The organism is Candidatus Neomarinimicrobiota bacterium, from assembly GCA_041154365.1.
In the GTDB taxonomy this organism is placed as follows: Bacteria; Fidelibacterota; Fidelibacteria; order Fidelibacterales; family Fidelibacteraceae; genus Fidelibacter; species Fidelibacter multiformis.
In genome coordinates, this window is the sequence record AP035449.1 from 865,072 (window position 1) to 980,414 (window position 115,343).

104 protein-coding genes, 1 tRNA gene and 1 pseudogene (2 of these 106 only partly in view) are annotated in these 115,343 nt (G+C 44.8%); 76 read left to right on the forward strand and 30 right to left on the reverse strand.

Annotated features, from left to right (window positions below; translation table 11 throughout):
• From dnaB to strainIA91_RS03880, 25 genes are all read left to right on the forward strand, one after another.
• Positions 1–1,032: the 3' portion of a replicative DNA helicase gene (gene dnaB, locus strainIA91_RS03760; RefSeq protein WP_400167785.1), read on the forward strand. 330 nt of this gene lie to the left of the window's left edge; 1,032 of the gene's 1,362 nt are visible here — the last part of the coding sequence; its start codon lies beyond the left edge, outside the window; its stop codon occupies positions 1,030–1,032.
• Positions 1,032–3,203: a RelA/SpoT family protein gene (locus tag strainIA91_RS03765; RefSeq protein ID WP_400167786.1), complete on the forward strand. Its 2,172-nt coding sequence runs from the start codon at positions 1,032–1,034 to the stop codon at positions 3,201–3,203. The genes dnaB and strainIA91_RS03765 overlap by 1 nt, the downstream gene beginning before the upstream one ends.
• Positions 3,204–3,212: 9 nt before the next feature.
• A complete protein-coding gene (locus strainIA91_RS03770; RefSeq protein ID WP_400167787.1) occupies positions 3,213–3,536 on the forward strand; it encodes an HU family DNA-binding protein in 324 nt (107 codons plus the stop codon).
• Positions 3,529–3,948, forward strand: a complete 420-nt coding sequence (gene ruvX, locus strainIA91_RS03775) for a Holliday junction resolvase RuvX (RefSeq protein ID WP_400167789.1) — start codon at positions 3,529–3,531, stop codon at positions 3,946–3,948. The genes strainIA91_RS03770 and ruvX overlap by 8 nt, the downstream gene beginning before the upstream one ends.
• The gene (lnt, locus tag strainIA91_RS03780) at positions 3,945–5,471 is read left to right on the forward strand and encodes an apolipoprotein N-acyltransferase (protein WP_400167790.1); all 1,527 of its coding nucleotides are present in this window, start codon (positions 3,945–3,947) and stop codon (positions 5,469–5,471) included. Before ruvX ends, lnt begins: the two co-directional genes overlap by 4 nt.
• Positions 5,461–5,838, forward strand: a complete 378-nt coding sequence (locus strainIA91_RS03785; RefSeq protein ID WP_400167791.1) for a hypothetical protein — start codon at positions 5,461–5,463, stop codon at positions 5,836–5,838. The genes lnt and strainIA91_RS03785 overlap by 11 nt, the downstream gene beginning before the upstream one ends.
• A gap of 18 nt (positions 5,839–5,856) precedes the next feature.
• Positions 5,857–6,450, forward strand: a complete 594-nt coding sequence (locus tag strainIA91_RS03790) for a hypothetical protein (RefSeq protein ID WP_400167792.1) — start codon at positions 5,857–5,859, stop codon at positions 6,448–6,450.
• A complete protein-coding gene (locus tag strainIA91_RS03795) occupies positions 6,447–7,097 on the forward strand; it encodes an energy-coupling factor transporter transmembrane component T (RefSeq protein WP_400167793.1) in 651 nt (216 codons plus the stop codon). Before strainIA91_RS03790 ends, strainIA91_RS03795 begins: the two co-directional genes overlap by 4 nt.
• Positions 7,087–7,863 (forward strand): tRNA pseudouridine(38-40) synthase TruA, encoded by a 777-nt coding sequence (gene truA, locus strainIA91_RS03800; protein WP_400167794.1) that lies wholly within the window; start codon positions 7,087–7,089, stop codon positions 7,861–7,863. The genes strainIA91_RS03795 and truA overlap by 11 nt, the downstream gene beginning before the upstream one ends.
• Complete coding sequence (locus tag strainIA91_RS03805) at positions 7,857–9,002, forward strand: S1C family serine protease (protein WP_400167796.1); 1,146 nt, start codon at positions 7,857–7,859, stop codon at positions 9,000–9,002. The genes truA and strainIA91_RS03805 overlap by 7 nt, the downstream gene beginning before the upstream one ends.
• 24 nt (positions 9,003–9,026) lie before the next feature.
• On the forward strand, positions 9,027–9,626 hold the full coding sequence (locus strainIA91_RS03810) for a hypothetical protein (protein ID WP_400167797.1): 600 nt from the start codon (positions 9,027–9,029) through the stop codon (positions 9,624–9,626).
• Positions 9,623–9,892, forward strand: a complete 270-nt coding sequence (locus strainIA91_RS03815) for a DUF4321 domain-containing protein (protein WP_400167798.1) — start codon at positions 9,623–9,625, stop codon at positions 9,890–9,892. Before strainIA91_RS03810 ends, strainIA91_RS03815 begins: the two co-directional genes overlap by 4 nt.
• Positions 9,893–9,905: 13 nt before the next feature.
• Positions 9,906–10,136 carry a twin-arginine translocase TatA/TatE family subunit gene (locus strainIA91_RS03820; RefSeq protein WP_400167799.1) on the forward strand — a complete coding sequence of 77 codons (231 nt, stop codon included), beginning with the start codon at positions 9,906–9,908 and terminating at the stop codon, positions 10,134–10,136.
• Between the two features lie 15 nt (positions 10,137–10,151).
• On the forward strand, positions 10,152–11,525 hold the full coding sequence (gatA, locus tag strainIA91_RS03825; RefSeq protein ID WP_400167800.1) for an Asp-tRNA(Asn)/Glu-tRNA(Gln) amidotransferase subunit GatA: 1,374 nt from the start codon (positions 10,152–10,154) through the stop codon (positions 11,523–11,525).
• Between the two features lie 56 nt (positions 11,526–11,581).
• Positions 11,582–12,571, forward strand: coding sequence for a vWA domain-containing protein (locus tag strainIA91_RS03830; RefSeq protein ID WP_400167801.1), 990 nt, complete (start codon positions 11,582–11,584; stop codon positions 12,569–12,571).
• Entirely contained in the window at positions 12,568–13,587 is a 1,020-nt protein-coding gene (locus strainIA91_RS03835; RefSeq protein ID WP_400167802.1) for a VWA domain-containing protein, read from the forward strand. Before strainIA91_RS03830 ends, strainIA91_RS03835 begins: the two co-directional genes overlap by 4 nt.
• Positions 13,565–14,338: a tetratricopeptide repeat protein gene (locus tag strainIA91_RS03840; protein ID WP_400167803.1), complete on the forward strand. Its 774-nt coding sequence runs from the start codon at positions 13,565–13,567 to the stop codon at positions 14,336–14,338. The genes strainIA91_RS03835 and strainIA91_RS03840 overlap by 23 nt, the downstream gene beginning before the upstream one ends.
• The gene (locus tag strainIA91_RS03845) at positions 14,335–16,131 is read left to right on the forward strand and encodes a BatD family protein (protein WP_400167804.1); all 1,797 of its coding nucleotides are present in this window, start codon (positions 14,335–14,337) and stop codon (positions 16,129–16,131) included. Before strainIA91_RS03840 ends, strainIA91_RS03845 begins: the two co-directional genes overlap by 4 nt.
• Positions 16,128–16,898 carry a tetratricopeptide repeat protein gene (locus strainIA91_RS03850; protein ID WP_400167805.1) on the forward strand — a complete coding sequence of 257 codons (771 nt, stop codon included), beginning with the start codon at positions 16,128–16,130 and terminating at the stop codon, positions 16,896–16,898. Before strainIA91_RS03845 ends, strainIA91_RS03850 begins: the two co-directional genes overlap by 4 nt.
• Positions 16,898–17,356, forward strand: coding sequence for an SPOR domain-containing protein (locus strainIA91_RS03855; RefSeq protein ID WP_400167806.1), 459 nt, complete (start codon positions 16,898–16,900; stop codon positions 17,354–17,356). The genes strainIA91_RS03850 and strainIA91_RS03855 overlap by 1 nt, the downstream gene beginning before the upstream one ends.
• A complete protein-coding gene (locus strainIA91_RS03860; RefSeq protein WP_400167807.1) occupies positions 17,353–18,465 on the forward strand; it encodes a tol-pal system YbgF family protein in 1,113 nt (370 codons plus the stop codon). Before strainIA91_RS03855 ends, strainIA91_RS03860 begins: the two co-directional genes overlap by 4 nt.
• The gene (locus strainIA91_RS03865; RefSeq protein WP_400167808.1) at positions 18,462–19,508 is read left to right on the forward strand and encodes a hypothetical protein; all 1,047 of its coding nucleotides are present in this window, start codon (positions 18,462–18,464) and stop codon (positions 19,506–19,508) included. Before strainIA91_RS03860 ends, strainIA91_RS03865 begins: the two co-directional genes overlap by 4 nt.
• A gap of 86 nt (positions 19,509–19,594) precedes the next feature.
• Positions 19,595–21,184, forward strand: coding sequence for a sensor histidine kinase (locus tag strainIA91_RS03870; protein ID WP_400167809.1), 1,590 nt, complete (start codon positions 19,595–19,597; stop codon positions 21,182–21,184).
• A 13-nt stretch (positions 21,185–21,197) separates the two neighbouring features.
• The gene (locus strainIA91_RS03875) at positions 21,198–21,398 is read left to right on the forward strand and encodes a hypothetical protein (protein WP_400167810.1); all 201 of its coding nucleotides are present in this window, start codon (positions 21,198–21,200) and stop codon (positions 21,396–21,398) included.
• Between the two features lie 24 nt (positions 21,399–21,422).
• Positions 21,423–22,196 carry a polysaccharide deacetylase family protein gene (locus tag strainIA91_RS03880; protein ID WP_400167811.1) on the forward strand — a complete coding sequence of 258 codons (774 nt, stop codon included), beginning with the start codon at positions 21,423–21,425 and terminating at the stop codon, positions 22,194–22,196.
• A 25-nt stretch (positions 22,197–22,221) separates the two neighbouring features.
• On the opposite strand, the gene strainIA91_RS03885 is transcribed toward strainIA91_RS03880, so the two are convergent.
• The 7 genes from strainIA91_RS03885 to strainIA91_RS03915 all read right to left on the reverse strand — a co-directional run bounded on the left by strainIA91_RS03885 (position 22,222) and on the right by strainIA91_RS03915 (position 29,638).
• The gene (locus strainIA91_RS03885) at positions 22,222–22,953 is read right to left on the reverse strand and encodes a hypothetical protein (RefSeq protein WP_400167812.1); all 732 of its coding nucleotides are present in this window, start codon (positions 22,951–22,953) and stop codon (positions 22,222–22,224) included.
• Between the two features lie 2 nt (positions 22,954–22,955).
• Complete coding sequence (locus strainIA91_RS03890) at positions 22,956–23,642, reverse strand: potassium channel family protein (RefSeq protein ID WP_400167813.1); 687 nt, start codon at positions 23,640–23,642, stop codon at positions 22,956–22,958.
• 23 nt (positions 23,643–23,665) lie between these two features.
• The gene (locus strainIA91_RS03895) at positions 23,666–25,093 is read right to left on the reverse strand and encodes a TrkH family potassium uptake protein (RefSeq protein WP_400167814.1); all 1,428 of its coding nucleotides are present in this window, start codon (positions 25,091–25,093) and stop codon (positions 23,666–23,668) included.
• A 383-nt stretch (positions 25,094–25,476) separates the two neighbouring features.
• Positions 25,477–26,634: a DUF5009 domain-containing protein gene (locus tag strainIA91_RS03900; protein WP_400167816.1), complete on the reverse strand. Its 1,158-nt coding sequence runs from the start codon at positions 26,632–26,634 to the stop codon at positions 25,477–25,479.
• 97 nt (positions 26,635–26,731) lie between these two features.
• Positions 26,732–27,490 carry a sugar isomerase domain-containing protein gene (locus tag strainIA91_RS03905; RefSeq protein ID WP_400167817.1) on the reverse strand — a complete coding sequence of 253 codons (759 nt, stop codon included), beginning with the start codon at positions 27,488–27,490 and terminating at the stop codon, positions 26,732–26,734.
• A gap of 4 nt (positions 27,491–27,494) precedes the next feature.
• Entirely contained in the window at positions 27,495–28,673 is a 1,179-nt protein-coding gene (locus strainIA91_RS03910; RefSeq protein WP_400167819.1) for an MFS transporter, read from the reverse strand.
• The gene (locus strainIA91_RS03915) at positions 28,670–29,638 is read right to left on the reverse strand and encodes an ROK family protein (protein WP_400167820.1); all 969 of its coding nucleotides are present in this window, start codon (positions 29,636–29,638) and stop codon (positions 28,670–28,672) included. Before strainIA91_RS03915 ends, strainIA91_RS03910 begins: the two co-directional genes overlap by 4 nt.
• 354 nt (positions 29,639–29,992) lie before the next feature.
• Between strainIA91_RS03915 and strainIA91_RS03920 the strand changes: the two genes are divergently transcribed.
• A complete protein-coding gene (locus strainIA91_RS03920; RefSeq protein ID WP_400167821.1) occupies positions 29,993–31,783 on the forward strand; it encodes a glycoside hydrolase family 9 protein in 1,791 nt (596 codons plus the stop codon).
• 690 nt (positions 31,784–32,473) lie between these two features.
• Here strainIA91_RS03920 and strainIA91_RS03925 read toward each other — a convergent pair.
• The 3 genes and pseudogenes from strainIA91_RS03925 to strainIA91_RS03935 all read right to left on the reverse strand — a co-directional run bounded on the left by strainIA91_RS03925 (position 32,474) and on the right by strainIA91_RS03935 (position 34,026).
• The gene (locus tag strainIA91_RS03925) at positions 32,474–32,680 is read right to left on the reverse strand and encodes a four helix bundle protein (protein ID WP_400167822.1); all 207 of its coding nucleotides are present in this window, start codon (positions 32,678–32,680) and stop codon (positions 32,474–32,476) included.
• Positions 32,652–32,771, reverse strand: a pseudogene (locus strainIA91_RS03930) (four helix bundle protein); the annotation flags it as partial. The pseudogene strainIA91_RS03930 and the gene strainIA91_RS03925, both read right to left, overlap by 29 nt.
• A gap of 289 nt (positions 32,772–33,060) precedes the next feature.
• Entirely contained in the window at positions 33,061–34,026 is a 966-nt protein-coding gene (locus strainIA91_RS03935; RefSeq protein ID WP_400167823.1) for an ROK family protein, read from the reverse strand.
• Positions 34,027–34,363: 337 nt separating this feature from the next.
• Here strainIA91_RS03935 and strainIA91_RS03940 point away from each other — a divergent pair, with 337 nt between their 5' ends.
• From strainIA91_RS03940 to strainIA91_RS03960, 5 genes are all read left to right on the forward strand, one after another.
• Entirely contained in the window at positions 34,364–37,516 is a 3,153-nt protein-coding gene (locus tag strainIA91_RS03940) for a carboxypeptidase regulatory-like domain-containing protein (RefSeq protein WP_400167824.1), read from the forward strand.
• A 15-nt stretch (positions 37,517–37,531) separates the two neighbouring features.
• Positions 37,532–39,682, forward strand: coding sequence for a hypothetical protein (locus tag strainIA91_RS03945; protein ID WP_400167825.1), 2,151 nt, complete (start codon positions 37,532–37,534; stop codon positions 39,680–39,682).
• Positions 39,683–39,698: 16 nt separating this feature from the next.
• Entirely contained in the window at positions 39,699–40,733 is a 1,035-nt protein-coding gene (locus strainIA91_RS03950; RefSeq protein WP_400167827.1) for a PorV/PorQ family protein, read from the forward strand.
• Between the two features lie 46 nt (positions 40,734–40,779).
• Complete coding sequence (gene nagA, locus strainIA91_RS03955; protein WP_400167828.1) at positions 40,780–41,907, forward strand: N-acetylglucosamine-6-phosphate deacetylase; 1,128 nt, start codon at positions 40,780–40,782, stop codon at positions 41,905–41,907.
• Positions 41,908–41,988: 81 nt separating this feature from the next.
• Positions 41,989–42,345: a carboxymuconolactone decarboxylase family protein gene (locus strainIA91_RS03960; protein WP_400167830.1), complete on the forward strand. Its 357-nt coding sequence runs from the start codon at positions 41,989–41,991 to the stop codon at positions 42,343–42,345.
• A 63-nt stretch (positions 42,346–42,408) separates the two neighbouring features.
• Here the strand turns inward: strainIA91_RS03960 and strainIA91_RS03965 are convergent, their stop codons facing one another.
• Together strainIA91_RS03965 and strainIA91_RS03970 are read right to left on the reverse strand one after the other, a co-directional pair.
• Positions 42,409–43,269, reverse strand: a complete 861-nt coding sequence (locus strainIA91_RS03965) for a PhzF family phenazine biosynthesis protein (RefSeq protein ID WP_400167831.1) — start codon at positions 43,267–43,269, stop codon at positions 42,409–42,411.
• Positions 43,266–43,865 (reverse strand): DUF2179 domain-containing protein, encoded by a 600-nt coding sequence (locus tag strainIA91_RS03970; RefSeq protein WP_400167833.1) that lies wholly within the window; start codon positions 43,863–43,865, stop codon positions 43,266–43,268. The genes strainIA91_RS03965 and strainIA91_RS03970 overlap by 4 nt, the downstream gene beginning before the upstream one ends.
• A gap of 158 nt (positions 43,866–44,023) precedes the next feature.
• Here strainIA91_RS03970 and strainIA91_RS03975 point away from each other — a divergent pair, with 158 nt between their 5' ends.
• From strainIA91_RS03975 to strainIA91_RS03990, 4 genes are read left to right on the forward strand one after another with little or no spacing between them, the layout of a single operon-like run.
• The gene (locus strainIA91_RS03975) at positions 44,024–44,287 is read left to right on the forward strand and encodes a putative signal transducing protein (protein ID WP_400167834.1); all 264 of its coding nucleotides are present in this window, start codon (positions 44,024–44,026) and stop codon (positions 44,285–44,287) included.
• A 58-nt stretch (positions 44,288–44,345) separates the two neighbouring features.
• A complete protein-coding gene (locus strainIA91_RS03980) occupies positions 44,346–44,831 on the forward strand; it encodes a flavodoxin domain-containing protein (protein WP_400167835.1) in 486 nt (161 codons plus the stop codon).
• A 36-nt stretch (positions 44,832–44,867) separates the two neighbouring features.
• Positions 44,868–45,455: a hypothetical protein gene (locus strainIA91_RS03985; RefSeq protein WP_400167836.1), complete on the forward strand. Its 588-nt coding sequence runs from the start codon at positions 44,868–44,870 to the stop codon at positions 45,453–45,455.
• A 56-nt stretch (positions 45,456–45,511) separates the two neighbouring features.
• Entirely contained in the window at positions 45,512–46,042 is a 531-nt protein-coding gene (locus strainIA91_RS03990) for a macro domain-containing protein (RefSeq protein WP_400167837.1), read from the forward strand.
• Between the two features lie 212 nt (positions 46,043–46,254).
• Here the strand turns inward: strainIA91_RS03990 and lpxK are convergent, their stop codons facing one another.
• From lpxK to strainIA91_RS04015, 5 genes are read right to left on the reverse strand one after another with little or no spacing between them, the layout of a single operon-like run.
• Positions 46,255–47,205, reverse strand: coding sequence for a tetraacyldisaccharide 4'-kinase (gene lpxK / locus strainIA91_RS03995; protein ID WP_400167838.1), 951 nt, complete (start codon positions 47,203–47,205; stop codon positions 46,255–46,257).
• The gene (lpxB, locus tag strainIA91_RS04000; protein WP_400167840.1) at positions 47,202–48,359 is read right to left on the reverse strand and encodes a lipid-A-disaccharide synthase; all 1,158 of its coding nucleotides are present in this window, start codon (positions 48,357–48,359) and stop codon (positions 47,202–47,204) included. Before lpxB ends, lpxK begins: the two co-directional genes overlap by 4 nt.
• A gap of 2 nt (positions 48,360–48,361) precedes the next feature.
• Positions 48,362–49,381 (reverse strand): Gfo/Idh/MocA family oxidoreductase, encoded by a 1,020-nt coding sequence (locus strainIA91_RS04005; protein ID WP_400167841.1) that lies wholly within the window; start codon positions 49,379–49,381, stop codon positions 48,362–48,364.
• A gap of 51 nt (positions 49,382–49,432) precedes the next feature.
• A complete protein-coding gene (locus tag strainIA91_RS04010; RefSeq protein WP_400167842.1) occupies positions 49,433–49,945 on the reverse strand; it encodes a hypothetical protein in 513 nt (170 codons plus the stop codon).
• Positions 49,946–49,991: 46 nt separating this feature from the next.
• Positions 49,992–51,338 carry an amino acid permease gene (locus strainIA91_RS04015; protein ID WP_400167843.1) on the reverse strand — a complete coding sequence of 449 codons (1,347 nt, stop codon included), beginning with the start codon at positions 51,336–51,338 and terminating at the stop codon, positions 49,992–49,994.
• A 146-nt stretch (positions 51,339–51,484) separates the two neighbouring features.
• Here strainIA91_RS04015 and alr point away from each other — a divergent pair, with 146 nt between their 5' ends.
• Genes alr through strainIA91_RS04030 form a run of 3 tightly spaced genes read left to right on the forward strand, consistent with a single transcriptional unit; the run spans position 51,485 to position 54,544 of the window.
• Positions 51,485–53,386, forward strand: coding sequence for an alanine racemase (gene alr / locus strainIA91_RS04020; protein WP_400167845.1), 1,902 nt, complete (start codon positions 51,485–51,487; stop codon positions 53,384–53,386).
• The gene (locus tag strainIA91_RS04025) at positions 53,376–54,185 is read left to right on the forward strand and encodes a class I SAM-dependent methyltransferase (RefSeq protein WP_400167846.1); all 810 of its coding nucleotides are present in this window, start codon (positions 53,376–53,378) and stop codon (positions 54,183–54,185) included. The genes alr and strainIA91_RS04025 overlap by 11 nt, the downstream gene beginning before the upstream one ends.
• Positions 54,186–54,208: 23 nt before the next feature.
• Entirely contained in the window at positions 54,209–54,544 is a 336-nt protein-coding gene (locus tag strainIA91_RS04030; RefSeq protein WP_400167847.1) for a hypothetical protein, read from the forward strand.
• Between the two features lie 333 nt (positions 54,545–54,877).
• Here the strand turns inward: strainIA91_RS04030 and strainIA91_RS04035 are convergent, their stop codons facing one another.
• Entirely contained in the window at positions 54,878–56,584 is a 1,707-nt protein-coding gene (locus strainIA91_RS04035; protein WP_400165908.1) for a transposase, read from the reverse strand.
• A 209-nt stretch (positions 56,585–56,793) separates the two neighbouring features.
• A complete protein-coding gene (locus strainIA91_RS04040; protein WP_400167848.1) occupies positions 56,794–57,354 on the reverse strand; it encodes a manganese efflux pump MntP family protein in 561 nt (186 codons plus the stop codon).
• A 92-nt stretch (positions 57,355–57,446) separates the two neighbouring features.
• Between strainIA91_RS04040 and strainIA91_RS04045 the strand changes: the two genes are divergently transcribed.
• The 4 genes from strainIA91_RS04045 (at position 57,447) to strainIA91_RS04060 (ending at position 61,613) form a co-directional block, all read left to right on the forward strand.
• Complete coding sequence (locus tag strainIA91_RS04045) at positions 57,447–58,691, forward strand: glycosyl hydrolase family 18 protein (protein ID WP_400167849.1); 1,245 nt, start codon at positions 57,447–57,449, stop codon at positions 58,689–58,691.
• A gap of 1 nt (position 58,692) precedes the next feature.
• Positions 58,693–59,358 (forward strand): SOS response-associated peptidase, encoded by a 666-nt coding sequence (locus strainIA91_RS04050; protein WP_400167850.1) that lies wholly within the window; start codon positions 58,693–58,695, stop codon positions 59,356–59,358.
• The gene (locus strainIA91_RS04055) at positions 59,358–59,996 is read left to right on the forward strand and encodes a CPBP family intramembrane glutamic endopeptidase (protein WP_400167851.1); all 639 of its coding nucleotides are present in this window, start codon (positions 59,358–59,360) and stop codon (positions 59,994–59,996) included. The genes strainIA91_RS04050 and strainIA91_RS04055 overlap by 1 nt, the downstream gene beginning before the upstream one ends.
• 360 nt (positions 59,997–60,356) lie before the next feature.
• On the forward strand, positions 60,357–61,613 hold the full coding sequence (locus strainIA91_RS04060) for an Nramp family divalent metal transporter (RefSeq protein WP_400167852.1): 1,257 nt from the start codon (positions 60,357–60,359) through the stop codon (positions 61,611–61,613).
• A 16-nt stretch (positions 61,614–61,629) separates the two neighbouring features.
• On the opposite strand, the gene strainIA91_RS04065 is transcribed toward strainIA91_RS04060, so the two are convergent.
• Positions 61,630–62,493: a cation diffusion facilitator family transporter gene (locus strainIA91_RS04065; RefSeq protein WP_400167853.1), complete on the reverse strand. Its 864-nt coding sequence runs from the start codon at positions 62,491–62,493 to the stop codon at positions 61,630–61,632.
• Between the two features lie 71 nt (positions 62,494–62,564).
• Here strainIA91_RS04065 and strainIA91_RS04070 point away from each other — a divergent pair, with 71 nt between their 5' ends.
• On the forward strand, positions 62,565–63,596 hold the full coding sequence (locus strainIA91_RS04070) for an N-acetylmuramoyl-L-alanine amidase-like domain-containing protein (protein WP_400167854.1): 1,032 nt from the start codon (positions 62,565–62,567) through the stop codon (positions 63,594–63,596).
• 78 nt (positions 63,597–63,674) lie between these two features.
• Here strainIA91_RS04070 and strainIA91_RS04075 read toward each other — a convergent pair whose 3' ends face one another.
• Both strainIA91_RS04075 and strainIA91_RS04080 read right to left on the reverse strand, forming a co-directional pair.
• Positions 63,675–65,504, reverse strand: a complete 1,830-nt coding sequence (locus strainIA91_RS04075) for an endonuclease (RefSeq protein ID WP_400167855.1) — start codon at positions 65,502–65,504, stop codon at positions 63,675–63,677.
• A gap of 111 nt (positions 65,505–65,615) precedes the next feature.
• A complete protein-coding gene (locus tag strainIA91_RS04080) occupies positions 65,616–67,046 on the reverse strand; it encodes a hypothetical protein (RefSeq protein WP_400167856.1) in 1,431 nt (476 codons plus the stop codon).
• 166 nt (positions 67,047–67,212) lie between these two features.
• On the opposite strand from strainIA91_RS04080, the gene strainIA91_RS04085 reads away from it, so the two are divergent.
• The 6 genes from strainIA91_RS04085 (at position 67,213) to strainIA91_RS04110 (ending at position 74,247) form a co-directional block, all read left to right on the forward strand.
• Positions 67,213–68,019 carry a 2-oxo acid dehydrogenase subunit E2 gene (locus strainIA91_RS04085; RefSeq protein ID WP_400167857.1) on the forward strand — a complete coding sequence of 269 codons (807 nt, stop codon included), beginning with the start codon at positions 67,213–67,215 and terminating at the stop codon, positions 68,017–68,019.
• Between the two features lie 79 nt (positions 68,020–68,098).
• A tRNA-Met gene (locus strainIA91_RS04090) sits at positions 68,099–68,171 on the forward strand.
• A 206-nt stretch (positions 68,172–68,377) separates the two neighbouring features.
• Entirely contained in the window at positions 68,378–68,536 is a 159-nt protein-coding gene (locus strainIA91_RS04095) for a hypothetical protein (RefSeq protein WP_400167858.1), read from the forward strand.
• 295 nt (positions 68,537–68,831) lie between these two features.
• Positions 68,832–70,499, forward strand: a complete 1,668-nt coding sequence (locus strainIA91_RS04100; protein WP_400167859.1) for a GLUG motif-containing protein — start codon at positions 68,832–68,834, stop codon at positions 70,497–70,499.
• Between the two features lie 308 nt (positions 70,500–70,807).
• Complete coding sequence (locus tag strainIA91_RS04105) at positions 70,808–71,788, forward strand: hypothetical protein (protein ID WP_400167860.1); 981 nt, start codon at positions 70,808–70,810, stop codon at positions 71,786–71,788.
• A gap of 284 nt (positions 71,789–72,072) precedes the next feature.
• Positions 72,073–74,247: a two-component regulator propeller domain-containing protein gene (locus tag strainIA91_RS04110; RefSeq protein ID WP_400167861.1), complete on the forward strand. Its 2,175-nt coding sequence runs from the start codon at positions 72,073–72,075 to the stop codon at positions 74,245–74,247.
• 275 nt (positions 74,248–74,522) lie between these two features.
• On the opposite strand, the gene strainIA91_RS04115 is transcribed toward strainIA91_RS04110, so the two are convergent.
• Positions 74,523–74,927 carry a hypothetical protein gene (locus strainIA91_RS04115; protein ID WP_400167862.1) on the reverse strand — a complete coding sequence of 135 codons (405 nt, stop codon included), beginning with the start codon at positions 74,925–74,927 and terminating at the stop codon, positions 74,523–74,525.
• 85 nt (positions 74,928–75,012) lie between these two features.
• Between strainIA91_RS04115 and strainIA91_RS04120 the strand changes: the two genes are divergently transcribed.
• Complete coding sequence (locus tag strainIA91_RS04120) at positions 75,013–76,698, forward strand: T9SS type A sorting domain-containing protein (protein ID WP_400167863.1); 1,686 nt, start codon at positions 75,013–75,015, stop codon at positions 76,696–76,698.
• 83 nt (positions 76,699–76,781) lie between these two features.
• Here the strand turns inward: strainIA91_RS04120 and strainIA91_RS04125 are convergent, their stop codons facing one another.
• Positions 76,782–78,146: a hypothetical protein gene (locus strainIA91_RS04125; protein ID WP_400167864.1), complete on the reverse strand. Its 1,365-nt coding sequence runs from the start codon at positions 78,144–78,146 to the stop codon at positions 76,782–76,784.
• Between the two features lie 159 nt (positions 78,147–78,305).
• Here strainIA91_RS04125 and strainIA91_RS04130 point away from each other — a divergent pair, with 159 nt between their 5' ends.
• The 3 genes from strainIA91_RS04130 (at position 78,306) to strainIA91_RS04140 (ending at position 82,687) form a co-directional block, all read left to right on the forward strand.
• Complete coding sequence (locus tag strainIA91_RS04130; RefSeq protein WP_400167865.1) at positions 78,306–81,401, forward strand: T9SS type A sorting domain-containing protein; 3,096 nt, start codon at positions 78,306–78,308, stop codon at positions 81,399–81,401.
• A gap of 29 nt (positions 81,402–81,430) precedes the next feature.
• On the forward strand, positions 81,431–81,883 hold the full coding sequence (locus tag strainIA91_RS04135; protein ID WP_400167866.1) for a hypothetical protein: 453 nt from the start codon (positions 81,431–81,433) through the stop codon (positions 81,881–81,883).
• 81 nt (positions 81,884–81,964) lie between these two features.
• Positions 81,965–82,687, forward strand: a complete 723-nt coding sequence (locus tag strainIA91_RS04140) for a T9SS type A sorting domain-containing protein (protein WP_400167867.1) — start codon at positions 81,965–81,967, stop codon at positions 82,685–82,687.
• A gap of 414 nt (positions 82,688–83,101) precedes the next feature.
• On the opposite strand, the gene strainIA91_RS04145 is transcribed toward strainIA91_RS04140, so the two are convergent.
• The gene (locus strainIA91_RS04145) at positions 83,102–83,638 is read right to left on the reverse strand and encodes a tetratricopeptide repeat protein (RefSeq protein WP_400167869.1); all 537 of its coding nucleotides are present in this window, start codon (positions 83,636–83,638) and stop codon (positions 83,102–83,104) included.
• Positions 83,639–83,719: 81 nt separating this feature from the next.
• Between strainIA91_RS04145 and strainIA91_RS04150 the strand changes: the two genes are divergently transcribed.
• Positions 83,720–84,955: an IS256 family transposase gene (locus strainIA91_RS04150; protein ID WP_400167870.1), complete on the forward strand. Its 1,236-nt coding sequence runs from the start codon at positions 83,720–83,722 to the stop codon at positions 84,953–84,955.
• On the opposite strand, the gene strainIA91_RS04155 is transcribed toward strainIA91_RS04150, so the two are convergent.
• Positions 84,952–85,152 (reverse strand): hypothetical protein, encoded by a 201-nt coding sequence (locus strainIA91_RS04155; RefSeq protein WP_400167871.1) that lies wholly within the window; start codon positions 85,150–85,152, stop codon positions 84,952–84,954. The genes strainIA91_RS04150 and strainIA91_RS04155 overlap by 4 nt on opposite strands.
• A 106-nt stretch (positions 85,153–85,258) precedes the next feature.
• Positions 85,259–86,569 (reverse strand): hypothetical protein, encoded by a 1,311-nt coding sequence (locus strainIA91_RS04160; RefSeq protein ID WP_400167872.1) that lies wholly within the window; start codon positions 86,567–86,569, stop codon positions 85,259–85,261.
• A gap of 269 nt (positions 86,570–86,838) precedes the next feature.
• On the opposite strand from strainIA91_RS04160, the gene strainIA91_RS04165 reads away from it, so the two are divergent.
• The 22 genes from strainIA91_RS04165 (at position 86,839) to strainIA91_RS04270 (ending at position 111,172) form a co-directional block, all read left to right on the forward strand.
• Positions 86,839–88,524 (forward strand): T9SS type A sorting domain-containing protein, encoded by a 1,686-nt coding sequence (locus strainIA91_RS04165; RefSeq protein ID WP_400167873.1) that lies wholly within the window; start codon positions 86,839–86,841, stop codon positions 88,522–88,524.
• Positions 88,525–88,827: 303 nt separating this feature from the next.
• Positions 88,828–88,980 carry a hypothetical protein gene (locus strainIA91_RS04170; RefSeq protein WP_400167874.1) on the forward strand — a complete coding sequence of 51 codons (153 nt, stop codon included), beginning with the start codon at positions 88,828–88,830 and terminating at the stop codon, positions 88,978–88,980.
• Positions 88,977–89,159, forward strand: a complete 183-nt coding sequence (locus tag strainIA91_RS04175) for a helix-turn-helix domain-containing protein (RefSeq protein ID WP_400167875.1) — start codon at positions 88,977–88,979, stop codon at positions 89,157–89,159. Before strainIA91_RS04170 ends, strainIA91_RS04175 begins: the two co-directional genes overlap by 4 nt.
• 9 nt (positions 89,160–89,168) lie before the next feature.
• The gene (locus strainIA91_RS04180) at positions 89,169–90,236 is read left to right on the forward strand and encodes a tyrosine-type recombinase/integrase (protein ID WP_400167876.1); all 1,068 of its coding nucleotides are present in this window, start codon (positions 89,169–89,171) and stop codon (positions 90,234–90,236) included.
• A gap of 300 nt (positions 90,237–90,536) precedes the next feature.
• On the forward strand, positions 90,537–90,791 hold the full coding sequence (locus strainIA91_RS04185) for a GIY-YIG nuclease family protein (RefSeq protein WP_400167877.1): 255 nt from the start codon (positions 90,537–90,539) through the stop codon (positions 90,789–90,791).
• A gap of 489 nt (positions 90,792–91,280) precedes the next feature.
• Positions 91,281–91,469: a hypothetical protein gene (locus strainIA91_RS04190; protein WP_400167878.1), complete on the forward strand. Its 189-nt coding sequence runs from the start codon at positions 91,281–91,283 to the stop codon at positions 91,467–91,469.
• Positions 91,470–91,546: 77 nt separating this feature from the next.
• Entirely contained in the window at positions 91,547–92,689 is a 1,143-nt protein-coding gene (locus tag strainIA91_RS04195; protein ID WP_400167879.1) for a type IX secretion system membrane protein PorP/SprF, read from the forward strand.
• Positions 92,690–92,837: 148 nt separating this feature from the next.
• Positions 92,838–93,218 carry a hypothetical protein gene (locus strainIA91_RS04200; protein WP_400167880.1) on the forward strand — a complete coding sequence of 127 codons (381 nt, stop codon included), beginning with the start codon at positions 92,838–92,840 and terminating at the stop codon, positions 93,216–93,218.
• Positions 93,219–93,244: 26 nt separating this feature from the next.
• Positions 93,245–94,213, forward strand: coding sequence for a hypothetical protein (locus strainIA91_RS04205; RefSeq protein WP_400167881.1), 969 nt, complete (start codon positions 93,245–93,247; stop codon positions 94,211–94,213).
• Positions 94,214–94,235: 22 nt separating this feature from the next.
• Positions 94,236–95,225, forward strand: a complete 990-nt coding sequence (locus tag strainIA91_RS04210) for a hypothetical protein (protein WP_400167882.1) — start codon at positions 94,236–94,238, stop codon at positions 95,223–95,225.
• A 106-nt stretch (positions 95,226–95,331) separates the two neighbouring features.
• Positions 95,332–99,228 carry a GLUG motif-containing protein gene (locus strainIA91_RS04215; RefSeq protein ID WP_400167883.1) on the forward strand — a complete coding sequence of 1,299 codons (3,897 nt, stop codon included), beginning with the start codon at positions 95,332–95,334 and terminating at the stop codon, positions 99,226–99,228.
• Positions 99,229–99,967: 739 nt separating this feature from the next.
• On the forward strand, positions 99,968–102,850 hold the full coding sequence (locus tag strainIA91_RS04220) for a FlgD immunoglobulin-like domain containing protein (protein ID WP_400167884.1): 2,883 nt from the start codon (positions 99,968–99,970) through the stop codon (positions 102,848–102,850).
• 246 nt (positions 102,851–103,096) lie between these two features.
• The gene (locus tag strainIA91_RS04225; protein ID WP_400167885.1) at positions 103,097–103,519 is read left to right on the forward strand and encodes an RrF2 family transcriptional regulator; all 423 of its coding nucleotides are present in this window, start codon (positions 103,097–103,099) and stop codon (positions 103,517–103,519) included.
• Between the two features lie 15 nt (positions 103,520–103,534).
• Positions 103,535–105,067 carry an aldehyde dehydrogenase family protein gene (locus strainIA91_RS04230; RefSeq protein ID WP_400167886.1) on the forward strand — a complete coding sequence of 511 codons (1,533 nt, stop codon included), beginning with the start codon at positions 103,535–103,537 and terminating at the stop codon, positions 105,065–105,067.
• A 30-nt stretch (positions 105,068–105,097) separates the two neighbouring features.
• Positions 105,098–106,411, forward strand: coding sequence for an L-lysine 6-transaminase (lat, locus tag strainIA91_RS04235; RefSeq protein ID WP_400167888.1), 1,314 nt, complete (start codon positions 105,098–105,100; stop codon positions 106,409–106,411).
• A 97-nt stretch (positions 106,412–106,508) separates the two neighbouring features.
• Complete coding sequence (rsmI, locus tag strainIA91_RS04240; RefSeq protein WP_400167889.1) at positions 106,509–107,219, forward strand: 16S rRNA (cytidine(1402)-2'-O)-methyltransferase; 711 nt, start codon at positions 106,509–106,511, stop codon at positions 107,217–107,219.
• A 46-nt stretch (positions 107,220–107,265) separates the two neighbouring features.
• Positions 107,266–107,892 carry a uracil phosphoribosyltransferase gene (upp, locus tag strainIA91_RS04245; protein WP_400167890.1) on the forward strand — a complete coding sequence of 209 codons (627 nt, stop codon included), beginning with the start codon at positions 107,266–107,268 and terminating at the stop codon, positions 107,890–107,892.
• Positions 107,893–108,046: 154 nt separating this feature from the next.
• Complete coding sequence (locus tag strainIA91_RS04250) at positions 108,047–109,276, forward strand: NAD(P)/FAD-dependent oxidoreductase (protein WP_400167891.1); 1,230 nt, start codon at positions 108,047–108,049, stop codon at positions 109,274–109,276.
• Positions 109,277–109,287: 11 nt separating this feature from the next.
• Complete coding sequence (locus strainIA91_RS04255) at positions 109,288–109,848, forward strand: DUF1641 domain-containing protein (protein WP_400167892.1); 561 nt, start codon at positions 109,288–109,290, stop codon at positions 109,846–109,848.
• A 12-nt stretch (positions 109,849–109,860) separates the two neighbouring features.
• Positions 109,861–110,175, forward strand: coding sequence for a TusE/DsrC/DsvC family sulfur relay protein (locus tag strainIA91_RS04260; RefSeq protein ID WP_400167893.1), 315 nt, complete (start codon positions 109,861–109,863; stop codon positions 110,173–110,175).
• Positions 110,176–110,190: 15 nt separating this feature from the next.
• Entirely contained in the window at positions 110,191–110,661 is a 471-nt protein-coding gene (locus strainIA91_RS04265) for a DsrE/DsrF/DrsH-like family protein (protein WP_400167894.1), read from the forward strand.
• Between the two features lie 169 nt (positions 110,662–110,830).
• Entirely contained in the window at positions 110,831–111,172 is a 342-nt protein-coding gene (locus tag strainIA91_RS04270; RefSeq protein WP_400167895.1) for a hypothetical protein, read from the forward strand.
• Between the two features lie 242 nt (positions 111,173–111,414).
• Here the strand turns inward: strainIA91_RS04270 and strainIA91_RS04275 are convergent, their stop codons facing one another.
• The 3 genes in view from strainIA91_RS04275 to strainIA91_RS04285 are tightly spaced (at most 55 nt apart) and all read right to left on the reverse strand, a layout consistent with a single transcriptional unit that may run on beyond the window.
• Positions 111,415–112,989, reverse strand: coding sequence for an ASKHA domain-containing protein (locus strainIA91_RS04275; RefSeq protein WP_400167896.1), 1,575 nt, complete (start codon positions 112,987–112,989; stop codon positions 111,415–111,417).
• Positions 112,986–114,479, reverse strand: coding sequence for an NFACT RNA binding domain-containing protein (locus strainIA91_RS04280; protein ID WP_400167897.1), 1,494 nt, complete (start codon positions 114,477–114,479; stop codon positions 112,986–112,988). Before strainIA91_RS04280 ends, strainIA91_RS04275 begins: the two co-directional genes overlap by 4 nt.
• A gap of 55 nt (positions 114,480–114,534) precedes the next feature.
• A protein-coding gene (locus strainIA91_RS04285; RefSeq protein ID WP_400167898.1) for an ABC transporter ATP-binding protein crosses the window boundary here: on the reverse strand, positions 114,535–115,343 show its end. Its footprint extends 892 nt past the window's final position; only the last 809 of its 1,701 coding nucleotides appear in the window; its start codon lies off the right edge, out of view; the stop codon is at positions 114,535–114,537.

Sequence of the window (115,343 nt, forward strand, 5' to 3'; positions counted from 1 at the left end):
AACAAATCCATCCTCCGCCATATTATATCCGTTTCTACCCGGATGGTGACGGAAGCCTACAATGAAGAAGAAGAAGCGGAAACCATTCTGGATCAGGCTCAACAGGAAATTTATAAATTGAAATCACAGTCTGCCCCATCGGATTTTGTGGGAATTCACCAGATTATCCATGGCACCATAGACCATATCGAGAGTCTGAAGAATCATGATCAGGATGTGATCGGACTTCACACCGGTTTTATCGGTCTGGATAAAATGACCTCCGGTTTTCAGCCGTCGGATCTGATTATCATCGCCGGGCGGCCATCCATGGGGAAAACAGCCATCAGCCTGAGTATGATGCGCCGTATGGCGGTGGATTATAAGAAAAAAGTGGGTTTTTTCTCCCTTGAAATGTCCAACGAACAACTGGTATTGCGTCTTTTGAGTATGCAAAGCAGTATCGATCACCAGAAACTCCGGAAAGGCCGTGTCCCCAATGAAATGTGGGGTACCCTTATCGATGCGGCATCCAAATTGCACGAATCTGAAATCTATGTGGATGATACACCCAGTCTGACGATCATGGATATCCGCAGTCGTGCCCGGCGCCTGAAAATGGAAAAAGGGCTCGATATCGTGTTTGTAGATTACCTTCAGATAGCCCGGGGCATCACAAGCCGCTCTTCTACCCGGGAACAGGAGATCTCCTCCATCAGTCAGGGACTCAAAGCCATGGCCAAGGAACTCCACATTCCTGTTGTGGCAGTTGCCCAGCTGAACCGTGCCGTGGATGCCCGGTCCGGCGATCACAGACCTCACCTTTCGGACCTCCGCGAATCCGGAGCCATTGAACAGGATGCCGATGTGGTGATGTTTGTTTTCCGGGAAGAGGTCTATTCCAAAGATCCGGAACATGAAGGCAAGGCGGAACTTATCCTGTCCAAACAGCGAAATGGACCCATTGGAAGGATTCCTCTCACCTTTGAAAAACACCTGACCCGTTTTGAAAATGCACCGGCGGGGGATTATGATATTGATGAGGCATTCTGATGACCTGGACCCTGACAGAAGCAGATCCTAAAAATTATCCCCGGAAGTTTTTAGTCCTCCTGGATGCTGTCAGGCAATATAACGATAATATTGATCACGATATTCCACTCCTTTGGAAAGCCTTTCAGTTTGCCCAAAATGCCCACATGGGACAGTTCAGGCGCTCCGGTGAACCCTATTTTGAACATGTGTACAATACAGCCCTGATCCTGACGGATCTCTCGATGGATACCATCACATTATGTGCTGCGCTCTTGCACGATGTGGTGGAGGACACGGCCATTTCCGAGGAAATCATCGCCGAAGAATTTTCTCCCACCATTGCTTTTTTGGTGAAAGGGGTGACCAAAATCGGGGGTATCAAGTTCAACAGTGAACAGGAGCAACAGGCTGAAAATTTCCGGAAAATGCTTCTGGGTGTGGCAGAAGATATCCGGGTGCTGATCATTAAATTTGCGGACAGGCTTCATAATATGCGCACCCTGGGCTCATTGCCCCTGGTCAAGCAACGGCGCATCGCCATTGAAACCCGTGATGTCTACGCTCCCCTGGCCCATCGTTTGGGAATGTACCGCCTGAAAATGGAAATGGAAGATCTGGCACTGAAATATCTGGAACCCCGTATCTTTAATTTTCTGGAAAAGAAAGTCAGTGCCAAACGGGAAGAACTGGAAGCCTACATCAATAATTTTACCGGACTCATAGAGAAAAAACTCCGGGAAAACGGAATTGAAGCTGTCATCTTCGGTCGCCTGAAGCATTTTTATTCCATCTACAACAAGATGAAAAAACAGAACAAGCCCTTTGAGGAAATTTATGATGTCCTGGCGATCCGTGTGATTGTAAACACCGTAGCAGAATGTTATGGTTCTCTGGGGTATATCCATCAGTTGTTCAAACCTATCCCCGAACGCTTCCGTGATTTTATTGCCAATGCCAAATCCAACGGCTATCAGTCTGTGCATTCAACAGTTATCGGTCCGGGAGGTAAACTCATAGAAATTCAGATCCGGACCCATGAGATGCATAAGAAAGCAGAGGTGGGTATTGCGGCACACTGGAAATACAAAGAATCCAAAGACAATGATGACAGTCTGGACAAACACATTCAGTGGCTCAGGGATCTGGTGGACATGTTGAAATCCGATTCAACCAATGAGTCGGATTTTATGGAAACCCTGAAGATCGATCTTTTCAAGGATGAAATTTTTGTTTTTACGCCAAAGGGGGATCTGATCAGCCTTCCCAAAGGATCCACCGCCCTGGATTTTGCCTTTGCCGTTCACACGGAGATCGGTTTGCGCTGTATCGGTGCCAAAGTCAATGCCAAAATCGTTCCCCTGAATACCGAATTGAGCAGTGGTGACCAGATTGAAATCATTACATCCGCCAATCACAGCCCAAGCTATAACTGGCTGAAATACGTCCGGACCAACAAGGCCCGTTCCCGAATACGCAAATGGCTTCAGCGGAATGAATTTGAACAGAGTGTCAAGCTGGGAGAAGAAATCCTGGAAAAGGGACTCCGTCGCTTGAAAAAAGCGGATAAGATCAAGGAGGTACGGGAGCGGTATCAGGAGTTGGGATATCAGACCCTGGATCTTTTCCACCAGGCTTTGGGAAAAGGGGATTTGACATTACGGGATGTGGTAAACACCTTGTTGGATGAATCGGAAAAACCCGGGGATAGTGAATTCACGGTGGATAAAATCCTCCGTCCCTTTACCCGGACGACACAGGGTGTGACTATTCAGGGGCTGGACAATGTCATGGTCCAGTTTGCCAAGTGCTGTAATCCCATTCCCGGAGATGATATCGTTGGTTTTATCACCCGGGGCCGGGGGATAACGGTACATCGCAGTAACTGCAAGAATATCCCGAAAATTGAGTCTGAACAGGATCGATTGATTGATGTTACCTGGGATCTGAAAGGTGGGCGGACCTTTATAGCCCGGCTCAATATTATTTGTGAAGATCGTAAAAATATGATGTATGATATCATGGCGGTGATTCGTGAAATGAATACCAATATGTTGTCTGTAAATTTTGATGTGGAAGGTAAACTGGCCCGTGGACAGGTGGCCATCATGGTGGAAAATGTCCGCCATGCCGGACGGATTATTGCCAAAATCAAGAAAATTCCCGGGATTCTCTCGGTTGAACGTATGTAGGAAGGAATCATGACTGAAATAACGTACACAAAAAAAGATGTTGCCGTCAAATTGCAAAACCGGCTTGATTTAAACCTCTATGTGGCAGAAGAGATGGTGGACGGGCTCTTTTCCGTCCTCCGGGAATTGCTGATGGAGGAAACGGCAGAGAAAGTCCGTATTGAAATCCGGAATTTTGGCGTGTTTGAAGTAAAACCCACACAAGCCAAACCCATGGCACGGAATCCGCGGACCAATGAAGTGGTTCATGTCCCTCCCCGGAGGAAGACCCATTTTAAACCGGGGAAAATCCTTAAAGAATACCTGAAAACACCGCTGGATAGCCATGGGTAGAATTCTGGCCGTCGATTACGGACATAAAAGAGTGGGACTTGCCCTTTCCGATCCCCTGAATATTGTAGCAACGCCACTGGATACTTTACAGGTGAATGGCGAAGATGGGTTGGTACAGTCACTTGAAAATCTTATTGAAAAATGGCAGGTAAACCAGCTTCTGATAGGTTATCCCCTGGGACTTAAAGGTGTAAAAACAAAACAGACGCTGGAGGTCGAACGTTTTGTTGAAGTCCTGAAAAAGCGTATTTCCCTTCCTGTAACCCTTTGGGATGAACGCTTTACCAGTGCCGAAGCAAAAGATATTCTCCGTCAAAAAGGCGTCAGACCTTCTGAAAACAAGGGCCTTGTTGACCAGATGTCTGCCCGGATTATCTTACAGGAATATCTTGATTACGGGTTGAAACGATGAAAGGCTCCCTGAAAAATACCATGTTGATTGTTGTTTCGGCTCTGGCCATGGCCATGACCTTTGCACCGGTCAATGCCTGGATTCTTGGATATTTATCACTCATACCCCTTCTGTATGTCTTTTACATAGATCCAAAAAAAGGCTTTGCCCGGGGCTATCTTTTCGGTTTGATCTATTCATTGATCCTGGTCCACTGGCTTGCCTTCAACAGTGGGGCTTCCGTGTGGCTTGTCACCTTGTCTGCCCTGATGGCGGCTGCCTTTTTGGCTTTGAATTACGGAGTGATCGGCTGGCTGACGGTCCTGTATATCCGGCGTCATGGTGGATTGGGTTTATTTGTTTTTCCCATTGTGTGGACTGTTGTAGAATTTATACGCTCATTCGGTACCCTGGGATTTCAATGGGTTCTTGTGGCAAATGGTCAAACAGCCAATATCCCCTATATTCAGATGGCTGATCTGGGCGGACCTTTTCTTATTTCTTTTTTTCTGGTATCGGTAAATACCCTTTTATTCAGTCTTCTCATGAGGACTCCGGCTTACCGGGGCATCCGGCAAATTTCGTATATCCTCCTGGGACTCTTCCTGGTTGTGCCCTATACTTACGGGATTATCCGTTTGTATCAACAAAATGAGCCGGTTAAATCACATGTGTTCCGGCTTGTACAACCGGATTATGATTCTCATGAAAAATGGGAAAGGCAAAGGCGGGATGAAATATTTGAAACCATGATATCCCTCAGCCGGGCACAGGGGGTGGATAGTGTGGATATCATCGTCTGGCCTGAAAGCGCTACACCGGTTTATATCCGGACCCAGGTGAAATACAGATCCATGCTGGAAAAATTAAGCCGGGAAACCGGCAGCGTTTTGATCGCCGGAGTTCCCGACTATTTTGTCCGGAACAGCAAGGTCTATGTCACAAACAGTATGTATGTGTTTGAACCTTACCAGGGAATTACAGGGAAATATAATAAACAGAAATTGGTCCCTTTTGGTGAATATATCCCCCTGTCCGGTGTCTTTCCCCGATTGGCTAGTCTGAATCTGGGTCAGGGGAATTTTACGGCCGGAAAAAATGAGCCCTTGCTGGAAGTGAATTCTCCGGATCTTACCCTGGCTCCCATGATCTGTTATGAATCGGTATTTTCCAGGGATGCTTTTGAAAAGATCCGGAATGGAGGTGAATACCATATCCTGGTCACCAATGACAGTTGGTTTGGAGATTCCTGGGGGCCTTATCAACATGCCGCCCAGGCGATTTTCCGTGCCATCGAAACCCGAAGACCTGTCGTCCGCTGTGCCAATACCGGTATTTCCATGGCAATTGATCCTACAGGGCGCATCCTGAAACAACTTCCCCTCAATACCCGGGGTTTCCTGGATGTCCGAATGCGGATCCCGGCCATGCAAAGCACCTATGTGCAGTCCGGAAACGCCTTTGCTTTTATCCTGTCAGGAGTGCTGCTGGGCATTTTGCTTACACCTCTGTGGCCGGTGAAAGGAAAACGAAATGATCCGTAACCTGTTGTGTGGTCTGCTTTTGGGGATTTCTCTCCTTTTTGCCGCAGAAGAAAAGGAACGGGTCTATTTTCCACCCGACACACCCTATCTTGAAAAGGTTTACAAAACATTGAGTGAACAGGATTATTTGCTGGTGGAAGATTCCACGGCTGCAGACTGGAAAGGTTCTTTGGTGATGACAGATTTCTCCGATTCCATTCGCTATGAAATTCTGTTGGACAAACAATCCGAAGCTCCCGTGATTGCCGGTGTTTTTTATCTGAAACCTGTGGCAGGGAAAATCGTTCTAAAACAGATCCGGGATTTTTCACTGTGGTTTGCCGTGACCAATCTGATGATTCTCGGTCTGTTTTTCATTCGTTTTTAAAAAAGAAGTGAGGATTCTGTGAAAATTTTCAAAAAGTGTCTCTTTCTCCTCTTCATGATGATGAGTCTTGTCTACGCATCCGACAACAGAGCCATATTAAAAAGCCTGATTCTTCCCGGTTGGGGAGAACACAGTCTGAACGCATCCCGCAGAGGCCGGAGCTTTATGATTGCAGAAGCAGGTCTCTGGATCTCCTATGCCGGTTTGCACAGCTACAGGGATATACAGCACGACGATATGATACACTATGCCAGAGCCCATTCCGGAGCCGCCGATTTTCACGGAAGTTCCCAGTACTGGGTGGATATGGGCAGTTACCTGACCTGGGAAGAACACCGGGAAGAGATGTTGGAAAACAGGATGCCTGATAAAATCTATGATGAACAGTATGCCTGGAGCTGGGAATCGCTGGATCATGCCAACACGTTTCGGGATATCCGGATTAAAAAAGACCGGACAGATCACCGGATGACCTTTCTTATTGGTGGTATGATCTTTAACCGTCTGGTCAGTGTGCTGGATGTGATCTACCTGTCCCGTTCCATGGAATCCTCATTATATGTAAGCCCGGATAACACGTCAATCAATCTATCCATCGCCCTGAATCCATGAAAAATCCGATTCATCAAAAAATGATGCTCTCTTTTCTTTTCCTGGCCATGATCATTGCTGTCTGGTTTCCGGGAATTATATACCAGATCGTGTTCAGCCTGATACTTATTCCCCTCATCGGGTGTGCTCCCAATCCCGCGCGAATCGGTCGCTTCCTCATCTCCATGTCTCCCTTCCTTGTGATCACCCTTGGAGTCCATCTTTTTTTTCGGATCGGTGTGGAGGATTACTGGGGTGCTTTCCGGGAGATGGAGCTGTGGTCTGTGGCAGGATATTTTACCCTTCGTAACCTGAATGTGATGGGTGTTGTTGCCCTGATTTTCAATTACAAACCTTTTCCGGATATGGATGGGTTTTCCGGCAGTTTGCAAAACCGTTTACTGAAGGGGGATGGAAAACAGTATCCCTTTTCTGCCGGACTCTTTATCGGGTTACAGTATTTTCGGGTTATCCGTGACGAGTACCGCTCACTCATCCAGGTTCACAGAATCCTGGGAATTAAAAAAGAGAAGGGCGTATTGAAACAGGTCCGTTATTACTCATCCCTGATCATCCCTTTGTTCATCGGATCTTTTGAACGGGTGGATCAGCTATCGGTGGCTTTAACCACCCGTGGGTTCGGCAGGAGCGATGAATATGGTGCTTAACCGTCATGCCTTTCGGGTAGAATATGAAGGAACCGCTTATTGCGGATTTCAGCTTCAACCGGACCAGCCAACGATTCAGAAAGCGATTGAAACAGCATTTTTTGCGCTTTATCAATCGGATGTCCGCATTGTGGGCAGCGGGCGGACCGATTCGGGAGTCCACGCAGCCGGACAGGTCTTTCATGCCGATGTGCCGGAGAATATTCCATGCCATAAATTGGGTAAAGCTCTAAATAGTCATTTACCTGAAGATATTCGTATCACAGGAGTATCTCAGGTAAATCGCACATTCCATGCCAGATATGATGCCGTGTCACGGCACTATACCTATAGAATTTTCAACGGTGTGTCTGTTTTAAAACGCCGTTTTGTCTGGCAGATCTTTCAACCTTTAGATATCAACGCCATGAATCATTGCCTGTCTTTCATTAAGGGAGAACATGATTTTACATCCTTTTGCCTGAGTCAGACAGAAACTGACCATAAAATTTGTGATATTCAGGCTGCCGAATGGCAGGTCAAAGGTCCGGAATTGCTTTTTTCCATCCGGGCAAACCGTTTTCTTCATGCCATGGTCCGTTCCCTTGTGGGGACTATGGTGGATGTAGGAAAAGGGCGATACACGGTTTATGATTTTGAAAATATTTTACATAAAGTTACCCATGGTTCCGGGGCGGTTACAGCCCCTGCCAAGGGATTAGTGCTTGAGGAAGTCATTTATAATCCGCAGATTACATGGCAATGGTCAGGAGTAGCACAATGCTAAAAAATAAAAGGCTTGTTTGTATAGCCCTTATTCTGATGACAGTCATGCAGGCTTCAGCCCAGTTTATCGGTCCGACCAAACCAGATAATCTGAATCAGCAGGTAACTGAAAGCCGCAGGAATGCCATCACCCAAGCCATTGAAAAGTGTGTACCGGCTGTGGTAGGTATCCATGTAACGGAAATCAGGGCCGTATCGCCTGGAGCGGCCTATAACGACCCCCTGTGGGATCTCCTGTTTCCCGGCCAGTTGTATCAACGGGAAGTGAAAAGCATGGGAAGCGGTGTCATTATCAGTCCGGACGGATATATTGTGACCAATGCCCACGTGGTAGGTAAAAACGCGGTGAAAGTCATCGTTACCCTCAGCGGTGGAACCCGCTATCCTGCGGAAGTGGTTGGTGTGGATGACCTGACGGATATTTCCCTTTTAAAAATTGAGGCGGAAGACCTTCCCGGCATTGAAATCGGTGACAGTGATGATGTGATCATCGGGGAATGGGTGGTTGCGTTGGGAAATCCTTTTGGACTTTTTGATATCAGCAATCAGCCGACGGCAACCATCGGTATTGTCAGTTCGAAAAATGTCAATTTTGGAGAACAGGCTGGTGGAAGGGTGTATCAGGAAATGATCCAGACAGATGCCAGCATCAATTCCGGGAACAGCGGAGGGGCCCTTGTAAATGTTCATGGTGAAATGATCGGCATCAATACCTTTATCTTTACAGGGGGAAACCAGGTGGGCGGATCTGTCGGCGTGGGATTTGCCATCCCGGTTAACCGGATGAAAACCGTTGTGGATGAACTGATCCGCAGTGGATATGTGGAGCGGGGTTTTGAAACAGGACTCAGTGTTCAAACCCTGGACCAGTATATTGCTGCCTACCTGAATTTGCCTTTTAAACAGGGAGTTATCATAACGGATGTCCGGAAAAACAGTTCAGCTCATAAAGCCGGTTTGAAAGTCGGAGATATCATCCGCAAAGTCAATGATATGTCTGTGACCAATACCCGGGATATTTACCGGGTCATCAATGAAAATTACCTGAAGGCTGGAGATGTCATTCACCTGGAAATCTGGCGGAATCAGAAGACGATCACCTGTGAACTGATCCTTGCGAAGCCTTCAGCCAGAAAATAAATCAGCAGGAGTTAAGAGAAGCGTATGGAAAAAATTGGCATACTGAAATATCCCGGCGCCAGCGGTGATCATGATCTGTACTGGGCGGTCCGGAACTGTTGCGGTCAAAAAGCAGCCTTCCTTGAGAGCGGCAACTGGAACCCTGATGAAATCTCGGCACTTCTCATTCCCGGCGGCCTATTTGTATCAGGCTATTCTGATGTGAAGGACAATCACCTGGTGGCCCATGTTATCCGGAATCACAAGCCGGTATTGGCCATTGCCGAGGGGTATTATTTTATCAAAGCGAGTCAGGGACTTACCGCTGATCTTATCCCCCGGGAGGATGTAAAGAAAGTGACAACCGGTGGAGCCATCATAACTGATAACAGCAATTTCTGGCTTACCCGGTATGAGGAAGATGAAGCGGTCACCTGGCCTGAATCCTACAGATTTCATTCATTTTCCCGGGATGATACTATACATTCCATCGTAGTCTCCAAAGCAGACGAAAGGGTACTGGGAATTGGACTGAAAAAATATCCGGTTGCTGCTCTGTTGTTGCATCCTGAAAGAGCTGTTGATGAAGTCATCGGTGATACTTCCGGAACAAAACTATTCAATGTGTTGAGGACAGATCAATGAAACAAAAATTTTCGGTTGGTAAAGCATTGGGAATTATCTTGTTGGGAGCCATTATCGGCGGTATCCTGGGTGAATTGTTCGGAATGATTCTGCCTGAGAGCGTGGTACGGGAATTTCTTTTAAAGAAGTACGCTTTTGGGTTTACAAATCCCCTGAATATTGATCTGAGCATTATTACCTTCAGTTTTTCCCTTATGTTACGGATGAATGTGGTGAGTCTCCTGGGGATTGTATTCGGTTTTTACATTCTTAAATATACACGATGAAAGTGAGGTCACAATGAATTTCGGTCCATGGGAACTTATTATTATCCTGGTGATTGTTCTCCTGATTTTTGGTCCGAAAAAACTTCCTGAGCTGGCCAAAGGACTTGGAAAAGGCCTTCGGGAGTTTAAAAAAGCGGCACATGATGTAAAGGATGAACTGGAAAATGCCGGAGATGAAGAAGAAGAAAATCAGGCGGAGAAATCTACAGGAAAAGATAACCGTAATACTGAGAAAAAGGGTTAAGAAGACCGGGGATTTATGAAACGTTCAACTGAGGATCATATTTACGATTTGATTGACACAATAGACCAGTCCGGCAATCCCATATTTATCACCGTAGATAAAGAATGGCTTCGGAAACATCTTGCAGAACAGGCAGCCATTCAGGGTCCGTTTTCCGGGAAAATCATTGCTGTTAAAGATAACATCAATGTCCGGGGTTTGCCAACCACATGTGCCAGCAGGATTTTAAAGACGTTCCATTCGCCCTATGATGCCACGGTGATCAAAAAGATTCGGGCGGCCGGAGGTGTTCTTTTAGGTAAGACAAACATGGATGAATTTGCCATGGGCTCTTCCAACGAGTATTCCGCCGCAGGAGCTGTAAAAAATCCTGTTGATGAAACCCGTGTTCCCGGTGGTTCCAGCGGTGGTTCGGCTGCTGCTGTGGCTTCCGGACTTGTTGACTATGCTCTGGGATCGGATACAGGAGGATCGATCCGGCAGCCGGCAGCATTTACGGGCACAGTAGGACTCAAACCCACATATGGCCGGGTCTCCCGCTATGGCCTGACTGCCTTTGCCTCTTCCTTTGACCAGATCGGTCCCATTACCCGGACTGTCCGACAGTCTGCCGAACTCCTGGAAGTGATAGCCGGAAAAGATCCCCTGGATTCCACATCGGCCGACATCCCGGTGGGAAATTATGTTCGTGCCCTGGATGAAGATGTAAAAGGACTGACATTAGGAATTCCCTGGCATCTGCTGGAAAAAGGTGTGGAAAAGGATGTGATGGATTCCTTTCAGGATGCGGTGAAAACCCTGGAAAAAGCCGGCGTGACCTTTCGGGAGATTGAGCTGAAATATGCCGATTATGCGATTGCTGCATATTATATCCTGGCTACGGCCGAAGCATCCAGCAATCTGGCCCGTTTTGATGGGATCCGGTATGGTGTAAATCAGAAAATGGACGGTGGCGATCTTTTTAGCACCTATGCCGAAAACCGTTCGAAAGGATTTGGGCCGGAAGTCAAACGGCGGATTATGCTGGGAACCTATGTGCTTTCTTCCGGCTATTATGAGGCCTATTATGCCCGGGGACAAAAGGTTCGTACATTGATTGCCCGGGAATTTGCCACCTTGCTGAAGGATATGGATGGAATTATGCTTCCCACGACTCCCACAACAGCATTTAAACTGGGAGAACATGTCAATGATCCACTTAAAATGTATTTAAATGATGTCTTTACCGTCTCTGTAAATATTGCCGGATTGCCGGCCCTGAGTGTCCCCGGAAAGCCTGGAAAGGGGGGATTGCCTGTCGGTTGTCAGTTCATCGGCAGAGCCTATGACGAAGGAACTATTTTGCGCTTAGGTCATACGATTGAAATGTCACGGTGTAAACCGGAATAGTAAATCGATCCTCGCCTGAGGATTTGTATGGTGGATAATAACGATTCAAGGAAAAAATGTTCAGATTTCAGAATCCGGAAATTTTCTTTTCTCTGCTGCTTCTGATACCTCTGATTATCACGGAATTCCGCCGTCATGTTTCCAGGCGATTCACCCTTCGTATCGGAACTCTGTCTTCACTTCGGAAATTTTCACCCAGGTATCCTGTTAAACTCCTGATTCCCCTGGTTTTAAAATATGTGGCCTTTATTCTGATCATTGCTGCACTGGCACGGCCCCAAAGGGGAAATGTTACCCGTGAATTGACCCAGCCCGGTATCGATATCATGATCACCCTGGATATATCCGGTTCCATGCGGGCAGTGGATTTTCAGCCCAACAGACTTGAAGCAGCGAAACAGGTTGCCATGGATTTTGTCCGGGGACGGACTACTGACCGTATCGGATTGGTTGTTTTTGCCGCGGAAGCCTTTCTTCAATGTCCCCTCACGGTGGATTATGATGTTTTAAACGGGATGATTGCAGATGTGCAGATTATCCCGGAAAATCTGGATGGGACGGCAATCGGACTGGCCATTGCCAATGGTGTAAACCGCTTGAGGGATTCGGATGCCAAAAGTAAAGTGATCATTCTGCTCAGCGACGGGGATAACAATGCCGGAGATATCGATCCTCTGACGGCAGCAGATTTTGCCCGGGAATTTGATATTAAAATCTATACCATTGCCATGGGAATGCGTGGACAGGTTAGGATGCCGGTGGATGATCCCCTCTTCGGACGGCGGATGATACCGGTTCAAATTGAAGTCAATGAGGAACTTTTAACCGAAATCGCCGAAAAAACCGGGGGGACTTTTTTCCGGGCCGATACGGAAGATAAATTAAATCAAATCTGGCAGGATATTTCTGAAATGGAGAAGACAGAGATCAAAGTATCTCAATTCACCGACTGGGAAGAGCTGTATAATCGTTTTTTGATACCGGCGCTGATTCTTTTTGTTCTTGGGTGGATATTGGGGCGTGTCCTGTGGAGGGTTCGGCCATGATTGAACTTATGCACCCCCAGGCTTTGTGGCTGCTTTTACTGATTCCCCTTCTTATGGTGCTTCGATCTGTAGAAACGTCTCACTGGAATCGGCATAAGAAAGGCTTCTTCCACTTAAAAACCTATCCGCGGATTATCCATGACAAACCGGCACGCCGGAAACTTATTCATTTTTTAGAATATACAGGATTGGTTTTGTGCATTCTGGCGTTGTCCGGACCGGGAGTGGGGACAGAGATCCGGGAAGTTCAACGGGAAGGTGTGGATATCCTGATTGCCCTGGATTTAAGTCAGAGCATGAGTGCTGCAGATGTAAAACCCTCCCGGCTTGAACGGGCGAAACTGGAAATTGTCAAATTGTTTTCCGTGTTGAAAGGAGATCGTGTGGGATTGGTAGGATTTGCCGGTGTGGCTCACCTTCAATGCCCGCTGACGCTGGATCACCGTGCCGCCCGTATGCTTCTGGACGTGATGGATGTCAGCCTGTTGCCTGTCCAGGGTTCAGCCATTGCGGATGCAGTGACTGTTGCTGCCGGTGCTTTTCCCGAAAAAGATGAAAAACATAAAGTCCTGATCCTCATCAGTGACGGAGAGGATCATGAAAAGCAAATTGAGGAAGCCGTGAATCTGGCGGAGAGCAAAGGGGTCATTATTTATACCCTTGGGGTGGGGACCCTTGAAGGAGCTCCCATCCCGGTATATAAAAACAATCAACTGGCAGATTATAAACGGGATAAATCAGGAAAGGTGATTGTCACACAACTGAATGAAGATGCCCTTTGGCAAATGGCACATGCCACTGACGGGGATTATTTACGGCTGACGGATGTGGAAAATCCACTGCTCCAGATTTATAACGAGATATCCAAACTCGAAAAGAAAGCCTTTCAAACTCATGAATACGGTCATTTTAAACAACTTTTTCAAATTTTCTTAAGCCTTGGCTTCCTTTTGTTTCTTGTGAGCGGACTCATACCGGAAAATGGAAAAAAGAATGATGCAGACATGTCGTTGTAAATATTTCATTGTGATACCTCTTTTCTTGGTAACGGTCCTTTGGGGAGCGGATCCGGGGTTGAATGCTTTTCATGAAGGAAAGTACGATACCTCTCTTGCCTATTATCTGAAACGGCTTGAGGAAAACCCGGACGATAAGGTTCTGCACTACAATGCGGGGACATCCGCCCTGAAGGCCGGACGAACAGACCTGGCAGCCACACATTTTGACAGGACTATACGACACACGGAAGATCCTGAATTTCTGGCAAAAATCTGGTACAACCGTGGACATTTAAGCACACAGAACGGGCAACTTGAAGATGCGTTAAAAGCTTTTGAGCAGGCCATTCTTTTAAATCCCGGGGATATCAACAGCAAAGTGATGTATGAGCTTGTCAAGGCCCGGCTTCAGCAACAGCAGCAGGAACAGGATCAGCAATCTGACAGTCAGGATCAGGAAAAGAAAGAAAACAGGGAGCAACAACAGAAACAGCAATCCTCAGAAGAAGATAAACAGAAGGATTCGCAACAGAAGCAGGAAAAAGAAGATCAAAGCCGACAGGAAGAAAGCAGTGAAAAACAATCTGAGCCGGAAGAATCCCAAACCCGGCAGCAGGAGACCATGGCGGAAGAAAAAGAAGAGGAACTCACCCGTCAACAAATGGTAAATTTACTGGATGCCATGCGGGAAAAAGAAAAAGAAGCCATGAAAGAGATTCTCAGATACCGGTACCGGAAGTCTACCATTGAAAGAGAGAAAGACTGGTGAACAGGGAGATTTTACATAGCAGGCCGATTTCGTTCTATGTCAGATTTCTGGCAGGATTTCTGATCTGTGTCATGGGAGCAGGCATTCTTTTTGCCGCCACACCCCGGGTGAATGTCTCCGTTTCAGAAAATGACATTTCCCTGAAAGAACGGTTTCAGTTAACCTTTACTTTTGAAAACTTTTCCGGTAATCCGGATCCGGATGTATCCCGACTTAAAGATTTTTCCGTTATATCCGGTCCATCCAAATCAAACCAGTATTCCTGGATCAACGGCCAGTCCACGAAAGTATACTCTGTAACATATACTTTGGCACCCTTGAAGACAGGCCGGCTCACAATTCCATCTTACACCTTTCAGGATAAGCGGCGGTCCTATCAGACCGAAGCGTTGACTATCCGGGTCCGGGAGCCTGAAGGTCTTCCTGACACCCCCTCCGGTCAGAGCCGTTTGAAACCATTCTATTTTGAGCTCCTTCCTTCAACCCATACACCGTATGTGGGTGAGCCTTTTGTTTTATCCTATAAAATATATTTTCGTGAGAATATCCGGAATTATCATGTAGATAAAACCATGTTCACAGGATATCTCACGGATTATCTTCCGGTTCCCCGGAATCCGGTGGTGAGGACCGAAACAGTGCAGGGAGTATCCTATCAGTCGGCCATTCTGCAGCAGGTAGTCCTTACACCTGCTATCAGCGGAAAAGATACGATCCCATCCCAGGTGATTCGTCTGGAAGTGGAAAGCCCCCGCCAGGGTCGTCGCTCCATCTTTGATGATCCTTTTGGCATGGGTATCCAATTGAGAAATGTGGATGTAGTATCCCCTGAGCTGGTCCTGAATATCCGTCCTCTGCCACCAGATCCGCCAGCATCTTTTACGGGTGCCGTGGGATCCTTTACCCTGGATGCGGCTTTTGATACGGTAGAAACTGAAGAGAATCAGGCCGTTACCTTAAAAATTGAAGTCAAGGGGAAAGGGAATTTTAAGAATTTCACCTTTCCAAAACCGGAATTCCCCGATCAGTTTATGGTTTTCGAGCCGGAAACACAGGAAAATGTCCGCCTGACTGATGAAGGATATACCGGCAGTAAAATATGGGAATATGTGATCATTCCCAATTATCAGGGGACCTATTACTTTGAACCTGTAGAATTTTCTTATTTCTCACCGAAAGATGGAAAATACAGGAAACAAATGGTTCCGGATCTGATTTTAACCGTCACACCCAATACCCGTCTGATTCGGGAGCAGCAGCAGGGGCTCAGTCGGCGTGAAGTAGAGCTTCTGGCACAGGATATCCGTTTTATTCAGCTTAAGGAAGGACGGATCATGTCTGAAGCATCCCGGCATACCATACACGGGGTGGACTGGATCGGCTATGGAATCTCTTTTATCATTTTTCTTGTCTGGTCTGTTTTTGCCGGTACGAAAAAGTTTCTGGAAAGAAATCCAGCCTATGTGAGAAAAAAAGCGGCTTACCGGACCCTGGAAGCGGCAGCTCGGGATTTGCCTGCAACTGCGGATGAAGTCATCAGGATGCTACCGAAACTTTTTGCCCGGTATGTGGCGGACAAAGAAGGCCACGGCCGGCAAAACCTGACCCGAAGTGAGGTGATTGCTTACTGTCGGGAAAAAATCCACGATGAAACTCTTTTACAACGTATTGATACCTGGTGGAAAGAGGTGGAATTTTTAAATTACCTGCCGTCTGAAACAGATGATATCAGGGCACAGGAACTGAAAGAGGAGATGCTGGCCTTGATTCGTCTCCTGGAGAAGAAGAGATGAGGTTTGATATCAAATACCTGCTATTACTGATTCTTATCCCCCTGACCCTGTTTGGACAGGAGGAAGAACGTGAACGTCTTTTTGTGAAAGCCAACTCCTACTATTCATCCGAGCAGTACAGTCTGGCCCTGGATCTTTATGAAGAAATTGCCGAAACAGGCGGGATAAGTTTTGAACTCTACTACAATATGGGAAATTGCTATTACAGACTTGGACAGACGGGACAAGCCATCCGGTATTGGGAAAAGGCAAAGCGAATCCGGCCGAGGGATCCACAGGTGAATCATAACCTGGCCCTGGCAAGACTTCAGATAACAGACAAAATGGTGCTTCCTGAAGCCTTTCTTCCCATCCAGCTCTGGTGGGATCTGAGGGATATGCTGGGAGCTTCCTTCAGTTTCCGTTTATCGGGGTATTTTTTTATGACCGGCCTGTTTCTCTTTATTCTCCCGAGGAAACTCTTTAAAAAAAAATGGCTTAAACGACTTTCAAATCCTCTGATTATCATACTATCAATCCTGTTTATAATCACTTTATCTCTATCCTTGCATACACGCCATTATGATAAAACACACCGTTTTGGTATTCTATTGAAGAAACAGGTTGAAGTGAAAAGTGCGCCCCGGGATGCCGCCAATACCCTGTTTATGCTCCATGAAGGATCAAAAGTGCGTATTCTGGATAAAGCCGGAACCGAATGGGTGGAGGTCTCATATTATGATGACAAGGTGGGTTGGATTAAGCAAAACCAGATTGGAGATATCTGATGGCACGCATGATGGTTATCTTTCTTGTTTTATTCAAAATGGTCACTGCCCAGGTTGAACAGGATGAATGGATAGATCCTGAAAAGCTGAAAGATGATCAGGTTTTTTCTTATCAGACAGTACAAGCTTCTGATTCAACCATCATGGATTATATCCGGGATACAACAGGGCTGAATATTGTGGATTCCATTATGGTCCGAAGGGGATATCGTGTTCAGATCGTCTCTACACAGGATGTGGACCAGGCAGAAAATGTGGCGGACAGGGCTATGGAATTTTTCAACCAGCCGGTCTACATCATCTTTGAATCCCCTTATTACAAAGTGAGAGTTGGGGATTTCCTTAGTGATCTGGATGCCATGGATGTTGAACGGAAAGCCCGCCAAAACGGCTATCCCGGCGCCTGGATCGTTCCCAGTGATGTTAATGTCCCTAACCCAAACCGGCGTTATAAATGAGCCGGAAAATCCTCTCACTGACTATACTGATCATCTTTGTTGCCTTACCCAGTCGTGTCCTGGCCGACAGCCTTCTGGTACAGGGAGTACATAAGATTCAAAATTATCAGTTCCCTGAAGGTCAGGCACTCTTCAGAAAAGCAGATATTCCTGAACCGGTCAGAGCCTTTTATCTTTTGAATTCCGAGTATATGAAACTAAAAATAAACGGACATTATACAGAAGCCAATGAATTCCTTATAGCAGGTATTGAAGAATCAAAAGATCTTTTTGATGCGGCTTTGGATAAAAGTAGTCCTGAATATGCCCAAATTCTCATGTACTATGGGGCGTTACTGGGGCTTAAATCCCAAGTGTTTATGGCTGAAAATAAGTATTTACAGGGCTATTACCATGGATTGCGGGGAATTGAGAAAGTGAAAACAGCATATGACATGGATACAACCTTAACGGATGCTCTGCTGGCCATGGGGACTTATGAATTTTACAGTGGCATTATGGCGCAACATTATTCGGTGGTAGGCGCAGTCATTGACGCAGATGAAGCCATCCGGCGAGGACTCGATTATTTTTGGCAGACCTGGAACCGGGGTGAACGTTCAAAAGCGGAAGCAGGTCACTTGTTGCTGTTGATCTATGTTTATGAATTGCGTGATTATCCAAAGGCTCTCAGGATAGGAGAAGAGCTGATAAAAGAGTACCCCGGAAATCTGGAAAACCGCTCTCTTTATGTGGAAGCACTCATTCTCAGTGATCGCTTTGATCTGGCAGATAAAATCCTGGGGGATTTTGATACATATACTTCCTGGCTGGATTCCGAGGGGAAAAGGGTATGGAACCTGAGAAAAAAATATATTCAGGCGGTATATACCATGGAGAAAGGGAATTTTGAAAGAGCCGAATCCCTGTTTAAGGAGGTTATAAAACATTACTGTTTTGAGTATCAGTGGCAGAAAAACAGGTCCCTTTTGAAAACCGGGCAGATGGCTGATCTTCAGGGAGACCGAAAAAAAGCCCGACGGTATTATCAGCGGGTCGTGGATTCCAAAGAAACAACCCGGGCTGTACTGGAAGCAGAAAAATATCTGAAAAAGCCCTATTCACCATGAATTCGATCTTTTCTTTTCCCAAATCTATCACCCTGATTCCTGTACATGAAAAGCATATATCTATAATCTGGAACATGCGGAAAGTCCACCCGGCATGGCAGCACATCCAAAGAGAACACATTGAAAAAGCCGTGACTGAAAAATGGTGCGGAACTCCTGTTTCCCGGTGGCTGATAACTATTCAGGACAGGATCTATGGTGAAATAGGGTGGAAATCCTATACACCGGGAGAACACCTGTATCTGGATGTGATCGTGTACCGGAAAGAATTGTATCGTCTGGACCTGGCCAGGCATTGTATTGTTCCTTTTGTCCGTATATTATCCCGGAATTTTCGAATCCATACAATCCGTTGTTCCATTTTACGACCGGATCCGATGCTGGGAAAATTCCTGGGATCCATGAATTTCAGACAGATCTCAGTCCGCCAGGTCCCGGAACGGGATATTTTTCCCGGAGGTGTGGTGGCTTCATACAAAGTGGAGTGTGATCACCTGATTCACAAATTTACCAGGGTGCCAAAAATCCGTTGGAAATCTCTGCAATTGATCCCCTTTAAACTGTTGGATATAGACTCGGCACCCCTGGATTTTTCCGAATCCTTTAAAACCTTTCCCCACTTAAAAGAACTCATCTCATTGAAAAACAGAAAAGATCTGGTGGATTATTACAGCTCATTACCCATCACATTGGATGTAAAAACGGTTTTATTTACCGGGGGCGGAGAGGCCAGAAAGATAGGAATTGTTGTGCTCAGTGAAGAATTCCCGGACAGCATGATCTGGCATCCCCTGTATCAGACACAGGATCTTGAGGAGGATCTCTTTGCCTGTGTTCTTGATCTCCTGAGAGATAACCCTGCTATCCGCTCCGGGCATGTCCATAAAGCTGAACAGCGAAAAATCCACCTGTTGAAAACCTTCAATTTTATTCAGGATGCCCATGATAATCAGGGATTTAGCTCTTGGCACCTGGAAACGGTTGCCCTTCCCGAACGTGATTTGCTTATGAACCGGGAACAGGTGGAAAATATAAAATTCTAATTTACTATGATTATATAAATTATTGGGAATCATCAGCACCTTATGTGTAAATTTGCTCAAATTGTTCAACAGGAAAGCGTTTCTCCATGATTGTACAGCTGATCTACAATGCCGCTTTATTGATTGCGTTATCCTCGCTTTACGGTGTGGTTGTTCATTATCGCCGGGACGGGTCCATTGGAAATAAACTGTTAACCGGATTGTTATTTGGTATCATATCAGTAGCCGGGATGAATCTGACGGTTCATTTCCGGTCGGGCATATTCTATGACGGCCGGTCCATTGTACTTGTTCTGGCCGGTTTGTTCGGTGGAGGATATGCTTCCCTGGTGTCTGTGTTCATCGCTGCAATATACAGGGCTCTGGTAGGTGGCATAGGAGCTGTAGCAGGAATTGCTACAATCATCAGCAGTGCCGGTACGGGACTGATATTTCGCAGATTATGGCATAATGAGCCTCTCAAAATGGGTCCCTGGACCTTATTGGGTGTGGGAATTGTGGCTCATCTCCTGATGCTGGCAAGTCAACTACTTTTACCCTGGGATGTCGCTTTGGATACCATTTCCCACATCTGGAAACCGGTGATGGCGGTTTTTCCGGCAGCAACACTGATGATGGGACTTTTACTGGGAAATGAAGAACGGCGTGTAGTGGTGGAGAAACGCTTAAGGGAGAGTAAAGCCTCGCTCCATATTGCCCAGGAAATTGCCCACATGGGAAGCTGGGAATATGATTTAAAAAGGGATGAAGCCACCTGGTCGGAAAACACCCCACTGGTGTTTGGCTTAGCCCGGAAATCTGAACCGGAAAAATATAAGGACTTTGTATCTGCTGTCCATCCGGAGGATAAACACCTGATTTTATCGACGGTTGAAAGTATTAAAAAGAAGAAATCCCCTGTGGAAGTGGAATTGAAGGTCGTGGATTTTCTTGGAAATCTCCGCTATATCCATAATAAACTGATTCCAGTACTGGAAAACGGTGAAGTGATTACCATCAAGGGTGTCAGTGTAGATGTTACGGAACACAAAACGGCAGATATTCGTCTAAAAAACAATCTGAAAGAAAAAGAGATCCTTCTGAAAGAAATTCACCACCGGGTCAAGAATAATCTGAATGTCATTATCAGCCTGTTGAATATGCAACGGCGGACTATCCGGACAAAAGATGATGCGTTGAAGGCATTCGATGAAATCCGGAACCGGATTTTTTCCATGAGCCTTGTTCACGCAAAACTCTACAAATCCGATGATTTTTCCCGGATAGACATGAAAGATTATATCGAAACCATTATCCGGCACTATCTCGAGGCATCTACCCTGAAAAAACAAATCCAGGCGGATATCCAGGTGGATGCAATTTATCTGGATATTAATAAGGCAATCCCCTGTGGACTGATCATTAATGAACTGGTGACCAATATTTTAAAACATGCTTTCCCTAACCGTAATAAAGGTAAGATACACATTCTGTTTCATGCCCTTGACAAGACAAAACTGGAGCTGGTTATTGGGGATGATGGCATTGGATTGAACCGCGACATCGATATCTCAGAACCCGGCAGTTTGGGCTTGCGTATCGTCCGTCTTTTAAGTGATCAGATTCAGGGGAAACTTGAAATTTTCAATGAAAAGGGGACGGTTTTCCGGATTATTTTCCCCAAAGAATCTCAATGATAACGGAGGTTTTATGAATACAAAAAAAATTCTCACGTTTTTTGCCGGTGTATTTACGGTCACCTTTGTGGTCAGTGCCATTGTGACCTTTTTTTACAGTTGGATTGCCCATGGTACGGCCATGGCTGAATGGGGGACCGCATTTCGACTGGCAGTCATTTTGGGCTTTGTGATGACCTGGGTTCATGCAAGAGATATAAAGACAGGCAAATAAAGAAGATTTACGGGAGTGTATATAGTGAGAAATTGGACTATCTGGATTTCTTTATTCGTCATTTATACAGGGTGTCATGTGTCAACACCTGAAAAGACTCTGATATACAGTTATGGTGCCATCACACGGACTGATACTTGTCAGAAGCAAATTCACCTGGTGTTTACAGGGGATGAGTATGCCGAGGGTGGCCCGATTATTCGTGAGGTGCTGGACAAACATGGTATCAAAGCTTCTTTTTTTCTGACGGGTAATTTTTATAGAAATCCGGATTTTCGCCCTGTTATTGAGGGGTTGGTAGCAGATGGTCATTACCTGGGAGCCCATTCAGACAGGCACCTGTTATATGCCAGCTGGGAAAATCGTGATTCCACCCTGGTCAGCCGGGAAGCATTTAAAAAGGATGTGCTGAATAACTACAAAGAAATGTCACGCTTTGGTATTCAAAAAGATAAGGCACCCTACTATCTGCCGCCGTATGAGTGGTATAATGAAGAGATTGCCCGGTGGACAAAAGATTTAGGACTGGTACTTGTCAATTTCAGTCCCGGCACTTATTCCAATGCCGATTATACAATTCCTGGTATGGGAAGCCGCTATCTTTCGTCGGATACAATCTTTTCACGGATTTTGCGCTATGAAGAAGAAAAGGGGCTGAACGGATTCATCCTGCTCCTCCATATAGGCGTTCATCCTGAACGGCCGGATCCCTTTTATTATAAGCTGGATTCCTTGATACAGGTATTGAAAAATCGGGGATACGGCTTTACGCTTCTGGATCAGGCCATTCCATCCTGAAAAATAAAAAAATATTATTTGGTTATTAATCGTCCGGATCATCCTCCAGTTTATCCACATATAAAAAGGCGATACGTACCTTTTCGGACCGGTCTTTAATGGGTACAAACTTGAATTTCAATTCCAGGGAGGATTCCCGGATTGGCAGCTCCAGTGTGGCTGTAAAATCTTTTTCCTGGCCTTCCTGAATAGCAGCCAGCATAAATTGGCGATAAAACCGTTCATTATTGGATTGTTTTTCAATGACATTAAAACTGAAGGTATCCTGTTCAACGCCAAAAGCATGTTGAAGGGGTTTTGTAAATTTGAAGACGGATTTATCAAAATCAGCCATGATAATTTTGCGGCTGGCACGTCTGAACAAGACTTCCAGGGCCCGGAGGCTCAGGGCTGTCCGGTCTGCCCGCAAGGCATCATAGGTGTCCAGATGCTCAGCTACCCGGGTTGCCAGATGGGTTATGAGGGTAATTTCATCGTCTATCCAGGAAATATCATGTATTCCTGTTGAAAAATCTCCGGATAAAAGACGCCGGAAATAATTAGTCAGTCGTTTATTAAAGCGGAAAACACGAAGGGTTAAGTAAATCCATAAGGCTATATAAAGAAGGGTGATCGCAAGGGCAAGAATGAGTAAAGGAAGCGTATCTACAAGTAAAATAACTGTAATCAATCCTCCAAATCCTATCAGACCTGGAAGGAACCAGAAAATCTTCAGAGGTAGTTTGAAACTTTTATCTCTTTCCTTTTTTTTCTTCATGGCTAATCCTTTGCGAACTTTTCAATATTGCTGTCGGATCCGGCAACCAGAAGAATATCACCTTCCTGTAATTTTTCTGTCGGTGAGGGAACATCATTGAATTCTTCACGGAAAGTCCTTTCTCCTTCTTCCGTAATGTCAGGGAAATACCGTTTGATACCTACAATATTTACGTTGTTGTTTTTTCTTGGATTTAGTTGGAGGAGTGTTTTCCCCACATACTTTTCCGGGATTTTTATTTCTGCAATACTGTGACCTTCTGATAGAGGAATATATTTGGATATGCTTGAGGATATTAATCCTCTGGCAATTGTCTTTCCCATTTGTTCTTCGATACTGACAATCTCATCAATATCCATGGTTCGGAGAATTTCCCGCTGAAGGTCATTGATAGCCCGGGCCCAGATTTTTTTAATCCCCATTTTTTTCAGCAGGAGAGTGGTGAGGAGATTCGCTTCAACATCATCACCGATACAGACAACAGCCAAATCCACATCTTTGATGGCCACACCTTCCAGTGCGGAACGATCCATGGAATTCAATGTCACTGCGTATGTAACTAAATCTTTCACCGCTTCAATTTGTTCTTTATTATTATCTATGGCAATCACCTGAGCGCCCCGTTCCGTCAATTCCAGAGCCAGGGTTCTTCCAAAGGTCCCCAAACCGATGACTGCTATACTTCGCATAATATGACTCCTGTTTTAATCACTTATCCGATCATAATTCGTTCTTCGGCATAGGTGTAGTTTTGTGGTTTGTTGCTGAAAACCAGGGCATAGCCGACGGTCAGAGGTCCCAGTCGTCCAATGAACATCAGGATCATGATCAGAATTTTTCCGGTATTGGATAAATCCCCGGTAATTCCGGTGGACAGTCCCACCGTGGCTACAGCGCTGATAGTTTCGAACAAAATATCCATGAAGGGAAACGGTTCAACATAAACCAGTGCCAAAAGCAGGACTCCGATAAAGACCATGTAGAATAGGAGGACGGTCAATGCTTTTTGAATAGTATCCGTGGAAATGGTTCGTTTCATGACTTCCACATTGTTTTTGGATGTCACCCCACGGATCATCGTCAGCCATAAAACGGCAAAGGTCGTTGTTTTTAAACCGCCGCCCGTGGATCCGGGAGATGCGCCGATAAACATGAGAAAGATCATAAGAAGGAGCGTAGGTGACGAAAGGGCAGATATCAATGTTGTGTTGAAACCGGCTGTCCGGGTGCTTACAGATTGAAAAAAAGAAAGTAGTAATGCTTGTCCTGACGATTCAGTATTCAAAGTGTTTTTCTCAAAAAAGAAAATGCCTATTGTCCCAATCAGAATTAAAAGGAATGAAACCCGGAGCACAATGCGCGTTTGAACTTTTAGGGATGAAACGCGTCGTTTGTTTCCAGACAAGCGGTTTTGAAAAGCGGTGGTGATATTACGGATTGCCAGAAAACCCAGGCCTCCGATGATGATCAATCCTGCAATAATCCCATTTGTGGCAAGATCGTACTGATGTGGCATCAGACTGTCCGTATTGGTTGAGAAACCTGCGTTGCAAAATGCGGAAACGGAATGAAACAAAGAATGGTATATAGTTTGTCCCCATGTGGGATAAAAATCCCGCCAACTGAACATCAATCCGATCGCTCCGATCAATTCTATGATGAAGGTCATCTTGATAATGAATAAAATAACCTTGAAAGCATCTGACAAGGTGTCATAATCCAGCATATTCTGTACCAAAGTACGATCTTTGATGCTGAGTTGTTTACCGCCTACAAGGGCCAGAAAGACTGAAAAAGTCATGATACCCAATCCGCCCATCTGAATTAATATGGCAATGGCTGTTTGTCCACCAATATTAAACCATGTTGCTGTATCCACCACGATCAGTCCGGTGACACATATAGCTGAAGTTGACGTGAACATGGCATCAACCAGAGATGTTTCAACACCTTTTGTCGTGACCAAGGGTAAGGTTAATACAACCGCTCCAGCACAAATAGCCAGAAAAAAAGTTAAAATCATGAGTCTGGCAGGATGCAAACCCATGTTTGTGATTAAATTTTTTGCTTTTCGGAAACGGGAAAATATCATCACAATAATGACAATCTGTTTTAGAATGATGTAAAAAGAATCATTCATCAGAGAGGGAATAAATTGTAGTAAAGGGATAAAGACAATTGCATCGTACCAATTCTGTTTCAGGTGATCCACTTTATTCTGAGAAAGGGAAAATTTTATTAGAACATCTGTGATAAAGAGTGCAAGAATGCAAGTATTTATTATTGAAAATATATCACTGTGAGGTCTGGCATATGACGTTCTTTCAAACATTAGGCTGAATAAAGCGAATATTGCCACAATACCTACTGCATTGTTTAATGCTTTTTTTATTTTTTCAGCAAAGGTTCCTGATATATTCTTTACATCATTCATTAAAGCAATTTAAACTAATCTGTACATTCATAAAAGTGCTTACTCACACAAAGCGGTTTCTAAGATCTTATTCCACAAAAGAGTTGTTTTCAAAGTTTTAACCGTATTTTCATTTTCGTAAACAGATGTGTAACAAAAAGAATGATTCCAGTAAAGAAAAAAGCCCGAAAAAGGCCCAAAATGTATCCTTGCTGTCCCCATTGAAAATAAGGGATAGCCAGGATATCAAAAAGAATGTAGAAAACAGCCGGAAGCAGGTAGGCCGTGAGGGGATTTTGTGCCGAAGGTTGAAAAGGGTTGCCCCAGGTTTTCAGGTCCTTGATATCGGCGATAAAATAAATCAACAGAAAAATCAAAACACACAAGGCTGCGCTCCAGAGTCCCCACACAGGTGTGGCCTGTATTTTAGACACGATATATACATTGTGCAGGAGCCAGCCGGCCAACCACAAGACCAGGGCTTCTGCCGGCAATCGTTTCAGGACGACATTCCGTCCTTTTTTCAGTTGCAGACCGGCATAGAGTCCGGCCAGGACAATCAGTGTGTGGGTCCCGAGAAATTTACCCGGGTGAATAAAATCCACCAGGGGTTGCAGGGCATCCAGGCGGCCGGACACTTCCCCTATAAAAAGAAGGATACAAAACCCCATGCTGAGGATGATGATCTCTTCACGGTTCTTAAAAAACAGGTAGATCAGGGAAGCGGCGGCATAAGCCCATCCGATGAGTCCCAAAATTCCCCACCAGCCGGTCCGGAGCCATTGGATGTCGGAAATATCCCCCCGGCGATAGATGACGGCGAGAAAGATGAGAAGAATCCACCCGATTTTTGGCATATACCGTTTCAAGGTGGATCTGTCCTCCCAGATGTTCCAGATCAGGAAAAAGGAGGCATACATCAACAACTGCCAGAGTGCCTTGGGGAGACAGGCAATATGCGGGTTATAGGCGCCGGAGTTCAGCATCATGACTCCCATGATGATTAACGCCAGGCTGCGTTCGCCGATATGTTTCAGTGATGGAAGGATGCCCCTGGATAGTCTTTTTTCCAGGGCGATGGGGATTACCATTCCAACGATAAAGAGAAAAGCGGGAAAGACCAGATCCGGCAGGGTCATCCCGTCGGTATTCGCTCTAACATGATGCAGCCATTTTGGTGCATCGGGCACGGAAGCCACATCATTTACAAAAATCATCAGTGCGATAGTAATTCCGCGGAAGAGATCAATACTGACCACACGTTTCATGGAAATTTCCCTTCAAATAAAAAAGTGCTGAGACTGCCTTACGGGTTGGGGGGGGGAGGGGATAAGACAGCCTCAACACAAAGATTTCATCGGGGTGTCACACGCCGACAATCCGTTTTTTGTACTCTTTCAGGGCTTCATCCAGCCTGTCATGAGCACCGGGATCACCCACATTGTGACTTGGGTGAATATACAATTTTACACCACGATCTGCCAGAATTTCTGCAACGGTTGTTATCGTCATCCAAACAGCTGTTACAAAGGCAATGGTAGAAACCGGTCCGATTTTATCGGGATGGTTTTTCAGGGGAACAGCCGCATCTTCGCCAGGGGCACAGGAATCAACGACGATATCCGCCAGCTCAAACATGGTTTTCCCGCAGGAATGTTTGGTTGTCCGGCCTTCAGCCGCTTTTTGGGCTCCAAAAACAATAAGTTTCATCCCCTTCTCTTTGGCTTTCAGAGCCACATCGATATTCACGGCATTCACACCGGAATGGGAAAAAATCCACATACAATCCCGTGAATCAAAATTGTAGCCTTTCATGATCTGGTCACCGTATCCTTCCACCCGCTCGAGAAACACAAACTGGTGGACACCCATATCTCCCACAATATGGGTAAAAAAGGAGAGGGGAAGCTCAATAATGGGATGAAATCCCACAAACCCACCGATACGGGGGTACATTTCCTCAATGGGCAGGGTTGCGTGCCCACATCCAAACGTGTGCACCCAGCGTCCTGCTTCGATGGTATCAGCCATAACTTTTGCTGCTTTTTGGATGGCTTCCATCTGGGTGTTTTCAATGGCATTCATGACTTCGTATGCTTTTTTCAACCATTCTTTTGCTAACATTGTATCATTCCTTTTTTGTTTGAGCGTTAAAAATTCCAAAGGCAAGACCAAACATGATCACAACACTGAGTATGAGCATCAGCGGGTAATAATTGATTCCAAACGAATTGGTGAGAATGCCTGTCAGATAATTCAGAAGGGTATTTCCCAGCAGGGCAATCACCAACACGAAGCTAAAGGCGGATCCGCTTAATTCGGGATAGCGCTCACCGACTTTCGCCAGAACCACCGGAAATCCGGCGGAAAAACCCAATCCCAACAGAATCAGTGAAAAAGCAGCCGTTATTGCCGGTGCAGAATAGAGAATTGCCGATCCGGTAAGCTGGAGTCCGATACTGCCCATGAGAATTAAAGTAAAACAAATATAGAGAACTTTCACGGGAGACAATTTCCGAAGTGCCCAACCCAGGATCAATCGTCCGACGGTTATAGCAGCTACCAGAAAGGTGAGAAACATCACGGCATGTGTCCGGGCAAGTCCCACATGATCATGGGTGAGGTATGCAGCGGACCAGTTATTGGCCATGCCTTCCAAAGCACTTTCAAAAAACAGGATAAATCCCAGTCCGATCAGGATACCATCCTTAAAAAAGGATTTCAACCGGGAAATGGGAAATTTATCAGCATGTTTAGGCGGGGGAAAGGGAATGATCAGAAAATAGAGGATGGGAATGATGAGAAAGAACGCCACAAAACGGATAACCTGTGCCAGGGTCCAAATTTTAACCAGTAATCCGGTTAATAAAGGCATTCCCAGGGCTCCGATCCCATAAAAGACACCTAAAAGGCTCAGGGCGGAACTTTTATTTTCTGTGTTGATATCGGAAACCATGGCATTGGTTCCGCCGTTGATGGCTCCACCGCCTAATCCGATAAGGAAGAAGGCGACCTGAACAGGTAAAAGAGTCTCTGTGGCCACCATCATCCAAAGTCCTGCCGATACCAGGAGCGTGCTGATAATCAGCAGATATTTATAACCAAAACGGTCGGCAAAAGGTCCGAAAACAAGGCTCCCTGCGAGGATGCCGGCCGGCAGTAAAGCGGCCAGGCTTCCCAGCTGGGCATTTGTCAGTCCGAATTGTTCCGATAGAAAAGTATTCACCGTACCTAAGGAAATCATCACAATTCCAAATAAAAGCATTCCTGCATAGGCTGCCAAAATTTGCAGCATGGATTTTTTCATGATTGGCTCTCCTTTACATGTTTATCAAAGGGCAGGGCAGCAGCACCAAATAAGGCTGCATTTCCCTCTAACGCCGATGCTTTGAGGGTGACCTGCCGAATAGCAATAGGTTGTGCCCACTTTTTGGCTTCCTTTAGGATATCAGGCAGAAAGCGGACAGCCGGGCCGAAAACGCCGCCGCCGAAAATGATGATTTCCGGGTTGAAAAGACTTACATAGTTGGCGGCTGCCATACCCCAGAGTTCTATGGCCTGATTCAGAACGAAACGACTTAGGGAATCCCCCGCATCATAATGAGCAAAAATATCCTCTGATTTTGGTGGGTTGGGTTGTTGCCTGAAATATCCCTGATATTCCGGATTTTCATCCAAATATTCTTTTGCACTTCGGGAAAGACCGTCTCCGGATGCGTAGTATTCAAAACATCCCATCTGTTTGAATTTGTCCTTGTAGGGACGTTCCAAAGCCATCCAGCCCGTTGCACCGGATATAGCCCCAAAACCGCTTAATACATGACCATCCACCATAATTCCAGCACCGATCCCTGTCCCAACAGTGATAAATACAGCGTTTCTGGTTTCGGTTGCATTACCGTACATCGCTTCTCCCCGAAGACAACATGCCCTGTCGCTATCGGCATATATCGGAATATCTTTTAAAACCGGATAGTTTTTTAATAGGGAGACCAGGGGAAGTTCATCCCATTCAGGGATATTGGGTGCCCAAACCGTTTCACGGTAAGGACCTGCAATACCCGGGACACAGATTCCTACGCCGGCCAGATCACCATCTTCTGTGTTCACACGATCTGCCAGCCGTTGTATGGTCTGCCGGATCAGGTCAACCACTTCAACACCGGAACGACCGGACAGCAATTCATAGTGTTCGGAGAGTATTTTTCCCTGCTCGTCTATCAGGGCGCCTTTGACTTTTGTCCCACCCAGATCAACGCCAATGGATTTCATGGTTTTCCTTTCTCTGAATCTGCAGATTAACAATAAAAAATCTCCGGAAACTTCCGGATCCCGCAACTTTTTTAAACCGGAAAGGATGAGTAAGTGCTTTTGCTTCCCGGAATTAACACACTGTCACTGAAAATTCCGGTAAACTTAAATTATCTACATTGGAACAATCTGTCAAGGAAAATGTCCCTGCCGGTTATCACGGTTCGAAAACGGAATAAAATAGTGTGGAAAGGTTGAATGGATGGTCATATATTTAACGGCAATCTTCAGTTAATGATTTTCCATCGTCCTCAACAGGGTTCAGTGCTCTTTGAACTGATTTGTGAACAATACTTATAAATATGAGGGATACTCATGAGACGTATACTACATCTTTTTTTATTGCTTGGGATGTATCTGGTAAGCCTGAATGGGGCTTCAGAGTTTGAGGCTTTTTTCCGGATAAATCAACTGGGCTATCACGCAGAAACTTTAAAGACGGCTGTCCTTTTCTCAAATCAAGATTTATCAGATCGAACTGTGGAAATCAAAACAAAAAAGCTCTTTCAGAAAACGGTTTTGAAAAGACAAGTAACACACAATGAGGGGGCTTTCGGACAATTCCCTTTTCATTACAGAATCGATTTTACCCAGTTACAGGAACCGGGAGAATACTGGATTGAACTGTCAGGGACGGATATCCGATCCCATACATTTTTTATCAAAGAATCGGGGACATATTCTGAAGCCCGAGAAAAGATGCTGGGATACATACGGCAGCAGCGATGTGGATATAATCCTTTTCTGGATGAGGCCTGTCACACAAAGGATGGAAGGACTGCCTATGGCCCGATGCCGGATGGAACCTTTGTCTATGTTTTCGGTGGCTGGCACGATGCGGCAGATCTGCTGCAATATATGATGACCAGCGGGAATACCATCGGCAGACTTTTACTGGCCTACAGTGAAACGGGGGTTCGGTTTCACGATGAGGTGAATGCCTTGGGTCAGCCATTCCCAAATGGCATTCCGGATATTCTGGATGAAGCAAAATGGGGGTTGGACTGGATGCTGAGAATGCATCCGGAGCCGGATCAGCTTTTTCATCAGATAGCCGATGACCGGGATCATATTGGATTTAAATATCCTTACAAAGATTCATCGGATTACGGATGGGGACCTGAGAGTTACCGGGTTGTGTATTATGCCACCGGTAAGCCCCAGGGGCTGGGAAAATTTACCAATACCTCAACCGGACTGGCAAATTTGGCCGGCCGGTATGCTGCTGTCATGGCCCGGGCGGCCCGAATCTGGAAAGAAGACCTGAATCAGCCGGGACAGGCGGAAATTTTCCTGAAAGCCGGGAAAGAAGTCTACCTTATGGGTAAAAAACAACCTGGAAGCCAGGAGGGAGTTCCCCATAAAGCCAGTTATCGATACCATGAAACCACCTGGGCTGATGATATGGAATGGGGCGCTGCGGAATTGTTCCTTACAACCGGGGATTCCAGCTATCTGGAAGAAGCGAAAAAATACGCCCTGCAAGCCGGGACCGATTCCTGGTTTGGGAAGGATACAGCCCGGCATTATGAATACTACCCCTTTATGAATGTAGGCCACTATGTGCTTCATGGATGTGTGGAAGAGGATTTTCAGGATACGCTGGAAGATTTTTACCGGAAAGAACTGAGAGCGGTTCAGGAAAGGGCTGAAATCTATCCCTGGAATGTGGGACACCCCTTTATCTGGTGTTCAAACAACCTGGCTTCTGCACTGATCGTTGAATCCATTCTGTATGAACGTATGACCGGAGACTCACAATTTCGTCAACTGGCAGCCGATACACGGGACTGGATATTTGGAAAAAATCCCTGGGGCGTAAGTCAGGTTATTGATGTGGGAACCGTGACATCCCAGAACGCACACGGGTCTATGCTGAGTCTGGAGGGAATTAAAACTCCAGGTGGCCTCCTGGACGGCCCCCTCTATCTCTCCACACATAAATTACATCACGCTTATATTCAAATTCCGGAAGAAGAACCCTACAAAGCCTTTCAGAGTGATATTGTAGTCTACCATGATCTGATCGGAGATTATGCCACCAATGAACCGACCCTGGATGGAACGGCGGAAGCATTGTTTATGATTTGCCTTTCGCATGAATAAGAGAGTATGCAGGGACCTCGCTGCCTTCGGTGTTCAGTAGCCGCTGCGTGGTATTCCAACGCCTGACGGCGTTCAAACCCCATTTCATGGGGTTCAAGCACCTCACTGCGTTCGGTGTTCAATTCCGGATATGCGGATTTCAACGGGTGATTTCTTTTTTGAACACTGCGTAGCGGTGCTTGAATGCTGAGCGCAACGAAGCAATTGAACAGCACGAAGTGCTGCTTGAATTCTTGATCGCTGATGTGCAGCGTTCAATTCCATTATCTTCCATAAGCTGATATCTTGATACAACTGCCGCAAAATTTAAATGAGGACTGTATTAAATGGATTAAATAATCCAAATCATCATATATATGATTAACAATATTATCTTGCATTGTGTCACATTTTGTTGTATCTTACCCCCGGGGTGGGGGGCGCTACCTAAACGAAATCATATATCTCCTCTCTCTTATAATCCTGGTGCTAAATCAAATAAATCGCCAATTCTATTAAAGAAGTTAGAAAGTGGAAGTTGGAAGTTAGCGTCGCTGCGCTCCTGGGGTTTCAATCAAATCAATCTAATCAATCCCCCAATCTCCCCAATCCCCTCATCACTGTTGACTGCCGACTGCCGACTGTCCACTGTCCACTGTCCACTGAAAAAGTAACGCGTTACGCGTGACAAGTGGGTTTGAGGGAAGGCATTTATTGGCGGGAAAGGTATCGGATGAGGCCGATAGTCATGTTTTTGATTTCAAGGATTTTTTTAAAAAATGTTTCTAATAATTCTTCCGAAATATATTCGAGATGATGTGAGATGATGAGTTGTGTCTCCAGCTCCGAAATACTGCCCGGGCAACATATAAAAAATAGATATCTCTTTACAAGAATTACATGCAGAGCCTTCAGCAATGTTAGATGGAAAAGAAACAGCAGATCGTCGCATGTGATGGATCATACCATATTTCTCATCATCTGGATATGCTTTCGTAATCCTGAATATCTCTGTAACTCATGCAATACTTCTTTTCCAAACATCCAAATCTTTATGCGATTTCAAAGCAAATCCCCATTTTACACAATTAACTAACACACACTAAAATTCATCACATTAAACAATAGTTACCCCACAAAAACCACTTGTGACTCGTCACTCGTCACACGTCACTGCCTTGTCCCATTTCACGGGGCAAGCAAACCAATCAATCTATTCAATCGAATCAATCGACTTTCCGACTTTCGACTGTCGACTTTCGACTTTCGACTGTTGACAGTCCACTGCCCACTGCCGTCTAAACATCTAAACTCTCAATAAACGCCAGCCGGGCGGCACCGATAAGACTCCCGGACCCGCCAAGTGTTGTAGGTTCCAGGCTGACACTTTTCAGGCAATAGGGTTGAGACCATTTGGCCATTTCTTCCCGGATGCGACTGATAAACTGAGTCGCCGGACCAAAAAGACTCCCTCCGATGATCACTTTTTCCGGATTGAGCAGACTGATCATATTGGCAATCGCCATTCCCCAGAATTGGATAGCCTGGTTGATAATACTGATGGCGATAGTATCCCGCTCTTTATAGGCGTTAAAAATATCCTGCATATTCAGTTGCTCACCTTTGGATAAAAGGACACCCTCATAACCGGGAGCATTGTTGATGAGATCTTTGGCGATTTTTACAAGCCCGTTTCCTGAGGCGTGATATTCAAGAAATCCACTGGTTCGGTATTCAGGATGAAATGAAGGCGATAATGCCGTCCATCCTGCAGCACCGGCAATATGATCATTCCCCCGAAGGATTTGCCCATCCACCAGCAATCCGGCATAAATACCGGCACCAATATGAAGGTAAACCATATTCCTGATGCCCTTGGCATTCCCCTGCCAGGTTTCCCCTAAAATACAACAACAGCGATCTGCCATGATATGAATTGATGTCTTCGGAGGGAAAAGTTCAATCAATTTCTCCCGAATGGGAAATTTCCGCCATCCGGGAATGTTGGGGGCCCAGATTTCTCCGGTAACATCATTATAAATACCAGGGACCGAAACACCGGCGTAGCGGACTGCAATTCCGTTATCCCGGGCCTGTTCATCAACAATGGCAATCTGATCCCTGATACATGCCAATACCTGAAGTCCTGTCCGCTCGGAATAATGCTTTTTCCGCCTGAAATACCACTCGCCGTCTTTATTGACAACAGAGACGGAAACGGCATCGGAACGGATATCCACAGCCAAAACATAGTCAATCATCATCTATCCTGAATTTGTGTGTCAAAGTAGGACTTCATAGCGAATGAATCAATTGTTATTTATAAAGGCAATCCTGTACATCAGGTTGGAAAATCAATTTCATTGCTTTTTAAAATTTGCTGTTGACACAATGATGAAATCCCAGTATTTTAAAAAAGATCTGCTTCAATCCATTTGTTGCCGGTCACAATTCTAAAAAACGAATCCAACTAAACACACAGATAGTACCGGAATACGCAACTTTGCTGTCTGGGAATGTTTCAGGACCATTATCATGTAACTGAAGATTGCATGAGGTGTGATCATTGACAATGATTAATCAATGAGAATTGGAGTATGTATGAAACCTAAAAGTCGTAGAACTGTGTACCTGTTTCTGTTTGGCATATTCCTTGCCGGCATTTTGCATGCCGCGTCAGGTAAGGTAACAGGCAGGGTGTATGATACACAGACAGGTGAACCCTTACCGGGTGCCAATGTGATGATAACCCATCAGGAACTCAATGATAAGATGGTGCCGCTGGATGATGTCCTTGGCGCAGCATCCGGGGAAGATGGTGTTTATTTTATCCTGAATGTCCCTCCCGGAACCTATACAATTTCAGCGAGAATGGTGGGATATACTGAATTGAAGAAAGAGGGGGTCCGGGTGAATATGGACAGAACCATCACGGTGGATTTTCCTCTGGAACAAACGGTTTTGGAAATGCAATCGGTCACCGTCACGGCTGAAAGGGAAGTGGTTAGGGCCGATGTGGCTTCCAGTCAGGAAATTGTAGATGCCGACAGAATTGATGCCATGCCGGTTATGAGGATGGATGAATTTATTGGCAGTATGAAAGGAATCGAACTGGTTGCCGGAGATGAAGGAACCGGTCTGAGTATCCGGGGTGGTGATATTCGTGAGACGGATGTCCAGATTGACGGAATCAGCTCCCGGGATCCCCGATCCGGGAATGCCTATCTGGCCATCAATGCCTCTTCTGTGGAGGAAATGCAGGTGATGACCGGTGGGTTTGAAGCGAAATACGGTGGTTTTCGAAGCGGACTAGTGAATATTGTGACGAAAGACGGTTCGCGGGAACGCTTTTCCTTTGCCGGAAATTTCAATTATACACCGGCCGGTCAGAAACGCTACTTTGGCCAAAATCCCTGGGATGAGGATTTTCTGATTTACAGGATTTTTGCCGATACAACCGAAAACGGATGGGCCTACATTGGTACCCGGGATGATACCAGTGGATTGATTCCCAATGAATTTCAATCCTTCAAAGGGTGGGAAAACAGCCGGGAAGGACGGGCCAATTATGAGATTATCGGACTGGATGCCAAACTTACAGCAGAACAAAAACGACAGTTGTGGCTCCTCCAGCATCCGACCAATGAAATTTTCAATAAACCGGATTTCTATATGGAAGGGACACTGACAGGACCTGTGCCCGGGGCCTGGATTCCTTTTTTGGGTGAAATATTTGAACGCTCCACCTTTATGCTGGCCGGAAAATATGAACAATCCCAATTTGCCTATCCCCTGGGTCCCCGGGATGCATACCGCGATTGGAATACACATCTTAAAATTACCACCCGGTTAACCGAAAATACGAAAATCTCCATGAATGCCATGTATGCACGGGTGGAAAGTAACAGCAGCAGCAGGCCATCAACAGCAGGGGGCGTCCTCCAGGATAATACCCTCAGATATGGTTACCTTAACAACAATAACCAGTCTACCAATCAACAGGCCAGAATTCTGGGAGGCAATCTGGAGAATATGTTTAACCGGAGCCGTCTCATGTATCTTGATCAGGATTGGTTCCTGGGAGGCTTTAAAATCAATCATACCCTTTCTCCCAGGGCTTTCTTTACACTGGAAGCCCAGGCAACCTATCAGGACCATGATGTATACAGCATGAGTGCCGATACCTCCCTGGACAAATCCTGGGTAAAGCTGGATTCAGGGTTGTATGTCCTGAATTATCCCGAAATCGGGACACCCGATGCTTCCACAAACTGGGGTAAAGATATTACAGACTATTTTTGGATTTATGGCGGCTTGCAGAATGTGGATTCTTCCTATTCCATCAATTCTTCAATCAAAGGGGATCTGAAAGTACAAATCGGCAGGAACCATGAAGTGGAAACAGGATTTGTATTTAACTATACCCATTCCAAAGTTTATGCCGGCACCTGGCTTCAGTCGAAAAAGATGTTTACTCCCGATACCTGGCAGTACTATACCATCAATCCTATTGAAGCAGCCTTATACATTCAGGATAAGATGGAATTTGAAGGACTGATCGCCATGATCGGCCTCCGGGGGGATTATTTCAACCCCATGCGGAAATCCTATAAACTTTCCCATCCCTTTGATCCCGATTATGCGGCGTTTTATAATCTGGTGTATGAATATATTCCCGGCGATTGGGGTTCTTATGAGCGGTGGAAAGTATTCAGGGATATGCTGGACGAACCGCCGGGATGGCCCACAAAGGGAGTAGAATCCCAGCTTAAGCTTTCTCCGCGTCTGGGCGTGTCTTACCCCATTACCGTGGGTAGCAAAATGTACTTTAATTACGGGCATTTTTATCAAAGGCCGTCCTATTCATTTCTCTATAACCAGTCCATTGCCGTGGACTATGCCAATATTCCTTCACCGGGACTTCCTTTTGGAAAAACGGTATCCTATGAATTTGGATATGAACAGCAACTCCTGAAGCAGTACCTCTTTAATATCGTTCTCTATTACAAGGATGTGAAAAATGATCCATTGCCCCGGACCTTTGTGAACTACTGGGAAGATTATGCCATCACCAAATATTATCCGGATGCCTTTTCCGATGTCAGAGGAATCGAACTCCGTTTTGAAAAGAATTACGGAAAATGGTTCACCTTCTGGGCAAATCTGGATTACATGCTGAGAAGCTGGGGACAAAGTGGTGTACGCTATGTCTATGAAAACCAGGTAACCGCCCGTGAGGCAAACCGATCTGCCAATATTTCAACGGTGGAATCTTATCCCAAAGCGGATATAAGTCTTACCTTCCATTCACCGGAAAAATTCGGCTTCCCCATGATGGGGATTTATCCTCTGGGTGGATGGCATTTGAATTTTCGTGGCAACTGGGATGATCGTGGAGAGATTGTCATCAAGCAGGATATGGTTACCGGTGAACAGTATAAGGCGGATGTGGTGGATTACACCAATGTTGACGCCAAACTGACCAAAGATATCTATCTTGGTGGATTGACCTGTGAAATTGGTGTGACGGTTTTTAATCTCCTTAACCAAAAACGCCTCTATATTGGTGGCATGAATACAGCTCAGTATTCCCGCTATCAGGAATCCCTCAAATTCCCCTTTGAAGAGGGCGAAGAACATGGGGATGATAAATGGGGCGAATGGGATAAGGAGCATATCGATACCGGATGGTTCGACGCACCAATATTCCTGAATCCCCGCCGGATAGTTGCCAATATTTCATTCAGTTTTTAAATCATCGGGGGTTATATGAAACACATATTCACAAAGTATCTCAATATTTTCTTTTCCATTCTCCTGGTATCGCTTTTTCTGGCGCCTGACCTAATGGCCCAGAAAAATTTTACCGGACAACCTATGTTTATCAATGTCAATAAGATTAACCTGACAATGAACAAGGTCAATGGAGAAGGACAGTTTACCAACCAGTACAGCTGGATGCTGACAGGTACAGGGCCGGAACAGACAGAGGAATGGTACTATCCTGCTGATACCTGGCATTCCCAGATGCTGTACCAGATTTTTAATCCTGCCTGTCCTGATGATAACGGATTTACAGATGAAACGGGACAGCACAAAATCATTCCCTACAAGTGCGTGAATCAGGGAAAAAATGACTATTCATGGGAAAGAAGACGTTACCGGACACCCTATGTAACTGTTGATGGTATCCGTCAGAATCAGGATTACACCTGGGATGTGGATCCGGATTTAAACGCTGATATCGTCGCTGAATGGGAAGATATCCTGAGAGCCTACGGTATCCGGAGCAGGGTACAGGTCTACGCATTCAGCAATCCAAACCATCAGGATTACATCATCTATAAGGCGACGTATAAATTCACAGGTGAAACCATGCGGCCTATCGAAAATCCTGATTCCTCCGATTTCTTTCCATCCCAATCCATGCGTTTATGGTGGCCCATTTCTTTCAGTTTTGGTCCGAGTAAAGCCGGTGAATATATGGCTCACTCCTATTTTGCCTATGAAGGGGAAGATGATTTGGACAGCTGGTTTGCCGCTCCTGTCACACTTGCTTCCGATGCTCCACGGGACAGTCTGAAAATCGCCTATTACTGGGATGCCAAGACACCCGGCGGAGAGGTTTATAAAAACAAGACTCTTCCGGATACTGTGATTACATTAAGTGCTGATGACACCGGTGATCCGGACCGGCAAACAGGCCATCTTCATTCTCCCCAGATTCCAGGATATGCCCTGCTGTTTTCTTCAAAAAACACCTTTGATCTGACGGCTGATGACGTGTCCCAACCTTATGCCATTCCCCATGCGGATATTGTAAACGACTTTTGGGGCAGAGGTGATCTGGGGATCCGGGATACCTATATTGGAGAGGATAACCGGGGCAGGTTCCCCCTGGATCCTATTACCGAAGGATTTATTGCTGCTTCCGGTAAACAAAAAGGTCCCATGCGTTTTATTACTATCGGCCCCTATGATCTTACACTGGATCATGAACAGAATATTCAGGATTCAATCTGTGCCGTGTATGCAATTGGTGTAGGTTCTCTGTCCTGGGAAGCCGCAGATTCTGTTGGAAGGGCCTGGTTTAACGGGGAAATATCCGATGCAGAAAAAGAAGCGGCGATTCTGACCGGTAAGGATTCACTGGCGGAGGTTATGAACCGGGCATACTGGGCGTATAAAAACGGGTTGAATGTCCCGGATCCGCCGCCACCACCTGATTTGGAAGTGACTAGTGATGCAGACCAGGTGATTGTTGAATGGTCTTATCCCGATGCCGGATATTATCATGATCCGGATACTGGTGTAGATGACTGGTATGCCTGGAGGATTTACCGCAAACGGGGAGAAGCAGCCGTCGGAGCACCTTCTGAATTGGTTTCCAAGGAACGTTGGGAACTGATCTATGAAACCACAGACCGGAATGAAACCCAGTATATCGATACAGATGTTACCCGGGGTGTTTCTTACTATTATGCCGTCACGGCCATGGATGATGGTAGTCAGAACACATTCGGACTCTATCCCGGCCAGAAACTGGAAAGTTCACGGTATGCAAACCGTTCACAGCTACCGGCACGGCCGTTCAAAGCCGGATTGGCGACATCAAAAGAGGTCCGGGTGGTTCCCAATCCCTATACGGTGGATGCAGGCATTCTCAATTTCCCCGGCGGAAGCAATCAGCTGATGTTTGCCAGACTGCCTTACAAATGTACATTGACTGTTTATACTGAAACCGGTGATGAGGTAACACATTTTGACCATATCGGGACCGACCAGGTGATCTGGGATCAGAGGACAAGTACCAATCAGTATATCAGTACGGGTATTTATATTCTTGCCGTCACAGATGCTGAAGATGTGGATGGAAATAAACTGGATGACCAGTTCGTGAAATTTGTGGTTATCCGATAAAAGGACAGGTGATACGATGAAAAAAAGAAATACATGTGATTTATGGTTTACCCTGTTGATCCTGGCCGGATTGCTGTCACCGGCGTCTTTGGCCGGCGTGGAGAAAAAAGCTCAGGTGGGTTTCCGTTTCCTGGAAAATCCAGTCTCTGCAGCTGCTTTGGGTCGAGGTGATAACGGGGTTCTTGGAGTCACCGGAGCGGATGGTGTTTATGCCAACCCTTCGGCCATTGCCTGGATGCCCGGGAAAGCCGATGTGACCCTTTCCAAGACTGTTTGGATTGCCGATATGGGATATAGTTCGGTTAGTGCTGCCCTGAAAGGTCCCCTGAATATGACTGTTGGTGTGGATTATATGTCCATGGATTACGGGGACTTCTACGGTACCCGCAGAGCTGAAAATGATGATGGTTTTGTAGAAACAGGTGTCTTTTCACCCTCAGCCTGGGTGGCAGGAATCACCCTCTCCCAACGGGTCAGTGACCGCTTTTCCTATGGTTTGCGGATCAAATATGCGTATCAGGATTATGGCACAGCCCAAGTGGCGACAGCAGGGAAAAATTTGTCGGATACTGCCCTTGTCATCATCGATCGGGATTATAACCATGGGGCACCGGCGATGGATATCGGTACCACTTACGCATTTGGCTTTTACGGGATTCGTTTTGGTGCCGTAATCCAAAATTTTTCCCAGGAAATCCAGATTGAACGGGAAAAATTTCCCATGCCTTTCAGGGTCTGTTTCAGTGCCGATATGGATTTGATGTCTCTCCTTGCCCCGGATAAAGTGGATGAACATACCCTGCGCCTTGGTGTGGAATCCCTCCATCCCCGGGATTTTAAAGAACGGATCAAGTTTGGAATGGAATACACCCTTCATAAAAGCTTTTTCGTTCGGTCAGGATATCTTATAAATTATGATGAAAGGGGACTCACAGCCGGTATCGGTATCCGAACAACTCTGGGTAAAACCCATTTTGTTTTTGATTACGGCTTTCAGGAATTCGGAAATTTCAAAAATGTCCATGCTTTCAGTGCCGGTTTCGGTTTTTAAAAGTTCCTGATTCTTTTTATGATAAACCGGTTATCTTGCAGAAAGGATGATGATGATTATCCGAAATGTACGTGTGTTTCATGAGGAAAATCCCGTTCATGTCCGGCTGGAATCCGGCATGGTGATGGATGTATATCCAGCGGATCCCGCAGTAAAAGAGGGTATGGATGGTCATGGATATTTTCTGGTTTCAGGCTTTACAGACCTTCATGTCCACGGCGCCGGCGGTGCAGATTTCAGTTGCGGGGAAGCAGAAAAAGTCATTCAGGCAGATGCCATGCTGACCCGTTTGGGGACCACATCATACCTTGCAACCACATTTTACCTCCCGGATGGTCCAAATGATCATCTAAATATCCTTAGGGATCTGTTTCATTCCGGCCGGTGCCCGGGCATGAAAGGAATTCATCTGGAAGGACCTTTTATTGCCCCTGAAAAGCGGGGTGGCATTCTTCCGGATCGTATTGCGCCTTATAAAAGGTCTATCCTTGAAGATATCACCAATACCTGCGGCGATGCCTTGAAAATGATGACAATTGCACCGGAAATTGATGAGACAGAATCCATAATCAGGGACATGAAATCCCGGGATATTATCGCTTCTTTTGGTCATTCCAATGCCAATGCCGAAGAAACACGACAGGCTTTGGAGATGGGTGTCGATCATGTGACCCATATCTGCAATGCCATGCGACCCATTCATCACCGGGAAACGGGCCCTATTCCTGAAATTGTAAATTCCGGCGCTACGGTGCAAATTATTTCCGACGGTGTACATCTGGCTCCCCGAATGGTCCGTTTTCTGGCATCCCTTCTTGGATATTCACGATGTGTATGCATTACGGACGGAATGCTGAGTACCGGTCTTCCAGATGGTGAGTATGTGTATCAGGGGAAAGCCTTCCGTGCTAAAAATGGTGAAGCCCGTTTTATCCACGATGACGGACTTATCGGAACCAACCTGAGTGTCCGGGAGATAGCTGCCCGTTTCATGCATTTTACGGCTTGTTCGCTGGAAGATGCCGTACGGACTGTTACTGAAAATCCCTGTCGTGTTCTGGGTACACACCCTTTTCATGACTGTGTTCAACCCGGATCTGTGGCCGATCTTCTTCTCGTGGATCAGGATTTGAACCTCCACCATGTATGGAAAGATGGTAACCTGGTTGTTTAGTAACTGGCATACATAGTGACATCCTGATTTGTAACATAATCTGTCATATCTATCTTAGTAATAAACAAACGAGGTGATAAAATGGTACACAGTTACCCTGAACTAAATGAACAAGTCCGGAAGCTCATGGAGAAATACGGCAAAGAAAGCCCGAAAGTGATGCAGGCTTTTGTACAATTGCATGAATCAAGCTTTGCCGATGGTGCTCTGAGTGCAAAAATCAAAGAGTTGATTGCCCTGGCTATTGGTATCAGCGTGCGTTGTGACGGATGTATTTCCTATCATGTCCACGATGCTCTGGAAGCCGGTGCCAGCCGTGAAGAAATTGTGGAAACAATCGGTGTGGCCATTCTCATGGGTGGCGGACCGGCTGTCGTGTATGGCTCACAAGCCCTCAAAGCTCTGAATGAATTTGAGGAAAAAGGTCTGAATACCTGATTTAAGTGAATAGCTTCTCATGAAAAGGGGGGTGATCATCCCCCTTTTTTTTTCATGACTTTTTTAAATTGTAAGACTCTTTTTCCCGAGAGAAATGGCCTGTCCGCCTACCCAAATATGAAGGTAAGGCCTATTATGATTTTCTATGCGGACATGAATTTCTGACGGACGGTTCAGAGCATCTCCCTGACGGAATATCATATGAGAGGAATTTATGGATCCGTGTTTTATCAGATATGCACCCAGGGCACCGCTTGCAGTTCCGGTGGCAGATTCTTCCGGAATGCCTGCCGCCGGTGCAAAATTCCGGCAATAAGCCGCATATTGATGATTTGCCGGGGAAAAAACATGATACCCCGTGGCCGATGACTCATGACTTATTTTTTGAATTTTTGCCATATCCGGTTTCAGTTTCATGAGAATGGTCTCATCCTTAACAGGGACCATGATATCCCAAAGTCCGGTTGACATACACTGGACAGGCAATCCGGGAGCCAGCGAATCGGATGAAATACCCAGTGAACCGGCTATAGGTTCCGGATCCAAAACAGGACCATATACAGGTGCCGGTTGCCGTATAAAAAGGAAACCCGTGTTAGAATCCATCATAAAAGGAAGCAATCCGCCGGGTGTTTCCACGCTTCCCTTGGAAGATTTCAATGCACCGCTGTCTTTCAGCCAGGTCAATGCCGCCAGGGTTGCATGCCCACAAGCCGGAACCTCCATGTCCGGCGTAAAATATCTGAATCTATAATTTGCTTTATGGGATGGGTGGATAAAAACTGTTTCGGAATATCCTGCAAGACGGGCAATATCCTGCATCTGACCTGAATTCAAATCTGCATCTTGCCAGAAAATTCCTGCAGGATTTCCTCCTTCGAAAGAAGCAGTAAAAGCTGAATAAACCAGGAGCCGGATATTCATTTTCTTTTTAAACTGGTATTGAGAAATCGGCGAAATGTTTGTTTCTCAGATGTAGTCCGTGGAAAATATCCTTCTTTGACTGAACGGACATCACTGATGGAGACGAAGGCGGCCGGATTGTATCTCCGGATAAGATCCAATATCATATCCTGATCTTTGCGCTTGATGATGGAAAAAATCAGCCGCACGTGTCCTTTCATGCCTTTGGCCGCCAGACTGGTAGTACCGATATGCCGTTTCTGGATTTCTGCCACCAGGTCATCGGCATCCTGCTGGGTAATAATCCGGATCGCCACCATACCCATGGCCAGGCGCTCTTCCAGGATCATTCCGATATAATTCCCCAGGGCAAATCCTGAAGCGTAAGCCACATAATTAACCCAGTTGGATAAATTCTGGATGATCTGACTGATAGCCACCAACCAAATGAGGACTTCAAAAAAGCCCAGAAGTGGTGCCAGCACTTTCATTCCCCGGGATACCAGAATTATCCGTAAAGTCCCGATAGAAACATCACATATCCGGGCAACAATGATGGCTATGGGTAGAAAAATGTACATGGTGAGAAACTGATGTTGTGCAAAAAATTCTGACATTACATACCTCCATCAAAACTTAGGCATCTTTTAAAAAAGATAAAACTAAACTTTATTTTTAAATTTCACGATGCAATCTTATGGAATATGCAAAGAATATACTCGAAAACCCCTGGGACTTACACTAAATTAAGTCAATAACCGTGAGGTATGATCCAATGATGAAAGATCAGGGAGATCAGGATACCGGTGTGATGATTCCTGTGTACCGCTTTACCAATGAGATTGAAGCCCAGATACTGGATGATGTGTTGAAAGAAGAGGGGATTCCCCACCGTATCCGCTCTTTCCATGATTCAGCTTACAACGGGATATTTCAGATGCAAAAAGGGTGGGGACAATTGGAAGCACCCGAATCCTATAAAGAAAAGATATGTGAATTGGCTGAACAGGTTTTAAACCAGGATTCAGATAAGGTGTAAAAATGTTACATCAAAATATGTGTGACTGTCAGGTATATGTGAATTCAGGAGATGATATATGAAAATTCTCATTGTGTATGCCACAACCCATGGGACAACGGCAAAAGCCGTAGATTTGTTATCCCGTCAGTTGGAAAACCATGAAGTCCGGTCTGTGAATATCAAAAAGGAAACACCACCGGCTCCAGAAAACGTTGAAGTTATCATTGTAGGAGGATCCATCCATGCCGGCCGGATTCAGGGGAAAATCAAAAAATATCTTGCCCAATATCAATCTGTGATTCTCCAAAAGAAGCTTGGATTGTTTATCTGCTGTATGGAGAAAGACCACAAAGCCCGGGATGAATTTGAAGCCGTGTATCCCGAGACACTGAAAAAACATGCCATCGCTCACGGTTGTTTCGGAGGGGAATTCCTTATGGATAAAATGAATTTTCTCCAGCGGGCGATTATCAAAAAAATTTCTGGCGTGGATAAAACCGTTTCTCAAATTGATTTTGAAGCAATTCAGAATTTTGCGGAGAGGATAAAGAAGGAATCCTGATTTTATCAATTCGTAAAAAGTTCAAAGGGCTTTGAGATGATAAAAATAATTATGGTTATTATGTTTTTTATTCAGATATTGCCTGGTTCTCTTTTGGGAATGCATAAAAACGATGCGATTGCTTCTGAAAAAAAAGATTCGTTGGATAAAAAAAAGTATGGGGTAGAAATAAACATGGCGGGTCTTTTAATGTCTACAAGTGGCGACATCTGGATAACTGGGACATTTACACGTTTTAATGTAACAAATTTTCTTGAAATAGCGTTTCCTTATCAATATATAAATGAAACAGAAACAAAATATCAAGCTGTCATTTTTGACGTTCAACCCCGTTTTTACCTGAAAGAGAAACAGGAAGGCATCTATCTAAGTGTCAATTTCCGGTATGCTAATGAGTATGGTAAAGGACAATTATCCAATCGCATGCGCAGCATCAACAGATATGGACCGGCTTTTGGTGTGGGAGCCCGTTATTTTTCTGAGTATGGCCTTTATTGGGGATGGAGTTTTTATGTTGGGATTTATGTGCTTGATAGATATGAAGAGCTGGAGAAGGATGAAATTGGTTTAACCCGTGATCGTTATGGAAACATTGAATTGTTAAAATTTGGATTCTACTTTTAATACAAACTTTTTTAATAGTGAAATAAGTTTAGCCTGCATGAAAACCGAGGTGACTTATGAAGAAAACCACAAATCATGTGATCATAGAAATTTTTCAGGGGGATATAGCCGCTCAAAAAGATATAGATGCTGTTGTTAATGCAGCCAATGCCCAATTGATGCCGGGAAGCGGTGTAGCAGGAGCGATTCACCGTGCCGCTGGGCCAAAGCTTGCTGAGGCTTGCAAGCCACTAGCTCCAATCCTACCGGGAGAAGCTGTCATAACACCAGCCTTTAACCTTCCGAATAAGTTTGTGATCCATTGTCTGGGACCGGTATACGGTGTGGATAAACAAGAGGATGAACTGCTTTCACGATGTTACCTGAATGCTTTAAAACTGGGAGAAGAAAAGCATATCCGTTCCATTGCCTTTCCGGCGATTTCTACGGGAGCTTTTGGTTATCCTGTTGATGATGCTGCAGACGTGGCTCTCCATTGTGTACAACAATTGCTTCCTGGTTTACACAGCATCCGGCTGATTCGCTTTGTGCTTTATAGCCCGGGCAATCTCAAGATTTATAAGGAGAAAGCAGGGGATATTTTATGATACACTATTCCGGAAGCTATACAGACTTACTTTAAACTCACTTCCCAGGGTGGATGTGCTGTTTATACCGGACTTGAAACACGCCTTGAGGCTATGCTACCCGGGCTGCCATGATCGGTAGCTTTAAGGCAAGCTGCATCGTTAAAGCCATCCTGGATTTTGATATTCTCATCTCAAAAACCATAACTAACTGTTTTCACATTCTGCATGAGTCAACTTAACTTCAGATGATGTAGGATTTGTTTATCCACAGGAATGTCCGGAACGATATCCATGATAACCTGATGTACAACGTGTGTCTTTAAAAATGATTCCGGCAGTTTGACGGCATCTTTTTGAGTCGTAATAAAGATTTTACAACCTGTTTGTATCAGCCGTTTGAGTTTGGATGGTGTATAGACAACATGATCCTTGAACGGGATAAATGATCGGGGATGGATATTCAGCATGTGGAAGGTTTCCTGAAAACGGTCCGGACGGGCAATGCCACAGAAAGCACAGATCGGGCCTGTTTGCAGGACAGGGTTATCCAGGGTAAATGTAAATTTGTACGGAATGACGGTAGCCTGTGAAGATAGAAAATTAGACACTTCCTGTATGGCACCGGTTTCCAGAAAAATAAAATCTGCTTCTTCCAGTCGGCTTAAAGAATCTCTCAGATCCCCAAAAGGAAAATATGAAGCGTTCTTTCCTTTAAAATCCTTCTTAAAAATGAGGATATCTATATCACGATGCAGACGACGGTGCTGAAAGCCATCATCCAAAACAATCACGTGGGGTTGATATCTTTGTTCAAGAAAACGGGCACCGGTATAGCGGTCTGCACTCACAACCACAGGGACATGGGGTAAGAGGCTTTTCAGCATCACCGGTTCATCTCCGAAATGCTGTGCGTCTTTGGAAAGATTTCCGGAAAGATGCACTTCCTGCATCCCTTGGGATTGCCTGCCATAACCCCGGCTGAGAATGGCCGGTGAAACTCCCTGGGATATCAATAGCTTGGCGATAAAGTGTGTGAGGGGGGATTTGCCGGCACCACCCAGGGTCAGGCTCCCTGTGGATAAGATGGAGGTATCAATCCGCCTGATCTTTTTTTTTCCGGAGTCAAAGATCCGGTGTCGATGGCGAATATATGTTTCAACCAGTCGTGAATAAAGATTCATGTCCGGATATCCTGTACCATAAGCTCTACAATTTTATCGCTGCTGTGTACCACCCGGAGTTGATGGATTTGTTTTTCTATTTGCACCCGTTTGATGGTTCGCTGGGAAAAGGTCAGCATTTGTGCCTGTATTTCCCGGGCCAGGCGTTCAGCTGTGAATTCATGCTGTAAAAGTTCCGGCACCAGGGATTGACCTGCCAGAATATTGATCATCCCGATGAACCGCATTTTGGTCAGCCGCCGTCCCAAATGATAGGTGAGTCCTGCTGCTTTGTAGAAAATAACCATGGGCTTGTTGTGAATGGCTGCCTGTAAACTGGCGGTTCCGGAGCAGACGGCAATGACACTGGAATTGGCTATGAGTTTATTCACATCGCCGGTATACACGGGAATGTGAAAATCCCCGCATAAATCCCGCCAGAAACTGTCATCAATGGAGGGTGCTTTGGAGATGACAAACTGCCATGTGGGAAATTTTTCCCTGAGAATTTTCACTGTATCCTTCAGAATGGGAATGTGCCGGATCAGTTCCTGCTTCCGGCTCCCGGGCAGAATGCTGATGAGGGGAAGGGTGGAATCTACCGGCAGGTGTAAATCTTCCAGCAGAGGATATTCGGTGGATAAAATCCGGTTTGCCAGGGGATGCCCGACAAAGGTTGTTTTTATGCCAAATTGACTGAAATAGCGTTCCTCAAAGGGGAAGATGGTAAAAAGATGGGTCACGTACTTTTTGATTTGTTTGTTTCGTTTTGCTTTCCAGGCCCAGGTTTGGGGCGCGATATAGTAGAAAACCGGAATTTTTCGTCTATGGGCCCATTTGGCGATTTTTAAATTAAAACCGGGGTAATCAATCAGAAGGATACCCTCCGGTTTGCGGGTACGGATGGCATTTTTTACGGTTTTGAACATGGTACGGATAAAGGGGATATTTATGAGAATTTCATAAAATCCCATAAATCCTGTGTCCCTGGAGTGAAATAAGAGCTCTGTCCCTGCCGCGGCGATCTGATTTCCGCCGATTCCAAAGACAGAACATTCAGGATAAGCATCTTTTAACGCCCGAATAATCCGTGAGCCGGGTTCATCGGCGGAATGATCCCCTGCGATGATACAAAAAGACCGGATGTCTTTCAGGGCTTTGGTGTTTTTAGTCATATTTATTGGATGGAAGCGTATTTTTTATGATGGGCCATCACGGCATTTTGAATGTCAATAGCCAGTTTGAGAGCCTGATAGCCATCCATCCCACTTACAACCGGTAGGGTGCCTTCAGCACAGGTCCGGGCAAATTCACGGAGTTCCGTTTGAAGGGCATTTTCTTGATGGGCGGTCAGTTTGTGATACCGAAAGCCTTTTTCAAAATCTTTGGGAATATTCACCATAATCCGTTCACTGTCTTTGGCATTTGCTTCCGAGTTATCCTCAAGCTGATACAAATCGGCACTTTGGTTCATGAAATCGACAGAGGCATATCCGCTGGGCTGAAAAAACCGCATTTTTCGCATCTTTTTAGGGGATATCCGGCTCGAGGTAAGGTTGGCAACGGTACCGTTTTCAAATTCTACCCGGGCGTTGACAATATCGGTCCGGGGGGATAATACAGGCGATCCGGAAGCACGTATTTCTGAAACGGGACTCCGTACAACATGAAGGAGGATGTCAATGTCATGGATCAGCAATTCCATCACAACCGGTACATCTGTTCCCCTGGAGGGATTGAACTGTCCCAGACGGTGAGATTCAATAAAGACCGGTTTCAAAGGAAAAGATTTCAATACTTTTTTGAAGATGGGATTAAAGCGTTCAATGAATCCAACAGTTAAAAAGGGTCCCTTGTCCGGATCGGTGAGAGAAAGAAGTTCTTCAGCCTGAGCCAGGGTTTCGGTAAATGGCTTTTCCACAAAGGCATGTTTACCGGCCACAAGGGCTTTTTTGGCGATGTCGTAATGTGAGATGGTAGGAACTACAATATCTGCCAGATCGCATTTTTCAATGAGTTCATCGTGGGAGCAGGAGGGAATATGATACTTTTCGGGTATTTCTTTTTGTTTTTGGGGATCGATATCACAAAAGCCAACGACTGTCACTTCAGGAATCGCCAGCCAGTTTTCCAGGTGATAGGTCCCGAATTTCCCGACGCCAAAAAGGCCTATACGAATTTTTTGCTTTGGTATCACGACCGGAATTTATGATAAAGGCGGCTTAAAACAAATTTGAAAAGCGTTGATTCAGGGAAGGCGGTTTATGGCGGATTTCAGATGATCTGCCTGATGACTTTGAAAGGGAACGAATTTTTCTACAAAGGTCCCATCCGGTTGATAGATCACGATCCCCGGTCCGGATGTCAGGGTGCCGGGGACACTCTCAAGAAGGCTGGCACACACATTAAAGACATCCATATAGAGGGGTGCAGAAAGTTTGTGGGATTGTTTGAATGTTTTCAAAATCTCGACATCCTGATTCACGGCAACATAGAAAAATTTACGTTTTGCTGTCTTGGTCTCTTTGATCAGACGATTAAGATCATCAAACCAGGATTCAAGCGTGGGGTCATCAGTCCTGAAAAAAACAAGCACTGTTCCATAGCGGGAGGCATCTGGACGGAGAAGGCGGGGCTCTCCGACATAATCCCGGAGATGTACATTTTTATGATCCAGGGTTCTGATGACAACATCCGGAACCTGGGCAAAGGCCGAAGTGATGAGCAAAAGCAGGAGAAATGTTGTGATCTTTTTATGCATTGTTTATCATCGTTATGATCAAATTTACAATTACACATCCGGGAGTTCAAATAGTTTCATTTTTCTGTTTTTGGCGGCTCCGGAAATAGGCATACACCGGAGCGCCTGTGAGAATAAGGCCAGCTGCCGCCAAAATTCCGCTGATGGGATAGGCCATAAAGGTCCCATATAATAGAAGCAGTTGAAAAAGAACAGATAATCCTGCCATGATTTGCCACGCCGGTGCGTGATAAGAAGGAAGGTAATCCTCCTTTTTTTTCAGCCAGAAAATGGAAGCATAGACGAGGAGGTTTTGGAGGATGTAAGAAAGGGTGAAATAACCCAGCAAATTACCAATGCCGCCTGGTGTAAAGATAAGGAGGATGGCCATGAAAGACTGGAGGAGAATAGACGTGTAAGGGGTACCGAAGCGTGGGTGAAGTTTACCAAAAATGCTGAAAAAGAGTTTATCTTTGGCCATTGCATATTGAATTCTTGGCTGTACCATGATGCAGGCATTCGTTGCTCCCACCATGGATATAAAAGCGGCGATGGCCAGGAAACCTCCGGCAAAAGTAGCAAAAAAGGGTAGATATCTGAAGGGATTGGCAAAACCACCTGAAATGGCAATGAGTACCTCATGGGGGACGATGGCCCCGGTGGCAAAGGCAACAGCTGTATATGTGAGCGTTACAAAAATGGTGCTCCCCAGCAAGGCTTTGGGAAGAGTTTCCCTGGGATTTTTAATTTCACCGGCCATATAGAGGATATTCGGAAAACCGGCATAACTCCAGATTGTTGCCGAAACACCAGCGGCGATAAGCGCAAACCAACCAATAGGTTGATCTGTGGTAAATCCCTCAGGAATGAAAAAAAGTGTATCTGAATTTAAAAATCCCAGTCCGATGCAAGACAGCAGTATGAGGGGTGAGATTTTGAGGATTGTCAAAACCACCTGAAGCCGGCCACCCTGGCGGACACTTTTTATATGAACTCCAGTGAGTACCAGGATGATCAGAATAGCAAAAAACCGTGTCCATATAGAATCGGTAAGGACAGGGAAAAAGATATCCAGTGCTGCAACAGAAGCCATGGCAAGAATGGTAATGGAAGGGGTGTCACTGGTCCAGAAAACAGTCCATACATACAAAAAAGCGAGAAAGGGGCTTCCCGCTTTTTGAAGGTATAAATACCCAAATCCCTGTTTCGGATAGGCAGTGCCCATTTCACTAAGGATAAAAATCTGGGGAAGCCAGATGAGTCCGCCGATAAACCAGGCCAGAACCGCCAACAGAGGACTTCCTGTAGCCCGTTGAACAATGGGAAGGTTGATGAAAACACCTGACCCAATGACGGTCCCGATGATGATGCCTAATACATGACTCATGCTGAGTTCCCGCCGAATCTGTGTCATACATCCTCCTGAAGGAAGGGATTATTCTGGATTAGTAAGAATTTCTATCAGATAAATCATAATTACAATACATGATTTATTTTCACAGTGAACTCTTTTCTCCCCTTTTTTATGCATCGAATAGTCTGAGCAGTGTAAATTTAGTTATGATCAGGACCAAGAGTGAGCGAAGCTGGATAGAAATTTCCCTGGATCATTTCGTCCATAATCTCCGTGAACTTCAGCGTTTTATGCCTGAAAAAGCTTCATTTATGCAGATTGTCAAGGCTGATGCTTATGGACATGGTGCCGTGGAAATCGCCCGGGAGGCCATCCAACAGGGAGCCGCGATGCTGGGTGTGGCCAACGCAGATGAGGGAAAACTTCTCAGGCTTCAGGGAATACAGGTTCCAATCCTCATTTTATCTCCCTCTTTGATGGAAGAAATCCCCATTATCCTGAAATATGATTTAACGCCTACGATTGGAAATTTGCCATTTGGCCAGATACTGGGACGTGTAGCCCGGGAAAAAGGGAAAATTCTCCCCTTTCATGTGAATGTGGATACGGGAATGGGGCGAAGCGGAATTCGTTATGAAGAAGCAGAAGCACTCATCCGTGAACTGATTCTCGTCCAGGGTATCAATTTTGACGGACTTTTTACCCACTATGCCGCCAGCGAAAGCGATCCGGAATATTCTGCATATCAACTGTCCCAATTCAAAAAGTTACTGGCAAAAATCCCTGAACATCCTCCATGGATTCATATCGCCAACAGTGCCGGAGTGGTAAATTGTCCGGATGATGTGAGTAATTTGTCCCGGCTTGGTTTATTATCCTATGGGATTTACACCGACCCGTCTCTATGTGAAAAGGTCAATCTGAAGCCGGTTATGACTTTCAAAAGCCGTGTGTCCTCTGTGAACCGTGTTAAAAAGGGAGAGTCAGTTGGTTACAACCGGACCTATATTGCTCCGAAAGAGATTTCCTACGCCATTGTTCCAGTAGGATATGCCGACGGCTATGATTACCTGTTATCCAACAAAGGAACACTCCTGATTCATGATTCACCTTGTCCGGTGATCGGGAAAATCAGCATGGATATGACGGCGGTGGATATTTCATCTGTTCCGAAAGAGGTGCGGCCGGGGGATGAAGTCATCGTTTTTGGAGATGAGCACACTAAGGTCCGGGTGGAAAGTCTGTGTAGATCCTATCATGGATCTCCGTATGAACTCTTGTGCCAAACCGGTCGAAGAGCCAGGCGTTTTTATTTCAGGGATGGCGAGCTTATCAAAGCCCGTCCTCTGGCCCGGCGCGAATTCATTTCCAGTGATTATGAACCTGACGAATTGTCCCGGGTAATTGAATCGGCGATCGGAGAAAAAACGGGAAACCGGGACATAGCCCGGCTGATTTTTGACACCGTTTTACAACGACTGTTCCGGGAAGAGTCCCATCCTCTTTTTCACCGGCACCAATTCTATCACCGGCTTCGTTTTTCCGAACCGAAAGAAAAAAGTCTTGCCGGTGAATATTTTCTGATCGATACAGAACTCTCTTTCAGAAAACAGCTGGAGCGTAATTATTTTATGATAGCCTGTGCCGGTAATGAAAGGGAGCTGGAAAAGTATTTCCGCAGGGATGATGTGGAGTATCGCTGGCTTTTAGATGGGTCATTACGCCCTGACGACCGGAGTTTTACAATTACCTCGGTCCGGGTGAATGATCTGGATCTGAAATATGAAAGCAGACTTTCCGGGTCCTGTCTGGAACTTATCTGTACACACAAAGACCTCCACAACCTGTTAGGGAAACAGGTCCGTTTTACCATAAACACACGGACTTATTATCCGAAATCCTCCCATCAGCTGACGGTTTATGTGACCGGACTTACCCGGGGAGCTGAAATTTCTGTGGATTATGACGGGGTTCTTCCGTCCATGGATGTGATTCCGTTTTTCCCGGGCGGTCAACCGGAGATTCGGCGTCACAAAGGATCAATTCATCTGATTACCCCTGAAAAAGAGTGGCTGCTGCCGGGAAGCGGGGTGGTTTTTGCCTTCTGACGAACATTCAAAAAATGGACAACTTTTATCCCTGAATCCTGTCCATCCCCCCAGGAGGAATGTGATGACAACATTAAAAGATATACATGGCGGCCGGATTCTGGATGTTGCCTGTGGCGGTGGTCATACGGCCGTTGAGCTATGTCGTGAACTGAAGAGCTGGGACCATGTGACAGGCATTGATATGCGGCATCAGCTTAAGGATGAATTTTTAGGGAGATTTCCCAAAGGGAAAGCCACTTTTATCACAGGTGATGTACGAAGAGTCGTGGATAAAAATATGGTGTTTGATACCATTCTTTTGGGATTTTCCCTCCACCATCTTCCGGATGTTCATGAATTGATTTCCGACCTTTCACACCTGTGTCCTGATAATGGGCATTTGATAATTTTGGAAATGTTCCGGGATAAGCTTACGCCGGCCCAGGACATTCAGAAACGGATTCATGAACTGGCTGGCCGGCTGGATACACTCCGGGGAGAATATCATGCCCCGGTATTATCCCGTGAGGAAATTGATGCCTGTGTGACCCGGAGTGGAAAATGGCAGATCATGTATACAGAAGATGAAAGTGGAGAAAACCTGTCCAACGATCTGTATAAAATCAACCAAACCAGTGAAAAATTACAACAGATAGCGGCTTCAACGTATAAAAACAGCATTCCCGAAGCAGTACAGAAAGAAATTGATCAACTCATGGATGAAACCCGGCGAATCGGTATGTCCAGTCCGCCCTTTCGAATGGTAATCGCAGGCTTGAATCGGCAGTCGACAGTTGACAGTCGAAAAGTCGATTGATTACATTGGTTAGATTGAACAACTTGTCACGTGTCACGCGTTACGCGTCACTTTTTCAGTCATCAGTCGGCAGTGATGAGGGGATTGGGGAGATTGGGGGATTGACACTTCGCCGTGCTCAGTATTCAAACGCCTTCGGCGATCAAAAATTCAAGCGGCACTATGTGCCGTTCAATTGCTTCACTTTGTTCAGCATTCAAGCACTGCTTCGCAGTGTTCAAAAAAGAAGACACCTATTTAAATCCGCATATCTGGAATTGAACACCGAACGAAGTGAGGTGCTTGAACCCAATGAAATGGGGTTTGAACGCCGTCAGGCGTTGGAATACCGCATAGCGGCTATTGAACACCGAACGTAGTGAGGTGCTTGAACACCACGAAGTGGTGATTGAAAGCCGCGAAGCGGCGTTTAATAATTCAAGCGGCACTTCGTGCCGTTCAATTGCTTCGTTGCGCTCCGCATTCAATCGTCTTCAGTGTTCCACAATTCAAATATATCATTGCGTACGATATTCAAGGGAATTGGGAAAAAAATGTATCGTTGATTATAGAAAATCGATTCATCTTTCACGAAACCTAACTCATCATTCAGTAATTCAATTCATCATTCATCATTCATCATTCATCATTCATCATTCATCATTCATCATTCATCATTGAGCCTCCTCCGAAAACCCCATTAAAAAATACGGTTATAATTGTATAAATACGGGGGTTTTCGGATAAATCGAGGGATTGGATTGGAAAAAGCCATAAAAATTAGCCAGATGGCGACCGATTGAGGAAAAAATGAAAAAGCAAGGGGTGGATGGGACTGTGTTTTGAACCTTTTGTGCACATAATGCTGCTTTTTGCTCTTCAAACGGCTTTTTTGGACGTACGTATCCCGCGATTCGTTTGATGTTTACCGCCATCGCCCGGCAATAAGCCCACATCTGCTGTTTCTGCTTTCGACGGTAGGGTGTTTTATTATTCAGAAGTCCATAAGCAAAATGACCAATCGTGGCTTCCACGTTATTACGGATCTGCAGTTCTCTTTCAGGACGGGATATCAGTTTTTGACGTTGCAAAGCAGTGTATATGGCCAGACTGCTAAAGTATTTCCGGCCGGAGTCTGTTCGGATATAATATCGTGCTTCTTCCGAGTCTTGATACGTCTCTGCTTTATGAAGTTCATACACGCTCCCGCTCTCGCGGTCCACGGCAACATACCCTTCGTGTGTTTCATGGATCAGATATCGGGGCTCACTTCCTTTGATTCCGGTCACCACAAAATCAAGGTCTCTTTCTTCCGAGTACCGGCTGTTACTTTCGCTGTAATAAGCCCCGTCAGCATGCACATGTTCTACCCTTTGACCCGTGACTCTTTCACTGCCTTCCACCGCCTCTTTATAAAAACGGGCCTCCCCGCAACTGGCGGCCTCTATCCGGATATCCGTGATTAAATGCAAGTCCTCTCCACAGGTCTCTGTCACATTCGCATGATACCCCTTCACCTTCTTTCCTGACTTGCCCCGATAGGTGCAGTCCGGATCATGGGGCGATTGAACACTATCCGGGGGGATTTTCTCCTTCGGGCGTAAGATAATCTTCTCCTCTTCATTCACCTCATATTGGTTCTCAAAGACCCGCTTCAATACCCGGAATGATTCCTCCTTTTTTCCCTTATAATGACGGATGACCATATAAAGTAATTCACCTAAACGCACTAGGCGTTCATTGACTTCATCACGGTTATGACGATAGACAACCTTCTCTGCCTCTTCTCCCAACAAACGACTGATCTCTGTCCGATACCGCGTCTGTAGAAAACGCTTATCACTCTTGGTTAGCCCCCGATAAAACATCTCAAAACTCTTGTGGACCAACTCATAACGACTGTACCAGCCTATATTGCTCCCCAGTAATTTGCTGTCCATCCGGATACGCCGTCCATCCACCTTGAATTCACGAACTTGTGCTTCCGTTATCTGGGAAAAAGTCTCTTCCAGCAATTCCTCGCCCGTCTCTTTACCATGCTCATAGATCCGCTTTCGGAATAAGTAATAGGTGGAGGGAACCGGGATATCTTCCGTGAGCGTGTCGATTCCGATGGCGCGACGGACCAAAACATTAAACTCAAACTGCTCAAATAACTGACTGTCGCTCCAGCGAAACAGCTCTTTGATAATCATCATGGATACCAACTGTTTTACTGGGGCATTCGGTGCGCCCATCCGCGCATCAAACAATATCCGGTAAGGCGTCTCGTCAATGACATCATAGACCATGCACCGGAATTGATTGTGCCATCGCGTCTCATCACGGTATTTCTTCAGCTTCTTCTTGTTCCATTCTAACAGGTTCTCTACATCACCAAACAACTCTACCGGCCGACTGGACTCTGTCTCTTTGAACATCTTTGCCTCTTAAAATATTGCTCATATTTTACAATATTTTATCAACAATATCAAGTTATATTACTGATTATCAAAGACTTATAGACTATTTGACGCCTGTCATAACGCCTGTACCCGAGCATGGCTGTCGACTTTTCGGAGTGGGATCATCATTCATCATTCATCATTCATCATTCATCATTCATCATTCATCATTCATCATTCATCATTCATAATACCGTGTGTTCTATTAAAATATGAAGACCTATCCCAATCAGAATCACGCCACCCACAATATCGGCCCAGCGGCTGAAATGACATCCCACACGGCAGCCGATAAGGACTCCGAGGAAGGAGAGGATGAAGGTGGTTATTCCAATCATCAGTACGGCAGTCAACAGGTGTATATCCAGTAAGGCAAAACTGATGCCAACAGCCAGAGCATCTATGCTGGTGGCAATGGAAAGTAGCAATAGGGTCCGGATTTTAAAATGATCGGTTTTTTGATCTTCAGGGATTTCGTGAAAAGCCTCCCATATCATTTTCAGACCAATAAAAAGGAGGAGACCAAAAGCAATCCAGTGATCTACTTGCTCAATATAGGATTTGAATCCGATAGCCGCATAGTAGCCGATCACCGGCATCATGGCCTGAAAAAAACCGAAAAATACTGCCATCTTCAGGGATTTTCCCAGATGATGTTTGCCCAGATTTAAGCCGCCGGAGACCGAAACGGCCAGGGCATCCATGGCGAGTCCGATGGCAATCACAAACAAAGCGAAAAGTGACATCCTGACTCCTTGTATTGGGCCCAATCTAAAAGAAAATGTCCAGATCTCAAAGTTTCGTGACTTATTTGTATCTCTTCTATATATTATCTTATATGACAAACTTCAAAAGACGTCTTTTTGTTCTCTTTTTGCTGATATTTTGCCATTTTACTCCTGTCCGGAGTCAATCCATGGTTGAAATCCATGGGAATGGTCCCCTTGGATCGGTTGTGACCCTCTTCAGACAGGATACGATTGTGTGCAGGCAAAGAATACAGGATGACGGGAAGTATTCATTTAAGATCAAGGATGGCCCTGAACGGAAATTTCTCACCTGTAACCGTGTCGGTTTTAAAAGTAGCGGACGAATCGGAATATCATCCGGCAATGTGAGCTCAGATTTCTACCTTTCTCCGATTAAACAACCGCGGAAAACCGTGAGTGCGTGGATCAGTACGCCGGTTTTCAGGGAAGGTATCGAGAGTTTTGCAAATAATGCTTCACTTTTTACTCATATTTCACCAATGGCATACAGAATAGTGGATAACGGTCGTATCCACTGGAATCCGGACCGGGAGGTCCGCTCTGTCCAGCAAGTAGCCTATAAGCATTCCGTAGCCGTTTATCCTTCACTGGGAGCCGATTACAAATCCCCAATTGTCCGGGATATGATTCGAAATCCGGAAATCCGGGACAGGCAAATCCATCGCATAGCCCAACAAATGTTATGGTTTGGTTTTGAAGGAGTGGATCTGGATTTTGAAGGGATTGACCCGGCAGACCGGAACGATTTTACAACCTTTGTCCGTTTATTGGCCGACACGCTTCATTCATACGGACTATCCCTGTCGGTGACTCTTCAGCCCAAACTTCAAACCCATGGCGGACAGGATTATCAGGCTATCGGAGAAGCAGCGGATATTGTCCGGATCATGTGTTATGATAATCACTGGGGTAAACCTATACCACCCCATCATTCCGATTATACCTGGATCCGGAACGTGATGCGATTTGCCATAAGTGATTCGGGAGGCATCCCACCTGAAAAAGTGGTGATGGCCCTGCCTTTATATGGACACCGGGGAAAGGTGGATGGAGAACATGCTCTTTTCTGGACTGAGGTAGTGGATATTCTGAAAAAGGCCGGATTGCCTGAATCCCATGTCCAAAGAAATGTCTATGATCTGCCATTTTTCTCCATCGAGGACGAAGCGGTGTATTTTGAAGACGGCCTGAGTGTACGAAAAAAACTGGATATCATCGATGAACTGGAATTACAGGGAGTATGTTTCTGGCGTCTGGGACAGGAGGATCCACAGTTATATCGCTTTATGGATGATTGGTTGAAAGGAGAGTAAGATGTGTGGCCGTTTTGCTCTGGCATTTACGAAGGATGTGATTATTGAAGAACTAAATGGTGGTGATTGGTTTGAGTATCGTTATCCTTTGGCATTACCCCGCTATAATGTGGCACCCATGCAATATGCACCGGTTTTATGGAAAGAAGAAAAACGAATAATCCTTGATGCTTTCCGATGGGGACTCGTTCCCAAATGGGCAAAAGATGAAAGTTTTGCTTCCCGTATGATTAATGCCCGTATCGAAACCCTCCGGGAGAAACCGGCTTACCGTTCTCTTGTGACTCATCACCGGGGTGTGGTATTGAGCAGTGGTTATTTTGAGTGGCAAAAAATCGGATCCGTCAAACAGCCGTGGTACATTTACCCCGCAAAGGGATCTGTCCTTCCACTGGCAGGCCTTTGGGATGTATGGAATACGGTGGATATGTCCCCATTATATACGTTTACCATCATTACTACAGATGCCCGGGATGATTTATCGCATATACACACACGCATGCCTGCGTTAATGAATCCCGGTCAAATTCAACCCTGGATAGAAGGAGACCTGTCACCAGACGATCTAAAAAAACCGGATGTTAAAACCCGGATTCATCCAGTTTCAACGATTGTAAATTCACCAGGGCATGACAATCCCCAATGTATTCGGCAAACAGAACTTTGATGAACATAAAAAGCAGAAAAATTGTAGAGTTTTTGGTTTTATTTATCTTCATCCCTGTCATGCTTATTTTTATCAATCACATTGCCGGACGGCTGATTATCCCGGTACTCCTGATTACGTCGTTTATTGTTTTTAAACAATTACAGAAAGATCCGGCTTTTGATCGTCACAGTTTGTGGAAAGGCCGGTTAAATAAAAAAGAAATCAAGGGGATTATTTACCGGTTCATCCCCGGTGCTTTATTGGTGGGAGTGTTGACTTATTTCTTTTTGCCGGACCATTTTCTTGCTTTTCCAAAGGAAGTGCCCGGATTTTGGATTTTGGTCATGATTTTGTATCCATTGATTTCAGTTTATCCCCAGGAAGTGATATTCCGCACCTATATTTTTCACCGTTATCAATCCGTTTTTTCTGGAAAACATGAGATGATTACCGCAAGTGCAGTGGCATTTGGGATGTACCACCTGTTTTTTTGTAACTGGATTGCCCCGGTCCTGAGTTTTGCCGGCGGATTCCTCTTTGCATCCACTTATGCACGATCCCGCTCCACAGCAGCCGTTGTTCTGGAACATGCCCTGTGGGGAGATCTTATTTTTACTATTGGTCTGGGGATGTATTTTTATGGGGGAAATATATGAGGAGTTTAGAGTTTAGAGTGGAGAGTAATGAGTTGGAGTTTTGAGTTTTGAGTGTTGAGTTTTGAGTGTTGAGTTTTGAGTGTTGAGTTTTGAGTGTTGAGTTTTGAGTTTTAAGTGTTGAGCAATATTATGTTAAAAGAATATATAAAATAAAATATAATCTTGATTTTCTGGTTTGGTTGGATTATTTTGCCCCCGGGGGGGAGAACAGGTAAAAGAAATCCTATAAAGAAATGATCTTATATCAAAACTGCAGCAAATTTCTGGAAACCCATGAATTTATGTGATATAATCTTTATTTATTGTTCTCATTTCAATAAATTCCTGCTTCACATTTAAGAAGCATGAAAGGAATCCGGAATGATGAAATCCGAAAAAATCAAAGGGTTATTATCTACACTGGGACCGGGAATTCTCTTTGCAGGAGCAGCTATCGGTGGTTCCCATTTGGTACAATCCACCCGGGCAGGTGCCAATTATGGATTTACTCTGATGGGGCTTGTTGTTCTTACTTTGGTTCTTAAATACCCCTTTTTTCAATATAGTCACCGTTATGCGGCACGAACCGGTAAATCCCTGGTGGAAGGGTACCGGGAGCAGGGACAATGGGTTTTGGGACTCTTTTTCTTTTTTGCCGTCATCGTCGGTATTATTAATGTCGCAGCAGTCACCCTGGTCACCGGTGGACTGGCATCATATCTGACTCACTGGACATGTCATCCAGCCCTTTCAAGTGCTGCTGTGCTTGCGATTGTTCTGCTCATGATCGTTATTGGAAAATATCCCTTTATCGATAAAATTATGAAGGTTATGGTCTTTGTTCTCGGGATCTTTACAATCCTGGCTGTTTTAATGGCGTTGAAAGCATCTGGTATCCATCCGGAGCCGGTTTCGTTGACGGGATTAACCGAATTAAGCGGTATTGCTTTTCTTCTGGCCTTAATGGGGTGGATGCCCGCCCCAATTGATGTGTCAGTCTGGCCTTCTCTATGGGTTAAAGAAAGGCGCATCCAAACCGGACATACACCCAGCCTGGAGGAATCCCTCACGGATTTTCATATTGGTTATATTACGACCGGTATCCTTGCCCTGGCTTTTATTGCCCTTGGAGCTTTGGTCATGTATGGAACGGGTGAACACTTTTCAAACTCATCTGTTGTTTTTTCCAGACAACTTATTGAGCTCTACACCCAAACCCTTGGGACCTGGAGCCGGTGGATTATTGCCCTTATCGCTTTTCTCACGATGTTTTCCACAACGTTAACCACCCTGGATGGCTATTCACGGACGCTGTCGGAAAGTGTTCGTGAACTCTTCTATAGGAATCGAAAATATCCTTTTTCTGTCTTTTGGATGATTGTAGCATTACTGGTCCTGAGCGGGCTATTGATTATTGGTGTGTTCTTAAGTGGTATAAAAACACTGGTGGATGTGGCAACGATTCTGGCGTTTCTTACAGCACCGGTTTTTGCACTTCTCAATTTCCGCCTTGTTTCAGCCCGGCATTTTCCAAAAGAAGACCGCCCCGGTATTTTTATGCAGGTACTTAGCTGGTGTGGTATCCTTTTCCTGACCGGATTCAGTCTGATTTATTTATGGAAAATGATGAGTAGTTAAAAATCTCTTTATAATTTTAGTTTGAGGGATCAATGTGGACTGTTGCTTCGATATCCAATTCTTTCCGAATGGCTGCTTCCAGCTCATCGGCGATTTCATGTCCGTGATCCAGCGTCCATTCACCAGGTAACTCTATATGAAGTGTCATCTCCCGGTGTGTCCCGTATTCATGCATGTGAATGTGATGTATATTCAGCTCTTTTTGGCAGATCTTTTCACCGATTTTCCGGACCCGTTCGATGATTTTGGGAGAGGGGGGATTACCCATAAGACGTGAAGAGGCATCCCGAATGATTTCATAGGCGGAATGAAGAATCAAAAGTGCAACAATGCCTGTCAGCAGACTGTCAATCCACCAGATATATGGTCCTACAAAAATCCCTGCAAGAATGATGAGTGAGGATAGGGCGTCGCTCCGGTGATGCCAGCCATCCGCCCGGACTGACTCCGAATCGGTCTTCCGGCTGATATGAAAGGCGTATTGAGCCATAAGTTCTTTTGAAATAATGGATAAAGATACAACCATAATAGAGATCCAGCCATACTGAACGGCGTTGTGTGAGGATATGTTTTCATAGGCTTTTGTAAAGAATTCCCAGGATACGCCTACCAGCATCATGCCAATGAGAATTGCTGCAATGAGTTCAGCCCGGCCATGTCCAAACGGATGTTCTTTATCTGCGGGTTTCGATGAAATTCTGGCACCCATCAATACAATCAGTGAACTGAGAGAATCAGATAATGTATGCCAGGCATCGGCTATGATAGCTACAGAACCACTGACAAGTCCTCCCCAGTATTTAAGGATAAATAACACAAGATTCCCTGCGATTGAAATATATCCTGCGCGGTTGATGGCTTTCCGTCGTGTATTGCTCATGCTTTTCCTGTTCTATTCCCGGGTTGATTTGTGTATACTTTAAGCCTGAATTTACAAAATGGGAGGCCCGTATGCGAAAAATCTTCATCCTTGTTTTGACAATTTCTCTCTACATGTCCTGTAGTACCGGATATCAACTGAACCGGGAAACCTGGCAGGGGAATTTGTCACCTGATTCTCTGGACAGCCAAATCCTTGAGGATTTAAAAAAACGGCCTTTATATACGTTTAATGAATATGAAACAGATATCTATCTCAAGTGGCTCTATCATTCCGAACCGGATTTTCAGGAACGAATCCGGCATCTGGCAGAGAAAAACATCAATCAGCCGTACGAATTATACCTTCTGGGGGAATTTCCTTTTGAACTCTATGATCCCCAGCCTTTGTATGTTTTGGACCGGAGTGACTGTGTCGTTTTTACCGAACATGTCTACGCCATGGCGCTTTCCCGGGACTGGCCCTCCTTTTTTAAAACACTGATGCGTTTACGCTTTCAGGATGGAGAAATCAGTGTGACAAAACGGAATCACTATGCTCTTCACGACTGGCTTCCCAATAATGCCTGGCTGGTACATGATATGACAGACAGTCTGGGTATAGAGACACTCCCGGATACTATCCGATATGACAAACAACGTTTCTTGAAAAACCGGTACCATTTGGAGACGGAGATTCCCAAAGATTCCCTCACCTGGACCTATGTCCCGGCGAAAAATATTGAAAAGGCCTCCAAATTTTTAAAAACCGGGGATCTGGTATTTGTCGTGCGTGGTTTCGAAAGCGGCCGGTGGATCGGTCATTATGGTCTGATTATCGTTGATGAGGATAGTCTTGTCAACTTAATACATTCCACCCCTCCGAAAGTGATCAAACAACCCCTCATGGAATATGTTCATCAATCCCTGGTCCGGAATGAGAGAAACCGCGAATACAATACAAAGGCAGAAATAGAAAACCCCCGAATCCGATATTATAATACACAATTGAAAGAAAAAAAATTCCGATTTTTTCGCAAACCCAAACCCCTTATGACACCCAGGCCATATTTTTACGGCTTGAAATTTCTCAGACCGGTTGAACCGGACACCTCAATTAGATAATGATGAATGATGAATGATGAATGATGAATGATGAATTAAATTGGAATTTTATTCAATAGAGCGTCTCAACGTCGCAACCTACTTCAGAATAATCACCTTATTGTGAGTCCGGACAGGATGTTGGATGATTTGTATGATATATATTCCTGAGGAAAGATCCTGGAAATCCTCCTGAAAAATTTCTTGATTGGAAGACAATTCCACGGATTTTTCACATTGGATATTCCCCAAAATATTTACAATTCGTAAAGTTGCCGGGCCGGAACGAAATCCCTGTATGGATATATTAAGCGTATGATTCACGGGATTGGGGTAAATGGCGGCTGAGGGATGAAGAGCCGTTGGAACCGGATTCACAGGTGGAATTACAGACACGAAATTGGTATCCAACAGGGGACTCCACCCGGGAGTAGCCGTGGAATCCGGTGCGATATACCAGTCTCCGGAATCATTACCTGGGAAACTCCGTCTGGCCCTTTCACCTTCCTGGATAATGGCGGATGTGTAGCTCCCGTCTGAGGGGTCAACCAGGGCATTTGACGAAGATTTAAGCAAGAATTGTTCCTGCCCGTTAATCATTGGGAAAGCATTCAGGGAGTTGACATACAGAACCGATTCATCAAGCTCTGTATTCCAATAAGCTTCAAATTCCCCCCGGGTGGCATAACGGCCGAGGACAAGTAATCCCCGGGCCGGGATATAGCAGTTTTCAGGGAGGATAAATTCCCGTGTGGATTCGATTTGCTGGATTATAAAACCACTTACATCTGCATCTGCCGAACCTGTATTCACCAGTTCAATAAATTCATAGACGAAATTTCCAAGTCCTGTTGCATCGGAATATTCTGAGATATAAACAGGTCCTGAATTCCCTCCTGATGTGATGCCACTGACTGTGATCACCGGTGAATCACCGGCTGCATTGAAAGAAGATACACCGAACAAATAACTTGTTCCGGGATGAAGGGGAGCAATGGTGATTTGAGTTATATTTTCTGTCGTACTGTGATACAGATTACCGTCAATATATACGTGAAACCCCTCTTCGTTATCAGATTCATCACTCCAGACAAGGGTCACAGAGGTATCCGTCACGCTTTGTATGGTCATATTTTCAGGTGGATTGGGAAGGTCACCCCAGATATAACTGGCAAATTCGGGGTGATCGATAAAAGGATTCCGGTTATGCTGGATGCCATAGATGACATCATTCCGTCTTCGCTCAAAATCGTCCGGAGGATCCTGGAGATGCCATTCCAGGAGGGTGGATTTTTTTCCTAGTGTGGGACTGTAATCTGCTGACCCGGCATAATCCACCATCTCCAGATCGTATGTGTTGGGATTTTCATAGCGGACTGTCATGTAAAAAATCATCCGGGCCACATCTCCTTTTACCGCATCCCGGGGTTCCCAGGCAAGATCGGTGTAAAAACATTCCGTCGCTTCGTCATGGCGGCTGGTACCCCAGTCAAAATCTTTTGTTCCCCTGGCCGAATTCACCGTCCGGTCTGCCGGGCGCAGATGGTGGATATCGGTATAAGCGGTGTCAGAATCATCGGGAAAACCATGGGATTTCGGCCACACATGCTCCCGGTTCCAGGAGTCGTTATAGGTTCCTCCGAATTGTTCATAATCGTAGGTAGATCCATGATCCTGGTAATCCTCATGCTGGGACCGCCCGGTGTAGAGGAGAATCACATTCTGGGGATTCAGAGGATCTTCGTCGGTATTTTGCAACGCCGTATAAGCTGCACTGTATGAAATGCGTGTGTGTCCCCGGATGATGGTATGTAGAACCTGTTTTAGTTCTTCACCAGATTTTCCTTCTGTGCCGGCATAATATCCCTCTGGGATGGCAGCCAAAAGGAGAGAGGCTGATAGAAATACAAACGTTAATATTTTATGCAATTTCTTCCCTATATTAAATTATATGTTTTATATAATGTACAGAAATTATGGAATAATTCAAATGATACAAAAAAGCCCGGTCAACGCCGGGCTTTCAAGAAAAATCGATTTTTAATCAATTACTTTTTTGAACTTCAGGAAACCGATAGCACGCCAGAGGATGAGGAGAAAAAGCCAGTAAGCGATGAAGATGCCGAGAGTGATAATATATCCCCTTAAAGAATTATTGAACATCGTCATAGGGAAATTCATAATCACAAGGAGAGGAAGTCCGAGAAAGATGGTGATTGCCCCGCCATAGATCAGGTCTTCTGCTGCATTTGTCTTGAATTCCGGGTCAGTGACCCGGATCAGGACCAGCCCTGAATTAACTGTTCCGGTTTTTTCTCCGAAAATTCCGATAAACCGTTCAAAAGGATAGTCATCAAAAGCTCTGTAGACAGCCCAATAGATAATAAGGGCAGTGTAAACACCGGCAAATATCGACATCGTAAGAATAGACACCCAGTATTTAGCAACAATGGTGACAGAGATAGCAGCGATAGAACTCACCACCAGATAGTCAATGGAAGCACCGGCCAGGCGGTTCATGAGTCCAGTGTCAATCACATAACTGCGATTTTGCCAGTCCATCACTTTCCGGACAATAAGACTGATGATAATGGCAAAGATAAAGTGGAAGCTCCACACTGTAGCGACGAATCCTTCCAGTCCGCTCCGTTCCATCCAACCTGTAAGCAGATAGACGGTATAATAGGTTAACAGGTACACAAAGCCGATCATAGCTATTTGAAATGCCATGGATTCAATGGCTTCGGATGCCAGGGGGAGTTTACCTGCACTGGGTTGTTCACCCTTTTTGTATACCCCCATACGGATATCACTGGTAATGTCGTCCACTGAGTTGATCAGTTTGGTTTTCTTATGTTTGATACCCCATTGAATCAGCCAGATCCCCCCGAAAAAGGCGAAGAGATAGCCAATGGCGGCAAAGGTAAGTCCAACCTGTCCACCGCCCTCAAATCCAAACTGTTCCCAACTCCGTCCCATGGAGTATGCCAGTCCGGGTCCCATTCCAAATCCCATGGTAACCAGCATACCAATGCCGGGGAACAAATCCGGTTCAATAGTATAAATGAGAAGGAATGCAATCAGCAATCCAATAACCGCTTGACCCAGAAAGCAGAAAAGTCCGGTAAAACTGGTACTCAACGGTCCTTTTCCCCAGGAAGTCTTTTCTTTCCGGAGTCCCATGGCGATAAAGGTAAGTGCCAGGATGTGATAGACATAAACACCCAGACGGTCGCTGTTTAGGGGAACATAGGAATAGTCAGCAAAAGAAAAATCCTTAAAAATATATCCCAGAATCTGCGGACCGAGAATGAGTCCCAGAAAGCCTGCCAGTATATTGTTGGGAATCAGATACTTCTGGAAAAAGGGGACATAGCGCCGCAAGGCGGTCCCCATAAGAAGGAACAGACTTAAAAACGAGAAGTCCAGGATAAAATCCTTAAAATTGATCGAAACATCCCATGGATTCATTTTTCCCTCCTGCTCTTTAATGTGTTTGGCGAATTTAGAAAAAAGGAAGGGTACGCGCAAAAGATTATATTTTAATCAACCGGAAAAGGAGTGAAAAAGAAGTTTATATCCCTGTTCAAAGATTCTAAATTCCACAGCCTGAATGAGGAAACTTGAGGAGGATTGCATGAATCACATGAAAGATTTGAATTCCCCGTGGAGAATCACGGCATCGGCCATGTACAAGGCACCGGTTGATGGCAGGACCTATGGGACTTACGAAATAGACATTACCGATATGCTGGCCTATATTCAGAAGCGAAAAAAGGAGGGGGTTCGTATCACACTGACCCAGATGTTTGCTGCTGCTTTGGGGCGGGCTTTAAAGTATGATGTCCCTGACCTGAACTGCTATATCCGACGTGGAAAGTTCATTCCCAGGCCGGATGAAATGGTTTTTATCTCTGTATTTGTGGAAGAAACCAAGGAGATGGATGGTTTTTTAATTTATCACGCAGGGGATAAAACCGTCACGGAAATATCGGAAGAAATGGCAAAAAAGGTTGAACAGATCCGTAAGTATGGCGGAGATAAAGCCACATCCAACAAACATTTGCTGGCCAAAATTCCCTGGCCTTTCCGGAACTGGCTTTTCCGGATTATTCAATGGATCACGCGGGATATGGGAATTCCTCTCAAATCCCTTAAAATCGAACCCAACAGTTTCGGCAGTGCCATGATCACCAATATTGGAACTCACGGACTCCAGTTCGGATTTGCGGCCCTTTTTCCGGCATCCAACATCCCCATTGTGGTGATTATGGGGAAATACGAGGATAAGCCGGTGGTGAGGGATGGTGAGATTGTCATCCGCAAGATATTGCCTGTTGCAGGGACCTTTGATCACCGGATTGTTGACGGATCTCAGGGAGGCAGATTGGCTTCTGCCATTGTAAAATATTTTGCAGATCCGGAGGGATTGGATAAGCGGTAAAATCCCGGAATTTTCCAAGATACTCCTTGCGAAAAACCGAAAATCCTATTACATTTAACAGCTTTTTGAGAGCAAAAACCGCGGAGTGGAGCAGTTGGTAGCTCGTTGGGCTCATAACCCAAAGGTCGGAGGTTCGAGTCCTCCCTCCGCTACAGAACAATCACGCTAAGCCTCTGATAATCAGGGGCTTTCGTGTATCTGGACCTTTCTTTTCAATTCCCCGGTTTACCCCCGATTTCGATGAAATACGACGGAATACGACCCATTTCGACAAAAACTGTCTTACATCCGTCTTACTAAAATGTGCCCAAAAGCCTGATATAATCGTACGTATTGGGGATGGGGGAGTCAAAAAGAGGTGTGTTTTGGCATACTTTCTAAAGAAAACGCTCTGGCCATGGACGACTTCGCGGAGAGACTGCTTCACGGAGACATCTCATCCGCTTATGATATCTGCATGGACTATTTCGGCCTGGAGCCGGATTATCTGGAAGATATGATTGAGGGGATGATCTGACATGTAGAAGGTCCGGACCTTTCTTTAACATATTACTAAACAGAACAAGGGAAACGCGTGATACTTTACTGGACGGAAATCAGGTATTGTGAATGCCCGGATAATGTTCCGGTACACATTGAAGATGCATTGGAAGTCTATGTCGATTCCAGGAAAACGGTTGACATTGCTTATATTATTTTATAAGTAATAAATGAATATATGTGAAGAGCAGATATGCCAGACAGGTGTTATAGACATTCTGTGCGACCAGTCTGTGTAACTTGAAAATACTGCTCAAGAAGAGGAGGAGGCAATGATGAAGAGAATACTATGGATTTTTACGGGTGTGTTCATTCTGGTGAGCCGTTTTTTAATTGCCGGAAACTATAGCGGTGGCAGCGGTACATCTGGCGATCCCTATCAGATTGTCACAACCGAGGATTTGATTGAATTACGCAATACTTCCGCCGATTGGGGTGCTTATTTCATCCAAACCGCCGATATCGCCTTCAATGCCGATGAAACCCAGGTGGACTGGAATAACGATGGCTCTGCCGGTCCAGCCGAAGGTTTTGCACCAATCGGGAATGTTGATACACCGTTCACCGGCGAATATGACGGCGGTGGATATACGATAGACAATCTGTTCATCAACCGTTCAGCATCGAATATCGCCTTGTTCAGCAAAACAGACGGTGCTATGATCACTAACATCGGCGTAACCCATGTGGATATTACCGGCAATGGTAGTGTCGGCGGACTGGTGGGATCAAATAATAATTCCACTGTGAGCAACAGTTACACTACGGGCAGCGTGAGCGGTAGCAGTTATCATGTCGGCGGCTTGGTGGGGTATAATGATAATTCCAATGTGAGCAATTGTTACAGTACTTGTAGCGTCAGTACACAATCTGGTTTTAATTTAGATTATAATGTTGGCGGCCTAGTGGGGCAGAATTTGGGTAATTCCACCGTGAGCAACTGCTACAGTACAGGTAGTGTAAGCGGATATAGTGATGTTGGAGGTTTGGTGGGAAATAATCTTTCAGCCACCATTAGCAACAGTTACAGTACGGGCAGTGTGAGTGGTAGCTCTTCGGGCGGATTGGTGGGTTCAGATGATGGTACAATCAACAACTCCTTCTGGGACACAGAAACCTCCGGACAGAGTTCCAGCGATGGCGGCACCGGCAAAACCACAGCACAAATGAAGACACTTTCTACATTTACGGATGCAGGATGGGATTTTGAGGCTGAGACTTCCAATGGCACAGATGATATTTGGGATATGGATTATTCTCAAAGTATTAACAACGGATATCCCTATTTGTCCTGGCAGGATGGGGAAGACATGTCCCTCCCCGTAACCCTTTCCACCTTCACCGCCAAAGCCGTCAAAGGAACCGTGGTATTGGAATGGGAGACGTCGGCTGAAATCGATAACCAAGGGTTTGTCCTGAGTCGCGAGGAACGAGGAACAAGAAACGAAAGGGACGGGTTTGAAACCCGTCCGGAAATCATCGCCAGTTTCACCACCCATGATGCCCTGAAAGGGCAGGGGAGTACAACGGAAACGACCCAATACCGTTATGTGGATACCAGTGTGGAATTGGGTAAAACATACGTTTATACTCTTGCGGATGTAGATTATTCCAGCACTGAAACCATCCTGGAAAAGGTTGAGGTTCAGGTTGAGGCTGAGGGTGCGATTGTAGCCGATGGTTACGTTTTGGATCCGGTCTATCCCAATCCATTCAATGCGAGCTTTACCCTTCCTTTCACACTGACTGAAACGATGAAGGTCACAGCAGTTCTTTACAATCTCTCGGGACAACGGGTCATGACAATAGTAAATCGGGAATTTGGTGAAGGAACACATAACATCATGACGGATGTCAATGATCTTTCATCTGGAATATATTTTATCCGGAGTGATTTTGATGGGCATTCACAAGTACATAAAGTGATGTTGTTAAAATAACCACCTGGATATGTATTTGATTTAATTACTTTTATTCCTATTCACTAATGTGTTATACATTTCTTTATCTGGTTATACCAGCCTGACACACAGAAGGTCCGGACCTTTTTAACACATGACTCCCGGTAGAAAAAGGGTTTATTTTACCGTTACAGCATAATTGGATGATCGGATAATAGTGAACAATACAAAATCATAACCCTATCAGATCAAAGATAAACCGGATTCCCCTTGATTTTTAACCAAATCCGCCTTACAATCAAAAAGAACAAGAGTATAAAGAAATGATACATGTCAGGAAATATATCATGAATCGGTGGCTGATGATTTTGTGTTTCGTTGTTTTTTGTACGATGTCCTGCGATGACGACCCCACATCCCCGGATTATGATGACTTCATCCTGGGAGATACCGTTGCGATCCGGATCGGTGAAACCCTCTACGAAAGTGAAGAGGTGTGGGTCCGGCTGGATAGTATACCGGTGGATACGCGGGTTTATGATGAAAATGATCAAAGGCTTGACGGCACGGCAAAGGCCTGCTTTACGGTAAATAATTATAGTAATAGAAACAGCTTTTGTTTGTACATCGATTCAATTCATCAGAGATTGATACCGAAATCCACCGATACATTGATATTTAATGATGCCGTCCAATTTTATATGATGGATGTCCAGCCCCATCCCCGTGCCGGAGAGCATATCCATTCCAAAGATTACAATGTTCAATTTATTCTGTTTGAAGGCGCGATAGTCAAGAAACCCAACATCTACCTCTACCCGGAAGAAGAGTGTCGGCTTAGCGTGTCCCTGGGTTTTCCACAGGGCGGTGATGTTGTCATCTCCGATCCCCCGTATCCCCATGCCTGGCAGGATATTACCGTGACGCCCGAGGGGCGCATAGACAACACCTATGATTATCTGTTCTATGAAGCGTCGGTTCCCGATCTGTGGCAGCGTGACAAGGGATGGGTGATCTCCCGAGAAGATTTATCCGGATTCTTTTCCGAAAACCTGAGCGCCTATGGATTTAACAGCCGGGAGATTGATGACTTTCTGGAATATTGGATACCCCTGCTTAAGAATTCTACCTATTACGCCATCTATCCCCAGCATACGGCTGATATTGATGATGTGATCACCCTGAACATCAGCAAAACGCCCGATTCCATCCTGCGTTTGTTTTATGTGATCAAAGAGGTGCCAGAAGCAAAAACACTGCCTGAACCGGTTATACCTGAATTTGACAGGATAGGATTTGCTGTGACGGAGTGGGGGGTGATATATTGAGAGTCGACAGTCGGCAGTCGACAGTTAACAGTCGTCAGCTGGTAACTTGTCACGCGTTACTCGTCACGCGTCACTATTCAGTCGGCAGTCGGCGAGCCGAAAGTCAAAAGTCGAAAAAGAGTATCGAGGTGCGAGTAATGAGGTGTGAATGGAGTTTCAAGGTTTTGTGGCTGTAAGCTTCTGTGAAGCGATGAATGAGGAATGATGAATGATGGATTGAATTGGTTAGTGATGAATGGGTAATTGTTGGAAAACGTTATTTTTTGGAACGAAAAGGAATAGATATGAAGCAGTTTTTAAAGAAAACAGTAATCCTTCTCATGACATTTCTGGCCGGATCAACCCTTGCTTTGGCGCAGGAGTCGTCCTGGTTGTTTTATCAATCCGGCGAAAAGATCCGGGCCTTAATATCAGAAAATGATTATTTATGGATCGGAACAAATGGCGGGCCTGTCCGGTTGAATATCACAAGCGGTGAAAAAAAGTATTATTATAATCAATTTGGAGCTGACATTTTAAAATCTCACATTTACAGTATTGCTATTGACAGTAACGGAACGAAATGGTTTGGGACTGCCGGCGGTCTTTTATCATTGAATGGGGATCAATGGACAGCCTATGACACATCCAATTCGGCGCTGCCTAACAATGGTGCCTGGGCATTGACCCTTGACAAAAAGAACCGTATTTGGGTGGGAACAACAGGAGTTGTGAATCTTGAAGAGGCAATCTTTGGCAAGGGCGTTGCCTGTTTTGACGGAGAGTCCTGGACGGTGTTCGATACCTCCAATTCAGATCTTCCGGCAAACCGGGTCGAAGCCATATGTGCGGACAATGAGTTTATCTGGATGGGTACCCTTGGTGGCGGTTTGGCGGCTTTCAATGATACCTCATGGATGATTTACAACACTTCAAATTCAGGCCTTCCTTCGAATGGCATTTTATCTCTAGCGATAGCACCGGATAGTTCTTTATGGATTGGCAGCTTCGGAGGATTGTCCCATTTTGATGGAGAAAGCTGGACAACGTATAATACTGAAAATACAATCATGCCTCATGATGCGGTATTTACGTTGTATGTTGATGATGAAGGAGTTGTATGGGCCGGGTGCGGTATGACATATAATGGCGGACTCGTACGCATTGATGGATCAGAGTGGACACTCTATAATAAAAACAACTCTGATCTTGCCACGTATGATGTGTTTTCAGTGTGTAAGGATAAGACCGACCGATTATGGGTGGGCGCTCTGGAAGGGTTGTTTTCACTTCAACAATCAGAGTGGTCATTTTATAAAACCGGCTTAGGTACAGGCTATTTAAGAGCTGTAACGGTTGACATGTATGGTAAAATCTGGCTTGGCGGAGAAGGGTTGTATGCCTATGACGCTGTGAGATGGGAATCTTTTTCTCCTTCGAATTCACCCATGCCCCATCAGGAGATTTATGGACTTCTATCGGACAGTCAAAACAGGATATGGATTGGAACACAGGACGGACTGGCCTTATACACGAACAGTGAATGGCAGATATTCAATACGGATAATTCTGAAATACCGGGAAACTTTATCCATGTTTTAAAAGAAGACCATGAAGGGAATATTTGGGTTGGAACCAACGGAGGAGGACTGGGATGTTATGACGGACTGAATTGGGATGTGTATAAAAGAACCAGCGGTTTACCATCCAATACGGTCAATGATATCGCCATTGATAATGCTTCAACGGTGTGGGTTGCCACGGTAAACGGACTGGGTGTGTATAACGGGTCGGAATGGATAAAACTGAATACAACAAATTCCGGGTTACCGTCTAATAACCTTATAGCCGTTGCTTCAGACAACCGTTCCGGTGAGGACGAAATACTCTGGATTGGAACAAATGATGCGGGATTGACCTGCTATGATAGGATAAACTGGACGACATGGAATACATCCAATTCCGATATTCCATCCGATCAAATACAAGCATTAGCTTTGGATCAACGGGGTATTGTGTGGATTGGGACATACTACGGACTGGTGAGTTTTAACGGGACACAATTTACAATCCATCCTGAATTGGAAAATAAGAATATTGAATCTATTTATATCGATGAAGAAAATACAAAGTGGATAACCGTTTGGGGAGAAGGTCTGGCTGTCTATAATGAAAGTGGTCTTGTGAAAATAGACAATATATCTCCAAACTTACCTCAAAAATTTACATTGTTTCCAAATTACCCCAATCCCTTCAATCCCACCACAACCATCCGATATTCACTTCCGGAAGCAAGCCATGTTACGTTGAATATCTATGACATCACCGGCCGGCTGGTGGAACAACTTGTCAATCAGCACACACCTGCCGGATATCACACCGTTTCCTGGGATGCAACCTCTCATAGCTCCGGTGTGTATATCGCACGCTTAAAAGCCGGGAGTTTTGTGAAGACACAAAAGATGGTGTTGATGAAGTAGTCCCCCGTGAAATATCCCGATAAATCGGGACTTATTTCACAGGGGTCGAAAGTCAAAAGTCAAAAGTCCCAGAACGTCATTCTGACTTATCGGGGCAGGCTTCAGTCGAAAGTGGACAGGGTTGGTCAACGTGTCACGCGTTACTCGTCACGCGTCACTTTTAAGTTGTCAGGCAGTCGGCAGTACGCATTCGATTGATTAGATTGGATGATTGAGGTGAAAGTCTATAGAGAATAACGAGGTTCGAGTAGCGAGATGTATTATCTATTGAGATATTATTTACTGGTAGAATAAATGCCATACTTAATGTTTCTGACGACATTGGGCCATTGTCCGGGTACTAACCACGTTTGTATCCATCCACCTTCGTCTATGGTGTTTTCTCGGACGATAATATCATAGTATCCTTCTGGAGCATCCCAGGCATAATAACCTTTCATTTCAGCATGCGTACTGGTCCATTCTGATTTATAGTATTTTCTTCGTTCATTGTTAGGTCCATAGAGTTGATAGAATTTTACTTCTACTCCGTCTTCAACCGGATTATCATTTTGATCTGTTACGATTCCCCATCCATCTCTTGTCCGTTCCTGTGAAACGGCTGACTTGTTTACTGATATGATAATAATAATAAGGCTTATAATCATCACAACAGCACTTGTCAATATTTTGCGATTCATACCACACCTCCTTTTTACTCTCTAAAATGATAATAGTCTTTTCTTTTGCATCTGTCAAGCTTATCTTAATATCATAGGGTGTAACATGAAATCAATTTCAAGGATTATACTATTACTTTGTCTTTTCAGTTCTGTTTTTTGGGGACAAAATTCTCCAGAACCCTGTCTTAGGTTTAAGGTCTTTTTAGAGCATGGACCGGATGGTGGTCCTCTTTTAACCAGTCCTGTTATGATGGATATGAACAGAGACGGATATAAAGAGATCATCATGAATGCTCACAATAAAGTCTTCATTGTGAATAAAGACGGGTTTTCCCTTCCCGGCTGGCCACAGGAGACGACCTATCGAATCCAGCAAAATGCCTCAATTGCGGATATTGACGGGGATGACACATTGGATGTGGTGGTCCGGGACCGTGGCTGGGGGATATCGGATCATTATCTGTATGCCTGGAATCATCGGGGTGAATTGTTCCCGGGCTTTCCCGTTGAAGCGCCGCTGACAACCAATCAGCCCAAAACCCCCACATTGTTCGATTTTAACGGAGACGGGACGGCAGATATCCTTTTTAATAAAGAAAATGAACTGGTGATTATTGATCACACCGGAACGCCTCTTCCCGGCTGGCCGGTGCGTTTAAAAAACCGCCCCCGTCATTATCAGCTTGCGTCATTGACCGGGAATGATTCAATACAGATTCTGGTGCAGATCAATTCCTGTGACAGCCTGTATATCCTTAATCCGGACGGGACCTTTTTTATGGAACCTGTTCATTTGCATATTGAAGACCACTTTTTGTCTATATTCTCAGCAGCCGATGTGGACCGGGACGGAATTGCGGAGATCTTTGCCGGCATGTATAAGCTGGGGATTTTTCCGCCGGAAGAATATGCCGTGGCTCTGTTTTCACCCTTTCATGGGATTCTCCCGGGTTGGCCTCAGTATTTCTCCACGGAATATATTTCCCAACCATGCAGTTGGGCTGATTTGACAGGAGATGATCAACTGGAAATAATTTGGGTTGATGAGACAAGCAGTTTATATGTATACAATTTGAACGGATTATGTCTTCCTGGATTTCCAACAAGACCTTACGGCAGTTCCTCGTCAGTCGTTGATCCCGTAATTGGAGATATTGACGGGGATGGAGATTTGGAAATATTCGTTGATAACAATCTGGCATTTAATGACAATTCTCATTACCACGTTTACCATCATACCGGAGAAGAAGTCAGTTGGTCACCCCTGATAACCCCTGCAATTACTTGTTTTAATTCTCCTGCTCTTGGTGATATTGATAATGACGGATCTGTTGAGATGGCACTTAGTATTCGTGATCCCTATGACTGGAATGTCTATCTATGGGTTTTTACCATCCCGTCGGTACCTTTTGTCCCGGAACGCTTTCCCTGGCCAATGCACGCCCATGACCCGCAACATACCTTTTGGTATGATTTTCAGGAAAATTCGTACAATTCTGTAACAAAACCCGCGATTCACCATGCAGAGGAATTCAGACTCTTTGCGAATTATCCCAACCCCTTCAATCCTGTGACACATATAGAATTTTCACTGCCTGAACCGGCACAGATCACCCTGAATATTTACGACATCACCGGCCGACTGGTGGAACAACTCGTTAATCAACACATTCCTGCCGGATATCACACCGTCACCTGGGATGCATCCTCTTACAGCTCCGGTGTGTATATCGCACGATTAAAAGCCGGGAGTTCTATTAAGACACAAAAGATGGTGTTGATGAAATAAGTCGGCAGTCGGCAGTCAATAGTCGAAAGTCAGTAGCGAGTAGCGAGGTTCGAGTAGTGAGGAGCGAGGAGGTACCCTTTCTCTCAGTCCTGATGCACTCCTTTCACAATAATTCCTCCCGGGATACCTGAATCAAACAAGCCCACAATTACAGCCAGATTGTCTGTGTAGCGTGCCCGTCTTACCCATAACATATTATTCCCGTATAGTTGAAGCAGATCCATCATTATTTTAAGACTGCTGCCATTGTAGTGTACGACAACAGACTCCGGAGAAATAAACAGAATGTCATGATTCCGTTTACCACGGACCTGATTTCCGGTTGAATAATAATCGGTTCTCAACACCGTTGATTTGACGGGATAATAGTGATAGATGTCCGGAATGATTTCATAAACCAGCATGTCCACTCCACCGGGATTGGCATAGACTCTTGAGTTTGTCACTGTTAAAGTAATCATTTTTCCATAATTGCCATTTTCCGGGTCACCTGCATAAGTAGTTGTCGTATATACTATGTTAGGATTGCCTTCTTCAATATGGAGAAACACACCGTGTCCTCCCAAGTCCCCCATGAGTGTTAACCCGGCAACAAACACATGTTTTCCGTCCGGTGTCCCGTCCATGTCTTTCAAATCTACATCCGTCCCGCTCTCCACCCGGCGGAACCGGCTCCCGTCGTAGTGAACCAGTGTCCCGTTGTTTCCTGCAAACCATACGTTATCCGATGACGAGCCCCAGACCTGATAAACACCACCATCCTCAGGATAATGAATAATTCCCATATCCCATAAATGGTACAAAACCCATTCATTGCCATTCCAATGGGCAACTACACCAAGAGTAACCCATATATCATCTCGTGAAAAATATGAAATACCAGTTACTGCAGTATGGCCACTCAATACTCTTATCATCTCCCACTTTTCCCCATCCCAGTGTGCGGCATTGTAGATGGAATCCCCCTCTTTGATATATCCCACCGCCCAGATATTGTTTTCATCCACAATGGCCACATCATTGAGATAAGACCCGGCATCTCCCAGCGTTTCCACGGTCCATGTAAAATCATGGCTTGTGGTATCCAGCGTGGTAACGGCGACGGGATCGGACCGGTCTTTGTCCCGGCCGTCTTTCATATAGGTTATGTGATAGGTATAATCCGCCGCCGGCAAAAGTCCCGTATCCCGGATATAACCGCTTTGTCCGCTGAGTGTTTCCGTCACCACCAGACTGTCATCCCGGTAGAGTCCGCATGTCCACGTTTCCGGCACCCCGGAAGCTGTTACCCGGAATGTGGCCTCCACACACACCACATCCACCGCTTCAAGTGTCAGTCCGTAATCCTCCGGCTCCGGGTTGAAGCAGGCGGTGATGAGGAAGGGGAGAAGAAACATCAATAATGCCGAATATCTGTTCCCTGATGTAAAATGTGTGAGATTAGGCATGAAACGTCCCTGTATACGGTTACATGCTGCAATTTAGATGAGAATCGGGTGGGAAGCAATGGGGAGAATGAAGAATGATGAATTGAATGGCTGAATGCAGACTTGACATATAACTAATTAAGTGTTAAACTATTTTAGAGAATGAAAATGAGGTCTGTTATGAATAGGCAAAGAAATATCCTGTTTTTAGTTGTTATGTCCGTTTTTCTATGGATATCCGGGACGCATGGAGCCGTGCCCCTGGACCGGGCGGAGCATATTGTGACTGAAAATCAGGATTTTACTGTGGATTATGGTCAGTTTGACGGAAACCGGATCTGCACGTGGACCAGCAATGTAGGGGACTGGGTTTCGTATCGGGCCACATCGTATCCCGGTATGGAATGGCCGAAAGGTACCGGAATATCGAATGTGTTCCAGTCCGGACTCTTTCTGGTAAGCGGACAGACAAAGGAAAAGGATTCCCTTGCATTCCGCGAGGATATCCGGACGGCGGTAGTGGGGTTCTTTTCACAGTATCAGCCCGGACAGATTCTCTATTTCGATACCTTAAACCAGGTTGTGGTGCCTGTGAGTCACTATCCTCAGGAACACTGCATCTGGAAAGCGGGAGATCCGGCAGATCCGTCTTACAGGTTGTATAAAATCAACCGGCAGGACAGCCTGTCTGCTGATTACCTGAACTGGCCGTCGGAACAGGGTGCCCCGGTGGATGAATCGGGGAAACCACTCTTTTCAGGTGATCAGATGGTATGGAGTGTCTGCAATGATATGGATACGAGCCTTCATACGTCCACTTTGGGTGGAGCCCCCATGGGCGTTGAGATACAGACGACATTATACGGATTTGACCGGAGTGATATATTGGGAGATGTACTTTTTGTCCGGAGCCTTGTCATCAACAAGTCGGATAACCACTATAAAGAGATGTATGCCGGTATCTGGACGGATCCTGATATGGGTGATGCATTAGATGATCTTGCCGGTGTGGATACAAGTCAAGTGATGGGATATTGTTATAACGCATATCCCGAGGACAGAGGATATGGTTTAACGCCTCCGGCTATAGGATTTACATTTCTTCAAAGGCCTCAGGTGCAAAGCCCGGGAGATACGGCGAGCTGGTCCGGGAAACTCCGACCGGGCTGGAGAGAAGTGGATTTGTCCGGATTTATCGTTCTAAAAGGATCACCAACTCTTGACCAGGATCCTCATAGTACGGAAGAGGCATATCATGTCGTCCGGGGCTTGAAAAAAGGGGGAGGATCATGGATTGATCCGACGACGGGTGAACCGACCCGTTTTCATTACACCGGTGATCCGGTCACGGGAGAGGGATGGCTGAATATTATGGAAGTTCCCCCGGGGGACCGCCGATTCCTGTTCAGTGCAGGTCCTTTTGAAATGGCACCCTGTGATACCCAGGAGATTGTGACGGCCATCATCGTTGCCCAGGGACGTAACCATATCCGTTCCGTAGCGGCCCTGCGTTTTGCTAAAGAATATGTCCAGACCCTGTTTGATACTCAGTTTGATTTTAGCTCCTTGTCCCTTGCCGGTGATTACTACATTCCCCAGGGAGAACATGAACAGGGATTCGGGGACCTGGCTGCAGCCATCAGCGCTGTGAACGGGACGGGTTTGTCTGCTCCGGTAAGACTACTGATTGACGGGTCCTTATTGACTGACGAAATCTATCCCATTCATCTTGAACGCCCTGATCTGACAGAATTCACATCTCTGACTATCATGCCTGTTCCGGAAACATCTCCTGAAATACTCCTCATGGGCGAGGCAGGATTTGATATTCAGAACACTTCATGGGTAACCCTTGACGGATTCGGAGGTGACAGTTCCGCCATGACTTTCAGGCTGCAGGATGAAACGGGCGCTGCGGTGATCCGTATTGTGGATGACTGCAAAAATATTACCATCCGAAACCTGAGTGTCCAATATGAATCTGCAGCATCCACATCCCGGGGAATTCTCATAGACAGAAACAGTACATCCCCTGTATCTCCTCAAAAGATCATGTTGGAAAAGAACACCATCGGAACGGAAGAAAAGACATTTACCGATGCCATTGCTATTTGGGGAAATGACCTGAGTCTGCCGGTCGACAGTGTGTGTGTAAGAGATAACCTGATCTATGCCGGAAGACGGGGAATCACTACCTACTACATAAAAGATAACGAATACACGGGCAATACGATACATGTCACCGGTCAGCATGTCAACAACACATGGCATGGAGGGATTTATGTGTGCGGTGGCGTAGGGACTATTCATGTGCACGGCAATAAAATCTCTGGTCTTGCCGTAAACGGGACAGGGTATGCCGGTGGAATTTTACTCAATGCCAGTGTAAATGAAGTGAACGTCTATAACAATTTCATAGCGGCCAATCTGACGAATGCCGGCATGAATACAACAAACAATGTCTATGGCATTGTGATCAATAATCCTTCTGCCGGAAATCCGGTAAATATCATGCATAATACCATTTACTTGCCGGAAACAGAGCTCACCGGCCGTCATGCCGGTCTGGGCTGGGAACGGGATACACAAGAGGCCACAACGGTGAATTTTGTCAACAATATCGTTGTCAATGAACAGAATCTGGAAAATTCTTATGGAATTTACTGGCCCTGGACTTCAGGACTGGATTGGAGTGACTACAACAATATTTATGTATCCGGATCCAATGCCATTACCGGTTACTGGGGTTCTGCGGTGCATAAAACACTTACAGACTGGCAATCTGCCACGAATAAGGATGAACACTCGGTGGCTGTCCCGGTGGAATTTGTATCCATAACGGATCTGCATATCACCGGGTCTTCGGATGGGGATGTGAACCTGGCAGGCATCCCGGTTGAGTGGATTTCGGAAGACATTGACGGAAATCCCCGGGAAACAGATCATCCCTATAAAGGTGCCCATGAAGGCAGCACCCTTGTTATCAGCCATATTGAAGAGAATTTACTGCCTGAGAGCTATAAGCTGGGCCAAAATTACCCCAATCCCTTTAATCCAGTGACAACCATTCCTCTGGCCATGCCGAAATCCGGTGAAGTACATCTGGTGCTATATGACCTTACCGGCCGACTGGTTCAGGATATTTACAAGGGATATCTGAATGCAGGTTATCATACGTTTACTTTTACTGTGGGAACTTTATCCAGTGGTGTGTATATCTGCCGGGTGAATGTGAATGATTTTACGGCAGCAAAGAAGATGACAATCGTTAAGTGAGCTAAATTGGATTATTGAGGATTATAGATATGATAAGAAAAATCACAGTATCCACGTTATTGATTATTATTCTTTGTGTAAGATTATTTTGTGATGATGAAAAAGCAACTAAAGAAATTGAGATATTCTTATGTACCTCTTATGACAATAGTCCTGAATTAAATTATTCATTGACTAATGATTTTTATGTAGATGCTGTAGGTTCTGTATGGGGTTTTAATAATTATCCCGATTCGTTTATGATTATTGATAGAAATAAAACTGGACATTTATATAACGTGCCCCATAGACCGTTAGATTATGTTATCAATCATAACATAGAATATCAAGTCGGTTGGGATCTTGGTGAGAATGAAATTAACAATAGCATTTATGCGAATCTTAGTGCTGGAATATATAAAATCAGTTGTTCTTTAGATAATCAAAATTATCCATATATAGATAGTATTTATATTTGTCTTGATTTAAGAGAATCCCGGTAACCTTGGACGGGTGAATTTTATGAATATAATGATTTCTATTTGTATTATGATAATGGAATATATTATTATAAATTGATAGGAGTGAACAATCCTTGTATTCAGATACCAAATCAAAGTACAATTACCCTTAGCGAAATCTTCAATATAACAAATGGAAATAATGATTATTCAAAATTTCAGCCAACCACACCCACTAATCTTAGTATTTATTATTATCAGGGCAATCCCAAATTAGTCTGGGATTTGTCTGAGCCATCTGAAGCAGCAATATATGATGTTTATCGAAGAAAAGGAATCAACGGTACTTTTTCGTGTATAGCTTCAGGACTGTCAACAAATGAATATATAGATTATAATATTTCTTATCCAAGTTATTTAAATCCTTCCAGTTATTATTATTACAAGATTAGAGCACGGTCTGGGGATGGACTATTATCTTCACCTGATTATTCAAATACAGTAAGTATAAAAGGATCCGAACCAATCATCATAGAAAAAGGCAGTAGTGAAACATCTGAAGATTGTATGTCAAATGCTCCGGAATCATTTGATATAAAATCAATTTATCCCAACCCGTTTAATCCCGTGACACATATAACCTTCGGTCTCCCGGCAGAATCCAGCGTAATTCTCACCGTTTACACAGTAACCGGAAACTTTGTGACCAACCTGGTTCATGATCGGTTTTCCGCCGGTTACCATACGGTGACCTGGGACGGTTCCGAATACAGCTCAGGAATCTATCTTGTCAGACTTGTCGCTGGTGATGTTGTGAAGACACAAAAGATGGTGTTGATGAAATAAGTTGGCAGTCGACAGTCAACAGTCGAAAGTCCCCGAACGTTATTCTGGCTTACCGGGGCAGGCTTATATCGAAAGTCGGAAAACAGTAACGAGGTACGGGTATCGAGGTGCGAGAAGAGACGCAAGATTTCATGGTGTGGTTTAGGTTAATTGAGGAAATTCTCGTTACTCGGCCCTCGCTACTCGCTACTTATACCAGCAGTCAGCATAAAATAACTCAGGGGCGGCATCACAACCGTCCTTTTTATTATCCTTAACCTGTCATTAAAACTCATTGTATTTCGAATATTTCTATCGATACATCCATACTCAATAAGGCTTGTAATGTAGGTCTCCCGCTGAAGACTCTTACTCTGTAAAAGAGTTTTAATGTGTGCCTGTTGCCTGTCTATAATAATTATTGTTGTCAATCAATTATTCTTCCAGGAGCAAATTCATATATTGCAAGGCATTTTGTTTTATCGTCATCACATCATCCGAGATGATTTTAGGTTCCGACTCAATGATAAACCGGAGCTCACTGATTGCTTTAGACAGGTACCCGGTTTTGTGATAGAGTTCGGCTAATAACAGATGGGGATACAGAAGCTGGGGAAACATTTCCGTAACGGTAATCAGGTGATCTTCAGCCCGTGTGTAATTTTCAGTCTGCATATAGCTTTGCCCCAGGACCAGATACATGTTCTTATCATTAAAATTATCCCTTGATCCTTCAATGTAATCAATCGCCTTGAGCGTTTCTCCCGTATAAGCATACGCGGCACCCAGATGAAAACGTAATTCTCCTTTGTCAGGGAGATATAATATTGCTTTTTCATAATAATCAATGCCTTCCTGCCAGCGATGGTTGAGAACGGCAACCTGTCCTTTTTTCCAGTAAACATAACCCGTACCGGTCCAAATGACATGACCGAGTGTCCACACAATCAGGAAAATCCCGGTCAATCTCATGATAGCGCGGATTCTCTTTCGGTAGTGTAATTTTCTTTCTGTAAAAAGGCTCAAAGTTTTTCAAATTCAGGTAACAAACAAATGAAAGGAAAAACAATGAGCCTGGAAAAAAGTACGATGATTGAAGATGTAATGAAACTCTTAATTGAATACGGACCGGAAAAATTTCGGGAAAGCCTGGAGCTGCTTTATAATCAGGCAATGCAGATAGAACGAAGTGAGGTTCTCCGTGCCCATCCTTATGAGCGGACAGAAGCACGGCGGGGACACGCCAACGGATTTAAGCCCAAACGCTTCAACAGCAGTGTTGGAACGCTGGAATTACAGATTCCCCAGGTCCGGGGCGATGTGAGTTTTTATCCCGGGAGTCTTGAGCGGGGCACCCGGAGTGAGAAGGCATTGAAGTGTGCCCTGGCGGAAATGTATATCCAGGGGGTGTCCACCCGGAAAGTCCGGGAGATTACCGAAGCCTTGTGCGGCCTCAGTGTGAGTTCAAGTCAGGTAAGCCGTGTGACCCGGGAATTAGATGAATCGCTGAGCGCCTTCAGAGACCGTGAGTTGGACGATCCGTATCCGTATGTCTATCTGGATGCCCGGTATGAGAAAACGCGTTACAACGGCCGTGTGATCGATAGTGCGGTTTTGATTGCCATTGGGGTCAATAAGCGAACAGGCCTGCGTGAAGTGTTGGGCATCAGCACGGAACTGTCTGAAGCGGAAGTACACTGGCGCCATTTTCTGGAGCACTTACAAAAACGTGGATTAAAGGGTGTGGATCTGTTTATCAGCGATGATCATTCGGGTTTAAAAGCAGCCCGTTTGGCGGTTTACTCCCATATCCCGTGGCAGCGGTGTCAATTTCACTTTCAGCAAAATGCCCAGGCTTACGCCCCGGCCAAAAACATGAGAAAAGAGCTGGCAGACGCGGTAAAAGCTATTTTTAATACAGACAGCAAAGAAGAGGCCTGTACTAAAACAGAGACCGTCTGTAAAACCTATGCAGACAAAGCACCGGCGTTCTGTGACTGGCTTCAGGATCACATCGACGAAGCCCTGACAGTGTATGACTTCCCCAAATCTCATCGCAGAAGAATCAGGACCAGCAACGGGTTGGAACGCCTCAATCAGGAGATTAAACGGCGAACTCGTGTCGCACGCCTTTTTCCCAATCAGGAATCGTGTCTGAGACTGATTACCGCCATACTTGTTGAACAACATGAAACGTGGATCTCAGGACGAATATACTTAAACTTTGATATAGATGAATGCGAGGCGAAAAACAATGCTATGCCTTTTTACAGAAAAAACGTTGCTTAATCAAAAAAATCATTAACAGAATTTACTGTTATAGTTGTATTCGCAACAAATGTAGAATTATCACCTGCAATACTCCAATCAACTGTAGGATAGGTTTGCAGTCCCATTAAATTTGAACCAATAATAAACCAAATGAAAATAAATACTCTTTTCATTATAACCTCCATTTTGCCTGAATAGTTAGTTAAATCACCCATATCAAATCCTCATCCAAGACTGGTATATGGGCTTGTGCATTGCCTTGTAGACTTCGCCAAAAGTGATAAACAAGACAATTTACTTTGATGCGTTCCATTCCTCTTTTTAATGATTTCTTCTGCCAATGAAGATATTCTTCGATCGAAGTGCAGCTACAATCAACTCGTCTTTCACTGCTCCATCACCCAAGTCAATAACAGATGGAAAGCCCGGATTAATATGCTTAAATGTCATCCCATTATAATGGGCTATTTCACCTGCCGTAGTGAAAAAATATATATCATTTACTGCATTTGCCCTGATCGCATGGACTGGCTTTAAATCGTTCAGGATCGTCGTTTCTATTAGAATCAATTTTGTCGTATTTGAAGCAATATGCCAGTGGACAAAGGCCGTCCGGACAGTGATAAATAAAACATGCTCCTGAAGAACATCCAATGAATAAAACAAGCCTGCATCTCCTAAAGTCCAGTCTCCGTTGGGCAGGGATGAATGCCGTTTTATGCTTACCTGTTTATCTCTGATTTCAAGCAAGTAACTATTTTGATCCCAATAACTCCAGGCTGTTGCAACTGTTAATTCATCATTCCCATCAATATCCTGAATATCTACATCAATCCCGCTCTCCACCCGGCGGAACCGGCTCCCGTCGTAGTGGACCAGTGACCCGTTGTTTCCCGCAAACCATACGTTATCCGATGACGAGCCCCAGATGGAGTTTCCTGCACAGATGCCATATCCTAATCCCATATTTTCTAGATGATACAAAGTCCATTCATTTCCATCCCAATGTATAGGTGCGCAGTAATCTGTAACCCAGATATCATCTTCTGCAAAATACCAGATACTGTATAAATCAAGAGTATTGCTGTAAATACCTATAAATTCCCATTCCGAACCATTCCATCGAGCGGCATTATATTCACCATCCGGGGTATTTATGTTTCCCACAACCCAGATATTGTTTTCATCCACAATGGCCACATCATTGAGATAAGACCCGGCATCTCCCAGGGTTTCCACGGTCCATGTAAAATCATGGCTTGTGGTATCCAGCGTGGTGACAGCGATGGGATCGGAACGGTCTTTGTCCCGGCCGTCTTTCATATAGCTTATGTGATAAGTATAATCCGCCGCCGGCAAAAGTCCCGTATCCCGGATATAACCGCTTTGTCCGCTGAGTGTTTCCGTCACTACCAGACTGTCATCCCGGTAGAGTCCGCACGTCCAGGTCTCCGGCACCCCGGAAGCCGTCACCCGGAATGTGGCCTCCACACAGACCACATCCACTGCTTCAAGCGTCAGTCCGTAATCATCCGGCTCCGGGTTAAAGCAGGCGGTGATGAGGAAGGGGAGAAGAAACAGCAACAATGCCGAATATCTGTTCCCTGATGTAAAATGTGTGAGATTAGGCATGAAATGTCCCTGTATACGGTTACATGCTGCAATTTAGATGAGAATGGGGTGGGAAGCAATGGGGAGAATGAAGAATTAAGAATGATGAATGATGAATGATGAATGATGAATTGAATGTCTGAATGATGAATTGGGTTTGGTTAATAATGTGTTCAATTAGTCTCGGATCTCGCTATTTAATCAAATGAATGTCCATATCCAACCTCTTGGAAATAATTGTAATCTTTTCTTTTATATCTGCTGAGTTTATATTAGTTATTGAGGATATCATGAAATCATTATTCCGATATATGCTTTTCGTTTGTTTATTTGTATCATTTATTTTCGGACAAAATGCACCAGAACCCTGTCTTAGGTTTAAGGTCTTTTTAGAGCATGGACCGGATGGTGGACCTCTTTTAACCAGTCCGGTAATGATGGATATGAACAGAGACGGATATAAAGAGATCATCATGAATGCTCACAATAAAGTCTTCATTGTGAATAAAGACGGGTTTTCCCTTCCCGGCTGGCCACAGGAGACGACCTATCGAATCCAGCAAAATGCCTCAATTGCAGATATTGACGGGGATGACACATTGGATGTGGTGGTCCGGGACCGGGGCTGGGGGACATCGGATCATTTTCTGTATGCCTGGAATCATCGGGGTGAATTGTTCCCGGGCTTTCCCGTTGAAGCGCCGCTGACAACCAATCAGCCCAAAACCCCCACATTGTTCGATTTTAACGGAGACGGGACGGCAGATATCCTTTTTAATAAAGAAAATGAACTGGTGATTATTGATCACACCGGAACGCCTCTTCCCGGCTGGCCGGTGCGTTTAAAAAACCGCCCCCGTCATTATCAGCTTGCGTCATTGACCGGGAATGATTCAATACAGATTCTGGTGCAGATCAATTCCTGTGACAGCCTGTATATCCTTAATCCGGACGGGACCTTTTTTATGGAACCTGTTCATTTGCATATTGAAGACCACTTTTTGTCTATATTCTCAGCAGCCGATGTGGACCGGGACGGAATTGCGGAGATCTTTGCCGGCATGTATAAGCTGGGGATTTTTCCGCCGGAAGAATATGCCGTGGCTCTGTTTTCACCCTTTCATGGGATTCTCCCGGGTTGGCCTCAGTATTTCTCCACGGAATATATTTCCCAACCCTGCAGTTGGGCTGATTTGACGGGGGATGGTCAATTGGAAATCATCTGGGCGGATTATACGGGTCATCTATATACTTATTTATCAGATGGAACACCCCTGCCGGGATTTCCGGTTAAACCCACAGGCAGCAGAGAATCCGGAGTTGATCCTGTCATTGGAGATATAGACGGAGATGTGGATTTGGAAATATTCGTTGATAACAATCTGGCATTTAATGACAGTTCTCATTACCACGTTTACCATCATACCGGAGAAGAAGTCAGCTGGTCCCCCTTGGTAACTCCTGCAATAACCGGTTTTAAATGTCCGGCCCTGGGGGATATTGACAAAGATGGCTCTGTTGAAATGGCATTGTGCATTGAAGATCCCTATGACTGGAATGTCTATTTATGGGTTTTTACCATCCCGTCGGTACCTTTTGTCCCGGAACGCTTTCCCTGGCCAATGCACGCCCATGACCCGCAACATACCTTTTGGTATGATTTTCAGGAAAATTCGTACAATTCTGTAACAAAACCCGCGATTCACCATGCAGAGAAATTCAGACTCTTTGCGAATTATCCCAATCCCTTTAATCCGGCAACAACCATCCGATATTCACTTCCGGAAGCAAGCCATGTTACGCTGAATATCTATGACATCACCGGCCGGCTGGTGGAACAACTTGTCAATCAGCACATTCCTGCCGGATATCACACCGTCACCTGGGATGCATCCTCTTACAGCTCAGGTGTGTATATCGCACGATTAAAAGCCGGAAGTTCTATTAAGACACAAAAGATGGTATTGATGAAATAAGTCGGCAGTCGACAGTCAACAGTCGACAGTCGATAGTCCCCGAACGTCATTCTGGCTTATTGGGACAGGTTTCAGGCAGCATAAAATAACCCAGGGGCGGTATCACAACCGCCTTTTTTAATACCCTCTCATTTAAAATAACCCAATAACCTCCCGGCAACCCCCGCCTTTTCCCACATATAGGAATATTTAATCCAAACCCTTTGCCCCTGATACCCCTTTCAGGGGCTTTTTTGTATCCCCCCGTTTTTCATCCCCTTTACCCAAAAATGTCCAAAAACCCATGACATAACTAGAGTAAGCATGGGTGAATACCGCAACTGCTCCCAGCAAACCCGGAAAAGGGAAGATGTGAACGTGGGTGAGCCCGGAGAACTGAAAACGGAAGGCAATGACATGCAAACTATGACAATCTGCATGGCAGACCTTTCACAATCAACACAAGGAAATGGATGATGAACGTACCGACCAAAATCTACACCCCTGAAGAGCTTTCTGAGCTGCTGCATCTGCACTATCAATCAATTCTCGCAGAGATTCATCGGGGAAATCTTCAAGCCTACAAGCTGAAAGGAAAATACCGGATCTCTGAAGATCAGCTACTTGAATACTTAAAAAAGAACCTTGCAAACTAGGAGGAAATTATGAGCAGAATATATAAGCAAAAGAAATCCCGTTATTATTTCTACGATACTGTTATTGATGGAATCAGGATTCGTAGATCCACTCATCAGACGAATAAAAAGCTTGCTGACGAAGTCCGTTTGAAATGGGACCAGGATATTGTGAAGTATGGAATTTCACAATTCCAGAGAGGGATTACACCTGAATCAAAGTTGAGGGGTGTCTGTGAAGACTATTTAAACAGGATTGAACCCATATGTCCTTCTTCAGACAGATTCAATCAGACCAAGAGAACTGTAAACAGATTCATTGAATTCTGTGCAGCTAATAGCATTCTCACGCCAATGGATATAACAAAGCAAATAATTGAAGCCTTTATCAGACATCTTTCAGTTGAAGATAAATTAGCTTCAAAAACAGTCAGAAACATTATTCAGATCATTTCACAGATGTTCAATGACTGGGTTGGTATGGATATTATGCAGAAGAATCCCTGCTTGTATGTGAAGCTGCCAAAGCAAAGACAAGTCCGTGAGAACCGAGTCCTTACTGCTGAAGATATAAATATTATCCTGAATGACTCGAGTATTTGGAGACCATACTATTTGGTACTATTGGAAACTGGCTTACGCGCGGGTGATGCTGCTTGTATTTTCTACGAAGATTTTGATCTTCGGAACAAGCTCCTGAGCGTAAGAATCAGGAAAATCGGGAAAGTTTATAACCTGTCTGTCAGTGATCGTCTCATCGAAGAACTTGATCTTGCACCTGGAAAAAGTGGCCCTGTTTTCCCAAAGCTATATAATACAGATCCACAAAAAGTGAATGATCGAACAGCTATACCTCGCAAGTACCTTCAGAAAATACTTCGTGAAAACAACCGACCACATGCAACACTTCATAGCTTCCGGCATACATTCAACCACCTTCTATCTCTCAGCGGGGTGTCCATGAGTGATCGACAAATTCTATTGGCTCACTCTTCAACAAATACTACCAAAATCTATTCGCATCCTGATCAGAATCTTCAGAAATCAATAATAAATGCACTTTCTCAAACCATCAGGGAGCTTGAAAACACCACTTAAGTGTCCCCTGGATGTCTATGGCATACATATGGCATACATAGCAATATTCAACATGAGATGTTTTTATAACATCCTGTTAACCAGTAGGTTATGAGAGTGTATCAATGAGTTCCTGAATTCTCATAACCCAAAGGTCGGAGGTTCGAGTCCTCCCTCCGCTACAGAAGAAGGGGCAAGAGATTGCCCCTTTTATATTTGTGTGAAGATATATGAAAAACCTAATAATAGAGAGACTTGTTGAGCCGGAGGTTCAGTTAATATAAGTTACTTACTAAGAATATTGTTTTTCCCAGGAGCATCATGTATACTGTTTACTGCTTATATTCTCAAAAGCATGATAAAATATATATTGGATATACATCAAATTTGATTCAAAGATTTCATTCTCATAATACACTAGGTAAAAAAGGATGGACCGTAAAATATCGGCCTTGGGATGTTTTATATACTGAAGTTTACTGGAGTAAAACAGCGGCTATGAAACGTGAAAAGAAATTAAAGACATATAGTGGTAGATTATTTATGAGGGAAATAATTCTCAAATATTTTGAGTAGCTCGTTGGGATCATATCCGCCCACCAAGATGGGCGGACGGAGGTTCGAGTCCTCCCTCCGCTACAGAACAATCACGCTAAGCCTCTGATAATCAGGGGCTTTCGTGTATCTGGACCTTTCTTTTCAATTCCCCGATTTAACCCCGATTTCGATGAAATACGACGGAATACGACCTGTTTCGACAAAAACTGTCCTACATACGTCTTACTAAAATGTGCAAAAAAGCCAGATATAGTCGCACATATCGGGAATGGGAGAGTCAAAAACAGGGGTGTTTTGGCATACTTTACTCTGAAAACGCTCTGGCCATGGACGACTTCGCAGAGAGACTGCTGCACGGAGACATCACATCCGCTTATGATATCTGCATGGACACTTTCGGCCTGGAGCCGGATTATCTGGAGGATATGATTGAGGGGATGATCTGACATGTAGAAGGTCCGGACCTTTCTTTAAGACACGATTTAAACAGCAAAAGGAGATATAATCATGAAACACGTGACACTTCACTGGACGGAAATACGCTATTGTGAATTCCCCGACGATGCACCGGTTCACGATGAAAATGCTTTACTTGAATGGACCCACCAGCACCCGGATGCACAGGGCGACCTGGAATATTTTACCGTCAAAGCAGAAACGGATGGGTGGGGGATAGCGGGGATGGATTTCCAGTGAATATAATCCTTGCTAAAAAGAGATAAATTGATTAATTATTTTGTGTGTAGAGATAATAAATATAGAGATGTCATAATATGAGAAAGTCTGTATTATTATTCATCCTTTTGCTATTCGCAGTATCTTTGTCTGCCCAAAGCCTTGCGACTAAAGTTTTCGGCATAAACATACCCCAGGGTTTTGTTCTTGAATCGATCAGCAGCAAAGGCTTTCAGAGTTCAGGAATCAATCATCCGGCAAATATGAATAGTATGAATCCGGCAGCATTATATGCGTTTGAATCCTTATCTGCGGGATTCTCCTATCAGTGGGATTATTATAAGATGCCAAACTGGTATGCAAATATTGAACATAGAAGAATTCACAATGTATATCCTCAATCGGTAGGATTGGTCATGCCATTTAACAATGTCCGGCTGGGTTTGGGTTTCAGTCAGCGATATAATTCAGAGGTTGATTATGGGATGATAATAGGTACAATGGTAGATCCGGATGTGCCGGATGGTTATATAGAAACGGGTGTTATAAATCCCATTAAAAATGTCCGGGTCTTTTCCTATGCCGGAAACCTTTCGTATGCCATCAAACCTTTTGCCTCTCGCAAAAACACAATCAGCGTCGGATTTCAAGGCAATTACAATACTTTGTATATTAATCATACGATGTATTCCGATGATAAAACGATTTATCAGAAAACAGAAAACAGTACCGATAACATTGGCTGGAAAGCAGGCATTCTGTATGACAGAGCAGGAAGAATCCAGATTGGGTTATTCTATGAAAAGAATTCCTTCTTTGATGACGAGTATATTATTGACGAACTGGTTGGAGAAATCCACGAAAAAGTCCCCGATAAGATGATTTTTGGGCTTACCTGTTCTTTGAATCAAAATATCTCATTATCAACAGAAATTGCAAAAGTATATCGTTCCAATAAAGAAGATCTGTATTTCTTATCCGATTCTTATGATATTAGTTTTGGAATATCCGGTGATGTTGGAGAGCGAATCACCTGTTCCCTGGGATTTTTATCAATGCCCTATCTTCATGAAAATATTCAAGATACGGACTTAAGACTTTATGGTCAGTATCTTTTAGGGGGAATTAACCTGCGTTTTGATCATTTTGATGTAGATTGTACAATCGTCACAAATACCATGCAGGCCGGGGAATGGCGTAAACAAATAACAGGTAAAATGATTCTGGGATATTATCTGTGATTGTCATTCCGACTGGTTTTTTCTCGTAATGCATGATGATGAGTCAATTAAAAAGAAGTATACACATTCTCTTGATTTTTAACCAAATCCGCCTTACAATCAAAAAGAACAAGAGTATAAAGAAATGATACATGTCAGGAAATATATCATGAATCGATGGCTGATTCTCCTCTTTTTGTCTCTTTTGTTTGCCACATCCTGCCTGGATGATGAAGAGGAATACACCTGGGTATCCATTGATGCGATTCAGTGTATGGGAAATCCGTGGGAGCAGGACTGGCTGGAAAAACATGACGACAATTATGACCTGTGGCATGACTTGAGTGAAACAGAAAAGATGGACGTTTTTAAGACGTATTATAAAGAACAGGGTGTGACGATCTATGATATGGAACGAACCTGGCCGTATGAAACGACGTGTGCTGCCTGTGCATGTAAACGGGGAGACCGGTTTTACTGTTACATTGAGGATTCGGATGTGGACCGTATGCTGGAGTGGGGGTTTGTTTTGGATTATCCGGAAGAGTAAAAGGTGTACCATTGAAGAAGAGATCTGTGAAACGTATCATCTTATTAACAAGTCTGTTATTACTGTTGGTGATATCCTGTGAAATAAATGAGGATTCTGCCGGGAATTTCTCCATTTATATGTTGAAAGATGACGGCTTATCCTATTGGGATATTAAAGATGTGGATATTGATGACCTGGAACTGAAAGACGATCCGTGGATTTCTTCTGATGACATCAAATTCTACGATTTTTCCACTCACAACATTTATCTGAATAAAAGTAAAAGTCGGTTTTTTGATGAACTTGCAGACAGCAGTCAATTATATATGTTCCACTTTTCATCAAAACCCTTTATCGTGAAAGCCGGTAATCAAAGAATCTATATCGGTTCATTTTTTAGTACAGTAAGTTCGATGTCTATAGGTAAAATGCCTACTATTTCGGATGGGTATGTGATTTTTTATTATCCGGATGATATAATACCCATAGAATTTAGATCTGAGCAGGATGATCCGAGACGTGATCCCCGGATACGTAATGCGTTAATCCAGGACAATATATATCATGGGGGATTATCAGTGGAGTTGCTTGATGTTCTAATCCTGGATAACAGTGATACTTCAACGATTCAATACACATTCAAACTTACCAACAGGGATTCGGATGATTTATATGTATTTGATCCGGACAAAACTGGGAGTTCTGTTTTTCACTATTATACATATGGTGTTGATTTCAGGGATGAATCCACCGGAACGTATCTTTCGTCACAATATAAAGTTAGTGAAAACGCCGAATGGTCAACGGACTGGTACAGAAGGCTTGACAAGGGCAAATCGATGACGCGAACGGTTACTTTGAAAGGATACCCTCAAATACCGCCAGGAAACTATAAATGTTACTTTTATTACAATACACCCATACGTATTGATAAAGATCATAGAACCATACATAACTCGCGAATCTGGCTTGGCAGGGTTTGGGATGAATACGATTATAATTACACGGAATAAATGATTAATAAGGTTTATAACCATGAAACATCTGTATAAAACAATCAGCATTCTACTCCTGTTATCGCTTTTCCTCACCACCTGCGATGACGATCCCACATCTCCGGATTATGATGACTTCATCCTGGGAGATACCGTTGTAATCCGGATTGGTGAGACCCTCTACGAAAGTGAAGAGGTGTGGGTCCGGCTGGATAGTATACCGGTGGATACGCGGGTTTATGATGAAAATGATCAAAGGCTTGACGGCACGGCAAAGGTCTGCTTTACGGTAAATAATTTTAGTAATAGAAACAGCTTTTGTTTGTACATCGATTCAATTCATCAGAGATTGATACCGAAATCCACCGATACATTGATATTTAATGATGCCGTCCAATTTTATATGATGGATGTCCAGCCCCATCCCCGTGCCGGAGAGCATATCCATTACAAAGATTACAATGTTCAATTTATTCTGTTTGAAGGCGCGATAGTCAGAAAACCCAACATCTACCTCTACCCGGAAGAAGAGTGCCGGCTTAGCGTGTCCCTGGGTTTTCCACAGGGCGGTGATGTCGTCATCTCCGATCCCCCGTATCCCCATGCCTGGCAGGATATTACCGTGACACCGGACGGTCGCATAAATAGCACTTATGATTATCTGTTCTATGAAGCATCGGTTCCCGATCTGTGGCAGCGTGAAAAGGGATGGGTGATCTCCCGTGAAGATTTGTCCGGATTCTTTTCCGAAAACCTGAACGCTTATGGATTTAGCGGCCGGGAGATTGATGACTTTCTGGAATACTGGATACCCCTGTTGAAAAGTTCACCCTATTACGCCATCTATCCCCAGCATACGGCTAATATTGATGATGTGATCACCCTGAACATCAGCAAAACGCCCGATTCCATCCTGCGTTTGTTCTATGTGATCAAAGAGGTACCGGAAGTAAAATCACTGCCCGAACCGGTAATTCCCGCATTTGAGCGAAAAGGGTTTACCGTGAGAGAGTGGGGGGTGATAAACTAGGGTTGCAATGTACTAAATCTTTATTGATCTATTAAATTCATTATTCTTGAAATATAAAATTAGGAATAAAATGATTAAAAGACTGTGCTTACTCATATTGTTATTCATGTCTGTAACGTTGTTCCCTCATACGGCTGTTCCACCTGCTACAGGTGATGGTTCTGAAGAAAACCCATATCATATCGCAACTTTGGAGAATTTAGATTGGTTAAGTCAAAATCCAGAAATCTGGGACAGACACTTTATTCAGACAGACACTATTCATGCATCATCGACTTCAGGCTGGAACGACAATAAAGGGTGGATGCCTATTGGTAATGATACAATTCCATTTACAGGCTCCTATGATGGAAAGGGATTCCTGATTGACAGCCTTTTTATTAATCGACAGATTATATATCAAGGATTATTTGGGTATGTAAATGGTGCTTTGATTCAAAACCTCGGTTTAGAAGATGTTTCTTATCAGGGGTATCATAAAATGGGTGGTTTCGTTGGATTATGCACCGGGCATTCGAGAATAGAAAATTGTTATTCAACGGGAACAATATCCGGTTCTGGTTTAGTTGGTGGAATTGTCGGTGATTTACAACAATCATATATTTTTCAATGTTGGAGCTCAGCTGATATTGATGGAACGGTAGAAATTGCCGGGATAGCCGGTAGTGTCGGGATTTATTCTGTTATTGAGCAATGTTATAGTACAGGAAATATATATGCTTCAACACAATCTGCGGGTGGTCTTGTTGGTAATATGCATAGAAACTCGTCTATAGCAAATTCTTATAGCCGATCCTCAGTGATCGCAAAGTCTTATAAAGCCGGGGGGCTGGTTGCAACGTCTGAATCTTCAATAATTTTGAATAGCTATAGCACAGGTTATGTGTCCCCTGTTACAATAAGCGGTGGATTGACTGCATGGGGTTTCGAGAGAGATATAATAAATTGTTTTTGGAATATTGAGACTTCCTGCATGAGTACCAGCAGTGCTGGAACGGGTATTACAACTGAAGAAATGAGAGATTTTCATACATTTATTGAAAATTGCTGGGATTTTACCGGATATGGTGTTGAAGGTATCTGGAATATAGGAAATGACAGAAATGACGGATTCCCCTATTTAACGTGGACGTATCCACAGGATCCCAATATCGATATCACAGTTTTACCGACGGTTAGGATCGACAGTATCACGAATATTACGGTTCACAACGCCATTGTTCATGCAATGATTCACAACAAAGGGAATCCGGTTGCGTATGAACATGGTATTTGCTGGAATACAACGGGTAATCCGACAATACATGATAATAAAACGGAAGAAGGAATCATTGCCAGTGCAGGTCCTTTCAGTTCAGTGATTGATAGTATTCATTTGAATGTTACCTATTATATCCGTGCATACGCTACGAGTGAATTCGGAACAGCGTATAGTCCGGAGGATACACTGCTCACATATACTAAGCCTGAAGGAGCGGGTACTGAAGAGAATCCATATCAAATTGGGTCTTGGGCTAACCTTCTTTGGATGACCTTAAATTCTTCTTATTACTTGGGACAATATTTTATACAGACGTCTGATATTGATGCTTCAGAATCAAAACTATTAGATAATGGAAAAGGGTGGATTCCTGTAGAGACTATTGATCATTGTTTCTATGATGGGAATGGTCACAAAATTGAAGGATTATATATAAAGAGGCCGGAAGAAAATAATATTGGACTCTTTGGAAATCCTCTACATTCAGAAATTATTAATCTTGGAATGACAAATGTAAATATTGTTGGTATGGATAGAGTCGGTTCTATTGCAGGGGATGTGCACGATTCTTATGTGTCCGGCTGTTACAGCACCGGAACGGTTAACGGCAAGCAATTTGTGGGCGGGTTAACCGGAAGTGCATCCACAATTTTTATAGACCCCTATGAATTATGGGCGTCAGTGATCAGGAATTCTTATAGCACTTGCGATGTAACGGGTAATAAAATCGTAGGTGGTTTAACGGGAATAAACAGGTTTTCACAAATAGATAGATGCTATAGCTCGGGTTCAGTGAGTGGAAATTTCTATACTGGTGGACTTGTTGGTTATAATTATTATGGAGAAACAGTTCATAGTTTTTGGGATAATAAGAATTCAGGACAAACGACAAGTGCTGGAGGTGTTGGAAAATCACCCTCAGAATTGAAAAAAATAGAAACCTTTGTCGTAGAATACTGGGATTTTAAAGAATTGGGCTTTGAGGGAATCTGGAATATTCAGAGTGAAAGAAATGATGGCTATCCTTACCTTGCATGGGAATACCCTGATGATGGTGGTCCCCAAAATGTTTTACCAACAGTTTTTACGTTGTCAGTCGACAGCATTCAATTTGATGGAGCATGTATACATTATAGCATACCTAATATCGGGAATCCGAGAGGAAATCAATATGGCGTATGCTGGAATACTACAGGAAAACCGACTATTCATGAATCCAAAATTGAAGAAGGTGAAGTGCCATATGCTGGTGAATTCTATAGTAAAATAGCGGGACAAAATATTAACACAAAAATTTATGTACGCCCCTATGTGACAAACGCTATAGGAACAACTTATGGTGATGAAATGACTTTTACAACCATTGCCGGGTCCGGAACAGAAGATGATCCCTATCAGATTCATACTTTGGAAAATTTAAGGTGGTTAATGAATTCTGATGATCACTGGGATAGACACTATATTCAGACCTCGAACATTGATGCCTCGGAAACAGCAAACTGGGATGGGGGCAAGGGGTGGTTTCCCATAGGTTATTTTCCCACCTATTTTACAGGGGTTTATGATGGGAATGGTTATTTTATTAACGAGTTATTTATTAACCGGCCGGAAGATGATTTTGAAGGCTTATTTGGGGGCATAAACAATGCGGTCATAAAGAATCTTAAGCTAATTAACGTGAACATAACTGGTCATGATCAGACCGGTGGACTGGTGGGAAGAAACATTCTTTCCAATATTCAAAACTGTAATACAACAGGTTTTGTAAATGGTAGGGGAAATTCTATAGGAGGACTCGTCGGTTATTCGCAAGAATCGGTAATTTCTAATAGTTTTAGTAAGTGTATTGTGAATGGAATAAAACGAGTGGGGGGTCTTCTTGGTCATATAAATATAAATACTATTGTGGAATATTCTTACAGTTCTGAGTTGGTTTTAGGTAAAGATTATGTGGGTGGATTTATTGGAAGAGCTAGCAATGGTTCGCAGATTTATGAATGTATGAGCTTTAGTCGTGTATCAGGAGATTCTCTAGTTGGCGGATTTATTGGAGAAATGAACAATTCATCTGTTCAGAACGGTTATTGCAGAGGGGATGTAAGTGGAAATAATATTGTTGGGGGATTTATTGGATTACACGGGGCTTCCTCACATTTATCCAAATGTCTGAGTACAGGACTTGTATCAGGGATTGAAACGGTTGGTGGATTGATCGGAAAAAGTGATAATTCCAATGTATCTGATAGTTTTTGGGATTGTACAACATCCAGGATCAACCTCAGTGCAGGAGGGTCAGGAAAAGGAACAAGATTATTAATGAAGATTGAAACGTATCAAGATGCTGGATGGAATTTTAAATCCCCCGATAGTACGGGAATATGGAATATGGGAAATAATAGAAATGACGGTTATCCCTATTTAAACTGGGAATATCCTGATGATCCCCCTTATGTTGGCATAGCTGATCCCATAATTCCAAAAGCATACAGCATTTCTACAAATTACCCCAATCCCTTCAATCCCACCACAACCATCCGATATTCACTTCCGGAAGCAAGCCATGTTACGCTGTATATCTATGACATCACCGGCCGGTTGGTGGAACAACTCGTCAATCAAAACACACCCGCCGGATATCACACCGTCACCTGGGATGCCTCGGGATACAGTTCGGGGATTTATTTCGCCCGGATGCAGGCGGGGGATTTTGTGAAAACACAGAAAATGGTGTTGATGAAATAAGTCGGCAGTCGGCAGTCGACAGTCGGCAGTCGAAAGTCAAAAGTCGAAAGTCAAAAAGTCGATTGACTCGATTGGTTTGATTGGATGATTGGATTGATTAGAGGATTGGTACGTCTCTGGATCAACATTCAAACGCCATTGGCGTTCAAAAATTCAAGCGGCACTTCGTGCCGTTCAACTGCTTCGCTGCGCTCAAAATTCAAACACTGCTTTGCAGTATTCAAAAAAGAACTCACTACCCCATAGCTGGGTTTGAAGATCGAACGAAGTGAGATCCTTGAAAGCTGCGTAGCGGCTATTGAACACCGAACGAAGTGAGGTGCTTGAACCCCTTGTCACGCGTTACTCGTCACGCGTCACTATTCAGTCGGCAGTTGGCGAGCCGAAAGTCAAAGGATGATCCCGTGAAATCGGTCTCCCAATTGGGATTGGGACTTTCACGGGATGAATTGAATTAAGAATGATTGAATTTGATCAGCTGACTGTTACCTATGTCCTGACACACAACGGTTGACTTTCGACTTGGGGCTTTTAACTTTCGACTCACGACTCGAATGCCGGTATATGTCTCTCGCTTCTAGTTCCTGGCCTGACATAATCCTTTATTTTCTACACGAATCAACGTAACTTAAAACGAAAATAATATTAATTTATGATTGTACTTGAATAATCATTATTCCCGGATTATGTCCATTCCATGCTTTGATAAACCAAGAGAGCAGAAGGGAGCAGACCAAATATGAAAAGAAATATCATCACCTTTTTTACGATAATTTTTCTGATGATTTGTTTTTATAACGTGAGTTTGATTGCACAGACACACCCTACATGGAATGTTAAGCATGTAAGTCAATTAAGTAATTACATCAGCTATACCATAGCCGTGCAAAACGATATTGTCGCTTTTCAGGCATCAGGAGATGTGAGTCTTCTGAAAATGATGGAGATATCAAACCCGGAAAATCCGGTAGATCTCTCCCAAATAGATGCCCCATTTGACAAGATTGTTTTGAAAGACACGCTTGCTTTTCTCTTAGGCTATAGTATCGATATTATAAATATTTCAAATCCGTCAAATCCCGCTAAGTTGGGACATTATCTTGCAGAAAACAGACCGTGTGCCATCGATCTTAATGATGATAATTATGCGTTTATTGGATCATATTCTACTAATGATGGAAGCAATGCAATCGAAATAGCTGATTTTAACGATCCGGCCAATCCCTTATATGGGCGGTCCACCACATTCTTTGCCGATCCGGCTGCCATTACATTTCAGGACCCCTATTTCTATGTCGCAGATCAATCCGGTTTGCGTGTTTTAAGTAACAGTTTATGGCTAACAGAGGTTCGCCTTTTTTCTACCCGGGATATGGCTTTGGATCTGGTGATTCAGGATAACCTGGCCTATATCGCCACCCGAGACGGACTCCAGATTGTGGATATCTCAGAGGTCTATTCCATGCAGGAGATCGGATTTTTTGCTACAAGTATCCGAATGGAATCTATTGCCCTCCAAGATTCTTTTATATATGCCACATGCCAGGAAGAAGGGGTAAAGGTTATTAATGTATCCGATCCGGCACAGCCCAAAGAAGTGGGATATTATGCACCGGATAATTGCAAAATTGTGGATGTGGCTGCATACGGGAATTATATCTGTATCTCGGACCGGAATCTGGGTGTAAGCCTGTTGGAAAACCAGGTGTATCAGCCCGACATGTCCCTTCGGATACCCGATTCGGAAAGTTTCCCCAATACCATTGTTTCCATTCCCATTCTGAATGACAGCACCGTCACTGATGTTGGAGATATACAATTTACCCTGTCATTTAACAATGACCTGCTGACGTACCGGGGTGTCCGGAAAAACCGGATTGCTGAATCCGATACGATTCAATCCGGGACCGTCACATCGATATCATACCGCTTAAACTCATCACCCCTGGATTTATCTGCCGGCGATACGCTGGATGTCCTTGAGTTTTATGTCAACCCTAATGCGGTAGAGGGACAGACATCCGGTATTCAATTTACAGGTCCCGTGTATGTCTATGATTCACAGGCGTATCAGTTTAGTTGTGTATATCAAAACGGTGTTTTTACAACAACCCCGGCACCAACCATAATCTTCGATAAAGCAGATTCATCCTTCTTCCTTGAAGATGACAGTCTTGAGATTTCGATTCAATACAAGCACTTCAGCAGTTTTCGGGGGGATTCGGTCGAAATCCGGTTTGTGGCGTGTCCGACATATCTTATTCCGAATGAGGATATAACCCGACTCTCCGGTAGGCCGGGAAATCGCTATGTGGGTTTGGACTCATTGCGTGTATTGGCTTGTGATTCGGAATACGGAGATACAATTTCAGCAAAATTGTCTTATAATATCATCAATACACCTTCAGAAATTACATCGGCTCCGCTCGATGTCGTTTATGAACAGCATGAGTATGAATACGATGTGAACAGTCTGGATGAGGGGGAGGGACTTGTTTATCACCTGACCGGACCTGATTTTCTGAGCATCGATTCCCTTTCGGGTTTGATTCGCGGCCTCCCTGAAACGGATGATATTGGGAGTCATGAAATGCTGATTTTCGCCGATGACGGCAACGGAAGTGTTGATGAACAGCATTTCATGCTGAATGTCCTCTATTTTAACCCGGCAACGAAAGCTCCCGTCACGAAAGCATTTCCGGATATTGAATTCCCTGAAGACAGCTCGATAATAGCCTTCGACCTGGATTCGTTGGTTTACGATGCGGATACGCCCGACTCCTTGCTCCTGTGGTTTATTTCATTTAACGGGATGCAATCGTTTCTTTCCTCTAAACAGGATTTTTCTGTTGAAGAGCTGGAGGATAAGGGGAGTTCTTCGGGTATTGATATTTCAATCGATCCGGATTCACACATTGTGACAATGAAGGGAAACGAAAACTGGAATGGTACGCAGGATGTTGTGTTTCTGGTGACGGATGGTGATAACATTGCCATGGAACACTGTCTTGTTACGGTACTGCCTGTGAATGATGCGCCTCAGGCGTTTCAATTACTTTCGCCGGTTCAGGGGGACACTTGTCGCTCCAAACGTTTCCTCTGGGAAGAAGCTGTGGATGTGGATGTCAATGATCAGGTGACTTATACGATGTGTATCAGCAATTCCTCTGATTTTACACCCATTCTGTATTCTCAAACGTTTTCCGATACCAGTGTGATTCTTGAGGATATTGAAAATGGTCAGCTCTTTTGGAAGGTAACGGCACAGGATTTGGCAGGAGCTGAAAAAGAAGCCGGACCGGAACCTTTTGTGGTAACACCCACCGGGATCATTTCTGTCCCTCGTCGCGCTTCATTGGTACAAAATTTTCCCAATCCCTTCAATCCTGTGACGGAAATTCGCTATGAGATTCCCGACAATACCCGGGGATTTCTGGTGATCCATGATATTGCAGGACATGTTATCCGGGAATGGAACATAACCGGTCAGGCCCCCGGCAGCCATTCCGTAACATGGGACGGCACGGATATGAACGGAACCCCGGTCCCAAGTGGTGTCTATCTCTATACCCTTAAAACGGTTTCCTTTTCAGACACCAAAAAACTTATCTTCTTAAAATAGACAGTTCATGGGCTCAGGGGTTCATGAGTTCAAGAGTTCATGGGCTCAAGGGTCCAGGGGTTTCGACTTTTGACTTTCGACTTTCGACTTTCGACTTTCGACTTTCGACTTTCGACTTCCTCGCGACTCACTGCCGACTATCAACATCGATTGTAGTAAGCCTCAACATCCTAACGTTTAAACGTAAAATCCATTTGCCTCTCTCAAAAATAAATGTTACACTCACTGCAACAGTTAGGATTAAGTATGTCTGCATCGTTAAAATTATCTACAGCGGTTAAGGCCGTCCATTGTCTTGCCAGGGCATATCCAGAACCCTTATCCAGTGCGGAAATTTCAGGGATGACAGGCATTAATGCGTCCCAGCTCCGCTTGATTTTATCCATGCTTGCGAAAGCCGGGATTATTCAGAGTATGCAGGGAGCCGGCGGTGGCTTTATTCTCAATATGACACCGGACCAGATCAATCTGCAGCAGTTGTATTGTGCAATCGAAACCCGGAAGGCCTTCCACCTGGCTGTCAGTGGAAACCATGAACAAATCCCCCTGAATAAAAAAATAAACACCTATTTCCTGGATTTGTTTGAGGATATTCAGCGGGATATTGAATCAAAGATGGAAACCATCAGCCTGGCTGATGTAATCGATAAAGTGGAAACGCAATATTAAGAGAGGAGAGGATATATGGAATTTCTAAAGCAACTGGGAGTCAAAGACAAAAATTTCGGCTGTTCAACCGGACAGGAATGGCTGAAACGAACAGATGAGGGACTGCTGGATATCGTGTCCCCCGCCGACGGCAAACATATTGCCAGTGTGTATCAGTGTTCGGAAGAGGATTATGAAAAAACAATTGTAAAAGCGTCGGAAGCATTTAAAATCTGGCGAAAAACTCCGGCACCCCAACGGGGTGAGATTGTCCGGCAGATCGGGCTGAGGCTCCGGGAGTACAAAGATCCCCTGGGACGCCTGGTGTCCTATGAAATGGGAAAATCTCTCCAGGAAGGCTGGGGGGAGGTCCAGGAGATGATTGACATTTGTGATTTTGCCGTAGGACAATCCCGGCAATTGTATGGATTTACCATGCAGTCCGAACGGCCCAATCACCGGATGTATGACCAATACCATCCCCTGGGCATTGTGGGTATTGTCACGGCTTTCAATTTTCCGGTCGCTGTGTGGGCCTGGAATGCCATGATTGCCGCTGTCTGCGGTGATGTGAATGTGTGGAAACCATCCTCCAAAGTCCCTTTGACCGCTGTAGCCATTCAGAATATTGTAGCTGAGGTTTTGAAAGAAAATGACCTGCCGGAAGGGATTTTCAATCTGGTGATCGGTCGTGGCCGGACTGTAGGTGAACGGATGCTCAACGATAAACGGGTCTCCCTGGTTTCAATCACCGGCTCAACGGCTGTAGGTCGCCATGCCAATGAAGTGATCGCCCGGCGTTTTGGTAAAATCATTTGTGAACTGGGTGGTAATAATGCCATCATTATCACACCCGATGCAGATTTGAAAATGGCGATTCCGGCCATTGTTTTTGGAGCCGTTGGGACCGCCGGGCAGCGTTGTACTACAACCCGCCGCCTCATAATTCATGAATCGGTCTTCGATAAAGTGAAAGAATCACTGGTGAAAGCCTACAAATCCTTGAAAATCGGAACTCCTCTGGATACAGATAATCATGTGGGACCCCTGATTGACAAGGGAGCAGTGAAAATGTTCACCGATGCCATTGAAGAAGTGAAAAAAGAGGGCGGTACCCTGGTCTACGGAGGGGATGTTCTGGAAGGACCCGGATATGAATCGGGCTGCTATGTGGTCCCTGCAATCATGGAGGTCGAAAATTCCTATCCCATCGTCCAGGAAGAGACCTTTGCACCCATTCTGTACCTGATTAAGTATTCCGGTGATGTTCAGGAAGCTATTGATATTCAGAATGATGTGGTACAGGGACTCTCATCTGCTATTTTCACCAACAATCTGCGGGAAGCAGAGACTTTTCTCAGTGCCTGGGGGTCGGATTGCGGTATTGCCAATGTGAATATCGGCACCTCCGGGGCTGAAATCGGCGGAGCATTTGGTGGCGAAAAAGAAACAGGCGGTGGCCGGGAATCAGGTTCTGACGCCTGGAAACTCTATATGCGCAGACAGACGAATACCATTAACTATGGGACTGAATTACCCCTGGCACAGGGAATCAAATTTGAAATTTAACACCTGATAAACGGAGAAAGAGAGGACTGAATGGTTCAGGCAAAAGATGTACGGAAGGTATTGGCTCGCCATATGCTGGCTGACGGTATGGAACCGGTGATCGATCTGGAAAAATCCCAGGGTTCCTGGATGGTGGATAAACGAAACGGCGATCGTTACCTGGATTTCTTTTCCATGTTTGCCTCCATGGCTGTGGGATTTAATCATCCTAAACTCGTGGCTAAGCAAGAAGAATTGGGCAGACTGGCGATTCACAAACCGACGAATTCTGATGTCTACTCAGAAGAATTGGCGGATTTTCTGGAAATTTTCAGCCGGATTGGCATTCCCAAAGAACTCCCCCATGCTTTCTTTATTGAAGGTGGCGGCTTGGCAGTGGAGAATGCCTTAAAAACTGCGTTTGACTGGAAGGTCCGGAAAAATTTTGAAAAAGGATACAAGGAACCCAAAGGGTACAAGGTGATCCATTTTCAACAGTGTTTTCACGGACGGACCGGATACACCCTGTCCATGACCAATACACACGATCCCCGGAAAACCCAGTATTTTCCAAAATTCGACTGGCCCCGGGTTTTAAACCCCAAAATGATTTTCCCCTTGAATAATGAAAACCTGCAAAAGGTAAAAAAAGCAGAATCTGATTCACTGAAACAAATAAACCAGGCCATTGAGAAGTATCCCGATGAAATTGCCGCTCTGATTCTGGAACCCGTTCAGGGAGAAGGCGGCGATAATCACTTCCGGCCGGAATTTATCCGTGAACTCCGCAAAATTTGCGACGATCATGAAATCCTCCTGATTTTTGATGAAGTCCAGACCGGTGTGGGACTCACGGGAAAGTTCTGGGCCTATGAACACTACGGTGTAAAACCGGATATTATCAGTTTTGGAAAGAAAAGCCAGGTGTGTGGGATTCTGGCCGGTACGCGAATCGATGAGGTGAAAAATAATGTCTTTGCCGAATCCAGCCGGATCAATTCAACCTGGGGCGGTAATCTGGTGGATATGGTCCGTTTCGGTTATATCCTCCGGATCATTGAAGAGGAAAACCTGGTGGAAAATGCACGGATTCAGGGTGCTTTTTTACTGGGTGAACTGGAGAAGATTGTTGGAGATTTTCCGGGACTCGTATCCAATGCCCGGGGAAAAGGACTCATGTGTGCTTTCGACCTGAAAGATGAGAAAACACGAAATGCGTTTCTGGGTGAACTGGAAAAGGAAAAGGTCCTGATGTTGGGATGTGGCGAAAAATCGGTTCGCTTCCGTCCCCACCTGAATGTAAGCCAGGATGAAATCCTCCATGGTATAGAAAAAATCAGACTTTCCTTGAAAAAGCTTACCTGATTGATTATACTTACACCCCCTACCCCGAAAAAGGTCGTCTTTCTACGGACGGCCTTTTTTCTTTTATGCAGGATATTGTATATTCACCTGGAACTGAATGATGTCACACGGAAAACTCTACATGGTGGCCACACCGATCGGAAATCTTGAAGATATCACCTTCCGTGCGGTGGAAACGTTAAAACGGGCGGATGTGGTTGCCTGTGAAGATACCCGTGTGACTCGCATTCTTTTGGATAAATATGGGATTACACCTCAGAAAATTATTTCCCATCATCAGCATAATGAAAAAAACAGTATCCCGGGCATTTTGAAATTACTACAGGAAGGACACATGGTGGCCCTGGTTTCCGATGCCGGTACACCTGTGATCAGTGATCCGGGTAATGGACTGGTCCGTGAAGCTGTAAAAGCCGGTATCCCCGTTATCCCCATTCCAGGTCCCTCTGCCGTAACGACCCTCTTAAGTGTATGCCATTTCCCCGTGGATATGTACACTTTTGAAGGATTCCTCCCCCATAAAAAAGGGCGTCAGACCCGATTAAAACAGATGGCAGAACGTGCCCATGTGACGGTCCTTTTTGAATCCACTCACCGAATACTCAAGTTATTGGAAGAACTACAGGTCTATTGCGGGGAGCGGGATCTGCTGGTTGGCCGGGAACTGACGAAGATTCATGAAACTTTATTCAGGGGTACAGTAAGTGAAGCTCAGTCCTGGTTTCAGGATCATCCCGTCAAAGGAGAATTTGTGTTGATCGTGGCTCCACCTGTTAAAAAAACAGCATGTGCCCAAAAGAAATCATGACTTCGTGCCATAAAATGAGTATCATTCAAAAAAATTGAGGAAAATTATGGGTTTTCAGGTTGTAGATCATCCACTGATTAAACATAAACTGGGACTTTTACGACGGGTGGATACAAGTATCTCTCATTTCCGGCAACTAACCCAGGAAATTACGATTCTCCTGACCTATGAAGCGACCCGGGATCTGATTCTGGAACCCCGGAGTGTGATGACCTGGCAGGGGAAAGCCCAGGCAGAACGCATCTCAGGTAAGAAAATATCCGTGGTACCCATTCTTCGGGCCGGACTGGGGATGCTGGATGGTGTGTTGGCCCTTATTCCCTCTGCCCGGGTGAATGTGGTTGGACTCTATCGCAATGAAGAAACCCTCTATCCGGTGGAATATTACAAAAAGTTCAATAATGATATTCAAATTCGGGATGCCTTAATCATCGACCCCATGCTGGCAACCGGACACTCCATGGCCAAGGTATGCGAAATGCTGGCAGAAGAAGGCTGCTCCAATATCAAAGCCTTGTGCATGGTAGCTGCACCGGAAGGAGTTCAATATATGGATGAGCATTTTCCCGGCGTGACAATCTATGCCGCCGCCCTGGATGACCATTTGAATGAGGATGGTTATATCATTCCCGGACTTGGAGATGCAGGGGACCGGATTTTCGGAACGAAGTAAATAACATGTGTTCATAATTAAATATCGTTTTTTCCCAAAATTTACCCTCTTTTATTATAAAATTCTTTCAATCGTAACTGTTTCATGTCATGTGAATCACATGTCCGCTTAAGGAATATGATAACTCATAACATAAAAAAAAGCGGGTCAATCCATGAAAAAATTGTTGATTTTGGGTGCCGGAACAGCAGGAACGATGATGGCCAATAAGTTGGTGAAACAGCTGGATAAGGAAGAGTGGAAAATCACCCTCGTAGACAAGGTGGAAGAACATTATTATCAGCCTGGGCTCTTATTTATCCCTTTCAATATTTACAAAAGGAATGATGTAATCAAGCCAAAACGGGATTTTATCCCCTCAGATGTGGATCTGATTATGTCAGATATTGAGGTCATCGAACCGGAACAAAACCGGGTGAAACTTCAAAACGGGCAGGTGTTAAGTTATGATTTTCTGATTATTGCCACCGGAACCCAGATGAATCCCGATGAAACAGAAGGACTCAAAGGTGACGGGTGGTATAAAAATATTTTCGATTTCTACACCCTGGAAGGTGCCTGTCATCTGCAGAAATTCCTCAAGTTTTGGCAGGGAGGAAAACTGGTGCTGAATATTACGGAAATGCCGATTAAGTGTCCCGTTGCTCCTTTGGAATTTCTATTTCTGGCGGATTGGTGGTTTACAGAGAAGGGAATCAGAGATAAGGTGGATCTGACTTTTGTCACACCCCTTCCCGGTGCTTTTACAAAACCACGTGCTGCTCAGATTTTGGGAGATTTTCTCCAGAAAAAAAACATCAATCTTGTGCCGGAGTTTAGCACAGGGTCAGTAGATTCGAAAGCCAATAAAATCCGTTCCTGGGATGAAAAAGAAGTGGATTATGATTTGCTGGTCACCATTCCCACCAATATGGGGGATCCGGTGATTGAACGCTCCGGGATGGGGGATGAACTGAATTTTGTTCCTACACACCCGAAAACACTTCAATCCAAAAAGTGGGAGAATGTTTTTGTAATCGGGGATGCCACCAATCTTCCCAGCTCCAAAGCAGGATCCGTAGCCCATTTTCAGGCGGAAATCCTCCAGGAAAATCTGTTGCGGGCCATTGACGGACTCCCGCTGAAGGAAGATTTCGATGGTCACGCCAACTGTTTTATTGAATCAGGCTTCGGTAAGGGCATGCTCATCGATTTTAATTACGATGTGGAACCCCTGCCGGGGAAATATCCCCTTCCGGGTATCGGACCCTTTTCCCTCCTGGAAGAGACAAAGATGAATCATTGGGGAAAAATGATGTTTCGATGGGTCTATTGGAATATCCTCATCAAAGGCGGTGAAATGCCTATTGAAGCCCAGATGAATATGGCAGGTAAGATCAGATGAAAGAGGATATTATGAGTAAAGAACTGGAAAAAATCCATGAAAAGCTGGATTTCCTGACAGAACAGGTAATGATAACCCGGCGAAAACAGGAAGAACTTCGTGAATTGAAGGAGGATCTGACTCCTGTCGTCTCTGATCTTTTCCAGACAGCCGTTCAGGAGCTGGATGATGTATCAGCTTACTTTTCTTATGAGGATTTGCTTTTTCTCATCAAAAAACTTCTCCGCAACACCAGGACCCTCATTGGATTGTTTGAACGGCTGGAAAGTGTCAATGATTTTGTCAACGATGTCATGCCTTTAACCAAGGATATGTTTGATGCCGCCCTGGAAAAGATGGATGAATTGGAAAAGAAAGGGGTCTTCAAATTGCTGAAAGAGGGGGAGGGTATGGCTGATAAAACCCTGATGGCATACACTTCCGGAGGCTTGGAAGCTCCTGAGAAAATATCTCTCTTTCGTGTGTTACGGGAATTGAATCAGCCGGAAGTAAAACGGACACTCTATGTCCTGCTTTCCGTGCTAAAAATCCTTGGTTCTCAATCAATCAATCAATCAACCAATCAAAAATAAAGGAGTCAGATCATGACTGAAAAAAAGATAGGAAATGTATCTGTAGATGTGGATGCAGAAGGGTTTATGACCGATCCAAACCAGTGGAATGAAGACGTTGCCAAAGCTATAGCCAAAGAGCTCGGCATTGAGTTGACTGAGGAGCATTTTAACGTCATTCGTTTCATGCGGAAGGATTACCAGGAAAATGGCACGGTACCTACCATACGCCGTTTGAACAAAGTCGGTGGAATTTCTACCAGGGATCTGTATCGCCTGTTCCCTGAAGGTCCTGCTAAAAAAGCCGCGAAAATTTCTGGATTGCCAAAACCCCAGGGTTGTGTTTAAGGAAAAGGAGTTATCATGTCTGAATCAAAGATAAAAAAAGTGTCCATCGTCATATCCAAAGGGTCTTTGGAAGGGGTTTATCCCGGACTTATCATGGCCAATGGTGCCCGGATGGAAGGTATTGATGCCACCGTCTTTTTTACATTTTTTGGTCTGGAAGCCATTATGAAGAAGAAGGCAGATAAAATCAAGGTGGCGACGGTTGGAAATCCGGCCATGCACATGCCCTCTTTGCTGGGAATTATTCCCGGGATGTCTGCCTTTGCCACCCATAAAATGAAAAAAGAGATGGAGAAACTGGATATTCCCCCGGTGAGTGAATTCATTGAAATGCTTTCCGATGCCGGAGCCGAACTCTATGCCTGTAAGGCCACGGTGGATATGTTTCACCTGACCAAAGATGATTTTGTGCCTCAGGTGAATGACATTATCAATGTCGCGACCTTTTATGAAAAATCTGCCGGTGCGGAAATTATCTTTACGTAATTTTTTAGTCGGCAGTCGACAGTCGTCAGTTGGCAGTCGGCAGTCGTTAGTCGAAAGTGGAAAGTCGAAAGTCAAATAGTTGATTGACTAGATTGATTAGATTGATTTGATTGCCTGCCCCATGAAATGAGCGCAGCGTATTTCACAGGGGATTGATTGGATTGGGGGATTGACACTTCGCCGTGTTCAGTATTCAAACGCCTTCGGCGATCAAAAATTCAAGCGGCACTTCGTGCCGTTCAATGGCTTCGCTGCGCTCAGCATTCCAGCACTGCTTCACAGTGTTCAAAAAAGAGGTCACCCATTCAAATCCGCATATCTGGAATTGAACACCGAACGCAGTGAGGTGCTTGAACGCTGCATAGCAGCGTTTGAAAGCCGCGTAGCGGCAATTATGAATTCAAGTGGCACTTCGTGCCGTTCAATGGCTTCGCTGCACTCAGCATTCCAGCACTGCTACGCAGTGTTCAAAAAAGAGGTCACCCATTCAAATCCGCATATCTGGAATTGAACACCGAACGCAGTGAGGTGCTTGAACGCTGCATAGCAGCGTTTGAAAGCCGCGTAGCGGCTATTGAACCCATGAGCCCATGAGCCCATGAGCCCTTGAACCCCTGAACCAACTATCAGGAGCGCAGCGACGCTAACTTTAGACAGGCCGCGGCCTGTCCCTACTTCCAGCTTCCAACCTCTAACTTCTGATAAAGCTGCGTTGCTGTCACTCGCTACTCGCTACTCGCTACTCGTCACTCGCTACTCGTTACTCGTCACTCCCATATTCCTCACATACATTTCCTGAAAATCCGGCCTTCCCGCCAGTTCGGAATGATTTGTCTCTTTCGCTAATTGCCGGATAGCAGGAATATATTCCTTATTTTTTAAAATCAGTTCGCACCCGGCCAGACTTCCATTCCCAAGATACTTAAAAGCATCTTCCGGAAGGCAGGGAAAAATACCGGTCTCCATACCGGCATCGGGACGGATATAGTGCCCGAATCCTCCGGCAAGAACCAGGAAATCCAAATCTTGAGGTGATAATCCGGCATCCTTTAAAAGCATTTTCCGTGTGGCGGCTATGGCTCCCTTTGCCATTTGATAGGCCCGGATATCCTGGGGGGACAGATACACATTTTTATCAATCCTGAAACCTTTTTGGGGAATTTTTTCCACAAACCGGCCATCATCTGTAATGAGCTTTTGTTTCCACAGGGTGTGAATACTGTGAATCAATCCACTTCCGCAAATTCCACGGACAGCCTGATTATCAATTGTCACTGCCTGAAACCGGCCATTCCCATTAAAAAATAAGTCACTTACCGCCCCTGGCTCTGCCTGCATGCCACAGGTAATTCCTGCACCTTCCATCACAGGACCCGCCGGTGCAGATGCCGCCACGGAAAATTCCAGTGTCTTTAACACAATTTCACAATTGGTTCCCAAATCCATCAGAAGATATGTGGCATTCTGCGGCAGGATTTCCCGGCAAATTAGCAAATCTGCTGCAATATCACCCCCGATAAAACTGCCGATTCCGGGTAATACAGTGATTTTTCCCTGGGGGTGCATTGAAAGTCCACTAAAAGCACCTTTCAGAATTTGCATGTTTGTGACCGGAGCGATATAAGGCGCTGTGACCAGTGAATCCATGGATAAACCCAGAAAAAGATGCGTCATGACCGTATTTCCGGCCATTACGACATGAACAATATCCTGTGGCTGATTTGTCAGATCCTGGATCAGATTGTTTATTGCTTTGATGATTACTTTCTGAAGTGTTTTGGCATTTTCAACCGATTCTGTTGCGGCGTTTGCCCGGCTGATGATATCTGTCCCGTACTTGTCCTGGGGATTGGTCCGGCTTTGGATTCCCAGGCGTATACCGCTCTTCAGATCATGCAGGGTGACGACAAGAGTGGTTGTTCCGATGTCCACGGCCAGCCCCAAAGGATTTTTGATACATATCCCCCCCGGTAAGTCTGGATTCAATCTGCTTTCCAGTTCAATCCCGTCAGATAAGATGTGCAGTCCCTTTTTATTGACTATCTCTTCGATTTTAATCCATATATCTTCTGTCATGTGATGCTGACACGCCAGGCGAATTCCATGATCCAGGAATTCCTGCGGGATATTTTTTTTCTCTGCCGGGGTTGGTAACGGGGGGGAGGACAGATATCGGACCCGGCATTTTCCACAACTTCCGTATCCTCCACAGGGGGTGTCCAATGGTATTCCATGATCCTGGAGTGCCCGGGATATTTGTATTCCCTCCTGCACAGTCAGAGTCTTATCCTGACCTTGTTCCCGGATGGTCAGCTTGAAAGTATTCATTCGATTTCTGCCGGTTTGATAAGGATGGTTTTTTCCAGGCTATAATGAGCTTTGCCCGGAGGAAATCCCTTTCGCTTGACGACATGCTTTCGCTCAGTGCACACTACCGGAACCAGCGATGCGTGTTTCTCTTCGCTGAATCGTGCCGCAAGGGATGCAGCATATTCAATCAAATGTCCCGGGATATGGGCCTTCCCCTCACGACGAATAATAACATGGGATCCTGTGGAATTTCTTGTATGGAGCCATAAATCATTTTTATGGGAGAGATGGAAGGTCATATCGTCATTATCCCTGGCTGATTTGCCGACCCAGATACGCCAGGATTGATAGAAAAATTCCCGGTATGGCAGACGGGTTATATCTGATTTTTGGGGATTTTCCATCCGGTTCAGGCGTCCTATCAGGTCTTTATTTTTTTTCAACCACTTTCTGAGATCATGTAATGTCTCAATGGCTTCCAGTTCGGTGATCTTTGCTTTCAATTCATCGTATTCTTTTTTCAGTACCGATTCTGTATCCCGGGATTCCTGCCGGGCCCGTTCAAGTTTTCGGGCTCTGTTGTAATAGCGCTGTGCGTTGGCTTGTGGGGATAAATCCGGTTTCAGCGGGATGGTTTCCGGATAGTCCCGTGGGCGGAGTTCTATGGGAATCTCAGCTTCTTCCTGTCCCGGCTGCAGCGTACTGAGCATGGTCATTAGGATGTCCCCATAAATCCGGTAGCGTTCAATAAGATCTGCCTGTTCTTCTGTTTTGGAAAGTTGCCGGATTCTATAGGAAACTTTTTCTGCACGTGAAGATAGTGCCGTTATGATCCGGTTTTTTTCTGGTTTGAAATGGAGCTCTTTTAACCTGCCGGTGATGTAATCCCGGTAATTGTCGTAAAAACGATGGGGATTAAATTCTTCCCGGAGAAGTGGAAGCAGGATAAAACGACCGCCCAGCACCTGACCATTGGCCCGGGAAATTTCCTGCTGAAGATCAGGCCAGGAGAGATCCGGAAATAAATCATGGAATCGTTTTTTCCATCGCTCGTTCAGGCGTGGATCGTCTGAAAGAGACTGAAATGATACAGGTGTGGCATCAAAATAAATGGTCTGATCCGTTGATTTTTTAAATGTATCCATACTGGAAGGGGATATAAAATAGACATTATTTTTTGGAGGCCGGATACGCAGGATGATAGCCTGATCCTCTGTAAAATTCATGCGGATGTCCCTGTCTGTACCGGCGATCTCAGCTTCCACAAATTCGGCCGGTTTGAAATCTGAAAAAATAGGGACTTTTTGCCCCGGCGGTTGAATGGGCTGGAGAAAAAGAAAGGGGAGAGACTGATCCAGGTGAATCCGGATGGAATCCTTCCGGGGATTGTTATTTTGAATGACAAGTTCACTTTTTACATGGGAATAACATGTTTCAAACACCTCACCTTTCAGGCGGGCATTCATCACATGGCACAGTTTTTCCCAGGTAAACCAGGAGGTAATCATGGGGTATTGCCTTTTCAGATCATTGATGTTTATTCACCGGAATGTACAAATCCTGTCAGGGTTTGGCAAAGAGATGGCGATATTCGGAGTATTCTTCAAGCAGTTCCACATGGGAGCAGATATCCCGAATTTTTCCCTGATCAAGCCAGATAATTTTGTCTGCCTGTTTTGCGGTGGCTTCCCTGTGTGTGGTGACCAGCACCGCACGATTGATGGAATCCTCTCGGAGCCGTTGCCACAAAATTCCTTCGGTTTTGGCATCCAGAGCGGATGTGATATCGTCCATAATCAGAATCTTCGGGTTATGGACAAGTGCCCTTGCCAGGGCAACCCGGGCTTTTTGACCACCTGAGAGTCCCACACCACCCTGCTGCAGGATTGTATCCAGTGTAAATTCGGTATCTGCAGCTGCCAGTTTCAGGGCTTTCAATACGGCGGTTTCATCCAAATCACGGCCCATCAGGATGTTTTCACGAACGCTTCCGGTAAAGAGGACGACTTCCTGTGGGACATATCCGATAAGGTTTGCCAGCACTTCCCGTTCCATGTGACGGGGGGGGATATCTCCCAGGTGTACATCCCCGGTGGTGGAAGGATAAATACCTATTGCCAAATTCAGCAGCGTTGTTTTGCCGCAACCTACCGAGCCGGTCACAGCCGCGATTTCTCCGGGTTGAATGGTGAAGGATATATCCTGAAGGATGGGTTCCCGGCTGTCCGGAAAAGTGAACGAGGCTTCATGGATTGAAATGGAGGGGGGCAATTTCTTGGGCCTGCTTTGACCGTATTCTGCATCGGAAAATTGTTCTAAATTTTCCAGCCGGGAGATAGAAGCCTCTACCATTTTCGTAGATACAAAAAACC

Excerpts from the sequence above, each read along its gene's own strand:
- strainIA91_RS03765 (WP_400167786.1), top strand. The coding sequence starts at position 1,032 with ATGACCTGGACCCTGACAGAAGCAGATCCTAAAAATTATCCCCGGAAG.
- strainIA91_RS03770 (WP_400167787.1), top strand. The coding sequence starts at position 3,213 with ATGACTGAAATAACGTACACAAAAAAAGATGTTGCCGTCAAATTGCAA.
- ruvX (WP_400167789.1), top strand. The coding sequence starts at position 3,529 with ATGGGTAGAATTCTGGCCGTCGATTACGGACATAAAAGAGTGGGACTT.
- lnt (WP_400167790.1), top strand. The coding sequence starts at position 3,945 with ATGAAAGGCTCCCTGAAAAATACCATGTTGATTGTTGTTTCGGCTCTG.
- strainIA91_RS03785 (WP_400167791.1), top strand. The coding sequence starts at position 5,461 with ATGATCCGTAACCTGTTGTGTGGTCTGCTTTTGGGGATTTCTCTCCTT.
- strainIA91_RS03795 (WP_400167793.1), top strand. The coding sequence starts at position 6,447 with ATGAAAAATCCGATTCATCAAAAAATGATGCTCTCTTTTCTTTTCCTG.
- truA (WP_400167794.1), top strand. The coding sequence starts at position 7,087 with ATGGTGCTTAACCGTCATGCCTTTCGGGTAGAATATGAAGGAACCGCT.
- strainIA91_RS03805 (WP_400167796.1), top strand. The coding sequence starts at position 7,857 with ATGCTAAAAAATAAAAGGCTTGTTTGTATAGCCCTTATTCTGATGACA.
- strainIA91_RS03810 (WP_400167797.1), top strand. The coding sequence starts at position 9,027 with ATGGAAAAAATTGGCATACTGAAATATCCCGGCGCCAGCGGTGATCAT.
- strainIA91_RS03815 (WP_400167798.1), top strand. The coding sequence starts at position 9,623 with ATGAAACAAAAATTTTCGGTTGGTAAAGCATTGGGAATTATCTTGTTG.
- strainIA91_RS03820 (WP_400167799.1), top strand. The coding sequence starts at position 9,906 with ATGAATTTCGGTCCATGGGAACTTATTATTATCCTGGTGATTGTTCTC.
- gatA (WP_400167800.1), top strand. The coding sequence starts at position 10,152 with ATGAAACGTTCAACTGAGGATCATATTTACGATTTGATTGACACAATA.
- strainIA91_RS03830 (WP_400167801.1), top strand. The coding sequence starts at position 11,582 with ATGTTCAGATTTCAGAATCCGGAAATTTTCTTTTCTCTGCTGCTTCTG.
- strainIA91_RS03835 (WP_400167802.1), top strand. The coding sequence starts at position 12,568 with ATGATTGAACTTATGCACCCCCAGGCTTTGTGGCTGCTTTTACTGATT.
- strainIA91_RS03840 (WP_400167803.1), top strand. The coding sequence starts at position 13,565 with ATGATGCAGACATGTCGTTGTAAATATTTCATTGTGATACCTCTTTTC.
- strainIA91_RS03850 (WP_400167805.1), top strand. The coding sequence starts at position 16,128 with ATGAGGTTTGATATCAAATACCTGCTATTACTGATTCTTATCCCCCTG.
- strainIA91_RS03855 (WP_400167806.1), top strand. The coding sequence starts at position 16,898 with ATGGCACGCATGATGGTTATCTTTCTTGTTTTATTCAAAATGGTCACT.
- strainIA91_RS03860 (WP_400167807.1), top strand. The coding sequence starts at position 17,353 with ATGAGCCGGAAAATCCTCTCACTGACTATACTGATCATCTTTGTTGCC.
- strainIA91_RS03865 (WP_400167808.1), top strand. The coding sequence starts at position 18,462 with ATGAATTCGATCTTTTCTTTTCCCAAATCTATCACCCTGATTCCTGTA.
- strainIA91_RS03870 (WP_400167809.1), top strand. The coding sequence starts at position 19,595 with ATGATTGTACAGCTGATCTACAATGCCGCTTTATTGATTGCGTTATCC.
- strainIA91_RS03875 (WP_400167810.1), top strand. The coding sequence starts at position 21,198 with ATGAATACAAAAAAAATTCTCACGTTTTTTGCCGGTGTATTTACGGTC.
- strainIA91_RS03885 (WP_400167812.1), bottom strand. The coding sequence starts at position 22,953 with ATGAAGAAAAAAAAGGAAAGAGATAAAAGTTTCAAACTACCTCTGAAG.
- strainIA91_RS03890 (WP_400167813.1), bottom strand. The coding sequence starts at position 23,642 with ATGCGAAGTATAGCAGTCATCGGTTTGGGGACCTTTGGAAGAACCCTG.
- strainIA91_RS03895 (WP_400167814.1), bottom strand. The coding sequence starts at position 25,093 with ATGAATGATTCTTTTTACATCATTCTAAAACAGATTGTCATTATTGTG.
- strainIA91_RS03900 (WP_400167816.1), bottom strand. The coding sequence starts at position 26,634 with ATGAAACGTGTGGTCAGTATTGATCTCTTCCGCGGAATTACTATCGCA.
- strainIA91_RS03905 (WP_400167817.1), bottom strand. The coding sequence starts at position 27,490 with ATGTTAGCAAAAGAATGGTTGAAAAAAGCATACGAAGTCATGAATGCC.
- strainIA91_RS03910 (WP_400167819.1), bottom strand. The coding sequence starts at position 28,673 with ATGAAAAAATCCATGCTGCAAATTTTGGCAGCCTATGCAGGAATGCTT.
- strainIA91_RS03915 (WP_400167820.1), bottom strand. The coding sequence starts at position 29,638 with ATGAAATCCATTGGCGTTGATCTGGGTGGGACAAAAGTCAAAGGCGCC.
- strainIA91_RS03920 (WP_400167821.1), top strand. The coding sequence starts at position 29,993 with ATGAGACGTATACTACATCTTTTTTTATTGCTTGGGATGTATCTGGTA.
- strainIA91_RS03935 (WP_400167823.1), bottom strand. The coding sequence starts at position 34,026 with ATGATGATTGACTATGTTTTGGCTGTGGATATCCGTTCCGATGCCGTT.
- strainIA91_RS03940 (WP_400167824.1), top strand. The coding sequence starts at position 34,364 with ATGAAACCTAAAAGTCGTAGAACTGTGTACCTGTTTCTGTTTGGCATA.
- strainIA91_RS03945 (WP_400167825.1), top strand. The coding sequence starts at position 37,532 with ATGAAACACATATTCACAAAGTATCTCAATATTTTCTTTTCCATTCTC.
- strainIA91_RS03950 (WP_400167827.1), top strand. The coding sequence starts at position 39,699 with ATGAAAAAAAGAAATACATGTGATTTATGGTTTACCCTGTTGATCCTG.
- nagA (WP_400167828.1), top strand. The coding sequence starts at position 40,780 with ATGATGATGATTATCCGAAATGTACGTGTGTTTCATGAGGAAAATCCC.
- strainIA91_RS03960 (WP_400167830.1), top strand. The coding sequence starts at position 41,989 with ATGGTACACAGTTACCCTGAACTAAATGAACAAGTCCGGAAGCTCATG.
- strainIA91_RS03965 (WP_400167831.1), bottom strand. The coding sequence starts at position 43,269 with ATGAATATCCGGCTCCTGGTTTATTCAGCTTTTACTGCTTCTTTCGAA.
- strainIA91_RS03970 (WP_400167833.1), bottom strand. The coding sequence starts at position 43,865 with ATGTCAGAATTTTTTGCACAACATCAGTTTCTCACCATGTACATTTTT.
- strainIA91_RS03975 (WP_400167834.1), top strand. The coding sequence starts at position 44,024 with ATGATGAAAGATCAGGGAGATCAGGATACCGGTGTGATGATTCCTGTG.
- strainIA91_RS03980 (WP_400167835.1), top strand. The coding sequence starts at position 44,346 with ATGAAAATTCTCATTGTGTATGCCACAACCCATGGGACAACGGCAAAA.
- strainIA91_RS03985 (WP_400167836.1), top strand. The coding sequence starts at position 44,868 with ATGATAAAAATAATTATGGTTATTATGTTTTTTATTCAGATATTGCCT.
- strainIA91_RS03990 (WP_400167837.1), top strand. The coding sequence starts at position 45,512 with ATGAAGAAAACCACAAATCATGTGATCATAGAAATTTTTCAGGGGGAT.
- lpxK (WP_400167838.1), bottom strand. The coding sequence starts at position 47,205 with ATGAATCTTTATTCACGACTGGTTGAAACATATATTCGCCATCGACAC.
- lpxB (WP_400167840.1), bottom strand. The coding sequence starts at position 48,359 with ATGACTAAAAACACCAAAGCCCTGAAAGACATCCGGTCTTTTTGTATC.
- strainIA91_RS04010 (WP_400167842.1), bottom strand. The coding sequence starts at position 49,945 with ATGCATAAAAAGATCACAACATTTCTCCTGCTTTTGCTCATCACTTCG.
- strainIA91_RS04015 (WP_400167843.1), bottom strand. The coding sequence starts at position 51,338 with ATGACACAGATTCGGCGGGAACTCAGCATGAGTCATGTATTAGGCATC.
- alr (WP_400167845.1), top strand. The coding sequence starts at position 51,485 with ATGATCAGGACCAAGAGTGAGCGAAGCTGGATAGAAATTTCCCTGGAT.
- strainIA91_RS04035 (WP_400165908.1), bottom strand. The coding sequence starts at position 56,584 with ATGTTCAAAGAGACAGAGTCCAGTCGGCCGGTAGAGTTGTTTGGTGAT.
- strainIA91_RS04040 (WP_400167848.1), bottom strand. The coding sequence starts at position 57,354 with ATGTCACTTTTCGCTTTGTTTGTGATTGCCATCGGACTCGCCATGGAT.
- strainIA91_RS04045 (WP_400167849.1), top strand. The coding sequence starts at position 57,447 with ATGACAAACTTCAAAAGACGTCTTTTTGTTCTCTTTTTGCTGATATTT.
- strainIA91_RS04050 (WP_400167850.1), top strand. The coding sequence starts at position 58,693 with ATGTGTGGCCGTTTTGCTCTGGCATTTACGAAGGATGTGATTATTGAA.
- strainIA91_RS04055 (WP_400167851.1), top strand. The coding sequence starts at position 59,358 with ATGAACATAAAAAGCAGAAAAATTGTAGAGTTTTTGGTTTTATTTATC.
- strainIA91_RS04060 (WP_400167852.1), top strand. The coding sequence starts at position 60,357 with ATGATGAAATCCGAAAAAATCAAAGGGTTATTATCTACACTGGGACCG.
- strainIA91_RS04065 (WP_400167853.1), bottom strand. The coding sequence starts at position 62,493 with ATGAGCAATACACGACGGAAAGCCATCAACCGCGCAGGATATATTTCA.
- strainIA91_RS04070 (WP_400167854.1), top strand. The coding sequence starts at position 62,565 with ATGCGAAAAATCTTCATCCTTGTTTTGACAATTTCTCTCTACATGTCC.
- strainIA91_RS04080 (WP_400167856.1), bottom strand. The coding sequence starts at position 67,046 with ATGAATCCATGGGATGTTTCGATCAATTTTAAGGATTTTATCCTGGAC.
- strainIA91_RS04085 (WP_400167857.1), top strand. The coding sequence starts at position 67,213 with ATGAATCACATGAAAGATTTGAATTCCCCGTGGAGAATCACGGCATCG.
- strainIA91_RS04100 (WP_400167859.1), top strand. The coding sequence starts at position 68,832 with ATGATGAAGAGAATACTATGGATTTTTACGGGTGTGTTCATTCTGGTG.
- strainIA91_RS04105 (WP_400167860.1), top strand. The coding sequence starts at position 70,808 with ATGAATCGGTGGCTGATGATTTTGTGTTTCGTTGTTTTTTGTACGATG.
- strainIA91_RS04110 (WP_400167861.1), top strand. The coding sequence starts at position 72,073 with ATGAAGCAGTTTTTAAAGAAAACAGTAATCCTTCTCATGACATTTCTG.
- strainIA91_RS04115 (WP_400167862.1), bottom strand. The coding sequence starts at position 74,927 with ATGAATCGCAAAATATTGACAAGTGCTGTTGTGATGATTATAAGCCTT.
- strainIA91_RS04120 (WP_400167863.1), top strand. The coding sequence starts at position 75,013 with ATGAAATCAATTTCAAGGATTATACTATTACTTTGTCTTTTCAGTTCT.
- strainIA91_RS04125 (WP_400167864.1), bottom strand. The coding sequence starts at position 78,146 with ATGCCTAATCTCACACATTTTACATCAGGGAACAGATATTCGGCATTA.
- strainIA91_RS04130 (WP_400167865.1), top strand. The coding sequence starts at position 78,306 with ATGAATAGGCAAAGAAATATCCTGTTTTTAGTTGTTATGTCCGTTTTT.
- strainIA91_RS04135 (WP_400167866.1), top strand. The coding sequence starts at position 81,431 with ATGATAAGAAAAATCACAGTATCCACGTTATTGATTATTATTCTTTGT.
- strainIA91_RS04145 (WP_400167869.1), bottom strand. The coding sequence starts at position 83,638 with ATGAGATTGACCGGGATTTTCCTGATTGTGTGGACACTCGGTCATGTC.
- strainIA91_RS04150 (WP_400167870.1), top strand. The coding sequence starts at position 83,720 with ATGAAAGGAAAAACAATGAGCCTGGAAAAAAGTACGATGATTGAAGAT.
- strainIA91_RS04155 (WP_400167871.1), bottom strand. The coding sequence starts at position 85,152 with ATGGGTGATTTAACTAACTATTCAGGCAAAATGGAGGTTATAATGAAA.
- strainIA91_RS04160 (WP_400167872.1), bottom strand. The coding sequence starts at position 86,569 with ATGCCTAATCTCACACATTTTACATCAGGGAACAGATATTCGGCATTG.
- strainIA91_RS04165 (WP_400167873.1), top strand. The coding sequence starts at position 86,839 with ATGAAATCATTATTCCGATATATGCTTTTCGTTTGTTTATTTGTATCA.
- strainIA91_RS04170 (WP_400167874.1), top strand. The coding sequence starts at position 88,828 with ATGGGTGAATACCGCAACTGCTCCCAGCAAACCCGGAAAAGGGAAGAT.
- strainIA91_RS04175 (WP_400167875.1), top strand. The coding sequence starts at position 88,977 with ATGATGAACGTACCGACCAAAATCTACACCCCTGAAGAGCTTTCTGAG.
- strainIA91_RS04180 (WP_400167876.1), top strand. The coding sequence starts at position 89,169 with ATGAGCAGAATATATAAGCAAAAGAAATCCCGTTATTATTTCTACGAT.
- strainIA91_RS04185 (WP_400167877.1), top strand. The coding sequence starts at position 90,537 with ATGTATACTGTTTACTGCTTATATTCTCAAAAGCATGATAAAATATAT.
- strainIA91_RS04190 (WP_400167878.1), top strand. The coding sequence starts at position 91,281 with ATGAAACACGTGACACTTCACTGGACGGAAATACGCTATTGTGAATTC.
- strainIA91_RS04195 (WP_400167879.1), top strand. The coding sequence starts at position 91,547 with ATGAGAAAGTCTGTATTATTATTCATCCTTTTGCTATTCGCAGTATCT.
- strainIA91_RS04200 (WP_400167880.1), top strand. The coding sequence starts at position 92,838 with ATGAATCGATGGCTGATTCTCCTCTTTTTGTCTCTTTTGTTTGCCACA.
- strainIA91_RS04210 (WP_400167882.1), top strand. The coding sequence starts at position 94,236 with ATGAAACATCTGTATAAAACAATCAGCATTCTACTCCTGTTATCGCTT.
- strainIA91_RS04215 (WP_400167883.1), top strand. The coding sequence starts at position 95,332 with ATGTCTGTAACGTTGTTCCCTCATACGGCTGTTCCACCTGCTACAGGT.
- strainIA91_RS04220 (WP_400167884.1), top strand. The coding sequence starts at position 99,968 with ATGAAAAGAAATATCATCACCTTTTTTACGATAATTTTTCTGATGATT.
- strainIA91_RS04225 (WP_400167885.1), top strand. The coding sequence starts at position 103,097 with ATGTCTGCATCGTTAAAATTATCTACAGCGGTTAAGGCCGTCCATTGT.
- strainIA91_RS04230 (WP_400167886.1), top strand. The coding sequence starts at position 103,535 with ATGGAATTTCTAAAGCAACTGGGAGTCAAAGACAAAAATTTCGGCTGT.
- lat (WP_400167888.1), top strand. The coding sequence starts at position 105,098 with ATGGTTCAGGCAAAAGATGTACGGAAGGTATTGGCTCGCCATATGCTG.
- rsmI (WP_400167889.1), top strand. The coding sequence starts at position 106,509 with ATGATGTCACACGGAAAACTCTACATGGTGGCCACACCGATCGGAAAT.
- upp (WP_400167890.1), top strand. The coding sequence starts at position 107,266 with ATGGGTTTTCAGGTTGTAGATCATCCACTGATTAAACATAAACTGGGA.
- strainIA91_RS04250 (WP_400167891.1), top strand. The coding sequence starts at position 108,047 with ATGAAAAAATTGTTGATTTTGGGTGCCGGAACAGCAGGAACGATGATG.
- strainIA91_RS04255 (WP_400167892.1), top strand. The coding sequence starts at position 109,288 with ATGAGTAAAGAACTGGAAAAAATCCATGAAAAGCTGGATTTCCTGACA.
- strainIA91_RS04260 (WP_400167893.1), top strand. The coding sequence starts at position 109,861 with ATGACTGAAAAAAAGATAGGAAATGTATCTGTAGATGTGGATGCAGAA.
- strainIA91_RS04265 (WP_400167894.1), top strand. The coding sequence starts at position 110,191 with ATGTCTGAATCAAAGATAAAAAAAGTGTCCATCGTCATATCCAAAGGG.
- strainIA91_RS04275 (WP_400167896.1), bottom strand. The coding sequence starts at position 112,989 with ATGAATACTTTCAAGCTGACCATCCGGGAACAAGGTCAGGATAAGACT.
- strainIA91_RS04280 (WP_400167897.1), bottom strand. The coding sequence starts at position 114,479 with ATGATTACCTCCTGGTTTACCTGGGAAAAACTGTGCCATGTGATGAAT.